At 73.4% G+C, this 112,174-nt stretch carries 96 protein-coding genes, 1 other RNA gene and 2 pseudogenes (2 of these 99 only partly in view); 53 read left to right on the top strand and 46 right to left on the bottom strand.

Features of this window, described 5'->3' with window-relative positions; genetic code table 11:
- The 3 genes from AB0L89_RS03395 to AB0L89_RS03385 form a co-directional block, all read right to left on the bottom strand.
- Positions 1-115, bottom strand: partial view of a PhzF family phenazine biosynthesis protein gene (locus tag AB0L89_RS03395; protein WP_365133440.1) — the 5' portion only. The gene continues 554 nt to the left of window position 1, outside the view; the window shows 115 of its 669 coding nt (coding positions 1-115); its start codon is at positions 113-115; its stop codon lies off the left edge, out of view.
- Positions 116-154: 39 nt separating this feature from the next.
- A complete protein-coding gene (locus AB0L89_RS03390) occupies positions 155-1,708 on the bottom strand; it encodes an HtaA domain-containing protein (protein ID WP_365133437.1) in 1,554 nt (517 codons plus the stop codon).
- Between the two features lie 69 nt (positions 1,709-1,777).
- Positions 1,778-3,301, bottom strand: a complete 1,524-nt coding sequence (locus AB0L89_RS03385; protein WP_365133434.1) for an HtaA domain-containing protein — start codon at positions 3,299-3,301, stop codon at positions 1,778-1,780.
- 157 nt (positions 3,302-3,458) lie between these two features.
- Here AB0L89_RS03385 and AB0L89_RS03380 point away from each other — a divergent pair, with 157 nt between their 5' ends.
- The 8 genes from AB0L89_RS03380 to AB0L89_RS03345 all read left to right on the top strand — a co-directional run bounded on the left by AB0L89_RS03380 (position 3,459) and on the right by AB0L89_RS03345 (position 11,410).
- Entirely contained in the window at positions 3,459-4,478 is a 1,020-nt protein-coding gene (locus tag AB0L89_RS03380; RefSeq protein ID WP_365133431.1) for an ABC transporter substrate-binding protein, read from the top strand.
- Positions 4,475-5,572: an iron ABC transporter permease gene (locus AB0L89_RS03375; protein ID WP_365133428.1), complete on the top strand. Its 1,098-nt coding sequence runs from the start codon at positions 4,475-4,477 to the stop codon at positions 5,570-5,572. Before AB0L89_RS03380 ends, AB0L89_RS03375 begins: the two co-directional genes overlap by 4 nt.
- Positions 5,569-6,435: a heme ABC transporter ATP-binding protein gene (locus tag AB0L89_RS03370; protein ID WP_365133425.1), complete on the top strand. Its 867-nt coding sequence runs from the start codon at positions 5,569-5,571 to the stop codon at positions 6,433-6,435. Before AB0L89_RS03375 ends, AB0L89_RS03370 begins: the two co-directional genes overlap by 4 nt.
- Positions 6,436-6,642: 207 nt before the next feature.
- Positions 6,643-7,809, top strand: coding sequence for an iron uptake system protein EfeO (gene efeO, locus AB0L89_RS03365; protein ID WP_365133992.1), 1,167 nt, complete (start codon positions 6,643-6,645; stop codon positions 7,807-7,809).
- Between the two features lie 10 nt (positions 7,810-7,819).
- Positions 7,820-9,067, top strand: coding sequence for an iron uptake transporter deferrochelatase/peroxidase subunit (gene efeB / locus AB0L89_RS03360; RefSeq protein WP_365133422.1), 1,248 nt, complete (start codon positions 7,820-7,822; stop codon positions 9,065-9,067).
- A gap of 3 nt (positions 9,068-9,070) precedes the next feature.
- On the top strand, positions 9,071-9,925 hold the full coding sequence (gene efeU / locus AB0L89_RS03355) for an iron uptake transporter permease EfeU (RefSeq protein WP_365133419.1): 855 nt from the start codon (positions 9,071-9,073) through the stop codon (positions 9,923-9,925).
- Between the two features lie 80 nt (positions 9,926-10,005).
- Positions 10,006-10,347: a hypothetical protein gene (locus AB0L89_RS03350; RefSeq protein ID WP_365133416.1), complete on the top strand. Its 342-nt coding sequence runs from the start codon at positions 10,006-10,008 to the stop codon at positions 10,345-10,347.
- Between the two features lie 76 nt (positions 10,348-10,423).
- Positions 10,424-11,410, top strand: a complete 987-nt coding sequence (locus AB0L89_RS03345; RefSeq protein ID WP_365133413.1) for a hypothetical protein — start codon at positions 10,424-10,426, stop codon at positions 11,408-11,410.
- Positions 11,411-11,437: 27 nt separating this feature from the next.
- Here AB0L89_RS03345 and AB0L89_RS03340 read toward each other — a convergent pair whose 3' ends face one another.
- A complete protein-coding gene (locus tag AB0L89_RS03340; RefSeq protein ID WP_365133411.1) occupies positions 11,438-12,175 on the bottom strand; it encodes a bifunctional DNA primase/polymerase in 738 nt (245 codons plus the stop codon).
- 169 nt (positions 12,176-12,344) lie between these two features.
- On the opposite strand from AB0L89_RS03340, the gene AB0L89_RS03335 reads away from it, so the two are divergent.
- Positions 12,345-13,286 carry a glycerophosphodiester phosphodiesterase gene (locus AB0L89_RS03335; protein WP_365133408.1) on the top strand — a complete coding sequence of 314 codons (942 nt, stop codon included), beginning with the start codon at positions 12,345-12,347 and terminating at the stop codon, positions 13,284-13,286.
- On the opposite strand, the gene AB0L89_RS03330 is transcribed toward AB0L89_RS03335, so the two are convergent.
- Positions 13,261-13,908, bottom strand: a complete 648-nt coding sequence (locus AB0L89_RS03330; protein WP_365133405.1) for a TetR/AcrR family transcriptional regulator — start codon at positions 13,906-13,908, stop codon at positions 13,261-13,263. The genes AB0L89_RS03335 and AB0L89_RS03330 overlap by 26 nt on opposite strands.
- 158 nt (positions 13,909-14,066) lie before the next feature.
- On the opposite strand from AB0L89_RS03330, the gene AB0L89_RS03325 reads away from it, so the two are divergent.
- Both AB0L89_RS03325 and ddaH read left to right on the top strand, forming a co-directional pair.
- Complete coding sequence (locus AB0L89_RS03325; protein ID WP_365133402.1) at positions 14,067-14,249, top strand: DUF6243 family protein; 183 nt, start codon at positions 14,067-14,069, stop codon at positions 14,247-14,249.
- A gap of 138 nt (positions 14,250-14,387) precedes the next feature.
- A complete protein-coding gene (ddaH, locus tag AB0L89_RS03320; RefSeq protein WP_365133399.1) occupies positions 14,388-15,221 on the top strand; it encodes a dimethylargininase in 834 nt (277 codons plus the stop codon).
- On the opposite strand, the gene AB0L89_RS03315 is transcribed toward ddaH, so the two are convergent.
- Positions 15,218-17,218, bottom strand: coding sequence for a glycoside hydrolase (locus AB0L89_RS03315; protein WP_365133396.1), 2,001 nt, complete (start codon positions 17,216-17,218; stop codon positions 15,218-15,220). The genes ddaH and AB0L89_RS03315 overlap by 4 nt on opposite strands.
- A 205-nt stretch (positions 17,219-17,423) precedes the next feature.
- Between AB0L89_RS03315 and AB0L89_RS03310 the strand changes: the two genes are divergently transcribed.
- Positions 17,424-17,915 (top strand): hypothetical protein, encoded by a 492-nt coding sequence (locus tag AB0L89_RS03310; protein ID WP_365133393.1) that lies wholly within the window; start codon positions 17,424-17,426, stop codon positions 17,913-17,915.
- A gap of 39 nt (positions 17,916-17,954) precedes the next feature.
- On the opposite strand, the gene AB0L89_RS03305 is transcribed toward AB0L89_RS03310, so the two are convergent.
- A complete protein-coding gene (locus tag AB0L89_RS03305; RefSeq protein ID WP_365133390.1) occupies positions 17,955-18,971 on the bottom strand; it encodes a small ribosomal subunit Rsm22 family protein in 1,017 nt (338 codons plus the stop codon).
- A gap of 54 nt (positions 18,972-19,025) precedes the next feature.
- Between AB0L89_RS03305 and AB0L89_RS03300 the strand changes: the two genes are divergently transcribed.
- The gene (locus AB0L89_RS03300; protein WP_365133387.1) at positions 19,026-19,523 is read left to right on the top strand and encodes a GNAT family N-acetyltransferase; all 498 of its coding nucleotides are present in this window, start codon (positions 19,026-19,028) and stop codon (positions 19,521-19,523) included.
- 29 nt (positions 19,524-19,552) lie between these two features.
- Here the strand turns inward: AB0L89_RS03300 and AB0L89_RS03295 are convergent, their stop codons facing one another.
- The 3 genes from AB0L89_RS03295 to AB0L89_RS03285 all read right to left on the bottom strand — a co-directional run bounded on the left by AB0L89_RS03295 (position 19,553) and on the right by AB0L89_RS03285 (position 23,744).
- Positions 19,553-20,719 carry a serine hydrolase domain-containing protein gene (locus AB0L89_RS03295; RefSeq protein ID WP_365133989.1) on the bottom strand — a complete coding sequence of 389 codons (1,167 nt, stop codon included), beginning with the start codon at positions 20,717-20,719 and terminating at the stop codon, positions 19,553-19,555.
- A complete protein-coding gene (locus tag AB0L89_RS03290) occupies positions 20,683-21,972 on the bottom strand; it encodes a multidrug effflux MFS transporter (protein WP_365133384.1) in 1,290 nt (429 codons plus the stop codon). Before AB0L89_RS03290 ends, AB0L89_RS03295 begins: the two co-directional genes overlap by 37 nt.
- Positions 21,973-22,109: 137 nt before the next feature.
- Positions 22,110-23,744 carry an alkaline phosphatase D family protein gene (locus AB0L89_RS03285; protein ID WP_365133381.1) on the bottom strand — a complete coding sequence of 545 codons (1,635 nt, stop codon included), beginning with the start codon at positions 23,742-23,744 and terminating at the stop codon, positions 22,110-22,112.
- A 132-nt stretch (positions 23,745-23,876) separates the two neighbouring features.
- On the opposite strand from AB0L89_RS03285, the gene AB0L89_RS03280 reads away from it, so the two are divergent.
- The 3 genes from AB0L89_RS03280 to AB0L89_RS03270 all read left to right on the top strand — a co-directional run bounded on the left by AB0L89_RS03280 (position 23,877) and on the right by AB0L89_RS03270 (position 26,369).
- Positions 23,877-24,695: an SDR family oxidoreductase gene (locus tag AB0L89_RS03280; protein ID WP_365133378.1), complete on the top strand. Its 819-nt coding sequence runs from the start codon at positions 23,877-23,879 to the stop codon at positions 24,693-24,695.
- 181 nt (positions 24,696-24,876) lie between these two features.
- Complete coding sequence (locus AB0L89_RS03275; RefSeq protein ID WP_365133374.1) at positions 24,877-25,347, top strand: lamin tail domain-containing protein; 471 nt, start codon at positions 24,877-24,879, stop codon at positions 25,345-25,347.
- 107 nt (positions 25,348-25,454) lie between these two features.
- Positions 25,455-26,369 carry a PhzF family phenazine biosynthesis isomerase gene (locus AB0L89_RS03270; protein ID WP_365133371.1) on the top strand — a complete coding sequence of 305 codons (915 nt, stop codon included), beginning with the start codon at positions 25,455-25,457 and terminating at the stop codon, positions 26,367-26,369.
- A 24-nt stretch (positions 26,370-26,393) separates the two neighbouring features.
- On the opposite strand, the gene AB0L89_RS03265 is transcribed toward AB0L89_RS03270, so the two are convergent.
- Positions 26,394-26,717: a nuclear transport factor 2 family protein gene (locus tag AB0L89_RS03265; RefSeq protein ID WP_365133368.1), complete on the bottom strand. Its 324-nt coding sequence runs from the start codon at positions 26,715-26,717 to the stop codon at positions 26,394-26,396.
- A 152-nt stretch (positions 26,718-26,869) separates the two neighbouring features.
- Between AB0L89_RS03265 and AB0L89_RS03260 the strand changes: the two genes are divergently transcribed.
- From AB0L89_RS03260 to AB0L89_RS03245, 4 genes are all read left to right on the top strand, one after another.
- Positions 26,870-27,409 carry a DoxX family membrane protein gene (locus AB0L89_RS03260; RefSeq protein ID WP_365133365.1) on the top strand — a complete coding sequence of 180 codons (540 nt, stop codon included), beginning with the start codon at positions 26,870-26,872 and terminating at the stop codon, positions 27,407-27,409.
- Positions 27,410-27,518: 109 nt separating this feature from the next.
- Complete coding sequence (locus AB0L89_RS03255; RefSeq protein WP_365133362.1) at positions 27,519-27,857, top strand: MazG-like family protein; 339 nt, start codon at positions 27,519-27,521, stop codon at positions 27,855-27,857.
- 19 nt (positions 27,858-27,876) lie between these two features.
- Entirely contained in the window at positions 27,877-28,653 is a 777-nt protein-coding gene (locus tag AB0L89_RS03250; protein WP_365133359.1) for a class I SAM-dependent methyltransferase, read from the top strand.
- Between the two features lie 55 nt (positions 28,654-28,708).
- A complete protein-coding gene (locus AB0L89_RS03245; protein ID WP_365133356.1) occupies positions 28,709-29,251 on the top strand; it encodes an MOSC domain-containing protein in 543 nt (180 codons plus the stop codon).
- Positions 29,252-29,263: 12 nt separating this feature from the next.
- Here AB0L89_RS03245 and AB0L89_RS03240 read toward each other — a convergent pair whose 3' ends face one another.
- Positions 29,264-30,199 carry an aminoglycoside 3'-phosphotransferase/choline kinase family protein gene (locus tag AB0L89_RS03240; RefSeq protein ID WP_365133353.1) on the bottom strand — a complete coding sequence of 312 codons (936 nt, stop codon included), beginning with the start codon at positions 30,197-30,199 and terminating at the stop codon, positions 29,264-29,266.
- Positions 30,200-30,339: 140 nt separating this feature from the next.
- On the opposite strand from AB0L89_RS03240, the gene AB0L89_RS03235 reads away from it, so the two are divergent.
- A complete protein-coding gene (locus tag AB0L89_RS03235) occupies positions 30,340-31,050 on the top strand; it encodes a hypothetical protein (RefSeq protein WP_365133350.1) in 711 nt (236 codons plus the stop codon).
- Between the two features lie 61 nt (positions 31,051-31,111).
- Here AB0L89_RS03235 and AB0L89_RS03230 read toward each other — a convergent pair whose 3' ends face one another.
- The 4 genes from AB0L89_RS03230 to AB0L89_RS03215 all read right to left on the bottom strand — a co-directional run bounded on the left by AB0L89_RS03230 (position 31,112) and on the right by AB0L89_RS03215 (position 44,000).
- Positions 31,112-31,585: a hypothetical protein gene (locus tag AB0L89_RS03230; RefSeq protein ID WP_365133347.1), complete on the bottom strand. Its 474-nt coding sequence runs from the start codon at positions 31,583-31,585 to the stop codon at positions 31,112-31,114.
- Positions 31,586-31,780: 195 nt separating this feature from the next.
- Positions 31,781-39,241 (bottom strand): MupA/Atu3671 family FMN-dependent luciferase-like monooxygenase, encoded by a 7,461-nt coding sequence (locus AB0L89_RS03225; protein WP_365133344.1) that lies wholly within the window; start codon positions 39,239-39,241, stop codon positions 31,781-31,783.
- Positions 39,238-42,615: a beta-ketoacyl synthase N-terminal-like domain-containing protein gene (locus AB0L89_RS03220; protein WP_365133341.1), complete on the bottom strand. Its 3,378-nt coding sequence runs from the start codon at positions 42,613-42,615 to the stop codon at positions 39,238-39,240. Before AB0L89_RS03220 ends, AB0L89_RS03225 begins: the two co-directional genes overlap by 4 nt.
- Entirely contained in the window at positions 42,612-44,000 is a 1,389-nt protein-coding gene (locus AB0L89_RS03215; RefSeq protein ID WP_365133338.1) for an MFS transporter, read from the bottom strand. The genes AB0L89_RS03220 and AB0L89_RS03215 overlap by 4 nt, the downstream gene beginning before the upstream one ends.
- Before the next feature lie 199 nt (positions 44,001-44,199).
- On the opposite strand from AB0L89_RS03215, the gene AB0L89_RS03210 reads away from it, so the two are divergent.
- Entirely contained in the window at positions 44,200-44,505 is a 306-nt protein-coding gene (locus AB0L89_RS03210; RefSeq protein WP_365133986.1) for a helix-turn-helix transcriptional regulator, read from the top strand.
- On the opposite strand, the gene AB0L89_RS03205 is transcribed toward AB0L89_RS03210, so the two are convergent.
- From AB0L89_RS03205 to AB0L89_RS03185, 5 genes and pseudogenes are all read right to left on the bottom strand, one after another.
- On the bottom strand, positions 44,477-45,682 hold the full coding sequence (locus AB0L89_RS03205) for an MFS transporter (protein WP_365133335.1): 1,206 nt from the start codon (positions 45,680-45,682) through the stop codon (positions 44,477-44,479). The genes AB0L89_RS03210 and AB0L89_RS03205 overlap by 29 nt on opposite strands.
- Before the next feature lie 23 nt (positions 45,683-45,705).
- Complete coding sequence (locus tag AB0L89_RS03200) at positions 45,706-46,326, bottom strand: TetR family transcriptional regulator C-terminal domain-containing protein (RefSeq protein WP_365133332.1); 621 nt, start codon at positions 46,324-46,326, stop codon at positions 45,706-45,708.
- A gap of 90 nt (positions 46,327-46,416) precedes the next feature.
- Positions 46,417-46,818: RNase P RNA component class A (rnpB, locus tag AB0L89_RS03195), an RNA gene on the bottom strand.
- A gap of 124 nt (positions 46,819-46,942) precedes the next feature.
- Positions 46,943-47,725 (bottom strand): annotated as a pseudogene (locus tag AB0L89_RS03190) (DMT family transporter); the annotation flags it as partial.
- 19 nt (positions 47,726-47,744) lie between these two features.
- The gene (locus AB0L89_RS03185) at positions 47,745-48,572 is read right to left on the bottom strand and encodes an AraC family transcriptional regulator (RefSeq protein WP_365133983.1); all 828 of its coding nucleotides are present in this window, start codon (positions 48,570-48,572) and stop codon (positions 47,745-47,747) included.
- A 181-nt stretch (positions 48,573-48,753) separates the two neighbouring features.
- Between AB0L89_RS03185 and AB0L89_RS03180 the strand changes: the two genes are divergently transcribed.
- Together AB0L89_RS03180 and AB0L89_RS03175 are read left to right on the top strand one after the other, a co-directional pair.
- Positions 48,754-49,608, top strand: a complete 855-nt coding sequence (locus AB0L89_RS03180; RefSeq protein ID WP_365133329.1) for a MerR family transcriptional regulator — start codon at positions 48,754-48,756, stop codon at positions 49,606-49,608.
- The gene (locus AB0L89_RS03175; protein ID WP_365133326.1) at positions 49,605-50,279 is read left to right on the top strand and encodes a hypothetical protein; all 675 of its coding nucleotides are present in this window, start codon (positions 49,605-49,607) and stop codon (positions 50,277-50,279) included. Before AB0L89_RS03180 ends, AB0L89_RS03175 begins: the two co-directional genes overlap by 4 nt.
- On the opposite strand, the gene AB0L89_RS03170 is transcribed toward AB0L89_RS03175, so the two are convergent.
- Positions 50,261-51,706 carry an RNB domain-containing ribonuclease gene (locus AB0L89_RS03170; protein ID WP_365133323.1) on the bottom strand — a complete coding sequence of 482 codons (1,446 nt, stop codon included), beginning with the start codon at positions 51,704-51,706 and terminating at the stop codon, positions 50,261-50,263. The genes AB0L89_RS03175 and AB0L89_RS03170 overlap by 19 nt on opposite strands.
- Positions 51,707-52,021: 315 nt before the next feature.
- Between AB0L89_RS03170 and yaaA the strand changes: the two genes are divergently transcribed.
- Positions 52,022-52,828, top strand: a complete 807-nt coding sequence (gene yaaA, locus AB0L89_RS03165) for a peroxide stress protein YaaA (RefSeq protein ID WP_365133320.1) — start codon at positions 52,022-52,024, stop codon at positions 52,826-52,828.
- A gap of 118 nt (positions 52,829-52,946) precedes the next feature.
- Complete coding sequence (gene eda / locus AB0L89_RS03160; RefSeq protein ID WP_365133317.1) at positions 52,947-53,588, top strand: bifunctional 4-hydroxy-2-oxoglutarate aldolase/2-dehydro-3-deoxy-phosphogluconate aldolase; 642 nt, start codon at positions 52,947-52,949, stop codon at positions 53,586-53,588.
- 8 nt (positions 53,589-53,596) lie between these two features.
- Here eda and AB0L89_RS03155 read toward each other — a convergent pair whose 3' ends face one another.
- The 4 genes from AB0L89_RS03155 to AB0L89_RS03140 form a co-directional block, all read right to left on the bottom strand.
- Complete coding sequence (locus AB0L89_RS03155) at positions 53,597-54,889, bottom strand: bifunctional RNase H/acid phosphatase (RefSeq protein WP_365133314.1); 1,293 nt, start codon at positions 54,887-54,889, stop codon at positions 53,597-53,599.
- 12 nt (positions 54,890-54,901) lie between these two features.
- Positions 54,902-55,645 (bottom strand): C4-type zinc ribbon domain-containing protein, encoded by a 744-nt coding sequence (locus AB0L89_RS03150; RefSeq protein ID WP_365133980.1) that lies wholly within the window; start codon positions 55,643-55,645, stop codon positions 54,902-54,904.
- Positions 55,642-56,493, bottom strand: a complete 852-nt coding sequence (locus tag AB0L89_RS03145) for a Nif3-like dinuclear metal center hexameric protein (protein WP_365133311.1) — start codon at positions 56,491-56,493, stop codon at positions 55,642-55,644. Before AB0L89_RS03145 ends, AB0L89_RS03150 begins: the two co-directional genes overlap by 4 nt.
- A 207-nt stretch (positions 56,494-56,700) precedes the next feature.
- A complete protein-coding gene (locus AB0L89_RS03140; protein WP_365133308.1) occupies positions 56,701-57,768 on the bottom strand; it encodes an iron-siderophore ABC transporter substrate-binding protein in 1,068 nt (355 codons plus the stop codon).
- 223 nt (positions 57,769-57,991) lie between these two features.
- Between AB0L89_RS03140 and AB0L89_RS03135 the strand changes: the two genes are divergently transcribed.
- On the top strand, positions 57,992-59,185 hold the full coding sequence (locus AB0L89_RS03135; protein WP_365133305.1) for a hypothetical protein: 1,194 nt from the start codon (positions 57,992-57,994) through the stop codon (positions 59,183-59,185).
- A gap of 35 nt (positions 59,186-59,220) precedes the next feature.
- The gene (locus AB0L89_RS03130; RefSeq protein ID WP_365133302.1) at positions 59,221-59,388 is read left to right on the top strand and encodes a hypothetical protein; all 168 of its coding nucleotides are present in this window, start codon (positions 59,221-59,223) and stop codon (positions 59,386-59,388) included.
- Between the two features lie 131 nt (positions 59,389-59,519).
- On the opposite strand, the gene AB0L89_RS03125 is transcribed toward AB0L89_RS03130, so the two are convergent.
- The 3 genes from AB0L89_RS03125 to AB0L89_RS03115 all read right to left on the bottom strand — a co-directional run bounded on the left by AB0L89_RS03125 (position 59,520) and on the right by AB0L89_RS03115 (position 62,508).
- Positions 59,520-60,461, bottom strand: a complete 942-nt coding sequence (locus tag AB0L89_RS03125; RefSeq protein ID WP_365133299.1) for a 3-oxoacyl-ACP reductase — start codon at positions 60,459-60,461, stop codon at positions 59,520-59,522.
- A gap of 42 nt (positions 60,462-60,503) precedes the next feature.
- The gene (locus tag AB0L89_RS03120; RefSeq protein WP_365133296.1) at positions 60,504-61,580 is read right to left on the bottom strand and encodes a Zn-dependent alcohol dehydrogenase; all 1,077 of its coding nucleotides are present in this window, start codon (positions 61,578-61,580) and stop codon (positions 60,504-60,506) included.
- 73 nt (positions 61,581-61,653) lie between these two features.
- Complete coding sequence (locus AB0L89_RS03115) at positions 61,654-62,508, bottom strand: MaoC/PaaZ C-terminal domain-containing protein (protein WP_365133293.1); 855 nt, start codon at positions 62,506-62,508, stop codon at positions 61,654-61,656.
- Positions 62,509-62,788: 280 nt separating this feature from the next.
- Here AB0L89_RS03115 and AB0L89_RS03110 point away from each other — a divergent pair, with 280 nt between their 5' ends.
- The 4 genes from AB0L89_RS03110 (at position 62,789) to AB0L89_RS03095 (ending at position 66,470) form a co-directional block, all read left to right on the top strand.
- The gene (locus AB0L89_RS03110) at positions 62,789-63,694 is read left to right on the top strand and encodes an ABC transporter ATP-binding protein (RefSeq protein ID WP_365133290.1); all 906 of its coding nucleotides are present in this window, start codon (positions 62,789-62,791) and stop codon (positions 63,692-63,694) included.
- A gap of 29 nt (positions 63,695-63,723) precedes the next feature.
- Entirely contained in the window at positions 63,724-64,440 is a 717-nt protein-coding gene (locus tag AB0L89_RS03105) for an ABC transporter permease (protein WP_365133287.1), read from the top strand.
- An 89-nt stretch (positions 64,441-64,529) separates the two neighbouring features.
- Positions 64,530-65,786: a sensor histidine kinase gene (locus AB0L89_RS03100; RefSeq protein WP_365133284.1), complete on the top strand. Its 1,257-nt coding sequence runs from the start codon at positions 64,530-64,532 to the stop codon at positions 65,784-65,786.
- A gap of 42 nt (positions 65,787-65,828) precedes the next feature.
- Positions 65,829-66,470 (top strand): response regulator transcription factor, encoded by a 642-nt coding sequence (locus AB0L89_RS03095; RefSeq protein ID WP_365133281.1) that lies wholly within the window; start codon positions 65,829-65,831, stop codon positions 66,468-66,470.
- Between the two features lie 22 nt (positions 66,471-66,492).
- Here the strand turns inward: AB0L89_RS03095 and AB0L89_RS03090 are convergent, their stop codons facing one another.
- From AB0L89_RS03090 to AB0L89_RS03080, 3 genes are all read right to left on the bottom strand, one after another.
- Positions 66,493-67,935: an MFS transporter gene (locus tag AB0L89_RS03090; protein WP_365133278.1), complete on the bottom strand. Its 1,443-nt coding sequence runs from the start codon at positions 67,933-67,935 to the stop codon at positions 66,493-66,495.
- Between the two features lie 153 nt (positions 67,936-68,088).
- The gene (locus AB0L89_RS03085) at positions 68,089-69,276 is read right to left on the bottom strand and encodes a lipid-transfer protein (RefSeq protein ID WP_365133275.1); all 1,188 of its coding nucleotides are present in this window, start codon (positions 69,274-69,276) and stop codon (positions 68,089-68,091) included.
- A 10-nt stretch (positions 69,277-69,286) separates the two neighbouring features.
- Positions 69,287-71,458, bottom strand: a complete 2,172-nt coding sequence (locus AB0L89_RS03080; RefSeq protein ID WP_365133272.1) for an acyl-CoA dehydrogenase — start codon at positions 71,456-71,458, stop codon at positions 69,287-69,289.
- A gap of 361 nt (positions 71,459-71,819) precedes the next feature.
- On the opposite strand from AB0L89_RS03080, the gene AB0L89_RS03075 reads away from it, so the two are divergent.
- From AB0L89_RS03075 to AB0L89_RS03055, 5 genes are all read left to right on the top strand, one after another.
- Complete coding sequence (locus tag AB0L89_RS03075) at positions 71,820-73,553, top strand: MFS transporter (protein WP_365133269.1); 1,734 nt, start codon at positions 71,820-71,822, stop codon at positions 73,551-73,553.
- A gap of 149 nt (positions 73,554-73,702) precedes the next feature.
- Positions 73,703-74,353: a class I SAM-dependent methyltransferase gene (locus AB0L89_RS03070; protein WP_365133266.1), complete on the top strand. Its 651-nt coding sequence runs from the start codon at positions 73,703-73,705 to the stop codon at positions 74,351-74,353.
- Positions 74,354-74,420: 67 nt separating this feature from the next.
- Positions 74,421-75,431: an N-acetylmuramoyl-L-alanine amidase gene (locus tag AB0L89_RS03065; protein ID WP_365133263.1), complete on the top strand. Its 1,011-nt coding sequence runs from the start codon at positions 74,421-74,423 to the stop codon at positions 75,429-75,431.
- A gap of 182 nt (positions 75,432-75,613) precedes the next feature.
- Positions 75,614-76,459, top strand: coding sequence for a hypothetical protein (locus tag AB0L89_RS03060; protein WP_365133260.1), 846 nt, complete (start codon positions 75,614-75,616; stop codon positions 76,457-76,459).
- Positions 76,460-76,570: 111 nt separating this feature from the next.
- On the top strand, positions 76,571-77,581 hold the full coding sequence (locus AB0L89_RS03055; protein ID WP_365133257.1) for an LLM class F420-dependent oxidoreductase: 1,011 nt from the start codon (positions 76,571-76,573) through the stop codon (positions 77,579-77,581).
- A gap of 7 nt (positions 77,582-77,588) precedes the next feature.
- On the opposite strand, the gene AB0L89_RS03050 is transcribed toward AB0L89_RS03055, so the two are convergent.
- The gene (locus AB0L89_RS03050) at positions 77,589-78,134 is read right to left on the bottom strand and encodes a hypothetical protein (RefSeq protein WP_365133254.1); all 546 of its coding nucleotides are present in this window, start codon (positions 78,132-78,134) and stop codon (positions 77,589-77,591) included.
- Positions 78,135-78,251: 117 nt separating this feature from the next.
- Between AB0L89_RS03050 and AB0L89_RS03045 the strand changes: the two genes are divergently transcribed.
- Positions 78,252-78,551: a hypothetical protein gene (locus AB0L89_RS03045; RefSeq protein ID WP_365133251.1), complete on the top strand. Its 300-nt coding sequence runs from the start codon at positions 78,252-78,254 to the stop codon at positions 78,549-78,551.
- Here the strand turns inward: AB0L89_RS03045 and AB0L89_RS03040 are convergent.
- The 3 genes from AB0L89_RS03040 to AB0L89_RS03030 are packed head-to-tail and all read right to left on the bottom strand — an operon-like array spanning position 78,545 to position 81,794.
- Entirely contained in the window at positions 78,545-79,627 is a 1,083-nt protein-coding gene (locus AB0L89_RS03040; protein WP_365133248.1) for a prenyltransferase, read from the bottom strand. The genes AB0L89_RS03045 and AB0L89_RS03040 overlap by 7 nt on opposite strands.
- Positions 79,624-80,388 carry a class I SAM-dependent methyltransferase gene (locus tag AB0L89_RS03035; RefSeq protein ID WP_365133245.1) on the bottom strand — a complete coding sequence of 255 codons (765 nt, stop codon included), beginning with the start codon at positions 80,386-80,388 and terminating at the stop codon, positions 79,624-79,626. The genes AB0L89_RS03040 and AB0L89_RS03035 overlap by 4 nt, the downstream gene beginning before the upstream one ends.
- Positions 80,382-81,794 (bottom strand): glycosyltransferase family 4 protein, encoded by a 1,413-nt coding sequence (locus tag AB0L89_RS03030; RefSeq protein ID WP_365133242.1) that lies wholly within the window; start codon positions 81,792-81,794, stop codon positions 80,382-80,384. The genes AB0L89_RS03035 and AB0L89_RS03030 overlap by 7 nt, the downstream gene beginning before the upstream one ends.
- A 211-nt stretch (positions 81,795-82,005) precedes the next feature.
- On the opposite strand from AB0L89_RS03030, the gene AB0L89_RS03025 reads away from it, so the two are divergent.
- Complete coding sequence (locus tag AB0L89_RS03025; protein ID WP_365133239.1) at positions 82,006-82,650, top strand: TetR family transcriptional regulator; 645 nt, start codon at positions 82,006-82,008, stop codon at positions 82,648-82,650.
- A 159-nt stretch (positions 82,651-82,809) separates the two neighbouring features.
- Positions 82,810-83,418 (top strand): response regulator transcription factor, encoded by a 609-nt coding sequence (locus AB0L89_RS03020; protein ID WP_365133236.1) that lies wholly within the window; start codon positions 82,810-82,812, stop codon positions 83,416-83,418.
- Between the two features lie 255 nt (positions 83,419-83,673).
- On the opposite strand, the pseudogene AB0L89_RS03015 reads toward AB0L89_RS03020, so the two are convergent.
- The 6 genes and pseudogenes from AB0L89_RS03015 to AB0L89_RS02990 form a co-directional block, all read right to left on the bottom strand.
- Positions 83,674-84,438: pseudogene (locus tag AB0L89_RS03015) on the bottom strand (ABC transporter ATP-binding protein); the annotation flags it as partial.
- 758 nt (positions 84,439-85,196) lie between these two features.
- Positions 85,197-86,921 (bottom strand): ABC transporter ATP-binding protein, encoded by a 1,725-nt coding sequence (locus AB0L89_RS03010; protein ID WP_365133233.1) that lies wholly within the window; start codon positions 86,919-86,921, stop codon positions 85,197-85,199.
- A 125-nt stretch (positions 86,922-87,046) separates the two neighbouring features.
- Complete coding sequence (locus tag AB0L89_RS03005) at positions 87,047-87,166, bottom strand: SapB/AmfS family lanthipeptide (protein WP_365133231.1); 120 nt, start codon at positions 87,164-87,166, stop codon at positions 87,047-87,049.
- A 45-nt stretch (positions 87,167-87,211) separates the two neighbouring features.
- On the bottom strand, positions 87,212-89,914 hold the full coding sequence (lanKC, locus tag AB0L89_RS03000) for a class III lanthionine synthetase LanKC (protein WP_365133228.1): 2,703 nt from the start codon (positions 89,912-89,914) through the stop codon (positions 87,212-87,214).
- Positions 89,915-90,120: 206 nt separating this feature from the next.
- Positions 90,121-90,354 carry a ferredoxin gene (locus AB0L89_RS02995; protein ID WP_069885516.1) on the bottom strand — a complete coding sequence of 78 codons (234 nt, stop codon included), beginning with the start codon at positions 90,352-90,354 and terminating at the stop codon, positions 90,121-90,123.
- Positions 90,354-91,820: an aldehyde dehydrogenase gene (locus AB0L89_RS02990; RefSeq protein WP_365133224.1), complete on the bottom strand. Its 1,467-nt coding sequence runs from the start codon at positions 91,818-91,820 to the stop codon at positions 90,354-90,356. The genes AB0L89_RS02995 and AB0L89_RS02990 overlap by 1 nt, the downstream gene beginning before the upstream one ends.
- Positions 91,821-92,008: 188 nt before the next feature.
- On the opposite strand from AB0L89_RS02990, the gene AB0L89_RS02985 reads away from it, so the two are divergent.
- The 7 genes from AB0L89_RS02985 to AB0L89_RS02955 all read left to right on the top strand — a co-directional run bounded on the left by AB0L89_RS02985 (position 92,009) and on the right by AB0L89_RS02955 (position 99,934).
- On the top strand, positions 92,009-93,076 hold the full coding sequence (locus AB0L89_RS02985; protein WP_365133221.1) for an MBL fold metallo-hydrolase: 1,068 nt from the start codon (positions 92,009-92,011) through the stop codon (positions 93,074-93,076).
- Positions 93,077-93,423: 347 nt separating this feature from the next.
- A complete protein-coding gene (locus AB0L89_RS02980) occupies positions 93,424-94,644 on the top strand; it encodes a prenyltransferase/squalene oxidase repeat-containing protein (protein ID WP_365133218.1) in 1,221 nt (406 codons plus the stop codon).
- Positions 94,645-94,661: 17 nt separating this feature from the next.
- Entirely contained in the window at positions 94,662-95,345 is a 684-nt protein-coding gene (locus AB0L89_RS02975) for an SCO2322 family protein (protein WP_365133977.1), read from the top strand.
- 25 nt (positions 95,346-95,370) lie between these two features.
- The gene (locus AB0L89_RS02970; RefSeq protein ID WP_365133216.1) at positions 95,371-96,657 is read left to right on the top strand and encodes an energy-coupling factor transporter transmembrane protein EcfT; all 1,287 of its coding nucleotides are present in this window, start codon (positions 95,371-95,373) and stop codon (positions 96,655-96,657) included.
- Positions 96,654-98,300, top strand: coding sequence for an ATP-binding cassette domain-containing protein (locus AB0L89_RS02965; RefSeq protein WP_365133213.1), 1,647 nt, complete (start codon positions 96,654-96,656; stop codon positions 98,298-98,300). The genes AB0L89_RS02970 and AB0L89_RS02965 overlap by 4 nt, the downstream gene beginning before the upstream one ends.
- On the top strand, positions 98,297-99,133 hold the full coding sequence (locus AB0L89_RS02960) for an ECF transporter S component (RefSeq protein WP_365133210.1): 837 nt from the start codon (positions 98,297-98,299) through the stop codon (positions 99,131-99,133). Before AB0L89_RS02965 ends, AB0L89_RS02960 begins: the two co-directional genes overlap by 4 nt.
- Positions 99,134-99,442: 309 nt before the next feature.
- Positions 99,443-99,934 carry a transglycosylase SLT domain-containing protein gene (locus AB0L89_RS02955; RefSeq protein ID WP_365133207.1) on the top strand — a complete coding sequence of 164 codons (492 nt, stop codon included), beginning with the start codon at positions 99,443-99,445 and terminating at the stop codon, positions 99,932-99,934.
- A gap of 90 nt (positions 99,935-100,024) precedes the next feature.
- Here AB0L89_RS02955 and AB0L89_RS02950 read toward each other — a convergent pair whose 3' ends face one another.
- Positions 100,025-101,194 (bottom strand): steroid 3-ketoacyl-CoA thiolase, encoded by a 1,170-nt coding sequence (locus AB0L89_RS02950; RefSeq protein ID WP_365133204.1) that lies wholly within the window; start codon positions 101,192-101,194, stop codon positions 100,025-100,027.
- 348 nt (positions 101,195-101,542) lie between these two features.
- Between AB0L89_RS02950 and AB0L89_RS02945 the strand changes: the two genes are divergently transcribed.
- Positions 101,543-102,787 (top strand): cytochrome P450, encoded by a 1,245-nt coding sequence (locus AB0L89_RS02945; protein ID WP_365133201.1) that lies wholly within the window; start codon positions 101,543-101,545, stop codon positions 102,785-102,787.
- 243 nt (positions 102,788-103,030) lie between these two features.
- Entirely contained in the window at positions 103,031-104,638 is a 1,608-nt protein-coding gene (locus tag AB0L89_RS02940; RefSeq protein WP_365133974.1) for a hypothetical protein, read from the top strand.
- Here the strand turns inward: AB0L89_RS02940 and AB0L89_RS02935 are convergent.
- Positions 104,589-106,694 (bottom strand): bifunctional glycosyltransferase 87/phosphatase PAP2 family protein, encoded by a 2,106-nt coding sequence (locus AB0L89_RS02935; RefSeq protein ID WP_365133198.1) that lies wholly within the window; start codon positions 106,692-106,694, stop codon positions 104,589-104,591. The genes AB0L89_RS02940 and AB0L89_RS02935 overlap by 50 nt on opposite strands.
- 497 nt (positions 106,695-107,191) lie before the next feature.
- Between AB0L89_RS02935 and proP the strand changes: the two genes are divergently transcribed.
- Complete coding sequence (gene proP, locus AB0L89_RS02930) at positions 107,192-108,622, top strand: glycine betaine/L-proline transporter ProP (protein WP_365133195.1); 1,431 nt, start codon at positions 107,192-107,194, stop codon at positions 108,620-108,622.
- Positions 108,623-108,848: 226 nt separating this feature from the next.
- Here proP and AB0L89_RS02925 read toward each other — a convergent pair whose 3' ends face one another.
- Positions 108,849-109,964, bottom strand: coding sequence for a serpin family protein (locus AB0L89_RS02925; protein ID WP_365133971.1), 1,116 nt, complete (start codon positions 109,962-109,964; stop codon positions 108,849-108,851).
- A 216-nt stretch (positions 109,965-110,180) separates the two neighbouring features.
- Here AB0L89_RS02925 and AB0L89_RS02920 point away from each other — a divergent pair, with 216 nt between their 5' ends.
- Complete coding sequence (locus tag AB0L89_RS02920; protein ID WP_365133192.1) at positions 110,181-110,849, top strand: O-methyltransferase; 669 nt, start codon at positions 110,181-110,183, stop codon at positions 110,847-110,849.
- Positions 110,850-110,891: 42 nt separating this feature from the next.
- Here the strand turns inward: AB0L89_RS02920 and AB0L89_RS02915 are convergent, their stop codons facing one another.
- Positions 110,892-111,284 carry a hypothetical protein gene (locus tag AB0L89_RS02915; protein ID WP_365133968.1) on the bottom strand — a complete coding sequence of 131 codons (393 nt, stop codon included), beginning with the start codon at positions 111,282-111,284 and terminating at the stop codon, positions 110,892-110,894.
- Positions 111,285-111,397: 113 nt separating this feature from the next.
- Between AB0L89_RS02915 and AB0L89_RS02910 the strand changes: the two genes are divergently transcribed.
- Both AB0L89_RS02910 and AB0L89_RS02905 read left to right on the top strand, forming a co-directional pair.
- Positions 111,398-111,802, top strand: a complete 405-nt coding sequence (locus tag AB0L89_RS02910; RefSeq protein WP_365133190.1) for a DUF1992 domain-containing protein — start codon at positions 111,398-111,400, stop codon at positions 111,800-111,802.
- A 106-nt stretch (positions 111,803-111,908) separates the two neighbouring features.
- Positions 111,909-112,174 carry the beginning of a hypothetical protein gene (locus AB0L89_RS02905; RefSeq protein WP_365133187.1) on the top strand. The gene runs 373 nt beyond the window's last position, so 266 of the gene's 639 nt are visible here — the first part of the coding sequence; it begins with the start codon at positions 111,909-111,911; its stop codon lies off the right edge, out of view.

Raw genomic sequence — 112,174 nt, 5'->3', positions numbered from 1 at the left:
GGACGGGCAGGCGGGCCCCGTCGCGCACGACACCGAGTTCGTTGCCGTGCCGACCGTCGGGCCCGCAGAAGACGCGGAGGACGTCGAAGGGTTGTACGTCGAATGGTTCAGTCACCCGGGCATTGAAGCATCACGTCTCCGCGCCCCCGCGACGTCACACCGCCTCGGCGTCCCGGCGCCGCCGTGCCACGACGACCGCGCCCGCGCCCGCCGCCAGCGCCACCCCGGCCACGCCGAGCAGCGCGACCGAGGGGACCGACGCGCCGGTGGACGCCAGCGCCCCCGAGCCGCCGACCGTCCCGCCGCCGCCCACCGAGCCCGCGCCCGTGGTGCCGGTGCCGGTCCCGGAGCCGCCCGCCGCCTCCTCGCCCGCCCCGCCGCCGGACGGCAGTTCGGCGCCCGCCGACGAGGACAGCGCGACCGTGACCGGGTCGATCTTCTGGCCCTCCTTGTACATGGAGCCGACGGCTCCGTTCGCGAACTGCCGCGCGCCGGCCGCGGTGAAGGCCGCGGGGACCTTGTCGAGCAGGACGACGCCGTCCTTCTTCTCGTACGACACCTTGGAGAGGTCGAGCGTCGCGAACTCCACGTCGTTGTTGGTCCCCTTGGGCGTGGTGACGTCGAGGAGCAGCGTGCCCTTGGCGCCGTTCGCGCGGACCTTGAGGTCGCTGAACTTCATGTCGATGCCGTGCGCCTGGTACGCGAAGCGCACGCTGCCGCCGAAGGACGCGTCGATCTTCTTGGCGTCGGCGTTTACGTCGGCCTTGGCGTAGGGGAACGAGAATCCGCCGGAGACCTTCTTGGCGCCGCCCGCGACGGTCACCTTGCCGCCGCTGGAGATGTAGGTGCGGAAGGACTCCTTCAGGCCCCAGGAGAGGCTGCCGTCGACGATGCCCTCCGCGGGCTTGCCGGTGCCGCCGTCGGTCGGCTCGCCGGTGGGGTTCCCGGTCGGCTTCGCGGACCCGGTGGGACCCTCCGTCGGCTTCGCGGACCCGGTGGGCTTCGCGGACCCGGTCGGCTGCCCGGTCGGCTGCTCCGTCGGCTTCCCGGTGGGCTGCGGCGGCTTCGTGGGCTGCTCGGTCACCGGCCCGCCCGCCGTCACCGTGAGCGTCGCCGGGTCGAGCTTCTCGCCCTCCTTGTACATGTTGTTGAAGGCCTTGGCGCCGTCCGCGGTGAGCGCCGCCGGGATGTCCTTGAAGGTCATCGCGCCGCCCTCGCCCTGACCGGGCCGGACCGCGCTCAGGTCGAGCGTGGCGAGGTCGATGTCGTTCTGGGTGGCGCCGTTGAGGGTCACGTCGGCCTGGATCGCGCCGGCCTTGCCCTCGGTACGGACCTTCACGTCGGCGACGCTGATGTCGAACCGGTGGGCCTTGGAGGTGAAGCGGACGCCTCCCTTGAAGGCGGTGTCGGTGGCGTGCGTCCCGGTGTCGTACGTCCCCTTGCCCCCGGTGAACGTGAACACCCCGTTGCCCGGGGCCTGCTCGGCGCCGTCCGTGGTCTCGATCGTGCCCAGGGCGATGCCCGTGACGTACTTGCGGAAGGACTCCTTCACGCCCCACTCCAGCGTGCCGTTCTTGAGTTCCAGCTTCGGCGGGGCGGCCTTGTCCCCGTCGGCGGCGAGCGCCGGCAGGGTCAGGGCGCTCGCGCCGAGGGCGACGGCGGTGGCGACGGCTGCCGCGAGAGTTATGGGGCGGCGGGTGGCGGCCATGATCAGGGTTCTCCTTGGGGTGTGAGAGGGAGAGGGAGGGGCGGGGGAAGTGACGGCGGTCGTCGCGTCTCAGGCGTCGGAGGGGCCCGAGGCACCACTGGAGCCCGCGGTGCCCGTGGAACCCGAGGTGCCAGTGGAGTCCGAGGCGCCCGTGGAACCCGAGGCGTCCTGCGCCGTGCGCCTCTTGCGTACGACTCCGAGGGCGACCGCCGCGGCGAGCAGCACCGCGACGCCCGCGCCCACCGCGATCGGGACGGCGTTCGAGGAGGAGTCGGAGGACCGCGCGGCGTTCTCCGTCCTCGGCTCATCGGACTTCGCCGGGCGCGGGGCGGCCTCGGCGGACGAGCCGAGGTCGGGCAGCGCGGGCAGCTTCGCGTCAGAGTCGAGGGCCACGGCGAGCGAGAGCGGGTCCATGGCGGAGCCCGCCTTGTACATGCCGCCGAACGCCCTGGCCCCGTCGGCGGTGAGCTTCGACGGCACCTCGGTGAGGGCGACGAGGCCGTCCTCGGGCTTCAGCTCCTCGGCGGCGAAGGTGATCAGCGGGGCGTTCTTGAGGGCGACACCGCGGTCGCCCCTGCTGTCGACGTCCGCCGAGAGCGTGCCCTTGCCGTCCTTCACCTCGACGGCGACCTCGCTGAGCGTCAGGTCGAGGCCGTGCTTCCCGGTGAAGCGGACGGCTCCGGCGAAGTCCGCGTCGAGGGTCTGCCTCTTCTCGTCGTACGACCCCTCGCCCGCGGGGAAGCGGAAGAGCGCGCCCCCGTCGCGGGCACCGGCGGACAGCTTCCACTCGCCCTTGGCGATGGGCCCGGTGACGTACTCGCGGAAGGTGCGGCGCACGCCCCAGTCGACGGCGGCGTCCTCGATGCGGCCCGCCTTCGTCCTCTTCCCTTCGCCGGACTTCTCGCCCTTGCCGTCCTTCTTGTCGGCGGGCTTCCCGGACGGCTTCGCCGGGCCGGATTTCGCGACGAGGTCCGTCGACAGGCTCACGGGGTCGAGCGCGGTGCCGGCCGTGTAGTACCCGGCGAAGGCCTTGGCGCCCTGTGACGTGAGCGTCGCGGGCAGGTTGGTGAGGGCGATCGGTCCGGTGCCGCCCTTCATGTCGATGCCCGAGATGTTGAGCGAGGCGAGCGGCACCTGTGCCGTCGAGGTGACCTTGCCGGTGCCCTTCGCCTTGCTGACCATGTCGGCGTAGAGCGTGCCGGAGCCGCCGGAGATCCGGACCGTGGGGCGGCTGATCGTGAGGTCGAGCTCGTAGCCGCCGCCCTTCTTGTGCCCGGTGAAGCGCACCCCGCCCGAGAAGCCGGCGCTGAACGCGCCGCTGTCCGGGTCGTACGCCCCCTTCGCCGAGTGGAAGCGGAACTGGCTGCCGCCGACCGTGGCGGCCCCGCCCTGGAGCGTCGAACCGCCTTGTGCGATGGGCCCGGTGACGTAGCTCTGGAAGGAGGATTTGATGCCCCAGTCGAGCCGTCCGCCCTGAACCGTGCGGCTCTCGGCGTGGGCGGCGGCCGTCGGGAGCAGCGCTCCGACGAGTGCGGTCAGCACGGCCACGGATCCGGCGCGTGCGAGGGCGCACGCCTGTCTCGACGAGGGCATGGGGGACCCCTCCAGGGCTAGCCAATAAGGTAAGGCTAACCTAAACTACGATCACTCCGGACTGGAACCCCGCCGACCGGATCCCGGACATCCCGGGCCCCGAACGACGGAGGCGTCCGACCCCAACCGCACGACAGGACGGTGGACTTCGGTGCGCATGCCGCGCTCACTCCGTATCGCCGGCGCGTGGGCCGCCGTACTCGCCCTCGGTCTCACCGGATGCGGGACCTCCGACGACGGCGGCGGAACGCGGTCGCCGAAGGCCGGCACCCGGGCGGCCGCCCACTCCCCCGACCGCGTCGAACCGCTCAGCACGGCCGCGAAGCCCGCGCTCCCCGCCACGGTCACCTCGGCCGACGGCCACGAGGTGACGGTGAAGGACACCCGCCGCATCGTGCCGCTCACCGGCAGCCTGAACGAGATCGTCTTCACCCTGGGCCTCGGGAAGAACGTCGTGGCGCGCGACATCACCGCCACCTTCGACCAGGCCGAGAAGCTGCCCGTCGTGACGCGGGCGCACGACGTCTCGGCGGAGAGCGTGCTGTCGCTGAAGCCGACCGTCGTCCTCGCGGACACCACGACCGGGCCCGCCGAGGCCGTCGAGCAGATCCGCGACGCGGGCATCCCCCTCGTCGTGTTCGACCCGGCCAAGAGCCTCGACGACGTGGGCCCGCGCATCGAGGCGGTGGCGAAGGCGCTGGGCGTGCGGAAGTCGGGCGCCGAACTGACGCGCCGTACCGAGCGGCGGATCGACGAGGTCCGCGCCTCGGTCCCGGCGGCCGCCCGCGAGAAGAAGCCGCGGGTCGCCTTCCTCTATCTGCGCGGCTCGGCCTCCGTCTATCTGCTCGGCGGCCGCGAGTCCGGGGCGAGTTCGCTCCTGGAGGCGGCGGGCGCGGTCGACGCGGGCAAGGCGTCAGGACTGCGGAAGGACTTCACGGCGATCACCAGCGAGGCGCTCGCCAAGGCCGCGCCCGACGCGATCCTCGTGATGACGAAGGGCCTGGAGTCGGTGGACGGCGTCGACGGCCTGCTGAAGGTGCCGGGCGTCGCCGAGACCCCGGCCGGCCTGGACCGCCGCATCGTCTCCGTCGACGACGGCGTGCTCCTCAACTACGGCCCGCGCACCGACCAGGTCCTGAAGTCGCTGGTGGCGCAGCTCTACGGGGACGCCAAGTGACCGTGCTCGCCAAGGAGTCCGTGGCCGACGACGCGCCCCCGGCACCCTCCCGGGACACTCCCCGCCGTCGCGGCGCCGCGCTCCCGCTGACCGTGGCCCTGGTGGCCGCCCTCGTCCTGCTCTGCCTCCTCTCCGCCGGCATCGGCGCCTACGACATCCCGCTCGGCGACGTCCTCTCCTCCCTCCAGCACCGCATGGGCCTCGGCGGGGCCGCGCTGGACCGGGTCGGCGAGAGCGTGCTGTGGAACGTGCGGCTGCCGCGCGTCGTGCTCGCGCTGCTCGTCGGCGCCTCGCTGGGGTGCGCGGGCGCCCTGATGCAGGGCGTGTTCGGCAATCCGCTCGCCGAGCCGGGCGTCATCGGGATCTCCTCCGGCGCGGCGGTCGGCGCCGTCGCCTCCATCGCGCTCGGCCTGAGCTTCCTCGGGAACTGGACGGTGACGGTCTGCGCGTTCGTCGCCGGGCTCGCGACCGTGCTGCTCGTGTACGTGATGTCGCGCAGCGGCGGCCGCACCGAGGTCGTCACGCTGATCCTCACCGGCATCGCCGTGAACGCCTTCGCGGGCGCGCTGATCGGTCTGTGCATCTTCTTCGCGGACAACGCGCAGATCAGCCAGATCACCTTCTGGCAGCTCGGTTCGCTGGCGCAGGCGACCTGGCCGAAGGTGCTCGCCGTGCTGCCGTGCGCGCTGCTCGGGCTCGCCGTGGCACCGTTGTACGCGCGCAAGCTGGACCTGCTCGCGCTCGGCGAGCGGCCCGCCCGGCACCTGGGCGTGGACGTCGAGCGGCTGCGGCTCGTCCTGGTGCTCGTGGTGGCCCTGCTGACCGCGGCCGCCGTGGCCGTCGCGGGGATCATCACCTTCGTCGGCCTGCTCGTGCCGCATCTGCTGCGGATGGCCGCGGGCCCCGGGCACCGCTTCCTCGTGCCCGGCAGCGCGCTCGGCGGTGCCCTCGTCCTGGTCGCGGCCGATCTGGCCGCGCGGACGGTGGCGGCGCCCGCCGAGCTGCCGCTGGGCGTGCTCACCGCGCTCTTCGGCAGCCCGTTCTTCTTCTGGCTGTTGCGCAGGACCCGTCGCAGGCAAGGAGGCTGGGCATGACCGGGCGGTGGAGCAGGCGGCTCTTCACGGGGCGCGAGCGGGCGCTGCCCGGACCGACGCGGGCCGGGGAGGTGCTCGCCGAGGCCGAGGGCCTGCGGGTGCGGCTCGGCGGACGCGACGTCCTCTCGGGGGTGTCGCTGGCCGCCCGCGCGGGCGAGGTGCTCGCCCTGGTCGGCCCGAACGGCGCGGGCAAGTCGACGCTGCTGGCCGCGCTGGCCGCCGACCTGGCGCCCGACGAAGGCGTCGTCCGCGTCTGCGGCCGCCCCGCGTCCGGCTGGCCCGCGCCCGAACTGGCGCTGCGCCGGGCCGTGCTCCCGCAGTCCGCCGCGCTCTCCTTCCCCTTCGTGGTCGAGGAGGTCGTACGGATGGGCCGCGCGCCGTGGGCCGGCACGCGCCTCGCGGACGACGACGACCGGATCGTGCGGGAGGCGATGGCGGCCACCGAGGTGGGCGGCTTCGCCGCGCGGCCGTTCTCGGCGCTGAGCGGCGGCGAGCGGGCCCGGGTCGCGCTGGCCCGCGTCCTCGCCCAGCGCGCGCCGCTGCTGCTGCTCGACGAGCCGACGGCCGCGCTCGACCTGCGCCATCAGGAGCTGGTCCTGCGGATCTGCCGGGAGCGGGCGGCGGCCGGTGACGCGGTCGTGGTGGTGCTGCACGACCTGGGGCTCGCGGCGGCGTACGCGGACCGGGTGGCGGTGCTGCGCGGCGGTGCGGTCGCGGCGGAGGGCGCACCCGGCGAGGTGTTCGAGGAGGGGCTCCTGTCGGAGGTGTACCGGCAGCCGGTCGAGGTCTTCCCGCATCCGCGCACGGGCGCTCCCGTGGTCGCTCCGCTGCGCGGTCCCGCGGCCGCGGACGCCTCCGCTTGACCGTTGCTTTGCCTGGTCATGGGGGGTCCATCAGCCGTCCGTGATCGGGCTGTGAGCGCCCGTGAAGCTTGAGAGCTGAATCACGGATCGGACGGGTATCACCGAGGTAAGGCTCGGTTAAGTTAGGTCCGCCTCACCGGCTTGCGGTGTGGTCGGCGCCCGTCCGTGAACCATTTCTTGGAGCCCTCTATGCGACTCGTGCGCCCCGTGCGACCTGCCCGCCTGTCCGTCGTGACCGCCATCGCCACGGCCGCGGCCCTGACCGCCGTCACCGGCTGCACGGAGAAGAGCGACGCCAAGGGCGGCGGCGCGCGCACCGTGAACGTGACCGCCACCGACGACACGTGCGAGGTCTCCAAGAAGGAGCTCCCGGCGGGCCACGTCGAGCTGGCCATCGAGAACAAGGGCTCCAAGGTCACCGAGGTCTACATCCTCTTCCCCGACGACCGCATCGTCAGCGAGCGCGAGAACATCGGCCCCGGCACCAAGCAGAAGCTGACCGCCGAGGTGAAGGCGGGCACGTACGACATCGCCTGCAAGCCCGGCATGAAGGGCGACGGCATCCGGCAGAAGGTCACCGTCAGCGGCGGCGGCAAGACCGCGAAGCGTGACCCGCGCCTGGACAAGGCCGTCGCCGAGTACCGCGCCTACGCGCAGGCGCAGGCCGACGAGACGCTGCCGAAGACGAAGGCGTTCACCGACGCCGTGCGCGAGGGCGACCTGGCGGCGGCGAAGAAGGCGTACGCCACCTCCCGCATCGGCTGGGAGCGCACCGAGCCCGTGGCCGAGTCCTTCGGCGACATCGACCCGAAGGTCGACGTCCGCGAGGACGGCCTGGAGGAGGGCCAGGACGTCGAGAAGGACTGGACGGGCTGGCACCGCCTGGAGCGGGCGCTGTGGAAGGACAAGAAGATCGGCAAGCGCGAGAAGGAGCTCGCCACGCTGCTCGACAAGGACCTCGCGGACTGGCAGAAGCGGGTCGGCAAGGCGGAGATCACCCCGACGTCCATGGCCAACGGCGCCAAGGAGCTGCTCGACGAGGTCGCCACCGGCAAGGTCACCGGCGAGGAGGAGCGCTACTCGCACACCGACCTGGTCGACTTCAAGGCCAACGTCGAGGGTGCCCAGAAGTCGTACGAGCTGCTCAAGCCCGTGGCCGCGGAGAACGACCCGAAGCTCGCCAAGGAGCTCGACAAGCAGTTCGCGGCCCTCGGCAAGCTCCTGGACAAGCACCGCGTGGGCGGCGCCGACTCCTATGAGTTCACGTCGTACGACAAGGTCGGCAAGGCGGACGTCAAGGAGTTGCAGGACGGCGTCAACGCGCTGGCCGAGCCGCTGTCGAAGCTGGCCGCGGCCATCGTCAAGGCCAAGTAGAGGGGGACGGATGTCCGAGGACAACTCCCGTACACCGTCGCGGCGTTCGCTGCTCGGCTGGGGCGGTGCCGGGCTCGCGCTCGGCGCGGCCGCGGCGGGCGGCGCGGTGGCGATGGCCGGTTCCGGCGACGAGGCGGCGCCGGTCGCAGAGGCCGGATCGGCGGTCGCCTTCCACGGCGCGCACCAGGCCGGCATCGCGACCGCCGTCCAGGACCGGCTGCACTTCGCGGCGTTCGACGTGAAGACGGACGACCGCGCGGAGTTCGTGGCGCTCCTGAAGGAGTGGACGGCGGCCGCGGCACGGATGACGGCGGGGCACGCGGTCGGCGAGGGCGCGTACGGCGGGCTCGCCGAGGCGCCGCCGGACGACACGGGCGAGGCGCTGGGCCTCAAGCCGTCGCGGCTGACGCTGACGATCGGCTTCGGCCCGTCCCTGTTCGAGAAGTTCGGGCTCGACGACAAGCGGCCCGAGGCCCTGGTCGAGCTGCCGAAGTTCCCGGGCGACAACCTCGACAAGGCCCGCAGCGGCGGCGACCTGTGCGTACAGGCCTGCGCGGACGACCCGCAGGTCGCCGTGCACGCCATCCGCAATCTCGCGCGCATCGGCTTCGGCAAGGTCGCGGTGCGCTGGTCGCAGCTGGGCTTCGGCAAGACGTCGTCGACGACGCCGGGCGCGCAGACCCCGCGCAACCTCTTCGGTTTCAAGGACGGCACGCGCAATGTCTCCGGGGACGACGCGGCGGCGCTCGCCCGGCACGTGTGGGTCGGAGAGAAGGACGGGCCCGGGTGGATGACGGGCGGCTCCTATCTCGTCGCCCGCCGCATCCGCATGAACATCGAGACGTGGGACCGCACCCCGCTCGGTGAGCAGGAGGACATCTTCGGCCGCGACAAGGGCGAGGGCGCGCCGGTCGGCAGGGCCAAGGAGCACGACGAGCCGTTCCTGAAGGCGATGAAGCCGAGCGCGCACGTGCGCGTCGCGCACCCCTCGGCCAACGACGGCGCGACGATCCTGCGCCGCGGCTACTCCTTCACGGACGGCACGGACGGGCTCGGCCGCCTCGACGCGGGCCTGTTCTTCCTCGCCTACCAGCGGGACGTCCGCAAGGGCTTCATCCCGGTGCAGCGCAACCTGGCGCGTTCCGACGCGCTCAACGAGTACATCCAGCACGTGGGTTCCGCGGTCTTCGCGGTCCCGCCGGGCGTCCGCTCCAAGGACGACTGGTGGGGCAGGGGCCTGTTCTCCGAAGGGGCGTGAGCCGTGTTCGGCAACTATCTGATCGGCCTGCGCGAGGGTCTTGAGGCCAGTCTGGTCGTCTGCATCCTCATCGCCTACCTGGTGAAGACGGGGCGGCGGGACGCGCTGGCGCCGGTGTGGATCGGCATCGGGGTCGCGGTGGCGCTGGCGCTCGGTTTCGGGTGCGCGCTGACCTTCGGTTCGCAGGAGCTGACGTTCGAGGCGCAGGAGGCGCTCGGCGGTTCGCTGTCGATCGTCGCGGTGGGCCTGGTGACGTGGATGGTCTTCTGGATGCGGCGCACGGCGCGGCACCTGAAGGCCGAGCTGCACGGCAAGCTCGACGCGGCACTGCAGATGGGCACGGCCGCGCTGGTGGCGACGGCGTTCCTCGCCGTGGGCCGGGAGGGCCTGGAGACGGCGCTGTTCGTGTGGGCGTCGGTGCGGGCCTCCCACGACGGTTCGCACGGGCCGCTGATCGGAGTGGTCCTCGGGCTGCTCACGGCGGTCGCGCTGGGCTGGCTGTTCTACCGGGGCGCGCTCCGCATCAACCTCGCGAAGTTCTTCACGTGGACGGGCGCGATGCTGATCGTCGTGGCGGCGGGCGTGCTCGCGTACGGCGTGCACGACCTCCAGGAGGCGGAGTTCATCGGCGGTCTGCGGGACAAGGCGTTCGACATCAGCGCGACGATCCCGCCGGACAGCTGGTACGGCACCCTCCTGAAGGGCGTCCTCAACTTCCAGCCCGACCCGACGGTGGTCCAGGTCGTGGTCTGGCTGCTGTACCTGGTCCCGACCCTGCTGTTCTTCTTCGCACCGGCCAGGACGGCTCCCCGCACGGAACGCGTCGCGGACAAAGCAACCGTTCCGGAACAGGGCTGACCCTGCCGGTCAGGGGATCCAACTCCCGTGCCTATGATCGCCGTTCGTCAATGCATCAACTAGCCATGGGGGACATATCCATGCGTAATTCCCGCCTCGGGAAGACTCTGGCCACGGTGACCGCGGCCACGGCGCTGGCGCTCGGCGGCACGCTCATGACGGCCACCGGCGCGTCCGCCGTCGACGGCTCGGGCTGCAAGGTGAACATCAAGAACAAGCAGATGATGGCCAGTTCGTTCGGCGCCCAGACGTGGACCGGACCGGGCTCGAATTACACGAAGAAGAAGTTCCTCGCCAGCTTCGAGGGCTTCTACGTCCGCTGCTACACCACCAACAGCAGCGGCAACAAGTGGTACTACGGCGACCCCAACGCCACCAGCTACCGCGCCTGGGTCTACGCCGGGAACCTTCAGACCCCCTGAGTTCCGACCGCCTCGCCACACCCCTTCCCGGGCCCGATAAGGTTCGGGCCCGGGAAGGGGTAGGTGAAGACATCCGATGAGCAAGGTTCGCAGGGTTCGCGTGCTGGGCCGTCCGGTGCTGGCGTCGACGGCGGTGACCGCACTGGCGCTGACGGCGAGCGGGTGCGTGACCGTGCACGGCGAGCGCGAGGTCGTGCCCTCGGCCACCAAGTCCGAGGCGAAGCGCGCCCTCAAGGAGTTCCTCACCGCGTACAACAAGGCCGACAAGGCCGACGATCCGGCGCTGGACGCGGCCCGCATCACCGGCCCCCTCGGCGCCATCAACCAGGGCGGCCTGAAGTCGCGGCGCGTGCAGCACCCCGACGGCAACCCCTCGCACGTGCCGCTGGAGCTGTCGGACGTCACGTACGCGATCCCGAAGAAGGCCGGCTGGCCGCGCTGGTTCGTGGCCGACACCAAGGCCAACCGCCGCTCGGACCTGCGCTGGCTGTGGGTCTTCACCAAGGGCGGCCCCGACGAGCAGTGGCGGGCCACCTATCTGAGCCTGGTGTCGCCGGACAAGATGCCGGAGCTGAAGAAGGACGCGGACGGCTGGGCCGTGCCCGTGGAGGCGGACACGAAGAACCTCGCCGCGGCCCCCGCCGATCTCGGCAAGGAGTACACGTCGTTCCTGAAGTCGGGCGGCGACCTCTTCGCGCCGGGCGGCCACACGACCGGCTGGAAGGCCTTCCGCGAGCGGAACTCCAAGCGGGCGGGCCTGGCCGTGCAGTACATCGACGAGCCGGAGAACGGCGGCTCGTTCGCGCCGCTGGGGCTGCGCACCGCGGACGGCGACGCGCTGGTGTTCTTCTCCACCCGCCACTACGAGCGGCAGACCGCGTCCAAGGGACTGAGCCCGAAGGTCGAGCCGGACGCGAAGGCCCTGCTCAAGGGCGAGGTGAAGCAGTCCCTGACGCTGGACCGGGTCTCCAACCAGGTGGTCGTCGACCCGAAGAAGTCGGGCGGCGACAAGGTGACGTTCCTGGGCCGCATCCAGGGCCTGACGGGCGCCAAGGGCGAGTAGCCCTCCCGGGCGCCCCGCCGAACGGGCTCAGCCGCGCAACGGCCAGGCGGCGGCGTCCTGTTGGGGCTCGCCCACCACGCGCGCGCAGGCGTCCGTGAGGGTCTCCAGGAGCGTCAGCGGGTCCGGCAGCGGGTGCTCGGGGCCGCGCACCCAGCGCACCTCCAGGTCACCGGGGAGCCGGGCGGGCGGCACCAGGACGTAGGAACCGCGGCAGTGCCAGCGCAGCCCGGGGTGCTCGTCCATGGTCTCGGGGTGGCAGTCCAGCTCGCAGGGCCACCACTCGTCCTCGTCCTCGGGGGTGCCGCGGGTGGCGGTGTAGAAGAGCAGCCGGCCCTGGCCGTTGCTGCCGCCCGACTCGGCGACGGGCCCGACCTCGATGCCGGCGGCCAGGAGCCGCTCCAGGGCGTCGAGCCCGGCCTCCAGGGGGACGTCCAGGACGTCGTGGACCATGCCGGTGGCGGTGATGAAGTTGGCCTGCGGCTGGTGGCGGGCCCAGCGCTCGATCTGGGAGCGGTCCGTCGTGGACTGCGTCTGCCAGGCGAAGGAGACGGGGTGCCGTGCGGGGGTGGGACAGCCGATGCGGTCGCACGAACATCGGTATCCCGACGGATGCGCGGCCGGGGCGAGCGGCAGACCGGCCGCGGCGGCGGCGACCAGCAGGCCCTCCCGGGCCCCGTCATCTCCCGCCGTGTCCTTGGGACGGCGGCGGAGCCACTGGGAGATCCTGCCCTGTACGCCGGACCGGCTGCCGTACTCCGCGCCCATCTAGCCCCTCACCTCGCCGTTGTGCCGAAAGCATGACTCATGGTCCCACCATCCTGCGCCCCGGGGGGCCGGAGCCCACATCCGGGGTAGCCGGGGTGATGCCAGCCGCTGGACGACATAGCGCGTCATTGCGTACGAAGACGGGATTTGCACGCCTACCGTGGTCGCCATGGTCATCAGGACTGTGCTGACAGGCGTCACGGCGCTGGCCCTCACGGCACCGAACGGCTTCCTCGCCCCGATCGAGTGGGGCGGCGGCCCCCTGACCGTGGACGCGCTCCCCCGCGTCGTCTACACCGCCCACCGCGGCGGAGCCCTGGAGGTGCCGGAGAACAGCATGTCGGGCCTGGTCGCCGCGTTCGAGCGCGGCACCGCCCAGGTCATCGACTTCGACACCCGGATGCTGCGCGACGGCACGCTGGTGGTCATGCACGACGACACGCTGGACCGCACCACGTACGAGTCGGGGCCGGTGCGCGGCCTGGACCGGGACGAGTGGGAGGGCGTGCTGCTGCGCCCGACCACGGGGCTGCCGGACAGCTGGCGGCCCGAGCGCCCGCCGACGGTCGCGGAGGTGCTCGACCGGTTCGGCGGGCGGATCATGCTGATGCTGGAGGCCAAGGATCCGCAGAGCCTCAAGGCGCTCGCCCGGCTGATCCGGGCGCGGGGCCTGACCCGCTCGGTCTTCGTGAACACCAACGACCCCGCGGTCTCCCGCGGCGCCCACCGGCTGGGGCTGCTGGCGCAGCTGTGGCGCTCCAAGACGCAGATGCGCACCGACCGGCCCGAGCAGTGGGCGTCGTTCGTGGACGTCCTGGACGTGGACTACAAGGCCCGTGACGCCGATCTGGTGCGCGCGGTCAACTCGGGCATCCCGCGGGTGTGGGCGCACACGGTGACGACGCCGAAGCAGCGCGACCGGGTGCTGCGGCTGGGCTGCAACGGCGTCATCACGGACGCGCCGGGCCTGCTCTCGCGTACGCCGATCAAGCCGCCCAAGCGGTCCAAGCGGTCGAAGCCGGTCAAGGCGTCCGAGCGGTCCAAGTCGGTCAAGGCGTCCGGGCGGTCCGCGCCGGCGCAGCGGGTCAGGACGGCCGGGGGCGCGGCGTGATGCCGTACAGCGCGTACTCGACGAGCTTGTCGACGTAGGCGTGGGTGAGCGGGCCCGAGCGCATCAGCCAGCGCTGGGCGAGCGGGCCCGCCCACAGCTCCAGCGCGATGCGGGGGTCGACCTCGGGCGCGACCTGGCCCGCCTCCTGCGCCCGGCGCACCCGCTTCACGTACAGCTGGAGCTGCGGTTCGAGGAGCTTCTCCACGAACTCGGCGCCGAGCTCGGGGTTGAGCAGCCCCTCGGCGGCGAGCGCGCGGTAGGGGGCGTCGTACTTGGGGTCGTTGAACTCGTCGACGGTGGCCCGCATCACGTACTTGAGGTCGGCCTCCAGGTCGCCGGAGTCCGGGATCTCGGTCGCGGCCCCGTCCTCGCCCGCGCTCTCGGCGGCCTGCTGCGACGCCTGTTCGGCGAGGTCGAGGAAGGCGTCGAGCAGGACGGCGCCCTTGGACGACCACCAGCGGTAGATCGTCTGCTTGCCGACGCCGGCGCGGGCCGCGATGGCCTCGATCGTCAGCTTGGCGTAGCCGACCTCGCCGACGAGGGCGAGGGCGGCGTCGTAGATCGCGCGGCGCGAACGTTCGCTGCGGCGCGTGGAGTCAGGGGCGGTCTTCTGGGTGGCCATGCCGTCGAATGTAGCAGCGGGCGAGCCGAGACGTACCGTCTTGACAAGACGCGGCGTCTCGCCAATAGTGGAACCCGAAGCGAGACGAACCGTCTCGCCGGGCACGCGACGGCCCCGACGGCCTCGCGGGTTCCGATGAAGACGATGTGGAGGCACCCATGACCCGAAGCGGATCCGGAAACATGCTGGGCGTCGGCGGCACCCGCAGCAACCTCTCGCGCAAGGACCTGCGCGGCGGGCGCGGCGGCGGCCGTGTCGGCGGCGGGCTCAGCCCCCAGGAACAGAAGCGCGAGCTGCTGCGCAGACTCCAGGAGGGCCGCGAGACGCACGGCCGTGCGTGAGCCGGCGACACGGGTGGCGGTGTGACGCTCGCAACCACCCGTTCAGTTCACTGCGCGAAAGCTCCTCACACCGCACTATGAACAGCAACTGCCCCATCACGGGCAGCAACTGACCCTGCGGTACGTGAGGAGCTTTCGTTGTCCCCTCTTCCTCGCCTTCCTCGGCGCGCCACACCCCGGCGCTATCTCATGTGCTCACCGGCACACTTCAAGGTCACGTACTCCATCAACCCCTGGATGGACCCCGCCAAGCCGGTCGACGTACCCCTGGCCGTCGCCCAGTGGGAGGACCTGCGCGACCGCTACCGCTCGCTCGGCCACACCGTCGAGGAGCTCACCCCCGTGCCCGACCTGCCGGACATGGTGTTCGCCGCGAACGGCGCGACCGTCGTCGAGGGGCGCGTCCTCGGCGCCCGCTTCGCCTACCGCGAGCGCGAGCAGGAGGCGGCGGCCCACCTGGAGTGGTTCCGCGCGCACGGCTTCACCGAGATCCACGAACCGACCCACATCAACGAGGGCGAGGGCGACTTCGCCGTCACCTCCTCCTACGTCCTGGCCGGGCGCGGCTTCCGGGCCAGCCCGCTCTCGCACGGCGAGGCCCAGGAGTTCTTCGGCCGCCCGGTCATCGGGCTCGACCTCATCGACCCCCGCTACTACCACCTGGACACCGCGCTCGCGGTCCTGGACGACGCGGCGGACGAGGTCATGTACTACCCGCCCGCCTTCTCGCCCGGCAGCCGCGCCGTCCTGGAGCGGCTCTTCCCCGACGCACTGGTCGTCGAGGAGCCCGACGCGGCGGCGTTCGGGCTCAACGCCGTCTCAGACGGGCTCCACGTCCTGCTCCCGCAGGCCGCGCTCGGCCTCTTCGAGCCGCTGCGCGAGCGCGGCTACGAACCCCTCGGGCTCGACCTGTCCGAGCTGCTCAAGGGCGGCGGCAGCGTGAAGTGCTGCACGCAGGAGCTGCGGCCCTAACCCCGCTTCGCCGGGCAGAGCCTGCGCGGCGCGTCGTCGCCCTTCAGCCGGGCGTCGACGCAGCCGCCCGGCAGCCCCCGGTACGCCGTCGTGCCGAAGTTGGCCGTGACGGTCAGCGTGCCCCTGCCGAAGACCGTGCGCTGGACGGTGCGGTCGCCCGTCAGAAAGCGGAAGGAGGTCAGGGGCTCGGTGCCGGCGGCCCGGTGCAGGGGCGAGAAGTACTTCTGGAGCGCGGCCAGTCCGGCGCCGTGCCGCTCGATCGACGGGCCGTCCAGGACGTAGTTGAGCGGCGTGTTGTAGAGCATCGCCAGCAGGGCGCGGGTGGTCTTCTGGCGCGGGAGCTTCTCGTAGGAGAGCTCCCAGCGCTCGGTGTTGACCAGGGAGCCGTGCAGGGCGGTCTCGTAGAGCGGGGCGCGGTAGCGGGGGTCGTACATCGCCTTCGCGAGTCCCGCGGGCAGCTCGGCCGGCTTGAAGAAGACCCCGGGGGCGTTCTCGGGGTAGTAGCCGCCCCACTTCTCGCGGTCCTTCTCCAGCTTCCACAGGCCGTCGGCGGCCGGGGTGCCCGCGCCGTGGTCGAAGGCGAGCACCGTGTTCGCCCAGGCCTGGGCGGTCTCGGAGCCGAGGACGAGGCCCTGTCCCGTGGCGGCGATGCGGCGCATCCGCGCGAGGCGCAGCGCGCGGTCCTCGGCCTTGGTCATCGGGTGGGCGCGGTCGTGGTCGCGGAAGAGCTCGCCGGTGGCGTCGACGTCGAGGAAGTAGCTGTCGGCGCCGTTGGCGACCATCGAGCGGGTGCGCCCGGCCAGGTAGTGGTGGCGGGGCTCGGCCTGTGCGAAGGCGCGCGCGCTGAGGTAGCAGCCGCGGCCGCCGAAGCCGGTCACGGGCCCGCCCTTCGCGTCGCGCACGCAGAAGTCGGGGTAGACGGTGCCCGGCCACACCGCGTTCGGGGCGTCGGCGGTCCTCGGGTCCTGGCCGTTGGCGAAGGAGTCGTAGGGGCCGACGAGGTACCCGGCCTTCTTCGCGGCGCTCACCATCTCCTTGCCGGGGTAGGGCTTCCCGTCGTAGCCGAGCCACATCCGGTCGACGCCGAGCGCGCGCAGCCGCGCGATCGCGGGGGCCTTGCGGGCGTCGCCCCAGAGGTAGGCGTGGAAGGCGCCGAGGAGCTTCGCGGTGTCCGGGTTCTTGGCGATCTTCTTCTTCAGGCTGCCGAGCTCGCCGCGTTCGGCGAGGTAGGAGCGGTAGTCGGCGGCGGGCGCGACGGGGCTGCCGTCGGTCAGGGCGAAGGTGACGGTGTAGTCGCGGGTGCCGTCGCCGCCGTCGAAGGCGTGCTCGGCGGTGGCGCGCAGCCGGCCGCCGGGCGCGGTGAAGGCGAGGGTGGTGCCGAGGTCGGTGGGGGTGAGGTAGCTGACGCCGGTGCGCCCGCCCAGGGAGTGGCCCCACAGCGGCAGGGTCAGCTCGGCGCCCACGTCGACGGTGCTGCCCGCGAGCGCGCCCTCGCCGGTGGTCCAGAAGGGGTCCCCGACGGGGATGTCCAGGCCTTCGCCGCGCGGGAGTTGGAGGGCGGAGGTGGTGGCGTCGGTGCCGGTGACGGGCCAGCCGACGGAGGTGTCGCGGTGCGCCTTCAGGCTCAGGGAGAGGCGGCCGTGGTCGGTGCGGGCGGTGACGTCGATGCCGCGCGCGGGAAAGCTCCAGCGGGCCCGGTCGCGGCCGGTGCGGGTCACCGGGCCCGGCGCGCCGAGGTCGGTGGCGGCGGCGTCGGACAGGGCGAGGTCGCGGCCGTCGCGGGTGCGGGCGCGCACGGCGAGCGAGGCGGTGTCGACGACGGCGGTGCCGCCGTCGACGGGCAGTTCGACGCGGGTGCCGCGCGGCGGTTCGGCGCCGGCGGTGACGGCGTACGTGGTGGCGCCGGCGGCGACGACCGCCAGGGCGACGGACAGGGCGAGGAAACGGGTCTCCGGCCGCCTGCGGGCATGGCCGGGTGACGTGATCTTCGTGGGCATGGGGACTGGATAGTCACCGCTCCTAAGAACCTCTTAAGAGGCGGCCCGATTCAGCCAGGTGGCCTGGGGCGTGCTAACAATACGGACGCACAGGTACACAGACCGTCCTGTGTCACGCCCGTGTGCGAACGCGTGGCGACAACCGAACAGTTGGGTCCGTCCCGGGCCCACAGGGGGAAGAAGAGGTATCAGCGCAGTGAACCGCATGCGCACGTCCGCCGCAGTCCTGGCCACCGCGGGGGCCCTCACCGCCGCTCAGCTGGGCCTGGCAGGCTCCGCTTCCGCGGCGAGCGGCACGGCCGCGCCGTCCGCCGCTCCGCGCGCCGTCGCCGGCTGCCCGATCGACATCGTCTACACCTCGCGTTTCCAGATCGACCGGAACGGCTGGGTGACCAACGGCGGGCTGTACTTCGGCATCAAGAACAAGAGCACGAAGAGCATCAAGAAGGTCACCTTCACCGTGACCAACGCCAAGAACGTCCGCTTCGGCAAGGCGACGCCCAAGGGCGGCAAGGTCACCCACCGGACGACGAAGAAGGTCTCGGTGTACGACAAGAGCCTGGCGGGCAAGGCCAGCCTCGGCTTCCGGGTGCGCACGCACCTGCTGAACAGCCGTTCCTACAAGGTGAACTTCACCGTGCACGGGACCGGCTGGAACTGCTCCGTCAACCAGGGCAGCTGGGGCGCCGGCGCCTGATCGGTCCGGCCGCTCGTGCCGCCGCCCCGGTCCGCCGCGTCAGTCCGCGGGCCGGGGCGGCCACGCGTCGCCCCAGTCCGCGTCGCGGGCGGCGCGGTAGAGGGAGCCGTGGCGCTTGGTCACGGTCTGGCGGCGCAGCTCCTCTTCCGCCTCGCACAGGTCGAGCAGGACCTGGCCCTTGCGGATCTGGGGGCGGCGCACCACGCGGGACGGCGGCGGCGCGGGGTCGAAGCGGACCGCCGCGACATAGCTGAACTTCTCGTCCTCGTACGCCAGTGAGCCGCCCTTGACCTGGCGGTGCAGGGACGACCTGCTGACCCGTGCCGAGAAGTGGCACCAGTCCGTGCCGGGCACGATGGGGCAGGCCGCGCTGTGCGGGCAGGGGGCGGCGATCCGGAATCCCGCAGCGACGAGCCGGTCGCGGGCCGCCATGACGCGCGCGTAGCCGTCGGGGGTGCCGGGCTCGATGACGACGACGGCCTGCGCGGCCGCGTCGGCCGCCGCGTCGACGACCGAGCCGCGGTCGGCCTCGGTCAGCTCCCCGAGGACGTACGACACCGTGACGAGATCGGTGCTCTCGATGGCGAGCGACGCTCCGATACGAGAGCGCTGCCAGCGCGCCGCGCCCAGCTGGGGCACCGCGCCCGCCAGTTCACGGCCCAGCTCCAGCGCCGGTTCGGCCCAGTCGAGGACCGTCACGGGCCGCTCCTGCGGCCAGGTCGCCGCGACCGCCCAGGTCGCCGCGCCGGTCCCGCCGCCCACGTCCACATGGCTCCCGGGCGCCCACCCCTCGGGCGCGGCGTCCGCCAGCGCGCCGAGCGAGGAGCGCACCGCCTCGAAGGTCGCGGGCATGCGGTACGCGGCGTAGGCGGCGACGTCCGCGCGGTCGCGCAGGATCGGGGCGTCGGTCGGCGTACGGCCCCGGTAGTTGGCGATGAGCCGGTCGACGGCCTGGGTCGCCTGCTTGGGCGGGAGGCCGTCCAGGAGCCCGGCGAGGGCGGTGCGCAGGGTCGCTGCCGGGGAGGCCGGGAAGGCCGGGGAAATCGGGGCGTTCACCCCGTGATTCTACGGGGGTAGGAGGGGAGCGGGAGCAAGGAGAGAGGGAGAGCGATGAGCACACAGCCGCGCCGGGCCACGGTGTCCGACCACCCCGCGATCATCGAGCGCGTACAGAGCTGGTGGGGCGACACCCACTCCCCCGACCAGTCCAGGGAGCTGTCCCTGCTGCTGCCCAGACTGTTCCTGCAGTTCTTCGCGCACACCAGCCTGGTCCTGGAGCGGGGCGGGGAGATCCGGGCCTTCCTGATCGGCCTGTACTCCGGTGACGACGACCACGGCGCCTACATCCACTTCGTCGGCGTCGCCCCCGGGCTGCGCGGGCAGGGCGTGGGCCGCGCGCTGTACGAGGAGTTCTTCCGGCGGGCCGCCGCGGCCGGCCGGAAGGAGGTCCGCTCGGTCACCTCGCCGCACAACGCCCGCTCCATCGCCTTCCACCGGGCCATGGGCTTCGCCCTGGAACCGGGCGACCGCGAGGTCGCCGGGGTGCCGGTGCACAGCGACTACGACGGGCCGGGCCACCACCGGGTCTGCTTCCGCAGGGCGCTGTAGCGCGCCGGTGGCCGCCGCGGCCCGTACGGCTAGCGCCCCCGCGCCGCGCGGGCCAGGCGGGTGGCCGCCGCGGCCCGGGGGCCGCTGTCCGGGGCCTTGCGGCGCGGATGGACCGTGTTCGCGAGGAGCACCAGGAAGGTGTCGGTCGCCGGGTCGATGACCAGGGACGTGCCGGTGAAGCCGGTGTGCCCGGCCGCGCCGCGCCCGGCCAGCTCCCCCATGAACCAGGGCTGGTCGATGCCGAAGCCGAGGCCCGGCTCCGCCAGCATCAGCTCGACGAAGTCGGGGCCGAGGATGCGGGCCCTGCCGTACGAGCCGCCGCACAGCAGCGTGCGGCAGAACACGGCGAGGTCGCGGGCGGTGGAGAAGAGGCCCGCGTGCCCGGCGACGCCGCCGAGCGCCCAGGCGTTCTCGTCGTGGACCGTGCCGCGCAGCATCCCCCGGTCGGCCTTCGCCCACGGCCTGCGCTGGTCCTCCGTCGCGGCGGCGTCCGGACGCGGCCCGAAGCCGGTGGCGGTCATGCCGAGCGGCCGGGTGATGCCCTCGCGGATCAGGGCGTCCAGGGGTCGGCGGGTGAGGCGCTCCAGGATGTGCTGGAGCAGCAGCATGTTCAGGTCGGAGTAGACGTACGCGCCGGGCTCGGTGACCGGGGCCTCGGCGCGCAGGGCGGCGAGGCGGGCGGCGCCGTCCGGGCGGTCGTACAGCGGGAGTTCGGGGCGCAGGCCGGAGGTGTGCGTGAGCAGCTGGCGCACCGTGATGCCGTGCTCGGCGGCGGCCGTGAACTCGGGGACGTACGCCCCCACGAGCGCGTCGATGCCGAGCGTGCCGCGTTCCAGCTGCTGCACGGCGGCGACCGTCGTGAAGAGCTTGGTGAGCGAGGCCAGGTCGAAGGGGGTGGTGGTGCGCACCGGGACGCGCCACTCGCGGGGCAGCTCGACGCCCGTGCCGCTCTTCTCGTCGTACGAGGCGTAGCGCACCGCCCAGCCCGCCGCCTCCTCGGCGGCGATCACCGGGCCGCGGCCCACCAGGACCACGGCGCCCGCGCACCAGGGGCGCGGGCCGTGCGTCAGTGCGCGTACCTCGTCGACGAGGCGGCCGATCTCGTCGGGGTCGAGCCCCGCGCGGTCCGGGGTGCCGGCGCGCAGGAGCCGTGGTGCGCTCAGTGGTCCGCCTCCTCCGTGGTCTTGTGCTGCCAGGGGCGGCACAGTCCCACGAAGCAGGTGACGGCCGCCAGCGCGCAGACCAGTTGGACGACGGCCATCGGGACGGCCGTGTCCTCGCCCGCGATGCCGACGAGCGGCGAGGCGACGGCGCCGATGAGGAAGGAGGAGGTGCCGAGCAGCGCCGAAGCGGAACCGGCGGCGTGCGGGGTGCGGATCAGGGCGAGGGACTGGGTGTTGGGCATGGCGAGGCCCATCGCCGACATCAGGACGAAGAGCCCGGCGGCGACCGGGAAGAGGCCGACCTCGCCGAAGACGCCGGCCGTCATGAGCAGCAGCGCGGTCGCGGCGAGGGCGATCACGGCCAGGCCGACGGCGAGCACCTTGTTGAGGCTGACGCGGCCGACGAGGATCTTGCCGTTGACCTGGCCGGCGATGATCAGTCCGACGGAGTTGACGCCGAACAGGAGGCTGAAGGTCTGCGGGGACGCGCCGTAGATCTCCTGGATCACGAACGGCGAGGCGGAGATGTACGCGAAGAGCGCGGCGAAGGCGAAGCCGCCCGCGACCATGTAGCCGGTGAAGACGCGGTCGGCGAGGAGCGCGCGCATGGTGCGCAGCGCCTCGGCGGTGCCGCCGCCGTGCCGCTTCTCGGGCACGAGCGTCTCGGGCAGGCGCCGCCAGACCAGGAGGGTCAGGGCGATGCCGACGGCCGTGAGGACGACGAAGATGCCGCGCCAGTCGGTGAAGCGGAGCACCTGGCCGCCGATGAGGGGCGCGACGACGGGGGCGACGCCGGAGATCAGCATCAGGGTGGAGAAGAAGCGCGCCATCTCGACGCCGTCGTACAGGTCGCGGACGACCGCGCGGGCGATGACGATGCCGGCCGCGCCCGCGAGGCCCTGCAGGAGACGGAAGGCGATGAGCAGCTCCGCGGTGGGCGCGAGTGCGCAGATCGCGGTGGCGAGGATGTAGACGAGCAGGCCGATGAGGAGCGGGCGGCGGCGGCCCCATTTGTCGCTCATCGGGCCGACGACGAGCTGACCGAGGGCCATGCCCATGAGGCAGGCGGTGAGGGTCAGCTGGATGGTGGCGGCGGGCGCGCTCAGGGCGTCGGTGACCTCCGGCAGGGCCGGCAGGTACATGTCCATGGAGAGCGGGGGGACGGCGGTGAGGCCGCCGAGGACGAGGGTCACCAGGGCGCCGGTGCGGCGGAGGGCGACGGAGTCCTTCGGCTCCGCCGCCTTCGGTATCCGGTGCTCTTCTGTTGTCTGCCCGCGCTCAGGCATCTCGCCCCTCCCGGTAGCTTCGTGTCGCATCCATGGTCGCAGCTGTGGGCTCCGCCATGGACCACGGCACGTTCCTCGGCGCCCCGGGGCTCCGCCGCCGGCCCCCGCTCCCCGCCCGCCGGAGGGGCCGGATCCCGCTACGCGGGCTTCAGCCCCGGGTTGCCCTCCTCGGTCACGAAGGACGCCGCCGTCCTGATGGGGGCACCCGGTGTCGTCACCGCGCCGACCGTCTTGAAGTCCGCCCTCGCCGCGTCACGGCCCAGGGACACCGTCACGTAGCCGCGCCGCCCGTTGTAGAACTTCAGGTGGGGGTTGGCCTTGGTGTAGGTGTCCCAGTTGGCGGGCTTGTCCGCGCCGTCCTTGCCACTCGCGATGGACGTGGCGACGATCTCCGTGCCGACGGTCCTGGAGCCCGGGTCGCCGAAGTCGGCCTTGATGTCGAAGGCGTAGCCGACGTGCACGTCACCGGTGAGGACCATGAGGTTGTCCAGGCCGGCGGCCTCGGCGCCGGCGAGGACGCGCTGACGCGAGGCGCGGTAGCCGTCCCACGCGTCCATGGAGAGCTTGGCCTGCGCGTTCAGGTCGAGCCTGCGCTCGGAGAAGGTGACCTGCTGCGGCACCACGTTCCACAGGGCCTGCGAGCGGCGCCAGCCGTCGATGAGCCAGCGCTCCTGCGTGGCACCGGTGATCGTGCGTGCCGGGTCGTCCGACTCGGGCCCGGGGACGTGCGCGCCGTCGCCGTACGCCTGGTCGGAGCGGTACTGGCGGGTGTCGAGGATGTCGAACTGGGCGAGGCGGCCCCACTTCAGGCGCCGGTAGAGCCGCGCGTCGGGGCCGCTCGGCAGCTGCGGGCGGCGCAGCGGCTGGTTCTCCCAGTAGGCGCGGTACGCGGCGGCGCGGCGCAGCAGGAACTCGGCCGGCGGGTCGTCGTTCTCGGAGGTGTCGTCCGCGTAGTTGTTCTCGGTCTCGTGGTCGTCCCAGGTGACGACGAAGGGGTGCGCGGCGTGGGCGGCGCGCAGGTCGGGGTCGGACTTGTAGAGGGCGTACCGCAGGCGGTAGTCCTCCAGGGTCTTGGTCTCCTTGTTGAAGTGGGCGGGCAGCGTGCGGTCGGTGTAGTTGCGGGCGCCGCCGACCGCGTTGACGGCGTACTCGTAGAGGTAGTCGCCGAGGTGGAAGACGACGTCGACGTCGTCCTGCGCGAGGTGCTTGTAGGCGGTGAAGTAGCCGTCGTGGTACGCCTGGCAGGAGACCGCGGCGAGGGTGAGCCCGGTGGCGCGGCTGCCGGTGGCGGGCGCGGTGCGGGTGCGGCCGGTCTCGCTGATCCAGCTGCCGGTGCGGAAGCGGAAGTAGTAGGTGCGGCCCGCTTCGAGGTGGTCGACCTCGACGTGCGCGGTGTGGCTGAACTCGGGGTGCGCCACGGCCGTGCCCCGTCTGGCGACGCGGCGGAAGCGGGCGTCGTGGGCGAGCTCCCAGTGGAGGGTGACGCGCTCCCTCGGCAGGCCGCCGTCCGGCTCGTAGGGGGCCGGGGCGAGCCGGGTCCACAGCAGGACCGAGGAGGGCAGCGGGTCGCCGGAGGCGACGCCCAGGGTGAAGGGGTTGTCCGTGATGCGGCGGGCGTCCAGCTCGGCGGCGCCCGCCACGCCCGCGGTGGGCAGGTTGGTGGCGAAGGCGAGCGCGGCGGCGGCACCGGTGACGGTGAGGAACCGGCGGCGCCCCACGTGCCGGGCGACGGCGTGGAGTTCGGGTGCGTGCTGCTGGGCTGCGGGTGTCATGTGCCCTCCCCTGACGATTGGTGTCAGGGGCATGCAAGTGGCGGGGGACGACGCCCGCCTGTCGCGTACACAACAGCCATATGGCGGGCGGATGATGTCCGCGTGGACACCCCTCCCGTACGCTGCGGGGCCATGAACGCTGAGCGAACTGCCCCGTCGAACCCGCCGGGGACCGCCCCGGGAAGCACCCCGAGGACCGCCGTGGTGACCGGGGCGGGCTCCGGCATCGGCCGGTCCGTCGCCGTCGAACTGCTGGCCGCCGGCTGGTCGGTGGCGCTGGCGGGCCGGCGCGTGGAGACGCTGGAGGAGACGGCCGCCCTCGCCCGCGCGGCGGCGCCGGTCAAGGACGACGCCGCCGTGTGCGTGCGGACGGACGTGTCGCGGCCCGAGGACGTGGCCGCGCTCTTCGCCGCCGTACGCGACCGCTTCGGGCGCCTGGACCTGCTCTTCAACAACGCCGGCACGTTCGGCCCCGGCGGCGTCCCGGTCGAGGAACTCCCCTACGACGCCTGGCGCCACGTCGTCGACACCAACCTCAACGGCGCGTTCCTGTGCGCGCAGGCGGCCTTCCGGCAGATGAAGGAGCAGGACCCGCAGGGCGGGCGGATCATCAACAACGGCTCCATCTCGGCCCATGTGCCGCGCCCGAACTCGGTGGCGTACACGGCGACGAAGCACGCCCTGACGGGTCTGACGAAGGCCCTCTCCCTGGACGGGCGGCCGTACCGCATCGCCGTCGGGCAGATCGACATCGGCAACGCGGCCACCGACATGACCGAGCGCATGCAGTCCGGGATCCTCCAGGCCAACGGCCAGTTGGCGAGCGAACCGGTGATGGACGTGGCCGACGTGGCCCGCACGGTGCGGCACATGGCGGAGCTGCCGCTGGAGGCGAACGTCCAGTTCGCGACGGTCCTGGCGACCAACATGCCCTATATCGGCCGGGGTTGACACCCTTCGAGCGGTGGGTCCGGCGCTCCGGGTGGCCGAATACCGCCCGGAGCGGCCTGTGGCGACATGGACGTGTGAGCCAAATCTCCACAAGTGGAATAGGACCTACCGCCTCAATACCGGTCAGCGGTCACCGTATGCTCAGCACCTCTCCACGAGAACTTCACACTTGGAGCGTTCCTTGCGCATACGCACCGCCGCCACCGCCGCCCTGGCCGCCACCGCCCTGTCGGTGCCGCTGCTCGCCGTCTCGCCCGCCTCGGCGGCGACCGCCCGCCACCAGGGCGGACTGCACCTCGGCTACATCCAGTACGACAGCCCGGGCCGCGACACCCGCTCGAACGCCTCGCTGAACGCGGAGTGGGTGAACATCCACAACAACAGCCGGTCCGCGATCCAGCTCAAGGGCTACAAGCTCAAGGACGACACCGGCTACACCTACACCTTCGGCAGCTACAAGATCGGCGCCGGCAAGACGGTCAAGGTCCGCACCGGCAAGGGCACCAACGCCTCCGGCGTGCGCTACTGGGGCCGCGGCAGCTACGTGTGGAACAACACGAACGACAAGGCCCGCCTGATCAAGCCGAGCGGTTCCCTCCAGGACTCCTGCTCCTGGACGCGCGCGGACCGCGGCACCAAGAACTGCCACTGACCACCACCAGGGGAGGGGAGGCAGGGCAGCCGCTCCGCGGTGGGTGGGGGGAATCCGCGGTTGGGGCCGCGGGAATGACCCGGGCCGCGGAACGGTTGCCCTGCGACATGACGACGAACAAGAACGCCGGCTCCCCCGGCGCCGCTCCCCAGGTGCTGCGCTACGCCGCCTTCACGACCGTGCCCGAGGGCGGCAACCCCGCGGGCGTCGTGCCGGACGCGGCCGGACTCGACGACGCCCAGATGCTCGCGATCGCGGCGGATCTCGGCTACAGCGAGACGGCGTTCCTCACGGCGGGCTCGCCCCGGTCCGCCGCGGACGGCCAACACTCCTACGGCGTCCGCTACTTCAGCCCCGAGGCCGAGGTGCCCTTCTGCGGACACGCCACCGTGGCGGCGGCGGTGGCGCTGGCCGAGCGGGACGGGGCGGGCGCCGACGCCGGCGCCAGGGAGTACGTCTTCGCCACGCGCGCCGGTGCGGTGCCGGTGAGCGTCACCGGCGCGGACGGGACGCTGCGGGCCACGCTCACCAGCGTCGAGCCGTCCGTCGAGGACGTCGCCGCGGACGACGTGGCGGAGGCGCTGGCCGCGCTCGGCTGGGCCGCGGACGAGCTGGACCCGCGGCTGCCGCCGCGCATCGCCTTCGCGGGCGCCCGGCATCTCGTCCTCGCGGCGGCGACCCGTGCGCGCCTCGCCGATCTGTCCTACGACTTCGGGCGCCTGGCCTCGCTGATGCGCCGCCTCGACCTGATCACCGTCCAACTCGTGTGGCGCGAGGCCGACTCCGTCTTCCACGCGCGCGATCCGTTCCCGGTCGGCGGTGTCGTGGAGGATCCGGCCACCGGCGCGGCCGCGGCGGCCTTCGGGGCGTACGCCCGCGAACTCTCCCTCGTCCCCGCCGGGGCGGTCCTCACCGTCCACCAGGGCGACGACATGGGACGGCCCGGCGTGCTGACGGTGACGCTGCGGGAGGGGGACCCGCGGGTGCGGGTGAGCGGGGCGGCGGTACGGATCCCCGGGTGACCGGAGTGAGGAGAACCGGCGGGCCTACGCCTGTCCCGTCTCGAAGCGGGACACCTTGTCCCCGTCGACCGTGAACCGCCACCGCGTGCGCATCTCGCCCCAGGTGTCGTTCCGGTACGAGACGAGCAGCGCGCGGCCGCCGTCCGACTCGGACTCGATGTCCATGTGGCCGTTGGAGGAGAAGATCTCCCGCTCCGTCCAGTCGGCGACGTCGCGGTCGGAACCGTCGTCGGACATGGTCGCGCCCGGGACGAGCAGCGCCTCGAAGGCGGCCTTGTCGTGGGCGTTGACCGCGGTGACGAAGGCGCGGACGGTGGGGTCGGAGAGCCGGTTCACCTGAATGCTCATGGGCCCACCGTCACACCGGAAGGACCCGGGCGCCACCGAGCGGGGCACCGCACGGTCACCCGTACGGCCCACGGGACCGGGTGCCCGGCGCGGGTCCGGTGGACGGTGGAAGACGGACCGGACCCCGTCCGCCACCGCCCCCGGGAGGCCTGATGACCTGCACGTGCCTGGACCGCCGCGACCTCGGCCTGCTGCTGCTCCGCGCGGGCACCGGCGGGGTGCTCGCCGCGCACGGCGCCCAGAAGCTCTTCGGCTGGTTCGGGGGCGGCGGCATCGAGGGCACCGGCGCCTTCATGGAGTCCGTCGGATACGCGCCGGGCAAGCTGAACGCCGTCGTCGCGGGCCTCTCCGAGGCGGGCGGCGGCGTGCTCCTCGCCCTGGGCCTCGCGACACCGGCGGCGGGCGCGGCGGCGGCCGGGGCGATGGCCGGCGCCACGGCCGTCCACGCGCCGAACGGCTTCTTCAGCCAGGGCGGCGGCTACGAGTACCCGGCCTTCCTCGGCCTGACCGCCGCGGCCCTCGCCGTCACCGGCCCCGGCCGCTACTCCGCCGACCACGCCCTGGGCCACCGCCTCAACCGCGCCTGGATGGTCCCGGCCGCCCTGGCGGGGACGGCGGTGGGGGTGCTGGTGACACTGGCGTCGCGCAAGAGGACCGTCGAAGCCGCGGCCGAGTCCTCGCCGGAGGCGTAGCGCGGCGCGGCACGCCCGGCTTGGCTCGCCCGGGTCGGTACGACGGGCCGCGCCGGTACTCCGGGCCATGCCGGTGCGACAGATCGCGCCGGCATGGCAGGCTGCCGGTATGGATGATCCGCAGGACCCCTGGGAGACCGTCGGACGGCTCTGCGAATGGCTTGATTCGCACAATGAGCGGGCGCCTCAAGAGGCGCTCCTGTTGCGGATGTTGAAGCTCTCCGAGGAGGTCGGCGAGGTCGCGCAGGCCGTCATCGGGGCCACCGGGCAGAATCCGCGCAAGGGCACCACCCACACCTGGGACGACGTCCGGGCCGAGCTGTGCGACGTCATCGTCACGGCCATGGTCGCCCTGCGCACCCTGACCCCCGAGGCGCGCGACGTCTTCGCGGAGCATCTGCGGCGCGTCGGCGCGCGGTCCGATATTGAGGTGCCGAAGAGCAGTTGAGGAATTAGCGTCCGCCTTTATGACCTCCTCCCCCGCCACCACCGACGGTCCGCCCCGGCTCACCCGGCTCACCTTCCACGGCCCCCTCTCCGAAGCCCGCGCCCAGCGGATGGTCGGACGGCTCGCCGCGAACGATCCCCGCACCGTGCTCGATCTCGGCTGCGGGTGGGGCGAGTTGATGCTCCGGATCCTCGAAGCCGCCCCGGACGCCACCGGCATCGGCGTCGACCTCAGGGCGGAGGACCTGGACCGCGGCCGGGCGAACGCCGCCGCGCGAGGCCTCGACGGCCGGGTCGTCTTCGCCGAGGAGTCCGCGACGGACACCGCGCGCGGCCCCGCCGACCTCGTGCTGTGCCTGGGCGCGAGCCACGCGCTCAGCGACGCCGACCCGGGCGAGGCGACCGTCGAGGCCCTGCGCGCGCTGCGCCGCCTGGTGAACCCCGGCGGTCGCGTCGTCCTCGGCGAGGGCTTCTGGCAGCGCACGCCCACCGCGGAGGAGCTCGCCGCGATGTGGCCGGACGCCGGCGCCGACGAGCATCTCCCGCTCGGCGACCTGGTGGACGCCGCGATCGGGGCCGGGTTCCGGCCGCAGTGGGTGGAGACGGCGAGCCCCGAGGAGTGGGAGGAGTTCGAGTCCGGCTACCGCGCCGACGTCGAGGAGTGGCTCGCCGCCCACCCCGGTCATCCGCTGGCCGCCGAGACCCGCGACCGTGTCGACACCCAGCGCTCGTCCTGGCTGCGCGGCTACCGCAGGGTGCTCGGCATCACGTATCTGACCTTGGTTCCCGTCGGCTGAACCGGGTTAGGGTCGCGCCGTATCGGCAGTACGGCGAAGCGAGGGGGCGCACACCATGGGCGCGAGGGTCACGGCGGTCAGCAGCAACGGAACGTACTCCTTCACCAAGCCGAACCGCGAGAGCATCACGCTCCTCGAAGGCCTCGGCGTCGAGGGGGACGTGCACGCGGGGACGAAGGTCAAGCACCGCTTCCGCGTCGCCCAGGATCCCGACCAGCCCAACCTCCGCCAGGTCCACCTCATCCACGAGGAGCTCTTCGACGAGCTGGCGCGGGACGGCTTCACCGTCGCGGCGGGCGAGCTCGGCGAGAACGTCACCACGCGCGGCATCGACCTGCTCGGCCTGCCCACCGGCGCGCTCCTGCACCTCGGCACCGCGGCCGTCGTGGAGGTCACGGGCCTGCGCAACCCCTGCCGCCAGATCGACGATTTCCAGGCGGGGCTGATGAAGAAGGTCGTCGGGCGCGACGAGAGCGGGGCCGTCTTCTTCAAGTCCGGGATCATGGGCGTGGTCCGCCGGGGCGGCGCGATACGCCCCGGCGACGCGGTGACGGTCACCCTGCCGGACGGTCCGCACCGGCCGATGCAGACCGTCTGAGCGCCCGCTCCCCTACGCCCCCGGCCCGAACCACGTCTCCGCCAGCGCGTCGAGCGTCGGCTCGGGCGGGGCGGGCAGCTCGCTCAGGTACCAGGGCAGCTTGCTGTACACGTGGAGCAGTGTGTACGCGAGGAGTCGGCGCGGATCGTACGTCCGGCCGTACGCCTTCATGAAGCGGGCGAGCAGTCCCGGCTCGCCCCGGGTGACGAAGAGGCCGACGCCCACGAAGTCGTACGCGCGGTCGCCGATCATGGCGGGCTCGAAGTCGAAGAGCCCGGTGAGCCGCCAGGCGTCGTCGGGGTCGACGATCAGGTGCTGGCGCATGAACTCGGTGTGCAGGAGCGCCGGTCGGTGGTCCTGGACGGCGGGCGGCCCGGCGGAGTCGAGGAAGCCGGGGATCTGCTCCAGCCAGCCCTCCGCGAGCCCGTGCCCGCGCTGCTTCTCCACCGCTCCCGCGCGCTGCCGGTCGACGAACGCGCCCCAGTCGCCGGGGCCGAGGACGTCGGCGAGCGGCCCGGGGTCGAGCGCGTGCAGCGCGGCCAGCGCCTCGGCGGCGTCGGTGACGATCCGCTCCCGGTCGGCGCGCGGGATGCGCGGCCAGGCCGTGGCGAGGCCCTCGCCGGGCAGGCGGGACATCAGGACGTAGCGCCAGCCGTTGACGTACGTGCCCGCGTCATGGAGCCGGGGCGTGGGGACGGGCAGACGGCCCTCGACGTGGGCCAGCACGCGGGCCTCGGCGACGCCGTCCTCGGCGCAGATGCCGGGGAACAGCTTCAGGACGTGGGTGCCGCCGACCGCGTAGACGGGCTGGGAGCCCTCCGCGTAGCGGCTCAGGGGCGCCCCGGCCAGCCCGAGCCTGCCGCACAGGTCCTCGACGCCGGGCCGCATGACCGCTTCGTCGGGCAGGACCCGGTCCCATTCCTCGTCCGTGTACACCTCGGGCAGCATGATCGGCACCGTACTGGCTACCGAAGTAGCACCGCGAGCGACTTTCGGCGGCATCGGGCGGCGGTGCCCGGCTCCTAACGTCACGGGGGAAGGACAGCGACGGCGACCCGGCCGTCACGGGGCGGAACGGAGCACCACGCATGTCGGGCGACAAGCTCAGCGGGACGGCGGACGGGAAAGCAACCGAACTCGGCGTCCCGCGCCGGGATCTGGTGCTGCTCCTCGTCGGCCTGCCGCTCCTCGGTCTGCTGCTCGGGCTCGCGCTGCCCCGGCTCGCCCGCTGGGCGTCCGGTTCTCCGGTGCTGCCGTGGCGGGACGGCGTCGAGTTCGTCGGCCGGCTGGACGCGCCGTGGCAGACCGCGCTCGTCATGGCGGCGGGGCTCGTGGCCGGGCTCGTGCTGGCCTTCGTCGCGCTCGCCGAGCCGATGACGGTGAAGCTGACCGACGAGCGGGTGGTCGTCGAACAGGACGACCGGACCCGGTCGTTCGAGCGCGCCGACGTCGCGGCGGTCTTCCTCGACGGCAGGCAGCTGGTGCTGCTCGGCGCGGACTCCGGCGAGCTGGCGCGCGGCAGGCACGAGGCCCGCCCCGCGGAGCTGGCCGAGGCGTTCCGCGCGCACGGCTACCCCTGGCGGGCGGCCGACCCGCACGCGGCCCTGTTCCGGCGCTGGATCCCCGGCACCCCCGACCTGCCCGCCGAGGCGCACGCCCTCCTCGCGGCGCGGAAAGCCGCGCTCAAGCGCGATGCCGCACGGGACGCGCGGGATCTGGTCGAGACGGTGCGGGGGCTCGGATACGTCGTACGGGACGAGCGGTCCGAGCAGTACTGGCGGCCCCTGACCGGGGCGTGAGCAGGGCGGCACCCCCGCCCACGGGGGGACGGGGGTGCCGCCCGACGGTGTCGGACGGGCGTCAGAAGACGAACGGCCCCGGGGACTGCGCCGACGTGGCGTTGCACGTCACGGTGATGCCGAGGACCACGATCTTCAGGGACTTGCCTTCCAGGCTGTCGCCCGCGGCGACGGTCCCCTTGAGCGGTCCGGTGGAGACGGGGCCGCCGGCCGGGATGGCCGGGTTGGCGTTGCCGGTGAAGTCGGTCGTCCCGCTGCCGTTCTTGGTGAGGGTGAGCGTGGAGTTGACGGAGCCGGCGCCCACGTCGATCGGGGCGCTGATCGCCGAGGTGGAGACCTCTATGGTCGCGTCGGTGCCGTTCGCGGCGGCGGTGAGGGTCGCCGTCCCGGATCCGTACGAACCGCAGTCGAAGGAGACGGTGGCGCTCTGCGGTTCCACCGCACCGGCCGCGGGCGCCATCGCGAGCGCGCCGACGGCGAGCACGCCGGTGCCGAGGACCGCGCCGATGCCTGTGCCGAATCTGCCATGTCGCATGGAGGGCCTGCCTTCATGTGGGGGGGGGAGCGAGGGGGGATACGTGCGGGAGCCGGGCCGCCGGCCCCCGTCGTCCCGATGCCTTCCGGCATCTTCTGACGGGTAGTCAGCGGCCCGGATCGCTGCCCATTGAGGCACAGGCCCCTTGGGGTGACAAGGCTGCCCCCCATGATTCTTGACATGTCACGACCAAATTCAGCCGCTCGCCCTGAGCGCGCCGCGCACCTCCTCGGCGAGCAGCTCGACGTACGTCGCGATCCAGCCCTCGACCGTCGCGCGGTCCCACAGGTCGGTCGAGAACTCCAGGTACCCGGAGAGCACGTCCCCGGCCGGGACCAGACCGAAGTTGAACTCCGAGCGCGCGCCGGGCACGGTGAGGTCCTCGACCGCCGTGGTCAGGCCCGGCAGCTCGATGTCCGTCTCCAGTGAGCTCTGGTACTGGAAGCCGAGCGACACCCGGTCGGGCACCTCACGGCCCAGCTCCGCGCTCAGGTCGGCCGCCAGCGCGCGGATCGGCGCGGCGTGCTCCATCGCGCCGACCGCGCTGCGCGCCGCCTGGTCGACCAGCGCCCCGAACGAGTCGGCGTCCTGGCCGCTGATCCGCAGCGTGAACGACGACGCCGTGCAGGTGACCAGCGTCTCGAACTCGCGCCGCTCGCGGTTGGCGTGCGAGATGCCGAGCAGCACGTCCTGCTCGCCCGACACCTTCGCGACCAGGCGCGCCACGGCGGCCGCGGTCACCACGAACGGCGTCGTGCGGTGCCGTCGCGCCAGCGCCTCCACGTCGGCGCGCGTGTCCCGGTCCACCGTGAACAGCACCACGTCGCCCGCCCCGCTCAGCTCCTCGGGGCGAGGCCGGTCCAGCGGCAGCGGCAGGCCGAACGAGGCGCCCTCGAAGCGGCGCGCCCAGTACCCGAGCAGCCGCTCCTTGTCCTGCGCACCGCTCTGCTCGCGCTGCCAGCGCGCGTACGCGCCCGGCTGCGGGACGTCCTCGGCGAGGCCGTGCGGGGCCCCGGTGGCCGACGCCCGGTAGAGCGCGGCCAGTTCGCGCAGCAGGACGCTGACCGTCCAGCCGTCGCAGGCCGCGTGGTGCAGCACGAAGAGCAGCACCCAGCGGTCGCCGCCCGTGCGCAGCAGGCGGAAGACCGGGGCGAACTCGGCCGCCAGGTCGAAGGGGGCCGAGGCCACCTCCGCGGCCACCAGGTCCGCCGCCGCCTCGGCGCCGGGCGCCGAGCCGTGCCGCGCGAGCAGGTCCTCCTCCACCAGCTCCACCGGCCGGGCGCGCAGGGCCTCCTGCCACCACTCGCCGCCCTCCTCCACGAAGCGCGTGCGCAACGCCTCGTGCCGGGCGACGAGTCGGCCGAGCGCGGTGCGCAGGGCCGGCACGTCCAGCATGCCCGTCAGGGTGAGCCGCATGGCGACGTTGTAGATCTCCGGGCGCGGGTGCGTGCTGTGGCGGCCGATGAAGGCGGCCTGCTGGGCGGTGACGGGGGCGCGGCCGACGACTTCGGAGGCGGCGTCCGTCCCGGTGGCGGTCTTGGCGTCCGCCGTGGTCCCTGCCGCGGGTCCACTGCCCGTCCCCGGCTCCGGCGCGACTGCCGTCGCCGTCGCGAGGTACTCCGCCATCGCCCGCAGCGTCGGCTCCTCGTAGAAGCGGGCGACCGGGTACTCCGTGCCGAACACCTCCCGGACTCCGTTCGCCAGGCGGATCGCCGTGATGGAGTGGCCGCCCAGGTCGAAGAAGGAGGCGTCGGCGCCGATCGCGTCGACGTCCTTCTCGAACTCCTCCGCCCACAGCGCACGCAGACGCTCCGTCACGTCGTCCCCGGCACCGGTCGGGGCGGCGGCGGGGCTCGGGGCGGGCGCGGTGCCCGGCGCGGACGAGGTGGTCAGCGTCGGCGCGGGCAGCGCCGCCCGGTCCAGCTTGCCGTTGCCCGACAGCGGCAGCGCGGGCAGCACGGACCAGGCGCGCGGCACCATGTGGTCCGGCAGCCGCGCGGCCAGCTCCCCGGCCAGCCGGTCGGCGAGCTCCTGGCCCCGCGCGGCCGTCGGCGCGGGCACCACATAGGCGGCCAGCCGTGCCTCGCCGCGCTGGTCGCGGCGCGGCAGGACGACCGCCTCGCGGACGTCCGCGAGGGTGCCGAGGGCCCGCGAGACCTCCTCGGGCTCGACGCGGTAGCCCCGGATCTTCACCTGGTCGTCGGTGCGGCCCCGGAACTCCAGCGCCCCGTCGTCGTTCCGGCACACCAGGTCGCCGGTGCGGTACATCCGGCCGTCGGTGCCCAGGGGGTCGTCGACGAAGCGCTCCGCCGTCAGATCGGGCCTGCCCAGGTACCCGGCGGCGACGCCGGGACCGCCGACGTACAGCTCGCCCACCTCGCCGGCGGACACCTCCCGGCCCCGCGCGTCGAGCACCCGCAGCGTGACGTTGTCGACGGGACGGCCGATCGGGATCGGGGTCCCGTCGGTGCCCGGCGCCGCGGGAGTCACCGTCTGCGCCGTGCACAGCACGGTCACCTCGGTGGGCCCGTACACGTTCACCGTCTCGTACGGGACTCCCTCGCGCGGGCGGGTGCGCATCGCGTCGCCGCCGAGCAGCAGGTGCCGCAGCGGCGGCTGCCGGTCCACCGGGAGCGTGAGCAGTGCCTCGCCGAGGGCCGTCGGCACGATGGAGAAGGAGATCTTCCGGTCCGTGTACCAGCGGGCCAGCACGGCCGGGTCCCTGCGGACGGCGTCGTCGGCGACCACGACCGTGGCACCCGCCGTCAGCGCCGGCCAGACCTCCAGCGCGAAGGCGTCGAAGCCCTGGCTGCACACCGCGCCGCTGCGGTCGTCCGCGGTGAACCCGAAGCGCTCGTGCTGCCACTGGCACAGGTCCACCACGGCCTGGTGCGGCACGGCGACGCCCTTGGGCGTGCCGGTGCTGCCCGAGGTGTAGATGGCGAAGCAGAGGGCGTCGGGGCCGTGGGGCACGGCCGCAGGAGCGAGCCCCGCGGGGGTGTCGGCGTCGACGTCGACGACGGCGGTCCCGTCCGGGGCCGCCGGCCGCTCCGCCGCGTCCCCCGCGCCGTTCACGACCAGCACCTCGGTGCCGCTCTCCGCGAGGATCGCCTCGGCGCGCGCCCTGCCCTGTCCGGGGTCCAACGCCACATAGCCGCGGCCGGACTTGAGGGAGGCGAGCATCGCGACGATCAGGTCCCTGCCGCGCGGCAGCCACAGGGCGACCGGCGCGTCCTTGCCGCCACGGGCCCGCAGCACGGCGGCCAGGCGCTCGGCGCGCTCGTTCAACTCGCCGTAGCCGAGCGACCCTTCGTCGTCGATCACCGCGGTGCGGTGCGGGGCCGCCTCGGCCCAGCGGGACGCGAGCGCGTCGACGGTGCTGCGCGTCCGCTCCCGGACGGGGCCGCGCCGCCACTCCTCCCGCGCCGCCGGGGCCACGTCCTGCCCGGTGTGCCCCACGGCCTCCGCAAGGACGTCGCGGAACGTCCCGAACAGCGCGTCGACGGTGCTCTCGTCGAAGAGGTCGGTGTTGTACTCCAGGTGGCAGCGGACGCCGTCGGGCTGATCCGTGAAGTACACGCTGAGGTCCGTCAGCGCCTTGTCGGGCCCCGAGTCGAGCGGGGTCGAGCGGATCCCGGGCAGGTCGAAGCGGAAGGGGTCGCCGGTCTCGAACTCGGCGAGCGTCTGGAAGACGGGCGTCCGGTCCAGCGCGCGCGACGGCTCCAGCTCCCGCACGACCGCCTCGAACGGCACCTCCGCGTGGTCGTACGCGTCCAGCGCGACCGCGCGCACCCGGTCCAGGAGCGTCCCGAAGTCCGGCGCCCCGGACAGGTCGAGACGCAGCGCCAGGGTGTTGACGAAGAAGCCGACGACGTCCTCGTACGCGGGCGTGCGGTCGGACATCGGGGTGCCGATGACCAGGTCGTCCTGGCCGGTGGTCCGGTGCAGCGCCGCCGCGTAGCCCGCGAGCAGCGTCATGAACAGCGTGCTGCGCCGCTTGCGCGCGAACTTTCTTACCTCATCGGAGAGTTCGGGGCTCAGCGTGCGGAACAGGGCGCGGCCGTTGGACGTCATCACCGCGGGCCTCGGCCGGTCGGTGGGCAGCTCCAGGACGGGCAGCTCGCCGTCGAGGGCCTTCTTCCAGTACGCGAGATCCTCCGCCGCCTTCGCGCCGCCGAGCCCGTCGAGCTGCTCGCGGGCGTGGTCCGCGTACGTACGGGTGAGCGCGGGCAGTTCGGCCGGCGTGCCGCCGGAGAGCCGCGCGCGGTAGAGCGCGGACACGTCGCGGGCGAGCACGGCCGCCGACGCCGCGTCCATCACGATGTGGTGCAGGGACAGGACGAGGACGTGCCGCCGCTCGCCGAGGCGGACCAGGCGCGTCACGAACAGCGGTCCGTTCACCAGGTCGAAGCGGCGCTCGCTCTCCGCCTTGAGGGTGGCGGCGACCTGGTCGCCGGGGCCCGTGCCGTCGACGACCTCGAACTCCACCTCGCCCGGCTCCCGCGTGAACTGCCGCGGCTCGCGCGCCACTTCGCGGAAGACGGTGCGCAACTGCTCGTGGCGCGCGGCCAGGTCGCGCAGCGCGCCACGCAGCGCGGGCACGTCGAGGGGGCCTTCGAGCTCGATGGCCTTGGTCTCGTTGTACGCGGTGCGGCCGGGCAGCATCCGCTCCAGGAACCAGACGCGCTGCTGGCCGGGCGACAGGGGCGCGCCCTCGTCCGCGGCGGCCACGGTGATCCGTTCGCGGGGCTGCTCCCCGGACGGCTCCGGGACCGCCCCGTACGCGCGGCGCAGCCCGTCGAACTGCGTCAGGCCCTCGCGCAGCGCGGTGGGCGCGACACCGAAGTCGACCAGGCCGACGACCTCGTCGGCGCCCGCGGCGCGCACCGCGTCCACGACGGGCCGCACCCTCTCGGGGCTGCCGATGAGGGCCCGCTGGTCGCAGTAGCGGTCGTAGGCGCGGCGGAAGACCACGTCCAGGTCGTCCTCGCTCATCGACGCCAGGTCGATCTGCTGGCCCAGGCTGTTGGCGACGTTGCCGAACAGGGACAGCGAGGAGCGCATGTAGCGGGAGAGCGGCTCCCTCGCCTCGGCGCGGGCCGCCGCGTGGTCCTCGGCGAGATAGGTGTGCAGGAGCACGGCGATGTGTCCGGCGTCGGGGTCCAGACCGCACGCGGCGCGCGTGCGCCGGTACAGGGCGACGTTGTCCCGGAGCTGCTCGACGCTCTGCGTCATGAGGTTGGTGACGATGCCCAGGTCGTGGCGCGCGGCCAGTTCGTACGACGCCGGGTTGCCGACGACCGCCGTGTACATCGGCGGGGTGTCCTGGACCGGGCTCGGGAAGAGCCGCAGGTCGCTCTCGCCCTTGCCGGTGGTGCGGCGCACCGGTTCGCCGCGCCACAACTGCCGTACCTGCGCGACCTGTTCGTACATCAACTCCTTGTGGGAGCCGAAGCGGTCGGGGAAGAAGACGAAGTCGTTGGCGTGCCAGCCGCTGGCGCAGCCGATGCCGACCCGGCCGCCGGAGAGGTTGTCGACCATCGACCACTCCTCCGCGACCCGGATCGGGTCGTGCAGCGGCAGCACCACGGAGCCCGCGTTGATGCGGATGCGGTCGGTCTCGCGGGCGAGCGCGGCGGCGAGCACCACCGGATTGGGGAACAGCCCGCCGAAGGAGTGGAAGTGCCGCTCGGGGATCCACAGGGAGTGGAAGCCGTTGCGGTCGGCGAAGCGGGCGGTCTCCAGGAGGTGGTCGTACTTGCCGTGCCGCGGGCCCGACTCGTCCTGCGGGTAGTCGCCGAAGAAGTAGACGCCGAAGTCGAGGGGGCGGGTGGGACGCGGGGCCTCGGACCGCTCCGCCGGCTGCGACTGCGACTGCGGCTGCCGCGGCTGCTCCGTCCGCTGCGGCTGCCGGGCACTGGCGGCACTGGCGGCACTGGCGGCGCTGTTCCAGGCGACCACCTGGGGCTTCGGGGCGGGGGCGGCGGGCGCGGAAGCCGGCGCGGTCACCGGCGCCGCAGCGGTGGCGGGAGCCGGTTCCGTGCGGGGCTTCGGTACGGCGCGGGACCTCGCCTGCGCGCCGCCGCCGACCGAGAAGCCCGCCGCGCGCAGGTCCCGCAGCGAGCCCTTCACCGCGTCGACGATGAACTCGATGTCACCGTCGGAGTGTTCGGTGGACAGGAAGAAGTTGCGCCACTCCCACACGTGCACGCCGCGCAGCATGAGGTGGTGGTAGAGCAGTTCCATGTCCGCGCGGTGCTCGAAGCGGAACATCGAGCCGAAGTGGTCCATGCTGAGGGCGAATCCCTCGGCCTCGAAGAAGGCGTTGAGCGTGGCGGCCAGCTCGGCGGTGCGCGCGTTCAGGCGCTCCTGGAGGCGCGGGCTGTTCTCCTTGAGGTGGTTCAGGACGGCGCGCGCGGCGACCATGGACACCGGGTGCTGGATGTAGGTGCCGCCGAAGAACGTGGTGTCGGCCGCCGGATAGCTGGCGTCCCCGTAGTTCCAGTGGCCGCCGTCGATGCCGTCCATGATGTCGGCGCGGCCCGCGATCGCCCCGATGGGGAAGCCGCCGCCGAGCAGCTTGCCGTAGGTGGCCAGGTCGGGCGTGACGCCGTAGAGCTCCTGGGCGCCGCGCGGCGCGGGGCGGAAGCCGGTCAGCATCTCGTCGAAGAACAGCACGATGCCGCACCGCCGCGTCAGCTCGCGCAGCTTGCGCACGAACTCGGCGGGCTGGAGCGCCGGATGGCGGCTCTGCACCGGCTCCACGACGACGGCCGCGATCTCGCCGGCCTGCTGCTCGATGACCGCGAGGCTCTCCTCGCTGCCGTACGGCAGGACGAGCAGGTCGGCGACGGCGTTCTGCGGGACGCCCGCGGACATCGGCACGGTGGTCAGGCCCTCGCCGCCGGTGCGCGGGGAGCGGCCGAGGACGTTGTCGTTGTGGCCGTGGTAGGCGCCCTCGAAGGTGATGATGCGGGAGCGCCCGGTGGCCGCGCGGGCCAGCCGGATGGCCGCGGAGTTCGCCTCCGTACCGGAGTTGGCGAACGCGACGCGCTCCATGCCGGTCAGTCCGGCGAGCAGCTCGGCGGCCTCGCCGGTCTCGACGTTGCGCGGGCCGAGCTGGATGCCGCGCGACAGGTGCTCGCGGACCGCCTCGGTGACGAACGCGGGCTCGTGGCCGAAGAGCAGGACGCCGAAGCCCATGGTGATGTCGACGTACCGGTTGCCGTCGACGTCCTCGATCCACGACCCCTGCGCGCGCCGCCCGGCGATCGGGTACAGCATCTCCTTGGTGCTGCTGCGGAAGCCGACGGCGGCGCGGCTGTCGGCGAGCACGCGGCGGTACTGCTGGGTGATGCGCTTGGACGTGGGCGTCTTGGCGGTGTAGCGGCGCACCAGGTCGTCGAGGTGGGCGCGCTGGGAGGCGGAGGCGCCGCCGCGGACCATGCCGGAGCCGCGGGCGACCTCCAGGCGCGGGCCGTGCTGCGCGCGCCGGGCGTCGGGCCGCGCCTCCTCGGCGGCGGCCGGGGTGCCCGGCGGCCCGGCGGGCGGGGTGCCCAGCTGCTCGGCGATGCGCCGGGAGAGGTCGGCCATCGCCGCGAGGTCCTGGTCGACCGCCGCGGAGACGGCGCGGGCGCCGGAGTGGGTCTCGGTCACCGGCCCGCCTTCCCGTCGGCCGCGGTCTGCGCCGCCTGGTTCACCTGGGCAGCCTGGGCGGCCAGCAACTGCGAGAGCTGGCCCATCAGCTGGAGCTGGATCTGCGACAGCTGGTGGACCTGGCGCACGAGGTCCTCCACCTCGCGGCGTGTGGCGTACTCGACCGGGGCGGGCGCCTGCGCCGCGACGGGGGCGGGCGCCGGCGCCTGGTACGGGGCCGGGGCGGGCTCGGGGACCACGGGGGCCTGGTGGACCGGCGCGGGCGGCGTGTACGCGGCGGCCGGGGCCGGCGGCACGTACGCGGGAGCCGGGGCCGACGGCACGTACGACGGGGCCGGGGCCGCCGGAGCGTACGCGGGAGCCGGAGCCGCCGGGGCCGCCGCGCCGCCCTTCTTGCCCACGATGATCAGCGCGAGCCCCTTCGCGGTGCCCGCCTCCTCGAAGAGCTCCCGCATCGACACCTTGACCTGGTGCTCCTCCTCCAGCTCCCGGAGCACGCCGATCATCTGCAGCGAGTCCGCGCCGAGATCGAAGAAGGAGGCGTCCTCGGCTATCTCGCTCGTGTCGTAGCTGAGGTGCTTCGCGGTGACCTTGATGATGTGCTGCAGCACGTGCTCGACCGCTGCCTCGTCCTGTGCCACTTCGATCTCATCCTTTGCCGGTTGTGCGAGCCGGGGAAGGTGGTTCTCCGGCCCGGTCCAGTAGTCCTTGTGCTGGAATCGGTAGCCGGGCAGGGGGATCCTGCGCCCCGCCCCGCCCATGAAGGCCCGCCAGTCGACCGGCGCCCCGGCCCGGTACAGGCCGGCCGCCGCGTCCCAGAGCGGTTCGAGACCCGCGCCGCGCCGCAGCGTCGGCAGCGCGGCCCGGTCCGGCAGCCGACGGCGCGCCAGACCGCTGAGCGTCGTGTGCGGGCCGATCTCCACGAGCGCGCCCACGCCGTCGTACGACGCCCCCAACTCGCCCAGTACGTCGGCGAACCGGACCGGGTCACGGGCCTGGCGTACGAAGTAGTCGGCGTCCGGCAGCCAACCGGCGGGCCGCGTGAGCCCGTCGAGACCGCTGACGAACGGGACGTCGGCGGGGTGCGCCCGCACCCCCGCCCACAGCTCCCGCAGCCCGTCGAGCACCGGATCCATGAGCGCCGTGTGGAAGGCATGCTGCACGGGAAGCGCGCGGGCCGGGACGCCGCGCTCGGCCAGCAGCGCCGTCAGGCGCGCCACGGCGTCGGCCGGGCCCGCGAGGACCTGGCTCCGCTCGCCGTTGACGACCGCGAGCTCCACGCCGGGCACGGCCGCGGCGAACTCCTCCGCCTCGTGCGCCCCGACCGGGACCGCGACCATCGCGCCCGGCGCGCAGTGCCGTGCCATCAGCCGGCCGCGCTCGGCCGTCAGGCGCAGCCCGTCCTCGACGGACAGCACCCCGGCCGCGTGCAGGGCCCCGTACTCCCCCACGCTGTGCCCGGCCACCACGGCCGGGGCGATCCCGGCCCCGCGCCACAGCGCGACGAGCGCGCACTGGAGCGCGAAGAGCGCGGGCTGCGCGGTCCCGGTGGGCCACACCGGCTCCTCGTCCACCGCGCCCCCGACCGCGAAAGCCGGGTCCGCGTACGTCGCGTCGAGCAGCGGCGCGAGGAGGCTGCCGCCGCCGCTGAGCGCCGCGAACTGCCGCTCGCAGGCGTCCAGGACCTCGCGTACGACGGGGAAGCGCGCGTACACCTCGCGGGCCGCGCCCCGGTGGAGACTGCCCTGGCCGGTGAAGAGGAACGCCGCGTCGGCGCCGCCCGCCGGCGCCGGCCGCGGCCCCGCGAGCCAGCCGTCCAGGGCGCCGGTCAGCGCGGCGACGGTCTCGCCCCGCACCGCGATCCGGTGCCTGCGGTGGGCGCGGCCGAGCGCCTGGGTCGTGACGAGGTCCGCGGGATGCGTGCCGGGGTGGGCGCGCAGATGGTCGCGCAGGGCCGTGGCGTTGTCGGCGAGCGCCGCCTCCGTGTGGCCCGCGACCAGCAGGACGCCCGGGGGCGCCGGTGCGTCGGCGGGGCGGGGCGCCGGTTCGGGCGCCTGCTCCAGGACGACGTGGACGTTGGTGCCGCCGACGCCGAACGAGCTGACGCAGGCCCGGCGCGGTCCCTCCCCCGCCGGCCACGGACGCGGCGCGTCGGGGATGTAGAACGGGCTGGCCGCGAGGTCAAGGGCGGGGTTGGCCCGGCGGAAGTTGGCCATCGGCGGGATGATGCCGTGCCGCAGCACGAGGAGCGCCTTGACGACGCTCGCGATGCCCGAACACACGTCGAGGTGGCCGATGTTGGCCTTCACCGAGCCGAGCGCGCAGTAGCCGGTGCGGTCGGTGTCGGCGCGGAACGCGGCGGTGGCGCCCGCGAACTCGATCGGGTCGCCCTTGAAGGTGCCGGTCCCGTGCGTCTCCAGATAGCCGATGCTGCCCGCGTCGACGCCCGCCCGCTTCAGCGCCCGCCGGATCGCGCCGCGCTGGCCGTCCGCGCTGGGCGCGCTGAACGCCTTCTTGTCGGAGCCGTCGTTGTTGGCGCCCCAGCCCCTGATCACGCCGTGGATGTGGTCGCCGTCCGCGACGGCCCGGTCCAGGCTCTTGAGGACCAGGGCCACCACGCCGGTGCCGCCGACCGTGCCGTCGGCGTCGGCGTCGAAGGGCCGCAGGTAGCCGCTCTTGGAGAGGATCGAGCCCTTGACGTACTGGTAGCCGAGCACCTGCGGCACATGCAGGGCGGTCGCCCCGGCCACCGCGATGTCGCACTCGCCCGCGACGACGGACTGCGCGGCGAGGTGGACGGCGGTCAGCGAACTGGAGCACGCCGTCTGGACGCCGATCGCCGGACCGGTCAGGCCGAGGCGGAACGCGGTGCGGGTGGCGGTGAAGTCGGTGAAGTTGCCGACGCTGACCTGGAGTCCGGCGACCCAGTCGGCGACGCCCTCCGGCAGGACGTTGTTCTGGAGGTACGTCTGGAACGAGTAGAGGTGGTAGCCGGTGCTGGCGAAGACCCCGACCTCGCCCGCGCCGGAGCGTTCGGGCGCGCCCGCGTACCCGGCATCCTCCAGCGCGTGGTGCACGCACTCCAGGAACAGCCGGTGCTGCGGATCGCTGATCCGGGCCTCGTGCGCGCTCATGCCGAAGAAGCCCGCGTCGAAGCCCGCGATGTCGTCGATGACCCCGCTGGCCCCCACGAAGTCGTCGGCGCGGTAGCGCTCTTCGGGCACTCCGGCGGCGGCGAGCTCCTCGTCGGTGAAGCGGCGGATGCGGTCGACGCCGTCGTGGATCGTGCGCCAGAACTCCTCGGGGGTGTCGGCGCCGGGCAGCCGGAACGACATCCCGACGACGGCCACGGCGTCACGGGCGGCGGCGGTCATCGGGCCTCGCTCTCGCTCGGGGCGCCGGGAACCTGGCTCCGGGCGCGGTCGGCGTCGGGGGCGCCGGGACCGTCAGGAGCCCCGGGAGCCTCGGCGGCGCTCGGGGCCGCCTCGCCGGGCGGCGCCGCCCCGGCCCTGCGTCCGTACCGCACGATCGCGGCGAGCAGCCCGAGGCACACGACGATCGCCACTCCCTGGAACAGGCCCACGACCTGGAACGGCGAGAAGCGCTCCAGGAGCGCGCCGCTGAGCAGCATCCCGAGGCCGAAGCCGGTGTTCTCGACGGACGCGGTGAGGCCGAAGAGCCGGCCGCGCTGCTCGTCGGGCGCCTCCTGGAGCCGGGTGACGTACGCGATCTCGGTGAGGCCGTCGGCCATGCCCGCGACCAGCGCGGCCGCGACCGCCACCCCGGTGGGCAGCCCCGCGAACACCACGATGAACGCGGCCGACATCACCACGGCCCCGATCGCGAAGGCCCGCTCCCCCGGCCCCTGCCGCCCGCCGCGTCCGGCCCACCGCCCGCAGATCTGCTGCATGACGATGTTGCCGATGGCCCACGTGGCCCAGAACTGGCTGACGAACGTGGCGGGATGGGACGGGTCGAGCTCGCTGGAGTAGACCGGCAGCGCCACGTTGTGGGACGAGGAGCCGAGGCCGTCGGCGGCGCGGACGACGATCATCAGGGCGAGGACGGGCGCGGCGCGCAGCAGCAGGAGCGACCCGGCCCGCGCCGCGCGCCCGCCACTCTTCTCGGTGCCCTTCGCATCCGTTTCGGCTGAACCGTCCCCGTCTGCGGGCTTCTTGGCCCCCTCCGGATCCTTCTCCTCGGCCGACCTCGTACGGATGGGCAGCGAGAGCAGCACGCTCGCCGAGACCGCGAAGGTGGCGGCGTCCAGCGAGATGGCGGCGACGTAACCGAGTTGCGCGACCACGAGACCCGCGGAGGCGAAACCGGCGATCATCGCGAGCGAACGCCCGGTCGCGAGGAGCGAGTTGGCCCGCATCCGCAGGTCGCCGCCGACGATCTCCGGGATGCTGCTGCGCAGCGCGACACCCGACAGGGTCGAGCAGAATCCGGTCACGACGGCCAGGACGTACAGAAGCCCGGCACGGCCGCCGTCGGGCGCGATCAAGAGCGCTATCATGGCGGCGCACTGGGTCAGATCGGCGCCGACCATCAACTTCTTCCGGTCGTACGCCGAGACCAGCCGTCCGCTCACAAAGCCGGATACGACGCTGGTCATCAGGCGCACGGCCATGAAGAGACCCGCGGCCAGCGCGCTGTCGGTCACCTCGTAGATGAAGACGTTCAGCGCCACCATGTTCAGGTAACTGCCGTACGCCGAAATGCCGTTGCCCACGACGAGCAGGCGAAAGTGCCTCAAGCGTTCCCCCCCCTGGTCCGCCGCTGGGCTGCCGTATGTGGTCGTGCACGGCTGTGCTCAGCCGAGACGGCTCTCACACTCACCCGCTCCGAAGCGCGCCTACAGTCCCCCGAATTGGCGACTTGACAACGGTGGTCGCTCTCGGTAGCCGAGGGTTCACCCCAGGGTCTTTGTGACTCCTTTCTGTTTGGTCTTCACCATGGTTAGATCAAGTTGCGGCCACAAGCTGCCGGAGGTGTTGACAGTCTCTCCCGGAGGGAAGATGCCAGTAGACAGCCGCCCTCAGAACGCACCGGCGTTGTCCCACAGGGAACGTCAGGTGCTCGCCCACATCGCGGCAGGCCTCTCCCACAAGCAGGTGGCCAGGCGCCTGGGCATCAGCGTGCACACCGTGAGCACGTATCTGCGCCGCATCCGCACCAAGCGCACCGCACCGACCGTCGCCCACCTGATCCGGCTCAGCCTCACCGAGGACGTCACGACGCCGAGCGGGGGGCCGCGCTGACGTCGGAGCGGACCGGCGTCCTCTCCGACGCGCGGATGGCGAGCGCGAGCAGCCCCAGGGCCCCCAGCCCGAGGACGGCGGCGACGGCCGGCAGCATCCCCGCCCCCGCCACGCTCAGGGTGAGGCCGCCGATGACGCCCCCCAGGGAGACCCCGAGGTAGGTGCCCGACGTGTTGAGCGCGAGCGCCTGGGGCGCGACGGGTCCGGCGAGCAGATGGAGGCGCGCCTGGACGGCCGGGGAGTTCCAGAAGGCGATGCCGCCCCAGGCCGTGCCCACCACGACGAGCACGGCGAACGGCACGGGCCGGGCGAACCAGAGCAGCCCCAGCACCGCCATGAGCCCGGTGAAGCCGCCGATCCCGGCGACCAGGGTGCGGTCGGGACCCCATCGGTCGGCGGCCCGCCCGCCCGCCCAGATGCAGACGATGCCGGCGAACCCGGAGAGGCTGAACGCGAGCGCGCGCTGGTCCACTCCGGCGCTGCTCACCGATTCGATGTGGGGAACCATGTAGGTGAGCATCATCATCGAGCCGGTCATGAGGACGCAGTTGGCCGCGAGTCCGAGCGACACGGGCGGGGCGGCGAGGGTCCGCAGCTGCTCGCGGACGCTCGGCACGTCACCGGCCCGGTCGCCCTCCCGGGGCAGGGTCACGAGCAGGAGGGCCAGCGCCGCGACACCCGCCACGGCCATCGCGGCGAACGTGGCGCGCCACCCGTGGTGGCCGCCGATCCAGGTGCCGACGGGGACACCGGCGGCGATGGACCCGGTGACGCCGAGCGCCACCACCGCGACGTAGCGGCCGACATGGGTCGCCGGGGCGCGCTCCGCGGCGAAGGCGAACACGGCCAGGGTCGAGGCAGCCGCCGCGAGTGCCGCGACGACCCGCAGGGCGATCAGGACGCCGAAGCCCGACGCCGTGGCCGCGGCGAGGTTGGCCGCGACGAAGACCGTGAACGACACGGTGAAGAGCCGCCGCCGGGACACCCGCGCCAGGGCGACTCCGGCGATCGGCGCGGCCAGGGCGACGGTGAGGGAGAAGACGGTCACCAATTGACCGGCGCGCGCCTCACTGACGTCGAGATCGCGCGCGATCTCCGGCAGAACACCGGCGATCACATAGTCGTCGGTATAGAAGACAAAAGCAGCGGCGAGTAACGCGAAAAGCCATGCGGGCACAATTCTTCCCCCTTTGAGGTCGATCAGGAACCGCCATCGGAAAATGCCGCGGAATCCACCAGGACCGAGCGCACCTGCGCCCGCAGCGTCTTCCGCATCCGCTCGGCGCCGAGGGACCCGTGCGGGGTCACGGCGTCGAGGGCGAGCCCGCCGACGACGGCGACGACGCGCTCGGCCTCCTCGGCCGGCTCGGCCACCCCGAGGACCCGCAGGGCCTGCGCGACGACCTGCCGCATGTCGGCGGCCATCCGCTCGGTCACCGGCCGGAAGTCCGGGTTCACGCGGGCGGCGACGATGAACTCCATCAGGACGACGGACTCGACGTGCCGCTCCGCGTCGAGCGGCAGCAGCTCTTCGAGGAGCGCCTGAAGGGCATCGACGGCGGCCTCCCCCCGGAGCCCGGCGAGCGCGTGCGGCTCGTACCGCGTGAGCCGCTTCCCCATCCGGTCCCCGACCTCGGTGGCCGCCGCCACGAGGAGGTGCCGGTGGTCGTCGAAGTAATGCCGAACCGACCCGATGTTCAGGCCGGATTCGGCGGCGACTTTCCGCAGCGACAATCCACCGAACCCCTCGTCGACGAGCAGCCGAAAGGCGGCGTCGACGACATCCCTGCGACGCTGTTCGAGATCAATCCGAGCTGGCATCGCCAGACAATATCACAGCTGTGATAACAACGGGGATCGCGCAGCCCAAGGGAAGAAGACGGGAAGAAGACGGGAAGAAAAAAATGGGGGCAGACGAGTCGGGCTGTACGCCGGGTTCTGTACCCCGGGACCTCGCGGTCGTCGGGGCGACGGCCATCCATCTAGGGCCGGCATTGCTGCCGGCCTCGTGCGGTCTACCCGCGGACTCGGGCGGGCAGCCCTCGAACGTCCGCGCAGGGCCGCCGTCTCCGGCGGCCCCTCTTGACCTTGCTCCAGGTGGGGTTTACCTAGCCGCCTGAGTCACCTCAGGCGCTGGTGGTCTCTTACACCACCGTTTCACCCTTACCCAGCAAGCTGGGCGGTCTGTTCTCTGTGGCACTGTCCCGCGGGTCACCCCGGGTGGCCGTTAGCCACCACCTTGCCCTGTGGAGCCCGGACGTTCCTCGGGAAGGGCCCCCGAAGGGGTCTTCACGCGGCCGCCCGCCCGGCTCGTCTGCCGTGGCGACCATGTTACCCGCCGGGTGGCGGTGGGCCGTCCGCCGGGCGGCGCCGCCGTGGCCAGGAACGAGCCCGCGATGATCAGGGCGAAGGCGGCGAGGACGCCCGCCGTCAGGGATTCGTCGAGGAAGGTGACGCCGGCCGCGACCGCGACGGCCGGGTTGACGTACGTGAAGACCACCGCACGCGTCGGACCCGCCTCGCGGATCAGTTCGAGGAAGACGACGAAGGCGAGCGCCGTGCAGATGACGCCGAGCCCCGCGAGGGAGGCGAGCGTCGCGGCGTCGGGCACCTCGGCGGGCCTGCTGACCGCCGCCGCGGGGGCGTAGACCAGCGCGGCGAGGACCAGGCAGGGCACGATGAGCTGGAGGGTGGGCACGTCGCGCAGGTGGCGGGCCACGATCAGCGGGGCGACGGCGTAGCCGAGCGCCGTCAGCATGACCTCCGTCAGGGACCACGCGTCGCCGCCCGTCAGATGCGGCACGGTCAGCACCGCGACGCCCGCGAGACCGAGGCCGAGGCCCGCAAGGCGGCGCGCGCCGAGGCGTTCGGTGTCACCGAAGAAGCGGGCCAGGACGGCGCCGATGATCGGCACGGCGGCGATCAGGAGCCCCGCCGTGGAGCTGGAGATGCGGCGCTCCGCGTCGGTCAGGGTCCACCAGGGGCCGAGGATCTCCACGCAGGCGAAGGCGAGCATGGGGCGCCAGTGGGTCGCGAGTACGCGGGTCAGCCCGCCCTGCCGTACGGCGAAGGGCAGCAGGAGCGCCGCGCCGAGCGCACAGCGCGTGAAGACCACCACCGACGGCGACAGATCGCTGTCGACCGCCACTTTGATCATGAGATACGGGATGCCCCACAGGACACCCATGAGCCAGAAGAGGAACCAACCGCGTGCCGTCATGCGGGCAGTCTCGGCCGGGTCACCGCCCGGTGTCTTGAACGCTGTTGCGGTACGCCGCCGGGGTCACCCCCAGCACCCTGCGGAACCAGCGCGTGAGGTGCGCCTGGTCCGCGAAGCCCACCAGCGGGGCCGCCTCGGCGGGGCGCAGGCCCGCCTCCAGGTGGGCGCGGGCGCGGGCCACGCGGTACTGGGCGAGCCAGGCGTAGGGCGGCATCCCCGTCGACGTACGGAAGGCGCGCAGGAGCTGGTAGCGGGACAGGCCGAGCGGCGCGGCGAGTTCGGTGAGGGAGGGCGGGGCGAGGAGCTCGTCGGCGAGGCGGTCGCGGACGGCGCGGGCGATGCCGTCGGCGCCGGGCACCCGGTCGCTCAGCGGGCGGGCGCCGCCGTGCCTGCGGGCGAGGGCGGTGAGCAGCCAGGGGACGCGGGACTCGGTCTCCAACGGCTCGGCGGGGCCGCTCAGTTCGATGTGGGCCGTGCGCAGGGCGGCGGCCAGTTCGGGGTCGTCCATCACCGGGTCGCGGAAGTGCGGCAGGGCCGCGGTGCCCTCGGCGAGGAGCGGGAGCGCGGGGTACATGGCGCGGTAGGCGTAGCCGCCGGTCGCGCCGGGGCCGCCGGTGTGCACCTCGCCCGGCGCGAGGACGACGATGGAGCCGGGCCCCAGGTGGATCCGCCCGCCCCGGTAGTCGATGACCTCGGAGCCGCCGACGCAGACGCCGACGGTGAACTCCTCGTGGTAGTGCGGGGCGTAGCGGTGCCGGTCGAAACGGGCGGTCAGCAGGTCGAGCGTCTGGCCGCACCGGCCGAGCGAGGTGCGGGTCCACACGGCCTGCTCGCGGGGCGCTCCGATCCGTTCGCGGAGGCTGTCCGAGGCGGGCGTTCCGTGCGGCGTGCGGTCGTCTCTCGTCGCGTCGTGCATATGGTGCCCGCTCCCCCGGTGGCTCGTCGTACCGTCACCGGTGCAACACCCGCCCGCCCCTCTTCCATGCCGCGCTTGACCTTGCCGCAGCGTCAACGTCTCTACTGGGCCCATGCGGATCGGAGAGCTCGCCGGCCTCGTCGGCGTCACCACACGCACCATCAGGCACTACCACCACCTGGGCCTGCTGCCCGAACCCGAACGGCGGCCCAACGGCTATCGCGCGTACGGGCTGCGGCACGCCGTCGCCCTGGCCCGTGTGCGGCGGCTGACCGAGCTCGGTCTCGGCCTCGCCGAGGTGCGGGACGCGCTCGCCGACGACGCGGGCCGCGAGCTCGCCGAGGTCCTCGCCGGACTGGACGCGGACCTCGCCCGGCAGGAGGCCGCCCTCAAGGAGCGCAGGGCACGGCTGCGGGCCCTGCTCGACGACGCGGAGCACGGACGCCTGACGCCCGAGGGCCCCGTCTCCCCCGAACTGGCCCACTTCTTCGGCGAGATGGCCCGAGCGTCGGCGGGACACGCGCCCCCGCACTCCGCGACGGCCGAGCAGGACCGCGCGTTCCTCGCCCTGCTCGACACCACCGCGGCCCCGGAGGACCGCGACGCCCTCCTCGCCGCGATGCGCCCGGTGCTCACCTCGCCGGGCGCGGTGGAGCGGGCGCACGAGGTGTACGCGCTGCTCGACGCCCTCGCGGACGCCGACCCCGCGGACCCGCGCACGGACGCCGCCGTCGACCACGCCGCGTGCACGCTCGCCGACGCCCTGCCGGACTCCCTCGTGACAGAGCTGGGGGTCAAGGGCGCCCGGGTGCTGGCCGAGGGCGGCGGCGCCGACGACGACGGGTTCCTGGCGGCCTTCTTCGCCGAGTTCGCGCCCGCGCAGGCCGAGGCCGTGCGCCGGGCCATGCGGTTGCTCGTACGAAGGGGAACGCGCGAGGAGGAGACCGGAGAGGCGGAGACCGGATGAGCACTCCGGGCACACGCCCGGCCGCCGCCCGCGCCGCAGCCCTCGTCCCGGCGCCCCTGCGGCGGCTCGTCGGGCACGAACTGCGCGTCCTGGTCAGCCTCGTGCTGTGGGCGGCCCGCCGGCGCGACGGTGTGCGACGGGACACCGACCGGGCCTTCGGGCACGCCCGCGACCAGGCGGCGATGATGTACCTGCTGACCTTCGGCTGCGTCGTCGAGGCGTACGGAATGGCCGTACTGCTGCGGGACTTCCCGGTCGCCCACGCGGTGCTGCTGGTCGTCGACGTCTACAGCGTGGTCCTGGTGCTCGGGATCCACGCGGCCTGTGTGACCCGGCCGCACGTGCTGTCGCCCGACTCGCTGCGGCTGCGCCAGGGCGCGCACCGCGACCTGCGGATACCGCTCGGTGTGATCGCGGACGTGCGCGCCGAGCGGACGTTCACGCGCGAGCCCGCCGACGGCGTGCTCGACCTGCCGGTCGCCTCGACGACGTCGCTCACCCTCGAACTGTCGGCGCCCGTCACGGACATCGGCTTCCTCGGCAAGCGGCGCGAGGTGACGACGGTACGGCTGCACGCGGACGAGCCGGAGAAGCTCCTCGCGGCGCTGCGAGGGCGGCTCGCCGCACTCGTCCGTCCTCCTGAGGCGGACCCTCACGCGGGCGCGAACTGAACCTTCGCCGTGCCCGGGTCGGCCTGGGTGAGCCGGACGCGCAGGCGCTCGCCCAGTGGGAGTGTCGATGTTCCGCCCTCGATGCGGGCCACGATCGCCGGGTCGGCCAACTGCACGGTTCCGACGGCCGGTTCGGCCTCCTTCACGTCCACCACCACCGCGTCGAAGATCTCGCCGACCCGGTCCTTGAGCAGCGCGGCCTCGACGATGTCCACGCACTCCCGCTCCACGGTGTTGGCGCGCCGCGTGCCGTCCGCCATCTCCTTGGGCAGCGTGTCCAGCGCGGCGAGCACCCACTCCGGAGGCGTCTCGTCCGCGCAGGCCGCGAGGCAGATCTCCGAGGAGTACCGGTCGACGAGGCGGCGCAGCGGGGCGGTGCAGTGGGCGTAGGGGGCGGCGACCGCGGCGTGGGTGGTGAGCTCGGGGACCTCGCCGCCGCCGAAGGCGGTGTAGCCCGCGCCGCGCAGCAGCGTCGTGCACTCCTGGAGGAAGGCGGCGTGGCGCGTGTCGCGGGCGTCGAGGGAGCGCACGAGCCGCGCGTAGGGGACGTGGTGCGGCCAGTCGATGCCGAGGGCCGCGGCGGTGCGGCGCAGCCGGCCGACGGCGCCGTCGGGGGCGGTCGGCAGCGTCCGCAGGATCCCCGTACCCGAGCCGATCATGAGGTCGGCGGCGGCCATGCCGGTGAGCAGGGAGATCTGGGCGTTCCAGCCGTCGGCGGGCAGCGGGGCGCGGTAGACGAGTTCGTACGTGCCGTCGCGCTCGACGATCTCCTGCTCGGGCACGTCGAGGGAGATCCCGCCCCGGTCGGTCTCCAGCCGCTCGCGCAGCGTCCCGATGTCCCGCAGCAGCGCGACGGCGTCCTCGGCGGTGCCGTCGTCGATGGCCTTCTGCACGCCGTCGTAGTCGAGCTTGGCGCGGCTCCTGACGAGGGCGCGGCGTACGTCGGTGCGTTCGGTACGGCCGTCCGCGTCGAGGTCGACGGTCCACAGCACGGCCGGGCAGGTCTGGTCCGGCAGCAGGCTGGCGGCGCCCTCGCTGAGGGCGGTGGGGTGCAGCGGGACCTTCTCGTCGGGGAAGTAGAGGGTGGTGACGCGGCGGTGGGCCTCGGCGTCGAGCGGCCCGCCGGGGGTCACGTACGCGGCGACGTCGGCGATCGCGTACCGCACCCGGAAGCCGCGTCCGTCCTCGCGGCGCGACAGGTGCATGGCCTGGTCGAGGTCGACGGAGGTGGGCGGGTCGATGGTGAAGAAGGGGATGTCCGTGGCGTCGTGGGACGGCAGCCGGGGGGCCGCGGCGGCCCGCTCCGCCTCGGCGAGGACGTCGGCGGGGAACGCGTCGGGCACCTCCAGCTTCGCACGCAGCTCACGCAGCACGGCCCGCAGCGGAGCCTCGGCTGCGCCGGTCACCTGAAGATGGCGGCGGGGCATGACCCGAGGGTAGGCCGGGGGACGGACGGCGGCATGTGCGGAGGGGCCGATGGGCGGATCGATGGGCGGGCGGGTGGGGAAACCGCCGCGAAGCGGCGGGCCAGGACCGCACGGTGCGGGGCACACCCCATACCGCCGCGGAGCAGGCGGGCCAGAGCCGGACGGCGCAGGGCACGCCCCATACCGCCGCGGAGCAGGCGGGCCCGAGCCGCACGGTGCGGGACGCGCCGATCACCGCCCCCCGGCGCCCCGCGCCACCCCGTACCCTTTCGCAGGGGCCGCACCCCTCCCCCGTACCACTGAAGGAGTCCGATCGTGCTCGTCCTGCTGCCGCCGTCCGAAGGCAAGGCCTCCTCCGGGCGGGGCGCCCCGCTCAAGCCGGAGTCCCTGTCGCTGCCGGGGCTCGCCGAGGCGCGGCAGGCGGTGCTCGACGAGCTGGTCGAGCTGTGCGCCGCCGACGAGGAGAAGGCACGCAACGTACTGGGCCTGAGCGAGGGCCTGCGCGGCGAGGTCGCCAAGAACGTCGAGCTGCGCACGGCGGGCGCGCGCCCCGCCGGGGAGATCTACACCGGCGTCCTGTACGACGCCCTGGACCTGGCCTCGCTGGACGCCGCCGCCAAGCGCCGCGCCGCGCGGTCGCTGCTCGTCTTCTCCGGGCTGTGGGGCGCCGTCGGCGTGAGCGACAGGATCCCGTCGTACCGCTGCTCGATGGGCGTGAAGCTGCCGGGGCTCGGCGCGCTCGGCGCGTACTGGCGTACGCCGATGGCCGCCGTCATGCCCGAGGCGGCCGGCGACGGGCTCGTCCTCGACCTGCGCTCGTCCGCGTACGCGGCGGCATGGAGGCCGAAGGGCGAGGTCGCCGGGCGGACGGCGACGGTGCGGGTGCTGCACGCGCAGGTCGACGAGAGGACCGGCACCGAGAAGCGGTCCGTCGTCTCGCACTTCAACAAGGCGACGAAGGGCCGGATCGTCCGTTCCCTGCTCTCCGCCGGGACGCAGCCGAAGGACCCGGCCGAGCTGGTCGAGGCGCTGCGGGACCTGGGCCACGTGGTGGAGGCGGAGCCGCCGGCCAAGGCGGGCAAGCCGTGGGCGCTGGACGTGGTGGTCCGCGAGATCCACTGAGGCGGCCGCCCCTGGAGGACACCCGCGTCACTTCGTACGGCGGACACCCGCGTCACCCCACGTTGCAGCATGCGCAACGACCTTTGCGCATGCTGCGTACGCCGGGCAGGATGCCCGTATGACCTCCTCCGCGCCCTCCCCCGCGTCCGCGTCCGTGCTCGACCTGGCCCCCGTCGTCCCCGTGGTCGTCGTGGAGGACCTCGACGACGCGGTGCCGATGGCGCGGGCCCTCGTCGCGGGCGGGCTCCCCGCCATCGAGGTCACGCTGCGCACGCCCGTCGCGCTGGACGCGATCCGGGCGATATCCGCCGAGGTGCCGGACGCCGTGGTCGGCGCGGGCACCGTCATCTCGGCGCGGAACGTGGCCGACTCCGTGGCCGCCGGCGCCCGCTTCCTGGTCAGCCCCGGCTGGACGGACGCGCTGCTCACGGCGATGCAGGGCTCGGGCGTGCCGTTCCTGCCCGGCGTCTCCACGACGTCCGAGGTCGTGGCGCTGCTGGAGCGCGGCGTCAGCGAGATGAAGTTCTTCCCCGCCGAGGCCGCGGGGGGCACCGCCTACCTGAAGTCGCTCGGCAGCCCGCTGCCGCAGGCCCGCTTCTGCCCCACCGGCGGCATCACGCCCGCCTCCGCGCCCTCGTACCTCGCGCTGGGGAACGTCGGCTGCGTGGGCGGCAGCTGGATGCTGCCCGCCGACGCCGTCGCCGCCAAGGACTGGGCCCGTGTGGAGTCCCTGGCGCGCGAGGCGGCGTCCCTGCGCTGAACCCGCGGCTACCGCAGGTGCGAGGTGTCGTTCAGCAGCCGCACCGAGGCGTTGCCGTCGGCGTAGTACGCCACCGCCGACACCGAGGCCGCCGAGAGCTCCATGCGGAACAGGGACTCCGGCGGGGCGCCGAGCGCGAGGCGCACCAGCGTCTTGATGGGCGTGACGTGCGTGACGAGCAGGACCGTGCGGCCCGCGTACGCGGCGGTCAGCCGGTCGCGCGCCGCCGAGACCCGGCGGGAGACCGCCGCGAACGACTCGCCGCCGGGCGGCGCCGCCTTCGGCGAGGCCAGCCACGCGTTCAGCTCCTCGGGCTGACGCTCGCGCACCTCGCCGAACGTGAGGCCCTCCCAGGCCCCGAAGTCCGTCTCGCGCAGCCCGTCCTCCAGGTGCACGTCGAGCCCGAGGCGGGCGGCCACCGTGTGCGCGGTCTCCTGGCAGCGCTTGAGCGGCGAGGAGACGACCGCCTGGATCGTGCCGCGCGCGGCGAGGGCGGCCGCGGCCCGTTCGGCCTGCTCGCGGCCCGCGTCGGAGAGCGAGGGGTCGGACCCGCCGCTGCCGGAGAACCGCTTCTCGGGCGTGAGCGCGGTCTCGCCGTGGCGCAGCAGCACGAAGGTCGCCGGGGCGCCCAGGTCGGCGGGGGCCGCCCAGCCGACCGGCGGGGTCGCCGCGTTGCGCGCGGCGCGGACGTCACCGTCCTGACCACCCTGCGCGGACGCCGCACCCGCGGATGCCGTCGCCGCGCCACCCCGTGCCGTCCCGGCCAGCGCCGCCCGCGCCTTGGCCGCGCCCGCCGCCGCGTCGCCGGGCGGACCGGCGGGCGCCTCGGCGGCCGACCGCGCGGCCCGCGCGTCCAGCTCCGCCGTCGACGCCGACGGCTGCCACTGCTTGCCGCGCTTGCCCGCGTCCATCGCCTCGTTGGCGAGGCGGTCGGCGTGCTTGTTCTTCTCGCGCGGGATCCACTCGTACGTCACCTGGGACGACGGGTAGACCCGGCCCGCCTCGGCGGCGAGCGGCTTCATGTCGGGGTGCTTGATCTTCCAGCGGCCCGACATCTGCTCGACGACGAGCTTGGAGTCCATGCGGACGTGGACCGACGCCGTCGGGTCCAGCTGGTACGCCGCCTTCAGGCCGGCCACGAGGCCCTTGTACTCCGCGACGTTGTTCGTCGCGACGCCGATGTACTCCGCGGCCTCCGCCAGGGTCTCCCCCGTGGCCGCGTCGATGACCACTGAGCCGTAGCCCGCGGGCCCCGGGTTGCCCCGGGAGCCGCCGTCGGCCTCGACGATGAACTCGCGCATGAGGAGGGGTCCTTACAGGCCGGACTCGGACGTGCGGACCAGGATGCGGCGGCAGTTCTCGCACCGCACGACCGTGTCCGGGGACGCCGCCTTCACCTCGTTGACCTCGGTGATGTTCAGCTCCAGGCGGCAGCCCTCGCAGCGCCGCTGGTAGAGCTTGGCGGCACCGATGCCGCCCTCCTTCTCGCGGAGCTTGTCGTAGAGCTTGAGCAGGTCGGCCGGGACCGAACCCGCCACGACCTCGCGCTCCTTGCCGACCGTGGCGGACTCGCCGTCGAGCTCCTCGACGGCGGCGTCACGGCGGCCCGTCGCGTCGTCGATCTTCGACTGGACCGAGGAGACCCGCTCGGTCAGCTCGGAGACGCGCTCCTGCGCGGACTCGCGGCGCTCCATGACCTCCAGGACGACGTCCTCCAGGTCGCCCTGGCGCCTGGCCAGCGAGGCGATCTCCTTCTGGAGGTTCTCCAGGTCCTTCGGCGAGGTGATCGCGCCGGAGTCCAGGCGCTGCTGGTCGCGGGCCGCGCGCTGCCGGACCTGGTCGACGTCCTGCTCCGCCTTGGTCTGCTCGCGGGAGCAGTCGCTCTCCTCGGTCGTCGCGGCGACGAGCAGGTCGCGCAGCTGCGCGAGGTCCTTGTTCAGCGACTCGATCTCGGCGTGCTCGGGCAGCGACTTCTTCTTGTGCGCGAGCTGCTGCAGGCGTACGTCCAGGGCCTGGACGTCGAGCAGGCGGATCTGGTCGGCGGGCGCGGCGTTCAGTTGGGGGCTCCTGTTGAGTCGTGATGAGAGGCCGCGTGGGCGGTCCAGGGGTCGGTGACCGTCTTCGAGACGTGGACGCGAAGTCCCCATCCGTTCCGGTCGGAGATCTCGTCGAGCTGGGCTGCGGCCAGCTCGCACCAGGGCCACTCGGTGGCCCAGTGGGCGGCGTCCAGGAGCGCGAGCGGGGTGCGCTCGCGGGCCTCGGACGCCGGGTGGTGGCGCAGGTCTGCGGTGAGGAAGGCGTCCACACCGGCCGCGCGCACGTCGTCGAAGAGGCTGTCGCCGGAGCCGCCGCTGACGGCGACCGTGCGGATCAGCGCGTCCGGGGCGCCGGCGACGCGGATGCCCTGCGCGGTGGCGGGCAGCCGCTCGGCCGCGCGCCCGGCGAGTTCGGCGAGGGTGAGGGGGTGCTCCAGCTCGCAGATCCGGCCGAGGCCGCGGCGGCCGTTCCCGTCCGTCGGGTCCGGTACGAGCGGACGTACGACCCGCAGGTCGAGGGCGCCCGCGAGGGCGTCGGAGACGCCCGGGTCGGCGCGGTCGGCGTTGGTGTGCGCGACGTGCAGCGCCACGTCGTTCTTGATCAGGTCGTGGACGACGCGGCCCTTGAAGGTGGACGCCGCGACCGTCGTCGTGCCCCGCAGGTAGAGCGGGTGGTGGGTGACCAGGAGCTGGGCCCCGAGGCGCACCGCCTCGTCGGCGATCTCCTGGACCGGGTCGACGGCGAAGAGGACCCGGGACACCTCGGCGTCGGGGTCGCCGCAGACCGTGCCGACCGCGTCCCAGCTCTCGGCGAGTCCGGCGGGCCACAGGGCGTCGAGGGCGGCGATGACTTCAGACAGACGGGGCACGGGGAAAGGCTACCTTCCCGCTGCGCTCGGCATGTCGCGCGTGACCGACCGCAGTCGGGCGGCCACGGAGGGCCCCGAAGGGAGTGCGGGGAACTGCGCGCTCAGCGCGCGAAAAGCCGCAGACGCGTCTGCGAGTGCCCAGCAGAAGCGTCCGCGGCTTTTCCGTGGTCGCTCGCGCAGTTCCCCGCGCCCCTTACGGGGCGCCTTCTACTGGGTGAGGTTCTTCCTGAGGTCGTCCAGGACCGAATTGGCCGCGGTGACGCCGAGGCCGAGGTACCACGTCTCGTCCGGGACGTCCTTGGCCTGGCCGTCCTTCACCGCACCGAGCTTCTTCCACAGAGGGTTCTTCTCGGCGGCGGAGCGGCCGGTCTTCTCCGCGTCGCCGTAGACGCCGGTGAAGATCCAGTCCGCGTCGGCCTGGTCGATCTTCTCCGGGCTGATCTCGGTCGCGAGGTCGTTGACCTGCTGGTTCTTGGGGCGCGGCAGGCCGGTGTCCTCAAGGATGGTGCCGATGAACGACGCCTTGGCGTAGAGACGGATGCGGTCCGGCATGTAGCGGAGCATCGTGATCGTCGGCTTCTTGCCGTCGTGGGCCTCGGCGATGTCCTTGCCGAGGTTCTTCGCCCGCTTCTCGTACGCGGCGAGCTCCTCCTTCGCCTTCGCGGTCCGGTCGAGCGCGGCGGCGTTCAGGAGGTAGTTCTCCTTCCACGTGAAGCCGGGGCGGATCGAGAAGACCGTGGGCGCGATCTTGGAGAGCTGCGGGTAGAGCTTGGCCGCGCGCAGCTCGCTGCCGAGGATGAGGTCCGGCTTGAGGTTCGCGATCGCCTCCAGGTTGAGGGAGTTGATCGTGCCGACGTTCTTGGGGCTGCCGGCGTCCTTCTTCAGGTAGCCGGGGATGCCGTCGTCGCCCTCGGTGGGGGCGTAGCCGACGGGCTTGACGCCCAGGGAGACCACGTTGTCGAGCTCGCCGACGTCGAGGACCACGACCCGCTGGGGCCGCTGCTTCAGCTCGGTCTTGCCGCGGGCGTGGGTGATGGTGCGCGGGAACTCGCCCGCCTTGGCCGTGGTGCCCATCTTCGCGGTCTGCTCGGCGGCCTTCGCGAAGTCGTCGCCGCCCTGGGCGACGGCCTTGCTGCCGCTGCCGTTCTCGGACTTCGCGGAGCCGTCGTCGGAGGACCCGCAGGCCGCGAGCGAGAGCGCGGCGGTCACGGCGAGGGCGACGGCGGCGGTGGCACGCCGGCGGCTGCGCCGGGCGGGCCGGAGGGACACGGACATCGGGACTCCAGGGGGTGCGCTGCCCGGATCAGGCCGAGCTTAGGTTCGCCTAACCGTACGCCCGGTCCGCCCCTCGCGGCACACCCACCCCCGCCGCAGCACACCCCCGCCCGCGCGCTCAGGCGAACCGGGACATCGCCACCCTTCTGTGTGAAGTGGACGCCCGTCGGTGCCACGGCTGTGCGTGCGAAAACTAGCTTCGGGTCCGGAGGTGACCCTCACGATGACAGCGCCACCAGCGCCACCCCTGCCGCCGCCCCCGGCCCGGGTCCGTACCCGTGCCGCCACCGCCGGGTGCACGATCGCGGCGGACGGTTCCTACGCGGCGCGCCTGGCCCGCGCCACCGACGCGCCGGACTCCTGGTACCCCGAACGCTGGACCCTCGGCTCCGCCGAGCCCTACGCGGTGCCGCTCCCCGGCCACCAGCCGGAGGAGCCGGCCACGGAGGTCCTCCCGCTGGCCGACGGCCGCGTCCTGATCCACCGCGTGGTCGACGTACGCCACGCCTTCGGGCTGCTCTACCCGACGGGCCCCGGCACCGGCGAGGTGCCGCTGGGGGCCGTGGAGTGCGGGGAGCTGGGCCTGCTGCCGCCGACGCCGGACGGCACCCGCGCCTACGCCCTCGCGCCCGGCGAGCGCTCCAGTGCCGTCTGGCTGGTGGCGGGCGGCGCCTTCGGGCCCGAGCACGTCGCCGAGGTCCCGGGCCGCTGCTCGGGCGGCGTCTGGCTGGACGGCACGGACCGGATGCTCGCCCTGGACCGCGATCTTGACGGCACCACGAAGACGGTCGCGGTGGACCTGGAGCGCGGCGGCGAGGTGACACCGCTGCTGCAGATCGCTGAGGGCAGCGACGACCGGCTGCTGCTCGCCGACGCGGGCAGCGGACTGCTGGTCATCCGCTCGAACGCCCCGGGCGAGGACCGCCTCGGCTGGGGCGTCCTGGGCGGCACGCGACCGGTGCGCTTCCCCGAGTGCCTGCGGCTGCCCGCGGACCTCGCGGTGACGCCGTTCGCGGTCCAGCCGGGGCAGGTGCTCACGCCGGAGAGGTGCGGGGTGGCGCTGCGCATGGACGGCGCGACGGGCAGCAGCTGGGTCGGCCTGTGGCATCCCGCGAGCCGCCGGCTCCAGCAACTGGCGGCGCCCGAGGGGTGGTTGGCGGGCTCGGGCTGGTGGACACCGGACGGCACGCTCTGCCTGCCGTACGCGACGGGGGCGGCACCGTGCGGGGTGGCACGGCTCGCACCCCCCGTACCCGTGGAACCGTCCGAGGGGCTGCCTCCCGAGCCGCCCGAGACGGATCCGGGCAGCTCACACCCACCGCCGCTGCCACAGCCCGCGGATCCCCCGAAACCCGCCGCCGCACGGCCCGTTCCGTTGCAGCAGGCACCCCTCGGCGGGCGGAAGGCGGCCGGTTAGACTCGCCCGGCTGTACCGAACGATCTTCTTACGGGGTGAGTGACTTGTTGACGACCGAGACCAGTACGGAGACACCGAACGACACCGAGCAGGCGGGCGCGACCACGCCCGGCGGCGCGGGGCGGCACCGGGGACCCGTGGCCGAGCACGACGAGGCGACGGCCCCCAGGGGGCGCCACCGCAAGCAGGACGAGCCGTCCTGACGAGCGCTCCATCGGATGGACGAGCGCTCCATCGGATGACGGAGAAGTCCCGCCCGTATGCCGCCCAAAGCGGTATGCGGGCGGGACTTTTCTGCGAGCCGCCCACCTCGGGCCGCGAGCCGCGAGCGCGCCTAGCCCTTCTTGAGGCCGAGGACCTCCGCCGCGGCGAACGTCTCGTTCGGCGGGCGGTCCGCGTAGTACGGGGAGAGCGCCTCGTCCAGCTCGTCGAAGGTGAACGCGTCCTTCGCCGAGTCGAACTTGGCGGCCACCCTGGGGCGTTCGACGATCGCGACCATGCCGCCGTGCACGACGAGCAGCTGGCCGTTGACCCTGGCGGCGGCGGGCGAGGCGAGGTACCCCACCAGCGGCGAGACGTGCTCGGGCGCCAGCGGGTCCAGCTGGCCCGCCCCCGGCTCCTGGAAGCCGGCGAAGACGTCCTCGGTCATCCGGGTCCGCGCGCGCGGGCAGATGGCGTTGGCGGTCACGCCGTACTTGGCGAGCGCGAGGGCCGTCGACGTCGTCAGGCCGACGATGCCGCCCTTGGCCGCCGCGTAGTTGGGCTGGCCCGCGGACCCGGCGAGGTAGGCCTCCGAGGAGGTGTTGACGATCCGGCCGTACACCGGGCCGCCCTCCGCCTTGGAGCGCTCGCGCCAGTGGGCGGCGGCGAAGTGGGTCGTGTTGAAGTGGCCCTTGAGGTGGACGCGGATGACCGTGTCCCACTCGCCCTCGCTCATCGAGAAGATCATCCGGTCCCGCAGGATGCCCGCGTTGTTGACCAGGATGTCGAGCTTTCCGTACGTGTCGGTCGCCGTCCGGACCAGTGCGCGCGCCTGGTCGTGGTCGGCCACGTCGCCGGTGTGGGCGACGGCCTGCCCGCCCGCGGTGCGGATCTCGGCGGCGACCTCCTCGGCGGGCGCCGCCGAGGCCTCGCCCGAGCCGTCGCGGCCGGGCTGCCCGAAGTCGTTGACGACGACGCTCGCGCCGAGCCGGGCCAGTTCCAGGGCCTCCGCGCGGCCGAGTCCGCGGCCCGCGCCGGTGACGATCGCGGACAGACCCTCAAGTGGCAGTGACATCAAAGTCCCTTCAACGCAACGCCCTGCGGGGGCAGGGGCGGGTCAGATCTCGATGCAGGTGCGCAGGGCCACGCCCGTGCGCATCTGGTCCAGCGCCTCGTTGATCTCGCCGAGCGGTACGCGGTGGGTGATCAGGCTCTCCAGGTCGATGCGGCCCGCCCGCCACAGCGCGATGGCCCGCTCGTAGGAGGTGAGGACGTCGCCGCCGCCGTACATGGACGGCAGGATCCGCTTCTCGTCGAAGAACAGCTCGAACATGTTGAGCTGGAGGTGGTCGTCCATGGCGCCCGCGCCGACGACCACGAGGGTGCCGCCGCGGCGCGTCGTCTCGTACGCCGTGCGGGCCGTGGCGGACTTGCCGACGACCTCGAAGACGTAGTCGAAGCCCTCGCCCGCGGTGATCCGCTGTTTGGCGTCGGCCAGTTCGTCGGGCGCGACCGCCTCGGTGGCGCCGAACTTCAGCGCCGCCTCGCGGCGGGAGGCGACCGGGTCGACGGCGACGATCTGCGCGGCGCCCTTGAGCCGGGCGCCCTGGATCGCGGAGATGCCGACGCCGCCGCAGCCGATGACGGCGACGGACGAACCGGCCGCGACGTCCGCGGTGTTGACGGCGGCGCCGAGGCCCGTCGTCACGCCGCAGCCGATCAGCGCGGCGATGTCGAAGGGCACGTCGTCGGGGATCGGCACGGCGCACCCGGCGTCCACGACGACCTCCTCGGTGAAGGTGCCGGTGCCCGCGAAGCCGAAGACGTCACCGCCGGAGCGCTTGAAGTTGGGGGTGCCCGCGTTCATGAACCCGGCCAGGCACAGCTGGGTCTGGCCGCGCTTGCAGGCGGGACAGGTGCCGCACGCGGGCAGCCAGCAGAGCAGGACGCGGTCGCCGGGGGCGAGGCCGCTCACGCCGTCGCCGACGTCGATGATCTCGCCGGCGCCCTCGTGGCCGGGGATGAAGGGGGCGGGCTGCGGGAGCACGCCGTTCATCGCCGAGACGTCGGAGTGGCACAGGCCGGTGGCCCGGACACGGATCTTCACCTTGCCGGGCCCGAACCCGACGGCCTCGATGTCGTCGAGGACCTCCAGCTTGTCCTGGCCTATCTCGTGCAGTACGGCTGCGCGCATGGTGCGACTCCCCTCACTGGCTGGTCACGGATGGTCGGCGGCCGACGGTCCCGCGCGGCCGACGACCGGGTGGTCACGCGTGGTCGACGACGGTGTCGGCGAGCACCGGCGCGTCGTCCCGCTCGGCCGCCGTCACGGCCGCCCGGATCCGGCCCTCGGTGCGCCACATGCGGATCCGCAGGGTCTCGCCGGGGAAGACGACGCCGGCGAAGCGGGTGCTGTAGCCGCGCACCCGGGACACGTCGCCGTCGAGCAGGGTGTCCACGACGGCCTTGAGCGTCATGCCGTAGGTGCACAGGCCGTGCAGGATCGGCTTGTCGAAGCCGGCGAGCTTGGCGAACTCGGGGTCGGCGTGCAGGGGGTTCCAGTCGCCGGAGAGGCGGTAGAGCAGCGCCTGGTCCTCACGGACGGGCCGCTCGACCTCCAGGTCGGGGTCGCCCTCGGGGGCGGGCAGGCGGGTGGAGGGGCCGCGGTCGCCGCCGAAGCCGCCCTCGCCGCGCACGAAGATCTGGGCGTCGCTCGTCCACAACGGGCCCTCGTCGTCGGCGACTTCGGAGCGCAGCACAAGGATGGCGGCCTTGCCCTTGTCGTACACCGCGGCGACCTCGGAGGTGGTCACGGCCCGGCCCTTGACGGGGATCGGGCGGTGCAGGGTGATGGACTGGCCGCCGTGCAGGACGGCGGCGAGGTTCACCTCGATGCCGGGCGCGGAGAGGCCGCCGACGACACCCATGCCCGCGCCCGCGACGGTGGCGAAGCTGGGCAGGACGTGGAGCTTCGACTCCAGGGTGTAGCGCAGTTCGTCGGGGTCCGTGGCGGGCCGTCCGGCGCCGAGTCCCAGGTGGTAGAGCTGGACGTCCTTGTGGTCCCAGGCGATCTCGGCGGACCGGGGTTCGGCGGCCAGGGCCTTCGCGGCGTCGATGGGCATGGGGTGGCAGCTCCTTGGTCGTCAAAGACCTCGGTGCGGCCGTCCGCACCGTCGGCCGCACCGAGGTCGCATCAGGGCCGGTGGAGCGGTCCGCGACCGGGCCCGATCAGGCCCCGTTCTAGAACGCGTTCCAGTCCGGCGAACCCATGTATAGCCGAGGCCATGGTGGTTGTGAAGACTCCTGACAGCACGTCAGATCTCCATCGGTGACATTTGTACCGGCCGAGTCCGTACAGGCGCATCTGCCGCCGGGCACCCGCCCGTTCGTAGCGTCTTCCCCATGAAGAAGACATCGCAGGACGGGCCCGCAGTGAGCTTCACCCAAGCCGTGAAGACCTTCGGTCCCGTGCGGGCCGTGGACGGCGTGGACCTGGAGATCCGGCGCGGCGAGACCGTCGCACTGCTCGGCCGCAACGGCGCCGGGAAGTCCACCACCCTGTCCCTGCTGCTGGGCCTCGACACCCCCGACGAGGGCACCGTGCGGCTCTTCGGGCAGGAGCCGGAGCGGGCCGTGGCCGCCGGGCGGGTCGGCGCGATGCTCCAGGAGAGCCGCCAGGTGCCGCGCGTCACCGTCCGCGAGCTGGTCTCCTTCGTCGCGCAGACCTACCCGGAGCCGATGCCCGTCGAACGGGCACTGGAGCTCGCGGGCATCGCCGCGCTCGCCGGGCGGCGCGTGGACAGGCTGTCCGGGGGCCAGGCGCAGCGCGTGCGCTTCGCCGTGGCGCTCGTCGGGGCACCGGCGCTGCTCGTGCTCGACGAGCCGACCGCCGCCCTCGACGTCGAGGCCCGGCAGGCCTTCTGGGCCTCGATGCGCTCCTACGCGCGGCGTGGCCACTCCGTCCTGTTCTCCACCCACTACCTGGAGGAGGCCGACGCGCACGCCGACCGGATCCTGGTGATCGACCGGGGCCGGATCGTCGCCGACGGCACCGGGGACGAGCTGCGGCGGGCCGCGGGCGGCAGCCTCGTCTCCTTCGACCTGGCGGCCCGCGGCACGGACGGGCTCACCACGCTGCCCGGCGTGCTCTCCCTGGAGGTGCGGGGCGACCGGGCCCGGCTGCGTACGGAGGACTCCGACGCGACCGTCCTCGCGCTCGCCTCGCTCGGCGCGGTCCGCGGCCTGGAGGTCGCGCCCGCCTCCCTCGACGACGCGTTCCTCGCGCTCACCTCCGCCACCGCCGCCTGAACCCCTCCCCACCGCTCTGGAGTCCCCTGATGCTCGCCTACCTCCGTCTCGAAGTCCGCCGGACCCTGCGCGACCCCGGCTATGTGATCTCCGCGGTCGCGATGCCGGTCATCATGTACCTGCTGTTCACCAACCTCGGTGAGAACGACGGCTCCTGGAAGGCCCAGTCGATGATCGGCATGGCCGCGTACGGCGCGCTGGGCGCGGCGATGAACACCGGCACCGGTGTCGCCGAGGACAAGTCCATCGGCTGGCTGCGCCAGCTCAGGGTCACGCCGATGCGGCCCCGCGAGGTCGTCCTCGGCCGGGCGCTGAACGGTTCGGTGACGGTGCTCCCCTCGATCCTCGCGGTGTTCGCCGCGGGCGGCCTGGCCAACGGCGTCCGCATGGACGCCTGGCAGTGGGCCGCGGCCGCGCTGCTGCTGTGGCTCGGCTCGCTCCCCTTCACCCTGCTCGGGCTCGGCAACGGCTACCGCCTGACCGCCCAGTCGACCGGCGTCGTGAACGTCGCCTGCTACCTCGGGCTCTCGGTGCTCGGCGGCCTGTGGTTCCCGATCGAGCTGTTCCCCGGCTGGCTGCGCGCCCTCGCCGGCTACACGCCCACGCACCGGTTCGCGGACCTCGGGGTCTCGGTGACCGAGCACGGCGCACCCGGCGCGGCCACCGTGGCGGTCCTGCTCTGCTGGCTGCTGGCCTTCGGTTCGTACGCTGTGTTCTCTTACCGGCGGGCCGCGCGGACCGCATGACACCCGGTACGCCGACGCCGCACGCCGGGGCCGCACGGCCGCGTCGCACCGGGGACGGCCGCGGGACACGAAGGACGGGGAACACGGACATGTCCTGGAAGCACAGGGTCAACTGCCGGATGCACGACCTCACCGCCGCACACCGCGGGTGGCGGAGCGAGCAGAAGCGGGTCAAGGCCGACTGGGTGGAGGGCCGCGGGAGCGGGAAGAACGTCGAGCGGTACGGTCCGCCGCCCACCGGCTTCGCGCTCCTGCCCTGGCTCCTGATGGGCCTGGGCTCCCTCTCCCACCTGCTCCAGGGCAAGACCGCCAACCCCTGGATCGCGAGCATCGGGCTCCTCGCCTTCAACTCCCTGTACGTCTTCCTGGCGTTCCGCGCCTTCAACAAGTACACGCGCGAGGCCCCGGCCACGCGGATCGCCCTGGTCCTGCTGGGCCTCCTGACGGTCGGGCTCGCCGCGGGCTACGGCGGCAGCTGGCTGCTCTTCTTCCCGCTGCTCGGCCTCGCCGTGGGCGCGATCGTGCGCGGGCGCCACCTCGGGCGGCTCGGTCTGGGCCTGAGCGCGCTCGCGGGCGTCATCGGCGGGCTCAGGGACGGCTGGAGCGGGGTGAACGTCGCGTACGGCACGTTCCTGTCCACGATGGTGACGGCCGCGATCCTCTCCCTGTCCGAGGCGGTCCGCGAACTGCGCGAGACCCGCGAGGAGCTGGCCCGCACCGCCGTGGAGAAGGAACGTCTCCGCTTCTCCCGCGACCTGCACGACCTGCTCGGCCACACCCTCTCCGTGATCGTGGTGAAGGCCGAGGCCACCCGCAGGCTGGCCCCGCGCGACCTGGACGCGGCGCTCGGCCAGGTCGCCGACATCGAGTCCGTGGGCCGTCAGGCGCTCACCGAGATCCGCGAGGCCGTCACCGGCTACCGCGAGGGCAGCCTCGCCACCGAACTCGACCGCGCCCGCGACCTGCTGGGGGCCGCGGGCATCGACGCCGTCGTCCGCCAGGCGGGACCGCCGCTGGACCCGCAGACCGCGGCGCTGCTCGGCTGGGTGGTCCGCGAGGCCGCCACGAACGTGGTCCGCCACTCCGGCGCCACGCACTGCGAGATCGAGGTGACCGGCACCGCGGGACAGACCCGTCTGGTGGTCACGGACGACGGGCGCGGGGTGGGCTCGGGGATGCCCGGCAGCGGTCTGAAGGGCCTGGCCGAACGCCTCGCTGCGGCGGGCGGCTCCCTCACCTCGGGCCCGGGCTCCCGCACCGGCTTCCAGGTCACCGCGACCCTGCCGACCCCCGACCCCGACGAACTCCCCACGACCGGCCCCGCCCCGGCGGAGCGCGCCGGCTGAGGACGGACCGCCACGCCCCGGCCCCGGACGTACTCTGACCCCGTGGATGAGATGCCCCAAGAACGCCGCCCAGTGAAGTCCGTGAGAGTTCTCCTCGCCGAGGACCAGGGCATGATGCGGGGCGCGCTCGCCCTGTTGCTCGGGATGGAGGAGGACATCGAGGTCGTCGCGCAGGTCGGCGCGGGGGACGAGATCGTCGGGGCGGCGCTGACCGCGCGGCCGGACGTGGCGCTGCTCGACATCGAACTGCCGGGCCGCAGCGGTCTGGACGCCGCGGCCGATCTGCGCGAGGAGTGCCCCGACTGCCGGGTCCTCATCCTCACCACCTTCGGCAGGCCCGGCTATCTGCGCCGCGCCATGGAGGCGGGCGCGGTCGGCTTCCTGGTCAAGGACGGCCCGGTCGAGGACCTCGCCGAGGCGATCCGCCGGGCGCTGCGGGGCGAGACGGTCATCGACCCGGCGCTCGCCGCGGCCGCGCTGAGCGCGGGGCCGAGCCCGCTGACGGGCCGCGAGGCCGACGTCCTGAAGGCCTCCGTGGACGGCGCGACGGTCGCCGACATCGCGGGCAAGCTGCACCTGTCGGAGTCGACCGTGCGGAACTACCTGTCGGCGGCCATCGGGAAGACGGGCACGCGCAACCGGATGGAGGCGGTGCGGGAGGCCCGGCAGCGGGGGTGGCTGTGACCCCCGCCCCGTGGGCCCCGGCTCAGCCCCGCGCGGACGTCCGCTGCCTCGGCATCCACAGGAGCAGGACCACCACGCCCGCCAGCAGGATGAAGCCGCTCGTGCGGAACGCCATCGCGTAGCCGTCGGTCAGGGCCTGGCGGGAGGCCGAGCCGCCGGTCTGGGCGGCGGCCACCGTGGAGAGGACCGAGAGGCCGAGCGCGCCGCCCATCGTGCGGGAGGTGTTGACCAGGCCCGAGACCAGGCCCGCGTCGCCCGGCTGCGCGCCCGACGTGGCCAGCGAGGCGAGCGGGGTCGTCGCCAGGCCCGCGCCGAACATCATCACGATGCCGGGGAGCATGATCGAGGTGACGTACCCGCCGTCGACCGTCATCGTCGACTGCCAGCCGAAGCCCGCGGCGGCCACGACGATGCCGACCACGGAGACGTTCTTCGCGCCGAGCACCGGCATCAGGCGCGGCGCGATCATCGAGCCGGCGACGATGGTGAGCGAGGACGGCATGAGGGCGAGGCCCGCCTTCAGCGGGGAGTAGCCGAGGACGTTCTGCGCGTACAGCGTCATGAACATCCACATGGCGAACATGCCGGCACCGCACACGAACATCGCGGCGTTCGCGGCCGACACGGTCCGCACCTTGAACAGCTTCAGCGGCATCAGCGGCACCTTCGTGCGCGCCTCCACCACGAGGAAGACCGCGAGGAGCGCGAGGCCCGCCACCAGCGGCACCAGCGTCGCGGCCGCCGTCCAGCCCTTCTCCTCGGTCTGCACGATGCCGTACGCGAGGGTGGCGAGGCCCGCCGTCACGAGCACCGCGCCCGGCACGTCGAGGCGGCGTGCGGCGCCCGACCGGCCCTCGGTGAGCCAGGCCAGGCCCGCGACGATCACCAGGGCGCCGATCGGCACGTTGATGAGGAGCACCCAGCGCCAGGAGAGCAGGTCGGTGAGGAGCCCGCCGACCAGGCCGCCGGCCGCGCCGCCGCCCGCGCCCACCGCCGACCAGACGCCGATCGCCCGCACCCGCGCCGCGCCCTCGGGCACCGCCGAGGTGAGGATCGTCAGGGTGGACGGCGCGAGGATCGCGGCGCCGAGGCCCTGCAGGGCGCGCGCCGCCAGGAGCTGCCACTCGGCCTGGGCGAGGCCGCCGCCGAGGGAGGCCGCGGTGAACAGGCCGAGCCCGACGAGGAACATCCGCTTGCGTCCGAAGAGGTCGCCGGCCCGGCCGCCGAGCAGCATGAAGCCGGCGAAGGCTATGGAGTAGGCGTTGACGACCCACTGGAGGCCGATGGCGCTCATGCCGAGGTCGGCCCGCATCGACGGCAGCGCGGTGTTCACCACGGAGACGTCGAGGACGACGAGGAACTGGCCCGCGCAGGCCGCGAGGAGCACCGCCCACAAGGGGGCGGACTTCCTGGTCGGGGAGGTGCCGGTTGCGGCCGTGTAAGTGGTGGAGGGCGTCTGGACCATGACGTCCATCCTCTCAAGGTCCACTCGCGGCCTGCATCGGAAATTCGCTGCAGGGGTCCTCGGGCGAGAGGCCTAGGTCTCGCCGCCCACCCCGCGAGCACCGTCCACCCCGCGAGCACCGTCCGCGCTGTCCGCGCCGCCCGCCTACCCCGGCTACCGCCGCAGCATCGTCACCACCGCCGCCCCGCCCAGCCCGATGTTGTGCGCGAGCCCCACCCGCGCCCCCGTCACCTGCCGTGCCGCCGCCTCCCCGCGCAGCTGCCAGGTCAGCTCGGCGACCTGCGCGATACCGGTCGCGCCGAGCGGATGGCCCTTGGAGATGAGGCCCCCGGAGGGGTTCACCACCCAGCGGCCGCCGTACGTCGTCGCGCCGCTCTCGACGAGCTTGCCGGACTCCCCCGCCGCGCACATGCCGAGCGCCTCGTAGGTGAGGAGTTCGTTGATGGAGAAGCAGTCGTGCAGCTCGACGACGTCGACGTCCTCGATGCCGAGCCCCGCCCGCTCGTACACCTGGCGCGCCGCCGCCCGCGACATGGGCTGCCCGACGGCGTCGATGCACGACCCGGAGTCGAAGGACTCGCCGGTGTCGGTGGTCATGGCCTGGGCGGCGATCTCCACGGCGCGCTCCCCGAGGCCGTGCCGCTCCACGAACCGTTCGGAGACGACGACCGCCGCCGCCGAGCCGTCCGAGGTCGGCGAGCACTGGAGCTTGGTGAGGGGGCGGTGGATGGTCTTGGCGGCGAGGATCTCGTCGACGGTGTACGCGTCCTGGAACTGCGCGTAGGGGTTGTTCGTGGAGTGCCGGTGGTTCTTGGCGCCCACCGCCGCGAGCTGCGCCTCGGTCGTGCCGTGCCGCTCCATGTGCTCGCGGGCGGCGTTGCCGAAGATCTGCGCGGTGGGCGGGGTCATCTCGAAGCCGTGGCGCGCGGCCATGATCCCGTAGTGCCGGGCGACCGGGGACGTCTTGAAGTCGCCGCCGTCACCACCGCCGCCGAGCGCGCCGCGCGCCATCTTCTCGAAGCCGAGCGCGAGCACGCAGTCGCTGACGCCCCCCTCGACGAACTGCCGCGCCATCATCAGCGCGGTCGAGGCGGTCGCGCAGTTGTTGTTGACGTTGTAGACGGGGACCCCGGTCAGGCCGAGTTCGTAGACGGCGCGCTGCCCGGCCGTCGAGGCCTGGAAGCAGTAGCCGACGGGAACCTGCTCGACCTGCTCGTAGGAGATCCCGGCGTCCGCGAGCGCCTTGGTGCCCGCCTCCTTCGCCATGTCCCAGTACTGCCAGTCACGCGTCTCGGGCTTCTCGAACTTCGTCATCCCGACGCCGACGATGTACGCCTTCATGAGGGTCCCTTCAGTCACGGGGCAGGCCGAGGATCCGCTCGGCGACGACGTTGAGCTGGACCTGGGTGGTGCCGCCCGCGATGGTCAGGCAGCGCGCCATGAGGAAGCCGTGCAGCGCGCGCTCCGCGGCGCCCTCGCGCACCGCGCCCGCCGGGCCGAGGAGTTCCAGGGCCAGCTCGGCGACCTTCTGCTGGTGCGGGGTCTGGACGAGTTTGCGTACGGAGGCACCGGCGCCCGGCTCCGCGCCCGCGACCTGCCGGATCGTGGTGCGCAGCCCGATGCAGGCGAGGGCGTGGGCCTCGGCGGCGAGCGCGCCGACGCGGGCCCGGTAGGCGCCGTCGAGATCGCCGGCGCGCGCGATCAGCGCTTCGAGACCGGTGTCGAAGGTCAACTGGTCGGCCATGTGGACGCGTTCGCTGCCGAGGGTGTCGCGGGCCACCCGCCAGCCGTCGTCGACCTGCCCGACGACCGCGTCCTCGGGCAGGAACACGTCGTCGAAGTACACCTCGTTGAAGAGGGAGTCGCCGGTGATCTCCTTGAGGGGGCGGATGTCGAGGCCGCCCGCCCCGGCGGCGGCCCTCATGTCGACGACGAAGTACGTCAGGCCCTTGTGCTTGGGCGCCTCGGGGTTCGTCCGCGCGAGCAGGATGCCGTGGTCCGCCCACTGGGCCCCGCTCGTCCAGACCTTCTGGCCGTTGACGCGCCAGCCTCCCTCGACGCGCTCGGCGCGCGTGCGCAGCGAGGCGAGGTCGGAGCCCGCGCCCGGCTCGCTGAAGAGCTGGCACCACAGGAGTTCGCCGCGCAGGGTGGGCGCGAGGTAGCGCTCGCGCTGCGCGGGCGTGCCGTACGCGAGGAGGGACGGGACCACCCAGGTGGCGATGCCCAGCTCCGCGAGCCTGACCCCGGCGGCCGTCAACTCCTCCTGGACGACGAGTTGTTGGACGGGCCCCGCACCCAGGCCGTGGGGCGCGGGCAGGTGCGGGGCCGCGTATCCGGTGGGCGCGAGGGCCTTGCGGGCGGCGGCCGGGTCGAGGCCGCGGGCCCGGTCGATCGCCTCGCGGGCCGGTGCGCGGTGGGCCTCGGCCTCCGCGGGGAGTTCCAGGCGCAGTTCGCGCCGGGCGCCGGACTCGGCGAGGCGCACGGCGCGCAGCCGGTGCGTGTCGCCCGCGCCGAGCAGCTGCCGCGCCACGACGGCCCTGCGCAGATACAGATGGGCGTCGTGCTCCCAGGTGAAGCCGATGCCGCCGAGAATCTGCACGCAGTCCTTGGCGCAGGAGTGGGCGGCGTCCAGAGCGGTGCTCGCGGCGAGCGCGGTGGTGAGCCCCCGCACGTCCGCGGGCGCGTCGGCCGCGCGGGCCGCGTCCCAGGCCAGGGCGCGGGCCTGTTCGAGGCGGACGAGCATGTCGGCGCAGAGGTGCTTGACGCCCTGGAACTGTCCGATGGGCCGCCCGAACTGCTCGCGCACCTTGGCGTGTTCGGCCGCGGTGTGCAGGGCCCACGCCGCGGTGCCGCACGCGTCGGCGGCCAGGACGACGGCGGCCAGGTCGCGTACGGCCGCGGTGTCCACGGCGAGCACCCGGGCGGCGGGGACGTGCGCGGCCCGCGCGGTGACCTCGGCGGTGGGCCGGGTCGGGTCGGCGCTCTCGTGGGTACGGACGGTCAGTTCGGCCGCGTCGACGGCGAGCCACACCGGGCCCGCGGCGGAGGTGGCGGCCAGGATCAGCAGGTCCGCCTCGCCGCCGGACAGGACGGGCGGGGCGGTGCCGTCGAGGACGTGTCCGTCGGGGACGGCGACGGCGGTGAGCGTGCCCGCGTCCAGGGCGACGGCGCCGATGCGGGTGCCGCCCGCGAGGTCGGCGGCGAGCGCGTGGGCGCCCGCGTGGCGCAGCACCAGCGAGGCGAGGGAGCTCGCCGCGAGCGGTCCGGGGAGCGCGGCGCGGGCCGCCTCCTCCAGGACGACCGCGAGGTCGACGAGGTCGCCGCCCCCGCCGCCGCACTCCTCGGGCAGGTGCGCGCCGAGCAGCCCCTGCCCGGCGAGGCCGTCCCAGTGGGCGGGGCGGCCGCCGCCGGGTGGTGGCCCGTCGAGCAGCTTGCGTATCTCCTCGGGGGGCACGGCGCGCTCGATCCAGCCGCGCACGGCCGAGGCCAACTCCCCTTGTTCCCGCGTGATTCCGATCCCCATGCGCATCCTCGCCGGTAGCAGCTGCCGGGACGGCGACAGAGTAGAACACGTTCCAATCTGACGGAAGGTCAGATGCGGGCCGTCTTGGCACGAGCCCCCCGACCGGCCGGGCGCGGACCTCCGGGACGACCGGCGCACACCCCTCCGGCCCCGCCCGCCACGCGCCCCCGCGGACGGCCCGTGCCCCGGCGCCCGCGCCCGGCGCCCCGGTCGATGAATCGGTTAACAGCGGGTCAAGACTTCCCCTCGTACGACATCCGTCGGAATAGTCGCCCGGGGAAACAGGTTCGAGCTACACGTACTCCTGCCGACCCCCCGTGCTCCTGCCGAGCCCGACCTTCCGCCCCGGAGGCCCCACGCAATGTCGATGACGACGACCCCTTCACGCGGCACCCGCGGAGTCGTCCCCGTACTCGCCTTCTCCGGCATCGTCGTCGCGGTGATGCAGACCCTGCTCGTGCCGGTCATCAAGGACCTGCCGACGCTGCTGGACACCGCGCCGTCCGACGCCACCTGGGTCATGACGTCCACCCTGCTCGCGGGCGCCGTCTCCACGCCGATCATGGGCCGCCTCGGCGACCTCTACGGCAAGCGCAAGATGCTGCTCACCAGCCTCGCCGTGATGGTCGTCGGCTCGCTGATCTGCGGCTTCACCGACGACCTCGTCGTGATGATCGTGGGCCGCGCGCTCCAGGGCTTCGCCATGGGCGCCATCCCGCTCGGCATCGGCCTGATGCGCGACGAGCTGCCCCGCGAGAAGCTCGGCTCGGCGATGGCCCTGATGAGCTCCTCCATAGGCGTCGGCGGCGGCCTCGCCCTGCCGCTCGCCGCGCTCACCGCCCAGCACGCCGACTGGCACGCCCTGTTCTTCGGCGCCGCGGGCCTCGGCGTCCTCTCCATGCTCCTGACCCTCGCCTTCGTACCGGAGAGCCCGGTCCGCGCCGAGGGCACCTTCGACGTGATCGGCGCCCTCGGCCTCTCCGCGGGGCTCGTCCTGTTCCTGCTGCCGATCACCAAGGGCAGCGACTGGGGCTGGGGCTCGGGCACCACGCTCGGCCTGTTCGCCGCCGCGGCCGTCGTCCTCGTCCTGTGGGGCGTCATGGAGCTGCGCATGAAGGCGCCGCTGGTGGACCTGCGCACCACGGCCCGCCGCTCGGTGCTCTTCACCAACCTCGCCTCGATCATGGTCGGCGTCGCCTTCTACGCCGTCTCGCTCGTCCTGCCGCAGCTGCTCCAGCTGCCCACCGCCACCGGCTACGGCCTCGGCCAGTCGATGGTCGTCGCCGGCCTGTGCGTGATGCCGCTCGGCCTGACGATGATGTTCACCGCCCCCGTCTACGCCCGCCTGTCGGCGAAGTACGGCCCGAAGGTGACCCTCATCCTCGGCATGCTGATCATCGCCGTCGGCTACGGCGCGGGCCTCGGCCTGATGAGCGCCGCCTGGCAGACCGTGATCATCGCGGTGGTCCTCGGCGCGGGCATCGGTCTCGCCTACTCCTCGCTGCCCGCGCTCATCATCGGCTCGGTCGACCCGTCCGAGACCGGCGCGGCCAACGGCCTCAACACCCTGATGCGCTCGATCGGCACCTCCGTGTCGAGCGCCGTCATCGGCATGGTCCTCGCCAACACCGCGGACCACGTCGGCGCCGTCGCCGTCCCGACCATGCACGGCTTCCGCGTCTCGTTCCTCATCGCCACCGGCGCCGTCGCCGTCGGCCTGCTCTTCGCCCTCCTGCTGCCCTCCGCGCGCCGCCCCGCCCACACGCAGCTGCGCGCCAGCAGCGAGGAGGACGCCAACCTGGAGCGCGCCGTCAAGGCGCTCGCCGGCTTCCACGGCCAGGTGCGGGACGCCGACGGGACGCCCGTCGCCCGCGCGAAGGTGACGCTGATCGACCGCGGCGGACGCCAGGCGGGCGCGGCCCTCACCGACGAGGGCGGGCGCTACGAACTGGCGGTGCCCGGCGACGGCTCGTACGTCCTCGCGGTGCGCGCCGCCGGCCACGGCCCGCTGGCCTCGGCGGCGGCCCACCCCGGCGCGGACCGCCCCGTCGAGCTGGACCTCTCCCTGCCGCGCGACAGCGACGTCCCGGCCTGAGCCACGGCCCGTCCCCGCACCCCCGTCACGCCCGTGGCGGGGGTGCGGTGCATCATGGGGCGCCCATACACACGTACGCCCCCTACATACGTACGACGCGTACGCACGACATATACGTACGCCCCGTACGCACGACCTGGAGGAAGCCCATGGCCGCCGAGCCCAAGCCGGAGATTCTCGCCGCCTTCGAGGCCGCCAAGGGCTTCATGCCACGCGGCGAGGGGCTCGCGCTGTACGCGGCGGCGACCGAGGCCGCCGCGCTCGGACTGCCGCTCCTGGAGGTCGGCACGTACTGCGGGCGCTCCACGGTCCTGCTCGCCGACGCGGCCCGGCAGGCCGGGGTGAGCGCGATCACCGTCGACCACCACCGCGGCAGCGAGGAGCAGCAGCCGGGCTGGGAGTACCACGACCCCGAGACCGTGGACCCCGAGGTCGGGCGGATGGACACGCTGCCCGCCTTCCGGCGCACCCTGCACAAGGCGGGCCTGGAGGACCACGTGATCGCGGTCGTGGGCCGCTCGCCGCAGGTGGCGAAGGTATGGGGCGGCCCGCTCGGCCTCGTCTTCATCGACGGCGGCCACACCGACGAGCACGCCACGGCCGACTACGAGGGCTGGGCGCCGCACGTCGCCGAGGGCGGGCTGCTCGTCATCCACGACGTGTTCCCGGACCCGGTCGACATCATGACCGGGCAGGCGCCGTACCGCGTGTACCTCAGGGCCCTGGAGTCCGGCGCGTTCACGGAGGTCTCGGCGGTGGACTCGCTGCGCGTGCTGCGGCGGACGGGAAGCGGAATCTGACCCCGGCCGGAGCAGGATCCGCCCTCAACCACAGCGGGGAGCCGACCTCGCGGATAGGCTCGCCCTCGTGTCGTACGTAGGTCCGGAATTCGATCCCTCCCAGCCGCCCCGGCGCCGCTTCGGCCGTCCGCTGACGGTGGCCGCGGCCGCGCTGGTGCCGACCTGTCTGGCCGGCTGGCTCGTGTACCAGGCGACGAGCGGCCCCGGCGGGAACGAACCCGCACGATCGCTGCCCGCCTCCCCGAGCGCACCCGCCGACCCGGGCACGCCGTCCGACTCCCCCTCCCCCACGGTGAGCGACAAGCCGGACAAGGGGCAGGAAAAGGACAAGGACGGCAAGGGCGAGGGCGGCGACGGCAACGATTCGACTACGAAGCCGCCCGCCGGCAAGCCCGCCCCCAACGGCCCGCTCAAGGGCAAGGTCGTCGTGATCGACCCCGGCCACAACGCGGGCAACTTCCGGCACACGGCGGAGATCAATCGCCTGGTGAACATCGGGACGAACCGCAAGGAGTGCGACACCACGGGCACGTCCACCAACAACGGCTACACCGAGGCCACCTTCACCCTGGACGTCGCCCACCGGCTGCGCACGCTGCTCCAGAAGCAGGGCGCCACGGTGAAGTTGACCCAGGACGGCGACCGCCCCTGGGGCCCGTGCGTCGACGAGCGCGCCGCCATCGGCAACAAGGCGCACGCCGACGCGGTGGTCTCCGTGCACGCCGACGGCTCGGGCGCGGGCAACCGCGGCTTCCACGTGATCATGCCCGCGAAGGTGACGTCCGGCGCCGCCGACACCTCCGCGATCGTCGCCCCCTCCAAGGAGTTGGGCGAGCGGATCGCGGGCGAGTTCGTGCGCGCCACCGGCAGCGCCCCCTCCAACTACATCGGCGGCGGCACCGGCCTCGACACCCGCAAGGACCTCGGCGGACTCAATCTCTCCACCGTCCCCAAGGTGTTCATCGAGTGCGGCAACATGCGGGACGCCAAGGACGAGGCGCTCCTGACGAGCGGCGCGTGGCGGCAGAAGGCGGCCCAGGGCATTTCGTCGGGAATCATCGGGTTCCTGCGGGGGTAGAGCGTGAACGTCCTCGTCCCGAAGCGTGGACGTCTTTATCCCGAGCAGACACCCCACACGTCCGGAGGATATTGTCCTCCCTACGATGAGGGGCCACCCCCGCGCTTCGCGCACCGCGACACGAACGCGACTACGGCGACAGCGACGCCTCCACTGACGAGACGACTGACGAAGGACCTGAAGTGAATTTCCGCTCCCTCACTCGAGGCGACGGCGTGGTGATCGGAGCAGCGGTGTTGCTCTTCATCGCTTCGTTCCTCGACACCCTTGACGCCGACGGCGGCGACAGCTCCAAGCTGCCGAACGCCTGGGAAAACGGCAACCTGCTGCTCAGCGTGTACCTGCTCGGCATCATCGGTGCGGCGCTCGTCGTCGTGGCCCGCGCCATGCCGCAGCCGCTCAAGGTCGTCGGCCTGGACCTCGGTCAGCTCGGTGTGGCCTTCACCATCGCCGCCGCCTGGAGCTCGCTCGGCGCGATCTTCGACGCCGACCAGTCCTACGGCTTCCTCTTCGACGGCGCGCCCGGCGGTTCCAAGATCGACGCCGGTGTCGGCCTCATCCTCGGCATGATCGCCGCACTGGTGCTCGCCGCCGCCGCGGTGGCCACGAACATCGTCCCCGCGCTGAAGGCCCCGCTCATGGGCGCCCCGCGTCCGGTCACCCCGCAGCCCTACGGCGGCCAGCCCCAGGGCGGCTACGGCTACCCGGGCGCCCAGCCGCAGCAGGGCCAGCCGTACGGCGCGCAGCCGGGGCAGCCGCAGGGCGGCCAGTCCTTCGGCGGTCAGCCGCAGGGCCAGACCCCGCCGCCCGCGCAGGCGCAGCCGGCCGGTGACTTCTCGCCGTTCTGGTTCGCCGTGCCGGTGCCGCGTCCGCTGTACGCGGAGGACGGCTCGCCGACGCCGATCGCCGAACTGGCGCCCGGCACCTGGTACTTGGCCGTCGAGCAGCGCGGCCCCGGCCTGGTGGCCCAGACGCAGGACGGCCGTCGCGGCGTCCTGCAGGACACCACGGGGATCCAGCGCGGCTGATCGTCGCCGACACCTCGCGGCCCCTCGCCCTTCCGGGCGGGGGGCCGTTGTCGTACAGTCGCCCCCCGAGAGTGAACTGACGGCTCGTCAGAAACAGTACTGGGAGGGCGCATGCGACTCGGGCTCGCACTCGGCTACTGGGGGCGCGGCCCCGACCCCGGCCACGTCGCCCTCGCCCAGGAGGCCGAGCGGCTCGGCTACGACTCCGTGTGGACCGCCGAGGCCTGGGGCTCGGACGCCTTCACTCCGCTGACCTGGATCGCCGCGCAGACCTCACGGATCAAGCTGGGCACGGCCGTCGTGCAGATGGCCGCCCGCTCCCCCGTCACCACCGCCATGCACGCCCTCACCCTCGACCATCTGTCGGGCGGGCGGATGATGCTGGGGCTCGGTCTTTCCGGGCCGCAGGTGGTGGAGGGCTGGTACGGGCGGCCCTTCCCGCGCTCGCCGCTGACCGCGACGCGCGAGTACGTCGACGTGATCCGCCAGGTGCTGCGGCGCGAGGGCCCGGTGGAGCTGGCGGGCCGCTTCCACGCCCACCCCTACGGCGGCGAGGACGGCACGGGCCTCGGCAAGGCGCTCAAGCCGATCACCCACCCGCTCCGCGCGGACCTGCCGGTCCTGCTCGGCGCCGAGGGCCCCAAGAACATCGCGCAGACCACCCGCATCGCCGACGGCTGGCTGCCGCTGTACTGGTCGCCGGCCCGGACCGATGTGTACGAGGCCTCGCTGGGCGACCTGAAGAAGGACTTCCTGATCGCGCCGATGGCCCGCGCCAAGGTCTGCGACGACGTCAGCGAGGGGCTGCTGCCGGTCAAGGCCATGCTCGGCTTCTACATCGGCGGCATGGGGCACTCCGCCCGCAACTTCCACGCCGACCTGATGGCGCGCATGGGGTACGAGGCCGAGGCCCGGCGCGTCCAGGAGCTGTTCCTCGCGGGGCGCAGGGAGGAAGCCGTGCTCGCCGTGCCCGACGCCTTCGCCGACGAGATCTCGCTGATCGGCCCGCGCGAACGCATCGCGGAGCGCCTGGAGCTGTGGCGCGCGGGCCCGGTGACGGACCTGCTCGTACTGGCCCCCGACCCGCACACCCTGCGGACCCTCGCGGAGCTCAACTCCTAGTGGCCGCCTAGCCCTTGGTGAGCTCGCCCGCCGAGGGCACCTTGTCCTTGACCTCCGCGCCCGCGCTCTTCCCGGCGTCCTTGACGTCATTGATGATGCCGTCGAAGGAGTTCACGATCGAGTCCGTGCCCTCGCCCTTGCGGAGCTTGGACGGCAGGTCCTTGAGCGCGTCGATGCCGGCGCTCAGCGGCGCCACGGCCTTGGCGAGGGTCGGGTCGCCCTGCGCGTTCTTCAGCGCCGCCTTCAGCCTGTTGTACGTGAACGCGCCCGCCAGGCCCGCCTTGACCAGGGCGAACTTCCGGCCGTCCGCGCCGCTCTTGAACGTGCCCGCGCGGAACGGCTTCACGATCCACTGGTACGTCGCCCCCGCGGCGAGCCCCGCGTTGGCGACGAAGCGGGTCTTGGCGAACTTCTGCTTCTCGGCGGAGCTGGTGCCGCTCGGCGTCGCCGCGCTGTCCTTGTCGTCGTCGTTGCAGGCGGTCGCGCCCACGAGGAGCGTGCAGCACAGCGTGAGGGAGACTCCGGCACGGCGGACGGTTACGGGGCTGGGCACGGCAGCTGCCTCCTGGGGTGAGCGGTCCTCACCGCAGCCTCACCCCGGCCGCCGGGCGCCGCCACCCGGACAGGCCCGTCCGGGTTTCAACCGGCGCGAGCGCGGTACCCGCACTCCATGTCTCCCAGAACCCGGCACACCCGTGGCACCACCGAGGCAGCGAAGATCATCGTGATCGTCGCGGACGTCCTGGCCTTCGTCATCGGCCTGTGGATCCTGATGTACCTGCTGGACGCCAACCGCGCCAACGACCTCGTACGGTTCGTGCACGGCACGGCCCGGTGGCTGGCCGGCTGGTCCCATGACCTGTTCACCTTCGACGACGCCTGGGCGCGGGTCGTCGCGGGCTACGGCCTGGCGGCGGTCGTGTACCTGCTGGTCGGGCACATGGTGGCGGGACGCCTGCGCCGCTACTGAGCCGTTCCGCAGCACTCCGGGTCCAGGCCCGCGGGCAGGCCCTCGCCGGAGAACACCGAGCAGGTCGCCTCGTCGCCGCCGAGGGCCGCCACCGCGAGCAGCAGGGAGCCCGCCGTCCAGGTGGTGAGCTCCTCGGGCCAGACGGCCTCGTCGTCGAAGACGTACCCCGTCCAGTACAGGCCCGACTCCGGGTCGCGCAGGTGCTGGATGGACTGGAGGATCTCCAGCGCGCGGTCGGACTCGCCCGACGCCCACAGGGCCAGGGCGAGTTCGGCGCTCTCGCCGCCGGTGACCCAGGGGTTGGGCACCACGCAGCGCACCCCGAGGCCGGGCACGACGAAGCGGTCCCAGCCCTCCTCGATGCGGGACTTGGCGTCGGCTCCGGTGAGCGCGCCGCCGAGGACCGGGTAGTACCAGTCCATCGAGTAGCGGCCCTTGTCGAGGAAGCGCTCGGGGTGACGGCGGATCGCGTGCCCGAGGGCGCCCGCGGCCAACTCCCAGTCCGGCTGCGGCTCTTCGCGCTGTTCGGCGATGGCGAGCGCGCAGCGCAGCGCCTGGTGGATCGAGGAGGAGCCGGTCAGCAGCGCGTCCGTGACGGCCGCGCCGTCCGCCTCCCGCTTCCAGCCGATCTGCCCGCCCGGCCGCTGGAGCGCGAGGACGAACTCGACGGCGGCCACGACGACCGGCCACATGCGGTCGAGGAAGGCCTCGTCGCCGGTGGCGAGGTAGTGGTGCCAGGCGCCCACGGCGACGTAGGCGCAGAAGTTGGACTCCTTGCCGCGGTCCGTGACGTCGTGGGCGTCCCCGTCGGCGTACGCCGCGTACCAGGAGCCGTCCGGGTTCTGGTGGCGGGCCAGCCAGTCGTAGGCGCGCCCGGCGGCCGCGTGCTCGCCCGCCGCGTCCAGGGCCATGGCGGCCTCGGTGTGGTCCCACGGGTCCAGGTGGTGGCCGCGGAACCACGGGATCGCGCCGTCCGCGCGCTGGACGGCGAGGATGCCCCGTACCGTCGCGGCGGCCTGATCGGCCGTCAGGACGCCGGGCAGGACGAGGTGTTCGGTCCGCTCCGGGCTCGTCACTTGGCGGCCGCCGCGGCGTCGGCGGTGGCGTCGGCCGCGTCCGTCGGCAGGTGCGGCTTCGTCGCGTAGGCCACGAAGCTCTTGCCGACGACGGGGTTGAGCAGCTGCTCGGCGACCCTGGTGGCCAGCGGCTTCTTCATGATGTCCCAGACCAGGAGCTTGTGGTACGCCCGGACCGGCAGCGCCTTGTCGTTGTCGACGCCGAAGGCGCACTTGAGCCACCAGTACGGCGAGTGCAGCGCGTGCGCGTGGTGCGTGCCGTACGGCTTGAGGCCCGACTCCCGCATCTTGGCGAGGAGTTCGTCCGCCTTGTAGATGCGGATATGGCCGCCCTCGACCTCGTGGTACGCGTCGCTCAGCGCCCAGCAGACCTTCTCCGGGCCGTAGCGCGGGACGGTCACCGCGATGCGGCCGCCCGGCTTGAGCACCCGGACCATCTCGGCGAGCACGCCCTTGTCGTCCGGTATGTGCTCCATGACCTCGGAGATGATCACGACGTCGAACGAGGCGTCGGGAAAGGGGAGGTTGAGCGCGTCGCCCTCCATCGCGGTGGCCGTCGCGCCCGCGGGGGCCTCACCCGCCTCCTTCATGGCGGCGAACCACTTGGCGACCTCGCGGATCTCCTCGGCGTTCTGGTCGAGGGCCACCACCTGCGCGCCGCGCCGGTAGCACTCGAAGGCGTGCCGGCCCGCGCCGCAGCCCAGGTCCAGGACGCGGTCGCCTGCGGCGAGCGGGAAGCGGGTGAAGTCGACGGTCAGCACGTGGCCCTGCTTTCGTGGTGAGGTCCTGCAACTTCGGGGGCGGCCTCGGCCGCGGGGAGCGCGTGGCCGCGCGCGACGGCCCGTGCGGCGCCGCGCCCCGCGGAGCCGTCGATCGCCGCGCGGTACAGCTCCGCGGTGCCCTGGGCGGCGCGGGCCCAGGTGAACCTGTCGAGCACCCGGGCCCGCCCGGCCGCGCCGAGCCTGGCCCGCAGCCCGGCGTCGCCGAGCAGCCGCTCCAGGCCGAGGGCCAGCGCCCCCGCGTCGCCCGGCGGCACCGCGAGGCAGGTCTCGCCGTCCGGCCCCGCGACCTCCGGGATCGCGCCGCCGGTGGTCGCGAGCAGCGGCGTACCGGTGGCCATCGCCTCCGCGGCGGGCAGCGAGAACCCCTCGTACAGCGAGGGGACGCAGGCGATCTGGGCCGAGCGGACGAGGTCGACGAGCTCGGCGTCGGTGATGCCCTTGACGAACTCCACGGAGCCCTTGAGGCCGTACCGCTCGATGGCCTGGGCGACCGGGCCGTCCTCGGCGCGCTTGCCGACGACGACGAGGTGGGCGCCGGGGTGCTCGGTGCGCACCTTGGCGAGCGCCTCGACGAGGTGGATCAGGCCCTTGAGCGGTACGTCGGCGCTGGACGTGGTCACGATCCGGCCCGGCACCTCGGCGACGGACGGATCGGGCGAGAAGAGGTCGGTGTCGGCGCCGATGTGGACGACGTCGATGCGGTCCTCGCGCACGCCGAGGTGGTCGACGATCTCCTGGCGGGAGGTGCCGGAGACGGTGAGGACCGAGGGGAGGCGGCGCGCGACGCGCTTCTGCATGCGCGTGAAGGCGTACCAGCGGCGGACGGAGGCGCGGCGCTTCCAGTCGGGCGCGGCGTCCAGCTCCAGCTGCCGGTCGACGGTGATGGGGTGGTGGATGGTGGTGACCAGGGGCGCGCCGAGGTCGCCCAACAGGCCGTAGCCGAGGGTCTGGTTGTCGTGCACGACGTCGAAGTCGCCGCGCCGGGCGCGCAGATGGCGCCGGGCCCGCAGGCTGAACGTGGCGGGCTCGGGGAAGCCGCCGGTCCACATCGTCGCCACTTCGAGGGCGTCGACCCAGTCGCGGTACTCGTCGCGCTTCGGCGTGCGGAAGGGGTCCGGCGAGCGGTAGAGGTCCAGGCTCGGCAGCTCGGTGAGCCTGAGGCCTTCGAGCCCCTCGCCCTCGTCGAGGACGGGGTAGGGCTGCGCGCCGATCACTTCGACGCTGTGGCCGAGGCGGGCCAGCTCGCGCGAGAGATGGCGTACGTACACGCCCTGTCCCCCGCAGAACGGGTTCCCTTTGTACGTGAGGAGAGCGATGCGCAACGGACGGTCGCCGTCGGTGGCGGAGCCCTTGCGGGGGCCCGCTTCCATGGCCTCAGCGGTCACTCTCGGCCCCCTTCTCCCTGCGGTTGTCCGCGAGGTTACGCCGGGACGGTAATCTAGAACAAGTTTCAGACTTGATCGCCGAATGATCGCTGAACAAGCTCTGAATCTACCGGCAGGTAGGCGAGCTGTAAGGCCCGGATCAGGTGATTCGCGCCACGGCGGGCTCCCTGCCATGCTGTGCGATCTCGGGAGGCGTTCGGAGGGGGATCGGATGACAGCGGAAGCCAAGGCGGCGAGCCCGGCGGCGCCACCCCTCACCGAGCGGCAGGAGGCGCGCCGCCGCCGCATCCTGCACGCCAGCGCGCAGCTCGCCAGCAGGGGCGGGTTCGACGCGGTGCAGATGCGGGAGGTGGCCGAGGCCGCCGGGGTCGCCCTCGGCACGCTCTACCGCTACTTCCCCTCCAAGGTCCATCTGCTGGTCGCCACCATGCAGGACCAGCTGCAGCACATGCACACGACGATCAGGAAGCGTCCGCCGGGCGGCGAGACGCCCGCCGAGCGGGTCGCCGAGACGCTGATGCGGGCCTTCAGGGCGCTGCAGCGCGAACCGCACCTGGCGGACGCGATGGTGCGGGCGCTGACGTTCGCGGACCGCTCGGTGAGCCCCGAGGTGGACACGGTCTCGCGGCTGACGACGGCGATCATCCTGGACGCGATGGGTCTGGACCAGCCACCGACGGCGGAGCAGCTGTCCGCGGTGCGGGTGATCGAGCACACCTGGCACTCGGCCCTGATCACCTGGCTTTCCGGGCGGGCGTCGATCGCGCAGGTGAAGATCGACATCGAGACGGTGTGCCGGCTCATCGATCTGACGGCGCAACCGGCGCGGGCGCAGGCGCTCCACCGCAGGTCGTAGCGCTGTCTGCGACATAGGGGGCGCACAAGCGTATGGCAAATGCGCCCCCGGACTCCCCCTTGGCCAGTTCTCAGCGTCACGACGGGGGTACTCACCGCTATGAATGGTCTTCGTGCTTGAACGGAGCAACCGGTCAGCGGGGAGCTGGAGGGGCAGAGCGTGATCCGGGTCCTTCTCGTGCACGACGCCTGTCTACTGCGATTGGCTCTGGCGGAGCGACTCGCCCGTGAGCCGGATCTGGAGGTGTTCCATGCGCCGTGGTCGCACGCCCACGGCCGACAACGCAGCGTACGGCCCGATCTGTGTGTAGTGGATCTCGACGACGAGTCGAGCTACGCGCGTACGCCACTGGCCGAGCTGACCGGGCCGTCGGCGCACGGCAGGGCCTGCCGGGTCCTGGTGCTCGCCACCTCGAACCGGCCAGGGCTGCTGCGGCGGGCCGCGGAGGCGGACGCGCTCGGCTACGTGGACAAGGCGAGCCCGCCCGAGCGGCTGCTCGCCGGGATCAGGCAGGTGGCCGCGGGCCAGCGGTACGTCGACGACTCGCTGGGCTTCGGCTTCCTCAAGGCATCCCAGATGCCGCTCACCCGGAGGGAGTTGAGCGTTCTCTCACTCGCCGCGAGGGGCGCGTCGATCGCCGAGATCGCGCACAGCCTCCATCTGTCCAACGGAACGGTGCGCAACTACATGGCCGCGATCACCCGGAAGACCGGGGCGCGGAACAGGATCGACGCCATACGGATCTCGCAGGGCGAGGGCTGGGTGTGAGCCGCCTCCCGGCCCGACCCGGTCGGCGCCGTCGCCGCTCGCGCCGTTGAGATCCCGGTAGAGCGGCGAACGCTCCATCAGCTCGTCGTGCCGGCCGCACAGGGCGTGCGTCCCGTCCATCACCAGGACGCGGCCGGCCCGGCGGGCGGAGCTGACCCGGTGGGCGATCACCACGAGGGTGCCGCCCGGGCGGGCCGCGAAGGCCCGCTCGGCGCGGGCCTCCGCGACCGGGTCCAGATGGCAGGTCGCCTCGTCGAGGATCGCGAGCGGGGCGGTGGCGAGGAAGGCGCGGGTGAGGGCGATCAACTGCCGCTCACCGGCCGAGAGTTCACCGGGTACGACCGGTGCGTCCAGGCCGCCGAGCCGCTGAAGGAGCGGGGTGAGGCCGACGGCCTCGGCCGCCGCGAGCACGTCCTTGTCCGGTACGGGGTCCGCCCGCAGATGCCGCAGGTTGTCGCCGAGCGAGGCGCTGAAGACGTACGCCTCCTGAGGTATCAGCACACGTCGCGCCACGGCCCCCGCCTCCCGCACGCCCCTTCCGTCGACCCGCGCCTCCCCCGCGTCGGGCTCCAGCACCCCGGCGACGATCGCCGCCAGGGTCGACTTGCCGATGCCGCTGGGCCCCACGACGGCGAGGTGCTCCCCTCGCTCGACGGTGAGCCCCAGCTCCTTCAGGACGGGTTCGGCGTGGGGGCCGTAGGCGAAGGTGAGGCGGGAGAGGTGGAGGGCGGGCGGTGGCCCGGCCGTGGGCAGGGCGTCCCGTTCGGGGGCCGGGGCGGCGTCCCGCGCGGCCGGGGGGCCGTCCCAGCTCACGCGGCGCAGGACGATCGCCAGGCGGGCGCCGCTCGTGCCGAGGCCGTGGACCAGGTTGTGGAGGGCGGGGAGCAGGGCCTGGGTGACGTAGGCGATCGCGCCGACCAGGGCGCCCGGGGTGACGCCCCGGTCGAGCAGCCAGGGAGCCGTGACGAGGAGGAGGACCAGCGGGAGCTGGCCGCCCGTCGTGAGGGCCGCCGTGCGCATCAGGCCCCAGCGGGCCAGCGAGGCCGCCGCCGCGTACTCCGCCGCCACCCCGCGCTCCAGGTCCTTCGCCACGTCCTCTTCCGCGCCCGCCGCCGCGACGTCCCTGAGCCCCGGGCAGACCAGGCCGAGCCGGGCCGCGAGCTCCTCGTCCGCGACCAGGAACCGCTCCTGGCGCCGGGCCAGCGGGCGCAGCGATCCCGCGAACAGCGCGATGCCCGCGAGCAGCGGCGGCGCGACCACCAGGAGGAGGAGCGGGTCCAGGGAGAACAGACCGGCCAGCGCGCCCACCGCGGTGAACACGAAGGAGCGGGAGACCATGATCAGGCCCGCGAAGGTGTCCCTGGCGATCTCGACCTGCTGGGTGAGCCGCGACACGGCACCGCCGTCCGGCTCCCGCAGCCCCCGCCCGACGACCTGCCGCACCAGGCTGTCCCGCAGCGGCTCCACCAGGTCGGCGACCGCGCGGTACACCCGCCCCGTCCCGTACGCCGCGACGACCACGCCGAGCGCCGCCGCGCCCAGCCACCCGAGCCCGGTCGTCCGGTCGCCCTTGAGGAACCCGTCGTCCAGGGCCCGCGCGAGGGCGTACCCGGTGAGGAAGGTCTGTCCGGTCTCCAGGACCGACCAGAGTGCCAGCCGCACGACGACCGGCCACCTGCACCGCAGGAACCGGACGCCCCTGCGGTACGGGCCGCGCGGGCCCTCTCGGTCCGCACCGCGCGGGCCCTCTCGGCGCGGCCGCTGGGCAATCGTCGCGCTCACGCGCCGAACACCTCCCGGTATTCCGGGCGTTCCCACAGCTCCGCGTGCGTGCCCACCGCCCGGATCCGGCCCTCGTGCAGCCAGGCCACCGCGTCCGCGCGGGCCGCCGTCGCCGCGCGGTGGGCGATGATCAGGCGGCTGCGGTGCGGGGTGTGGCGCAGCAGCGCTTCGGCGATGTGGTGTTCGGTCACCGTGTCCAGGCTGGACATCGCGTCGTCCAGGACGAGCAGCCGCCCGCCTCGCGCGAAGGCCCTTGCCAGGCCCAGGCGTTGGGACTCGCCGCCCGAGAGCGGCGCCTCGGCGCAGGGGGTGGCGTAGCCGTCGGGCAGGCGGGTGATGAACGGGTCGGCGCGGGCGGCGCGGGCCGCCTCGCGAACGCGGGAGGGGGCGGGCCGCGGCGCGCCGAAGCCGATCGTGTCCGCCAGGGTCGTACCGAGCAGCGCGGGCCGCTCGAAGGCGTACCCGACCTCGCGGCGCAGTTCCGCGCGCCCGAGCGAGCGCAGCGGCACCCCGTCCAGGCACACCTCCCCCTCGTCGGGGTCGGCGAGCCGTCCCGCGAGCGCCGCGAGCAACGACTTGCCGGCGCCGGAGCGGCCGACCACTGCGAGCGTGCCGCCCGCGGGCACCGTGAGATCGACGCCGTCGAGCACGGCGCGTCCGCCGCGGACCGCCTTGACGCCGCGCAGCTCCAACCGGCCTCCGGTGGAGGGGAGTTCCGCGTCGCCGTACGTCGTCACCGGCTCCGCGAGCACCTCCTCGAGGCGGCGCGCCGCGGCCCTCGCCCGCACCAGGCCGCTCAACTGCCCGACCAGCATGCCGATTCCGGTGGCGAGCACCGCGTACCGCGACGCGGCCAGCAGGTCGCCCACCGTGATGCCGTGCCCGAGCAGCAGCAGGCCCGCCACGGCGGCGACCGCGATCTGCAGGAGCGGCGCGAGGGCGACGGCCTGCGCCTGGGAGCGGCCCTGGACCCGCCACATCCGGTGCCCCTGGCGGGCGAGTTCGGGCAGCGGCGCGAGGACGCGCGCCGCCTCCTTGTCCTCGGTGTGCGCGGCGGCGATGGTCCTGGCCCCGCCGATCGCCTCGCCGAAGCGGCCCGCGATGTCCCCTTGGACGCGCTGGTAGCGGGCCACGCAGTCGGAGGACACGCGGACGAACGTCCGCAGGAGCAGGACGAGGACGGGCGCCCCGAGGAGGAACACCGCGGCGAGCCGCCAGTCGATCAGGACGAGGGCCATCACGGCGCCGACGGGGGTGACCAGGGCGGCGAGCAGCGAGGCGAAGGTGGCGGGCGCGATGCCCGCGTGGGCGGCGTTGTCGACGAGCCGTGCCACCAGGTCGCCGTGGGCGAAGCGCGCGGTGGCGCGCGGCCCGACGCCGAGCACGTGGCGGGTGACGCGCCCGCGCAGCCAGGCCGTGGCGCGGGCGTTGGTGGTGCCGGTGAGGACGCCGTCGACGGCGTCGAACAGGGCGCTCGCGCCGATCAGTGCGGCGCATGCGACGAGCCAGCGGGTGGCGTCGCCGCCGTCGCCGGTGGCGTGGCCGGTGAGGACGGCGTCCAGGGCGCGACCGATCGCCAGCGGCAGGAGCAGGCCCGCGCCCGCGCCCGCCAGGGCGCACAGCGCCAGGGCCGCGCAGCGGGCGGCGCTGTGGCGGGTCGCGCCGGGCAGCAGACCGGCGTCGGCGGTGGGTCGGTGCGGGCGGGGAGTCGTCGTCGCCATGGGCTCCAGGTCCTCGTCGTCTGCGCCCCGGATGACGGCCGGCCCGGGCGGGCCTCAGGTGAGGCGCCGCCCGGGCCTTCGATGCCGTGCCGTCAGGCGCGGCTACACGTCAGCGACGTCGAATGTCAGAGACAGAGAACGATGCTCGCGTCGCTCCAGCACAGGAGCAGGCTCGCGTTGCTGCCGCCACCGCCGCCACCGGTGATCTCGTCGGATTCCATGCTCTGCAGGTCGAGAAGCGCCATGGTCGTGCCTTTCTCTTCGGGGAGTTGATCTTTCGAAGGGTTGTGTCACGACCCCGCTGCGTGGCGGGACCGGCTCTGGGGCCGCCTCAGGGGCGGCAGGAAGGGGACGTGCGCCCGGCCGTCGCCGAGCGCGCCGGAGAGCGCGAGGAGACAGCCGGCCGTCCCGGTGTTGAGGTCCATGGAGAGACGCAGCATCTGGTGTCCGGGGAAGGCCAGCTGACCGTCGTAGGCCATGGAGAACCAGCCGAGTGCCTCGATCTGCGCGGCGACGTCCTCGGGCGTGACGTCCGGCGTGGTGCTGCGGTTGACGTGCAGCAGCAGGCCCGCCCGCCCCTGGAAGAGGCCGGGCTGGACGCAGAAGCGGGAGCGGGCGGCGGCCAGGATGCCCGGCCGCGCCGCCTCGAACGCGGCGTCGTCGCGGTGCGCGAGGTAGTCGTCGAGGACCATGCCGATGCCGACGCTGCCGTCACCGAGGTAGGGCATGGTGCGCCAGCCCTCGTCGACGGCGAGGCTGCCGTCCCGCGGCTGGGTCACGCACTGCGCGAGGTCCGCGCGCAGGGCCTGTGCCGCCAGGTCGAGGTGGGCCGGGTCGCCGTGCCGCTCGTACAGCCGCAGGAAGAACAGGGCGGGTCCGGTGGAGCCGTGCAGCAGCCCGGCGCGGCGCCTGCCGCCCTTGCGCGGCCCGCTGTCGGCGGTGATCCGCTCGGCGAGCAACTCGGCTGCCAGCAGCGCGTGCTGGGCCAGGGATTCCTCGCCGCTGCGGTGCGCGAGGTCGTCGAGGACGAGGCCGAGGCCGGCGAGGCCGCCGAACAGGTCGGAGGGGAGCCGCTCCCACTTCTCCTGGAGGACGAGGTCCGTCAGGTCCAGGGCGCGGGTGCGGTGGCCGAGCCGGTCGAGCACGTGGGCGACGCCCGCGAGACCGTCGTACAGGCCGAGGGGCGTGCCCACCGGGGCGGGTTCGATGTGCTTGAGGAGCCAGCGCTCGCCCTCTTCGTAGCGTTCGCCGCCGGCCTCGGCGAGGGCGAGCAGCACGCCGGCCGCGCCGTGCGCGAGGCCGAGGCCGCCGCCGTCGCCGAACTGCGCGATGTCGCCGGGGAAGAGGCGGTCGTCGCGCTCGGGGGTGGCCGAGGCCAGGACGGCCCGGACCATCGAGTCCCGGCTGCGGGGCCAGTCGGCGGGGTCGACCAGGGATGTGGCCGCCCCCGCCGAGCGGGTGGCGCCGGCCCTGCCCCCCTCCAGGGTTTCCTGCTCTCCCACCCCGAGGACCGGCGCCCGCTCGCCCCCGTCCGCCGGGGAGTCCGTGCCGCGCTGGATCTCCGCCACGGCCTCGTCGAGGAACTCCCGCGGTACGTCGGGGAATTCGGCGGCGATGACCTCTGCGCAGTGCGCGGCCTTGCCCCGGTCGACCGAGAGCAGGGTGGTGATCGGCAGGAAGAGCGCGAGCCGCAGACAGGCCAGGGCGTAGCGGTCGACGTCGACGCCGGTGCGGTCCGGCGGCGCGAGGAAGCCGGGGTGGGCGACGATCTGGCGTCCCGCCTCGCCGACGGGCGCGGCGGCCTCGAAGTCGAGGAGCGCCACGGACTGCTCGTCGGGCGCGACCATGATGTTGAACAGGTGCAGGTCGTTGAAGACGACGCCCCGCTCGTGCACGGCGGCGACGGCCTCCTCGACGGCGCGGTGCACGCGCAGCGCCCAGGCGGTGTACGTGGCGATGGCGGCGGGGTCCGGCTCGCTCGTGCAGAGCGGATGCCGGTGCGCGAAGAAGGAGTTGAGGGTCGAGCCCTCCAGGAAGTCCATGACGAGGAAGCGGTGCTCGCCGAGGAGGAACCAGTCGCGGACCTCGGGGGCGACGCCGAGTCCGGAGAGCTTCTCCAGGGCGTCCCGCTCGCGTTCGAGGCGGGCCACGGCGTCGGCGCCGTCGGCGGCGAGACCGGCGTGCGGGCGGCCCTCCTTGAGGACGACCTTGCGGCCGTCGCGGGTGTCGGTGCCGGCGTAGACCCCGCCGCCGTTGGAGAAGTGCAGGGCCTTCTCAATGCGGTACGGCAGGTCGGTGACGGTCGTCGTGTTGCGCGCCGCGAGCTCCGGTTCGAGGAAGGCGGGCAGCGTCACCCAGGAGGGGACCTTGAAGGCGGGCTCGCGCGGGTCGGGCACGAGGTTGCCGGCGTCGTCCTCGATGGCGGGCACGAGCGTGCCCTTGCCGTTGTCGCACATGCGCCGGGTGAACGCCCCGTACCTGACGTACAGGGGGCCCTGGCGCCAGCGCAGGTCGGTGAGGATGTACGGCCCCTCGAAGCCTTCGAGGAGGTCACCCAACTCGCTGAGGATCTCGTGCAGTTGGTTCTCGTCGGCCGGGTAGACGGTGACGGCCTTGCCGCTGGTGTCGCGCCCCGCGTACTTGCTGTTGCGCAGGTGCAGCAGGTGGCGGGCCGGCACGAACTTGAAGGGGACGGCGCGCGGTACGCAGTAGTCCCGGACGATCTCCGTGACGCGTGCCGCGTTGTCCAGGGTGGCGGAGACGTGGATCTTCCAGCCCTGCTGGGGCGCGGGCAGCGGGGCCCCGGCGTCGTCCACCGGCACGAAGGAGAGCCAGTCGCCGAAGCGTCCCGAGCGCCAGCCGTCGGGAAGGGGGCGCCCGGTGACGGGGAACTCGGAGGTGCCGGCGCCCGCGGCACCCGCGGACGACAGCCGGTCCGGGGTCTCGTAGAAATGTCTGTCGGCCAGACAGTAGACCTCGTACCGCTTGTCCATGGCGTCCCCTCTCCGCTCGGCGTGGCAGAGAGATTTCCAGGGGACGGACGGGCACAACAGTCACGAGTGTCACCGGACCACCGTGCGGTACGCATGCGTCAAGTCCCGTTCGCCCCTGTTCGAGTACGCGGGCCGGCCACGGGCCGTGCACAGGACGGCGCCCGCGCCACGTCCTCGCGGACGGGACGCGGGCGTCCGGGCGGAAGCTAGTCCTCCGGCGGGAACACGACCTCCCCGCTGTCGGCCAGCGTGATCGTGATCGCCTCGACGGGACAGCCCTCGGCGGCCTCCAGGACCTTCTCGTTGGCGTCGGTCTCCGGTGCGGTGGGGTGCGACTGGCGGGCGGTGTCCAGCGTGAATCCGCCGGGCGCGGTGAGCACGCACATCCCCGAGCCGATGCAGACCGAGCGGTCGACCTCGACGTGCCAGCGGTCTCCCATCAGGCACCGCCTCCTTCGTATCCGGCGGGCAGGTGGATCATCTTGTGCTCCAGGTACGCGCCGTACCCCTCGGGCCCGAACTCCCTGCCGAGGCCGGAGTTCTTGTAGCCGCCGAAGGGGCCGAGCATGTCGAGGCTGAAGGTGTTCACGGAGTACGTCCCCGTGCGTACCTGCCGTGCGACGTCGATGCCGCGCTCGACGTCGGCCGTCCAGACGCTGCCGCTGAGTCCGTAGTCGGAGTCGTTGGCGATCCGCACGGCCTCGCTCTCGTCGCCGTACGACATAAGGCAGATGACGGGTCCGAAGATCTCCTCACGGGCGATGCGCATCGAGTTGTCGACGCCGCCGAAGAGGGTCGGCTCGACGTACCAGCCCTGGTCGAGACCGGCCGGACGGCCGCCGCCCGCGAGGATCTTGGCGCCCTCCTCCTGGCCGATGCGGATGTAGTCGAGGGAGCGCTGCTGCTGGCGGCGGGCGACGAGCGGGCCGAGTTCGGTGGCCGGGTCCAGGGGGTCGCCGACCTTGAGCGCGCCGGCCGCGGCGGCGAAGGCCTCGGCGAACTCGTCGTAGCGGGTGCGGGGCACGAGGATGCGGGTCTGGGCCACGCACGCCTGGCCGTTGATCATCCAGGCGAAGGGCGTGATGCCCGCGACGGCGGTCGCGGTGTCGGCGTCCGGCAGGATCACGGCGGCGGACTTGCCGCCGAGTTCCAGGGTCACGCGCGTCAGATTGCGGGCCGCGACCTCCATGACGCGCTTGCCCGCGGCGACGGAACCGGTGAAGGAGATCTTGTCGACGCCGGGGTGCCCGACGAGGTACTCGCTGACCTCGCGGTCGGCGGAGATGATCGAGAGCACGCCCTCGGGCAGCCCGGCATCGGCGGCCAGTTCCGCCAGGATGTACGCGTCGAGGGGCGCCTCCGGCGAGGTCTTGAGGATCACCGGGCAGCCCGCGAGCAGGGCGGGCGCGAGCTTGGCCGCGGCGGTGAACTGCGGGACGTTCCACGGCACGACGGCCGCGACGACGCCCACCGGCTCGCGGCGCACGAGGAGTTTGCCGAGGACGCCGTCCCGCCGCTCCTCGTACGTGAAGTCGCGGGCGACCGTGATCGCCGCGTCCCACGCCATCATCGCGGCGAGGGCCTGCACCATCACGCTGGAGGTGTAGGGGGTGCCGTTCTCGGAGCTGATGACGCGGGCGATCTCCTCGTGGCGCACCGCGAACCCGTCCTTGATCCGCGTGACGACCTCGATCCGCTCGTCCAGGGTCATCCGGGGCCAGGGGCCGTCGTCGAAGGCCTTGCGCGCGGTGGCGACGGCGCGGTCCACGTCGGCCGGAGCCGCGTGCGGCACACGGGCGAAGACCTTTCCGGTGTGCGGGGAGACGACGTCGATGACGCCCTTGCCGAGCGGGTCCACCAACTCCCCGCCGATGAACAGCTGTCCGTGTTCCACGAGCTCGGTCATGGCTGACTGCCTCCTGCGGAGCGCTTCCTGACACCGTTTCAGAACTGATACCAGTTCTACTTGGAGGAGTCCACGGGCGGAACGGGCAACTCACGTGCCGGTCGGTCGACTTGGGCTACTAATGGAACTAGTTCTAGTTATAGTGGCGGCACACGGCGGCGGGACACGGCAACAGGAGACGAGGGCCCATGACCCAGCTGAGCGGCACCCGGCCGGACGGGCCGCCCGTGGTCGACCACGGCGGCGGCGTCCGGAGCATCAAGGTCCCCATCCCCGACAACCCCCTCGGCTTCACCCTCGTCCACCTCCTGGACACCGACGCGGGCCCCGTCCTCATCGACACCGGCTGGGACGACCCGACGTCCTGGGACACCCTCACCGCCGGACTCGCCGCGTGCGGCACGGCGGTCGGGGACGTCCACGGCGTGGTCATCACCCACCACCACCCCGACCACCACGGCCTCTCCGCGAAGGTCCGCGAGGCGTCCGGGGCGTGGATCGCCATGCACGAGGCCGACGCCTCGGTGGTGCGCCGCACCCGCTCCAACCCGCCGGACCGCTGGTACGCGTACATGGTCGACAAGCTCGCCGCCGCCGGCGCCCCCGCCGACCACCTCGCCCCGCTGGTCCGCGCCCGCGACGAGGGCCGCCCGCGCAAGCTCCCCGGCCTGCGCCCCGCCCTGCCCGACCGCGGCATCACCCCCGGCGAGCTGCTCGCCCTGCCCGGCCGCCGCCTGCGCGCCATCTGGACGCCCGGCCACACCCCCGGCCACGTCTGCCTGCACCTGGAGGAGGACCACCCGGCCGCCCTGCGGGGCAACGGCCGCCTCTTCTCCGGCGACCACCTGCTGCCCGGCATCACGCCGCACATCGGCCTCTATGAGGACCCCGACGACGACACCGTCACCGACCCCCTCGGCGACTACCTCGCCTCCCTGGAACGCGTCGGCCGCCTGGCCCCCGCCGAGGTCCTCCCCGCCCACCAGCACACCTTCACCGACGCCCCCGCCCGCGTCCGCGAACTCCTCGCCCACCACGAGGACCGCCTCACCGACCTCCTCGCCCTCCTGGCCACCCCCCTCACCCCCTGGCAGCTCGCCGCCCGCATGGAGTGGAACCGCCCCTGGTCCGAGATCCCCTACGGCTCCCGCAACATCGCGGTCTCGGAGGCGGAGGCCCACGTACGCCGTCTGGTGAAGCTGGGCCGGGCCGAGGCGGTGGCGGGCAGCGACCCGATGACGTACGCGGCGGTATGACGGCACGGTGCGAGGAGGCGGGCGAGGAGGTGACGGCGCGGGCCGGTCCTCGCGCAGGCCGGTAGAGTGAGCCCGTCGTCCTCACGCCCGTACAGGGGGAAGCCGGTGCGAATCCGGCGCCGCCCCTTCCCCACGCTCTCGGCTCCGCTCGAGCAGGGGAGACCCCATTCCGTGAACCGCCTCGTCGTGGTGGGCCGGAATGCCCGGTGCGGGCGTGACCGGCTCGCTTCACCGGGACCCCGGTGAGCGGCACCGTCGAGGTATACGGAGCCGGAGCCGCCCGGAAGCCGTGCTCGCAACGGTCCGTGCCGCCCCGCTCCCCGCAGGGAGAGGCAACCCGCCGCATCATGAACGTTCGCCGCAGCGCAGCGGTCCTGGCCGCCGTCGCCGTGTGGGGCACGGCCGCCGCACCGGCCGCCTTCGCGGACGACGCCTCGCCGTCGCCCTCGACCGCGTTCCCCTCGGGTCTGTACGGCAAGACCGACCCCAAGTTCGACGGGGTCTTCCGGCAGTCGTACGCCCTGCTCGCCCAGGACACCGTGGGCGTGAAGCCCGCCGGGAAGGCCGTGGACTGGCTGGCCGGGCAGCAGTGCGCGAGCGGCGGCTTCGCGGCGTACCGCGCGGACGCGAGCGAGCCGTGCGACTCCAAGACCGCCGTCGACAGCAACTCCACCGCCGCCGCCGTGCAGGCCCTCGCCGCGCTCGGCGGCCAGGACAAGACGGTCCAGAAGGGCGTCGACTGGCTGAAGTCCGTGCAGAACACGGACGGCGGCTGGGGCTACAGCCCGGGCCTGCCCACCGACGCGAACTCCACCGGGATCGTCGTCGGCGCGCTCGCCGCGGCCGGGAAGAACCCCGCAAGCGTGAAGTCCCAGGACGGCAAGTCCGCGTTCGACGCGCTGCCGAAGCTGGCCCTGGACTGCGACAAGGACGGCGGCGCCTTCGGTCTCGCCGACGCCAAGACGAAGAAGCTCAACCCGGACGCGGACGCCACCGCGGCCGGGGTGCTCGGCAGCCTCGGCAAGGGGCTCGTGGTGAGCCCCGCCAAGAAGGCGGAGGACGCCGCGCCCAAGTGCGCGAAGCCGGACACCGCCTCGCAGGCCGCGAGCAACGGCACGGGCTACCTCCTGAAGACGCTCGGCGACCACGACGACCACCTGATCGCCGCCACCGACATGCCGGACCTGGGCAACACCGCGGACTCCGTGCTCGCCCTCGCCGCCGCCGGGCAGCAGGAGCAGGCCGAGAAGTCCGCCGAGTGGCTCGCGAAGAACTCCGCGGACTGGGCCGAGAAGGCCGGTCCCGCCGCGTACGCGCAGCTGATCTTCGCGGCCCACGCGGCGGGCATGGACCCGCGCGACTTCGGCGGCGCCGACCTCGTGAAGCAGCTGGGCGCCACCGGCCCGGCGCCCGAGAGCGCCTCGAAGTCGCCGTCCGCGTCGGACGAGGACAAGAAGAAGGACGAGGACGGCGGCGTCAGCCTCTGGTGGATCATCGGCGTCGGCGCGGTCGCCGGCATCGGCATCGGCTTCCTGATCAGCGGCAACCGCAAGAAGCAGCAGCTGTGACGCGGAGCCGGACCCGGGTGACGCGGACGGCGCGCGGCCGTGCGGGGCGCGGGCGCCTCGCGGTCGTCGCGTCGCTCGCCGCCCTGCTCGGCGTCCTCGCCGCCGTGCCCGCCCAGGCCGCCGGCTACCGCTACTGGTCGTTCTGGGACCGGGACGGTGCCACCTGGACGTACGCGAGCCAGGGCCCCGGCACCGCGCGCCCCGAGGACGGCGACGTGCAGGGCTTCCGCTTCTCCGTGTCCGAGGACTCCAACGACTCCGCGAAGCCGCGCGGCCCCGCGGACTTCGACGACATCTGCCGCGACACTCCCGCCAAGGACGGCCGCAAGCGGATCGCGCTGGTCATCGACTTCGGTCTGCCCAAGGACGCGCCCCGGGGCGAGCGGCCGCCCGCGCCGAGGCGCGCCTGCGCGCAGGTCGCCGAGGACGCCACCAGCGCGGACGCCCTCGCCTCGGTCGCCGAGCCGCTGCGCTACGACAGCAGCGCGCTGCTGTGCGCCATCGCCGACTACCCGAAGTCCGGCTGCGGCGATCAGGTCTCCGGCGACGGCACCGCCAACGCCGAGGCGACCGGCAAGGCGCGGGCCGACCAGGACGGCGGCTCCGACAGCGGGCCCTCGGTCGGGCTGATCGCGGGGATCGCCGCCGTCGTGGTGCTCGGCGGCGCCGCGTTCTGGCAGGCCCGGCGCCGCCGCGGCTGAGCAGGCGGCGGACACGGACGGCACGATGAAGGACCACGGCAGCGCCGCGCCCGGCGGCGGTCTCCTGCGGCGCCACCGGGCGCCCGAGGCGCACCGGAGCAACGCCCTGCACCCCGGCGCCTGGTGGCTCTGGGCGCTCGGGCTCGGCACCGCGGCGTCGCGGACGACCAATCCGCTGCTGATCGGGCTGCTGATCGGCGTCGCGGGCTATGTGGTGGCGGCGCGGCGCACGAACGCGCCGTGGGCGAAGTCGTACGGCGCGTTCGTGAAGCTCGGCCTCGTCGTGATCGGCATCCGGCTCGTCTTCGCGGTCGTCCTCGGCTCGCCGATCCCGGGCACGCACGTCCTGGTGACGCTGCCCGAGGTGCCGCTGCCCGACTGGGCAAGGGGCGTGCGGATCGGCGGCCGGGTCACGGCGGAGGGCCTGCTCTTCGCGCTCTACGACGGGATCAGGCTGGCGGGCCTGCTGATCTGCGTCGGCGCCGCGAACGCGCTGGCCAGCCCGGCGCGGCTGCTCAAGTCGCTGCCGGGCGCGCTGTACGAGGTGGGCGTCGCCGTCGTCGTGGCGATGACCTTCGCGCCGAACCTCATCACCGACGTCCAGCGGCTGCGCGCCGCGCGCCGGCTGCGCGGGCGGCCCGACCGGGGGCTGCGCGGGCTGCTCCAGGTGGGGCTGCCGGTCCTGGAGGGCGCGCTGGAGCGGTCGGTCGCGCTGGCCGCCGCGATGGACGCGCGCGGCTTCGGGCGCACCCGCGCCGTGCCCGCCCCGGTGCGCAGGGCCACGGCGGTACTGACGCTCGGCGGTCTGATCGGCGTCTGCGTGGGGGCGTACGGACTGCTGACCGCGCAGGGCACCGCGTACGGGCTGCCCGTCCTGGCCGCGGGGCTGCTCGCGTCGCTCGCCGGGCTGCGGCTCGGCGGCCGCCGCTCCCTGCGCACCCGCTACCGGCCCGACCCGTGGGGCGTGCGCGCCTGGCTGGTCGCCGGGTCGGGCATCGCGGTCGCGGGGCTGACGATCTGGGCCGCCTCGTACGACTCCGCCGCCCTGCACCCCGGCGTCGTGCCGCTGATCGCGCCGGCGCTCCCGCTGTGGCCCGCGCTCGCGGTGCTGATCGGGCTGCTGCCGGCCTTCGTCGCGCCGGTGCCGCCCGCCGCGTCGGCGCCCGTGCGCGCGGGCGGCCGCGCCGCCGCCGACCCCGCGCCGCCCGAGGACCCGCTCCCCTCGGCCCGGCGCTCGCCCGCCGCCTGGCGCACCGGCGCCCCCGTACCCGCCGAGTCCGCACCCTCCGTACCCCCCGAGGAGACGTCATGATCCGCTTCGAGGACGTCTCGGTGACCTACGAGGGGGCGCCGGGCCCCACCGTCCGCGGGGTCGACCTGACCGTTCCCGAGGGCGAGCTGGTGCTGCTCGTCGGCCCTTCCGGCGTCGGCAAGTCGACGCTGCTCGGCACGGTGAGCGGCCTCGTGCCGCACTTCACCGGCGGCACCCTGCGCGGCCGGGTGACCGTCGCAGGCCGCGACACCCGCACCCACAAGCCCCGCGAGCTCGCCGACGTGGTCGGCACGGTGGGCCAGGACCCGCTCGCGCACTTCGTCACCGACACGGTCGAGGACGAGCTGGCCTACGGCATGGAGTCCCTCGGCCTCGCCCCGGACGTGATGCGCCGCCGCGTCGAGGAGACCCTCGACCTGCTCGGCCTCGCCGAGCTGCGCGACCGCCCGATCGCCACCCTGTCGGGCGGCCAGCAGCAGCGCGTCGCGATCGGCTCGGTCCTCACCCCGCACCCCGAGGTGCTGGTCCTCGACGAGCCGACGTCCGCGCTCGACCCGGCCGCCGCCGAGGAGGTCCTCGCCGTGCTCCAGCGGCTCGTGCACGACCTGGGCACGACGGTCCTGATGGCCGAGCACCGCCTGGAGCGGGTCGTGCAGTACGCGGACCAGGTGCTGCTGCTCGGGGCGCCGGGCGAGGCTCCGGTGCTCGGCGACCCCGCCGCGCTGATGGCCCGCTCCCCCGTCTTCCCGCCGGTCGTCGCGCTCGGCAGGCTGGCCGGCTGGTCGCCGCTGCCGCTGACCGTGCGGGACGCGCGGCGCCGGGCGGGCGCGCTGCGGGAGCGGCTCGCGGGGGCGGTGCCCGCGCGGGAGCCGGCGGCCGTGCCGCCCGCCGCGTCCGGGCCCGAGGAGTCCCGGGGCGCGCTGGTCGAGCGGCTGGCCGTGCGGCGCGGGCGCGTGGAGGCGCTGCGCCGCGTCGACCTCGTGGTCGTGCCCGGCGAGACCGTCGCGCTGATGGGCCGCAACGGCGCCGGGAAGTCCACGCTCCTGTCCACCCTGGTCGGGCTCATCGAACCCACCTCCGGCGCGGTCCGCGTGGGCGGCGCGGTCCCCCACCGCACGGCGCCCCGGCAGCTGATCCGGCACGTGGGCCTGGTCCCGCAGGAACCGCGCGACCTGCTGTACGCGGACACCGTGGCCGCCGAGTGCGCGGCGGCCGACCGGGACGCGGGGGCGGCGGACGGCGCGTGCCGTGCGCTGGTGAGCGAGCTGCTGCCGGGGATCGCGGACGACACGCACCCCCGTGACCTCTCCGAGGGCCAGCGTCTCGCGCTCGCCCTGGCGATCGTCCTGACGGCCCGCCCTCCGCTGCTGCTCCTGGACGAGCCCACGCGCGGCCTGGACTACGCGGCCAAGGCCCGCCTGGTCACGATCCTGCGGGGGCTGGCCGCCGAGGGGCACGCGATCGTGCTGGCCACGCACGACGTGGAGCTGGCCGCCGAGATCGCGCACCGCGTGGTGATCCTCGCGGACGGCGAGGTCGTGGCGGACGGGCCGACCGAGGAGATCGTGGTGTCGTCGCCGTCCTTCGCGCCGCAGGTCACCAAGGTCCTGGCGCCGCGGGAGTGGCTGACGGTGGCGCAGGTGCGCCGGGCGCTGGACGCCTTTGGGGAGGACCTCGCGTGAGCGCCGCACCGAAGGCGCAGGCGCAGGCCCGCCCCATCCGGCTCGGGCGCCGCTCGATCGCCGCGCTCGCCCTGGTCGGCGCGGTGGGCGTGATCGCCTTCGGGTGGCCGCTGCTGGCGAGCGGGAACTCGGGGCTCGGCGCGCACGCGCAGGACGCGCCCTGGCTGTTCGCGGCGCTGCTGCCGCTGCTGCTCGCCGTGGTGGTGGCGACGATCGCGGACGTCGGCCTGGACGCGAAGGCCATCGCGATGCTCGGGGTGCTCGCCGCGGCCGGGGCCGCGCTGCGCCCGCTGGGCGCGGGCACGGCGGGCATCGAGCCGATGTTCTTCCTGATGGTGCTGAGCGGGCGGGTGCTCGGTCCCGGCTTCGGGTTCGTGCTCGGCGCGGTGTCGATGTTCGCGTCGGCGCTGCTGACCGGGGGCGTCGGGCCGTGGATGCCGTTCCAGATGCTGTCGATGGGCTGGGTCTGCATGGGCGCGGGGCTGCTGCCGGGGCCCCACACCCTGCGCGGGCGGCGCGAGCTGTGGATGCTCGCGGCGTACGGGGCCGTCTCCTCCGTCCTGTACGGCACGGTCATGAACCTCCAGGGCTGGCCCTACCTGGGCGGTCTCGCCACCGGTGTCTCCTTCGTGCCGGGCGACCCGCTGGCGGACAACCTCGGCAGGTTCGTCGCGTACTGCCTGGCCACCTCGCTCGGCTGGGACCTGCCGCGCGCCGTCGTCACGGTCGTGCTGGGCCTCGCGCTCGGTCCTGCGGTCCTGAAGGCGCTGCGGCGGGCCACGCGCCGCGCCGCGTTCGAGGCGCCGGTCACATTCGAGGCGCCGAAGCCGTAGGGGACCGGCCGCGCTCCGTTACATGGAGGCCCCGCGGCCGTGAGGCGGCCCACAGGACTTTGGTCCTCTACGAAGCGGGGCCGTAGTCGACTCCCCTTGATGTACACGCATCAATCACGGCGCTGACCTGCGGATTGAGAGCCACGTCATACGACGGACATTCGGCGCGGGTGCGACTTCCACTAGTAAATGGGGTCATTGCGGCGACGTAACAGCCCTGCTTCTCTGGACGAGTCGCACGGCGCCGACGAGCCCACCCGGGCCTCGGCGCCGCCGCATGTCCCCCACGGATCCCCCGCGGTCCACGGCATGCCCGCGACGGTCCCGTCCCCCACCGGAAGGTCCTCTGTGTCCGCCTCGCTCCTCCGCCGCATCGCTTCCCCGAAGAAGGCCCTCACCGGCGGCCTCGTCGCCGTCGCCGCCTCCGGCATGGTCTTCGCCGCGGCCCCCGCTCAGGCAGCCACCCCGACCGCCGCGAAGGCCGCCCCGGCCGCTGCTCCCGCCGCCGCCCCCGCGTCCGCCCAGTCGATCGCCAAGCAGCTGATCCCGGATGCGGCGCAGTACCAGGCCTTCAGCAACATCGTGTCCCACGAGAGCGGCTGGAACCACACCGCCACGAACTCCTCGTCCGGCGCCTACGGCCTGGTCCAGGCGCTGCCGGGCTCGAAGATGGCCTCGGCGGGCTCGGACTGGAAGACGAACCCCGCGACCCAGATCAAGTGGGGCCTGAACTACATGAACGAGCGCTACGGCAGCCCGGTCGGCGCGTGGAACTTCTGGCAGGCCAACGGCTGGTACTGAGCCGCCGCCTCCCGCCACCGAAAGGGGCGGCAACCCTCATCACGGGGTTGCCGCCCCTTTCGCGCGGCGCCCCAGGGGCGCGCCGGAGCCCTACAGCCGCTGGATGATCGTCCCCGTCGCCACCGCGCCGCCCGCGCACATCGTGATGAGCGCGAACTCCTTGTCCCTGCGCTCCAGTTCGTGCAGGGCCGTCGTGATCAGGCGGGCACCCGTCGCGCCCACGGGGTGCCCGAGGGCGATCGCCCCGCCGTTCACGTTCACCTTCTCCAGGTCCTGGCCGAAGACCTGCGCCCAGCTCAGCACCACCGACGCGAAGGCCTCGTTGATCTCCACGACGTCGATGTCCTTCAGCGACATCCCGGCCTTGCCGAGCACCGCGCGCGTCGCGTCGATCGGACCGTCCAGGTGGTAGTGCGGGTCGGCGCCCACCAGCGCCTGCGCGACGATCCGCGCGCGCGGCTTCAGCTTCAGCGCCCGCGCCATCCGCTTGGACGCCCACATGATGGCCGCCGCGCCGTCCGAGATCTGCGAGGAGTTGCCGGCCGTGTGCACGGCCGTCGGCATGACCGGCTTGAGGCCGCCGAGCGCCTCCATCGAGGTGTCGCGCAGCCCCTCGTCCCGGTCGACGAGCCGCCACATGCCCTGCCCGCCCGCCTGCTCCTCCTCCGTGGTGGGCACCTGCACGGCGAACGTCTCGCGTTTGAAGCGCTCCTCGGCCCACGCGGTCGCCGCCCGCTCCTGCGAGATCAGGCCCAGCGAGTCGACGTTCTCCCGGGTCAACTCCCGCCTGCGCGCGATGCGTTCGGCCGCCTCGAACTGGTTGGGCAGGTCGACGTTCCACTCCTCGGGGAAGGGCTTGCCGGGACCGTGTTTGGAGCCCGAGCCCAGCGGCACCCGCGACATGGCCTCGACGCCGCAGCTGATGCCGACGTCGATGACGCCGGCCGCGACCATGTTGGCGACCATGTGACTGGCCTGCTGCGAGGAGCCGCACTGGCAGTCCACGGTGGTGGCCGCGGTCTCGTAGGGCAGGCCCATGGTGAGCCAGGCCGTGCGCGCCGGGTTCATGGACTGCTCCCCGGCGTGCGTCACCGTGCCGCCGACGATCTGCTCGACGCAGTCGGCGTGGATGCCGGTGCGGCCGAGGAGTTCGCGGTAGGTCTCGCCGAGCAGATAGGCCGGATGGAGATTGGCGAGCGCGCCCCCGCGCTTGCCGATGGGGGTGCGTACGGCTTCGACGATGACAGGTTCCGCGGCCATGGGCTCGTCCTCTCCCTCCACGTCCCGCGAGCCGTCCCGGCGGCTCGCGAGTGGAACTAGTACGCGTTCTAGTTCTGTCCAGCAGTCTGCTGAGCGGAGCCCCGGCGCCGCAAGGGTCTTGCACGCACCTTGCGCAGGACCCGCACGAAGAGCGCGGCGAAGGATCACGTCGCGGGCCTTGCCACTTGTAGAACCCGTTACTACCTTTCGAGCCATCCCTACTTTCTGATGGGTCGTCAGAACTGTTCGATTCCGTACCACCCGCCGAACGACACGAGCACCCGCAGAACGCCACGAGACCTCCCGAACGCCACGAACACCCGCAGAACTTCACGCCTGGAGTTGCCGATGCCCTGTCCAGCGCTGCCCGACGGGTTCGACTTCACCGACCCGGACCTGCTCCAAGACCGCGTGCCGCTCCCGGAGTTCGCACAGCTGCGGCAGACGGAACCGGTCCGCTGGATCGCCCAGCCGCCCCGCATCTCCGGCTTCGACGACGCGGGCTACTGGGCCGTCACGCGGCACGAGGACGTCAAGTACGTCTCCACGCACCCGGAGTTGTTCTCCTCGAACCTCAACACCGCGGTCATCCGCTTCAACGAGTCGATCAGCCGCGACCAGATCGAGGTCCAGAAGCTGATCATGCTCAACATGGACCCGCCCGAGCACACCCGCGTCCGCCAGATAGTGCAGCGCGGCTTCACGCCCCGCGCCATCCGCTCGCTCGAACAGGCCCTGCGCGACCGCGCAGGCTCCATCGTCGCGACGGCGCTGGAGAACGCGGACGCCGACGGCGGCTTCGACTTCGTCACCAACGTCGCCGTCGAGCTGCCGCTCCAGGCCATCGCCGAGCTGATCGGCGTCCCCCAGGAGGACCGCTCCAAGATCTTCGACTGGTCCAACAAGATGGCGGCGTACGACGACCCCGAGTACGCCATCACCGAGGAGGTCGGCGCCGAGGCGGCGCTGGAGATCGTCTCGTACTCGATGAACCTCGCCGCGGCCCGCAAGGAGTGCCCGGCCAAGGACATCGTCAGCCAGCTGGTGGCGGCCGAGGACGAGGGCAACCTCTCCTCCGACGAGTTCGGCTTCTTCGTGATCCTGCTCGCGGTGGCCGGCAACGAGACCACCCGCAACGCCATCACCCACGGCATGCACGCCTTCCTCACCCACCCGGACCAGTGGGAGCTCTACAAGCGCGAGCGCCCTCAGACGACGGCCGAGGAGATCGTGCGCTGGGCGACCCCGGTGGTCTCCTTCCAGCGGACCGCCACCCAGGACACCGACCTCGGCGGCGCGCGGATCAAGAAGGGCGACCGCGTCGGCATCTTCTACTCCTCCGCCAATCACGACCCCGACGTCTTCGAGGCCCCGGAGACGTTCGACATCACCCGCGACCCGAACCCGCACCTCGGGTTCGGCGGCGGCGGACCGCACTTCTGCCTCGGCAAGTCCCTGGCCGTCCTGGAGATCAACCTCATCTTCAACGCGATCGCCGACGCCATGCCCGGCCTGCGGCTGACCGGCGACCCGCGCAGGCTCCGCTCGGCCTGGCTCAACGGCGTCAAGGAACTCCAGGTCACCACCGGCTGAGGCAGCACCGGAGCGCCGGACCCGCACCGCCCGCGGCTCCGGCGCGAAGCGGCAGGTCAGCACCCGCTGGCCCGCCTCCAGGGAGGCAGGGGCCCCTTCTCCTCACGCCCCGCCCCTGCCTCCCCCGGAGGACGTCGGGTCCCGGCCACCGGGCCAACGTTTCCGTTGCGTGCCGCGTCTTGAGAAGTGAACCTTGCCTTTCCAAGACTTCGAACGGAAACGGTGGCCGTGGCTTCTGCCGACATCTCGCTCGCCCCGACCCGCGCGTCCGGAGAGCGGAACTCCTTCTTCCGGGGTTTCCGAAGACGTCATCGGGTCGCGCTGCTCGCCACCGTGCCCACCCTTCCCCTCTACGCGGTGTGGGCGGCGTTCCTCGCGACGGGCGGCGGCGACCTCGCGGCGCAGGAGGCCTGGGCGAGGTTCGCCGCCGAGCACGGCACGGCCGCGTACAACCTCTTCTGGTACGGCGGGATGCATACCGCCAACTACAGCCTCGTCTCGCCGTACCTGATGGCCGCGCTCGGCGTGCGGACCGTGACCGTGCTGTCCGGCGTCGCGGGCGCCTGGCTGGTCGCCGTCCTGATCGAGCGCAGCGGCATCCGGCGCCCCCTGTGGCCCGCCGTGCTCGCCTCGCTCGCGGTGTGGTGCAACGTCGCCTCCGGGCGCACGACGTTCGCGCTCGGCCTCGCCCTCGGGCTCGCGGCCGTCGTCGCCCTGGTGCGGCAGCGGCGCACGGTACTCGCGGTGGTGTGCGCGGCGCTCGCCACCATGGGCTCCCCGGTGGCGGGCCTCTTCCTCGTCGTGGCGGGCGCCGGCTACTTCTTCGTACGCGACTGGGTGCGCGCGGCGGCGCTGATCGTGCCGCCGTTCGCCGTGGTGACGGCGACCACGGTGCTCTTCCCGTTCACCGGGGAGCACCTGATGCCCTTCGACCGGATCTTCCCGCCGGTCCTCTTCGGCCTGGCGCTCATCGTGGCGGGGCCGCGCGAGTGGCGGGTGGTGCGCTGGGGAGCGGCCGTGTACGCGGCCGGGACCGTCCTCACGTATCTCGTCCCGTCCCCGATCGGCACGAACGTGGAGCGCCTCGCGGAGCTGGTCGGCCCCGCCCTGCTGCTCGCCGCCCTGCTCGCCCCCGGCCTGGACCGCGTGCGCCGGATCGTCCTGACGGTGGCGCTGGTGCTGTCGTCGGCGTGGGTGGCACAGAAGACCTACGACGACCTCGTGGTGTCGACGAAGGTGCCGAAGTGGGCGGTCGACACCCATGGCGTGGTGCGGGAGCTGGAGCGCCTGGGCGCCGACCGCACCCGCGTCGAGGTGGTCCCGGCCCGCAACCACCGCGAGGCCACGGCGCTGGCGCCGTACGTGAACATGGCCCGCGGCTGGAACCGTCAGCTCGACATCGAGCGCGGCCGTCTCTTCTACGACGGCTCGTTCTCCCCGAGCACCTACCGCAAGTGGCTCGACAAGTGGGCCGTCGGATACGTGGTGCTGCCCGCCGGGAAGCCCGACGGGTACGCCGAGGACGAGGCGGCGCTGGTGGCGAGCGGGCCGGCGTGGCTGAAGCCGGTGTGGAAGGACGCGCACTGGCGCGTCTACCGCGTCAAGGACCCGGTGCCGCTGGTCTCCAGGCCCGCCGCCGTCGTGCGCTCCACGGGGGCGAACGTGGTGGTGCGGGTGCCCGAGCGGGGCTCGGTGACGGTGCGCCTCGTCTACTCGCCGTGGCTGCGGGCCGAGGGCGCCTGCCTGAAGCCGCGCGGCGAGTTCACGGAGCTGTCCGTGCCCGCGCCGGGCACCTACGAGATCAGCTCGGGGTACGGCCCTTCACGGGGCCGTCCGTCGACGTGCCGCTGACGGGCCGGTCCGGCACGTCGGCCGCCTCCCCCCGCACCGCCTTCAGCGGCTGCCGCACCCGCGGCCCCGACAGCAGATAGGTCAGGCCGAAGCCCGCGCCCACGACGGCCGCGCCGCCCACCGCGTCGAGGATCCAGTGGTTGCCGGTGCCCACGATCGCGCAGACCGTGAAGAACGGGTGCAGCAGGCCGAGCGCCTTCATCCACATCTTCGGCGCGACGATCGCGATGACCAGGCCGCACCACAGGGACCAGCCGAAGTGGAGCGAGGGCATGGCCGCGTACTGGTTGGTGAGGTCGGTCAGCGTGCCGTAGTTCGGCTTGGTGAAGTCCTGCGCGCCGTGCACGGTGTCGATGAAGCCGAGGTCGGGCATCAGGCGCGGCGGGGCGAGCGGATAGGCCCAGAAGCCGACCAGGGCGAGGACCGTCGCGAAGCCGAGCGCCGAGCGCGCCCAGCGGTACTCGGCGGGCCGGCGCACGTACAGGACGGCGAGGACGGTCAGCGGCACCACGAAGTGGAACGACGTGTAGTAGAAGTTGAAGAAGTCCTCCAGCCAGCCGGTGCGCGCCGTCAGGTGGTTGAACCAGTGCTCGACGTCGATGCGCAGGAACTGCTCGATCCCGTGGATCTGCGCGCCGTGCTGCTCGGCCGTGGCCCGGCCCCCGGAGATGGTGCCGCCCGTCGCGGCGAGCCTGACCTGCTGGTACGCGGAGTAGCCGACGCGGATCAGGAGCAGTTCGAGCAGGAGGTTCGGCCGGGTCAGGACGCGCCGCCAGAACGGGACCAGCGGCACCCACGACCAGCGGGCCGCCACCGGCGCGGCGTAGTCCGTGGGGACCGGCTCGCGGTACTGCGGGTGCGTCCGGGACAGGAACGGCACGGCGACGGCGGCGGCGAGCGCCGCGATCAGCACGACGTTGTCGCGGACCGGCTCGGTCACCGGCATGTTCGGCAGCATCATCTTGGCGGGCAGCGTCGTCACGAGGACGACGGCCACCGGCCACATGTACCGGTCGGACCGGCTCCTGCCGACCCGGCCGACCACGGCGAAGACCACCCACAGGAGCTGGTGCTGCCAGGTCGTCGGCGACACGGCGACCGCGACACAGCCGGTGATCGCGGCGGCGAGCAGCAGCTGCCCGTCGCGCGCGTAGCGCACGGCGCGGCGGAGGCCGAGGACGACGACGGCCGCGCCCAGGGCCAGGAAGAGGCCCGTCTCCAGGGGGCCCGTCAGGCCGAGGCGGAGCAGCATGCCGTGCAGCGACTGGTTGGCGTTGGTGTCCGGGTCCGCGCCGAGGCCCGCGCCCGCGAGGTGGTGGATCCAGTACGTCCATGAGTCGTGCGGCATCGCCGCCCAGGCCAGCGCCGTGCAGAGCGCGAAGGCCGCGCCGGTGGACGCGGCGGCCCGCTTGCGGCCGGTGAACCAGAGCAGCCCGGCGAAGAGCAGCATGGTCGGCTGAAGGGCCGCGCCGATGCCGATCAGGAGACCGCTGGTGCGCCGGCCGCGCACCGCGAAGAGGCCGAGCAGGACGAGCAGCACCGGAAGGATGCTGGTCTGGCCGAGGTAGAGGGTGTTGCGCACCGGCAGCGACAGGATGAGCAGGCTGACCGCCACGGGCGCGGCGAGCAGCGTGGTGCGCCGGGAGACCGGCTGCGGCAGGGCGCGGGCGGCGACCAGGCCGAGCACGACGACCAGGCCGAGCGTGCCGAACGTCCAGGCCAGGCCGAGCGTCTGTTCGCCCGAGCGGGCGAGCGGCTTGAGGACGAGCCCGGCGAAGGGGGTGCCGGTGAACTTGTCCGCGTCGTACAGCGAGCCGTTCACATGGAGGACGCCCTCGGGCCCGATCCAGGTCTCCAGGTCGGTGAGCCGCTCGCCCTCGGGGGTGCGCAGGACGGCGGCCACCTGGCGGATCGCGAGGACGGCGGCGAGCAGCCACAGGGCGACGCGGGCCGCTCCGAACCGGGCCTCGGCCTCACCGCCCCGCCCCGTCCGCAAGGCACCGCCCGGTCCTCCGTGCTCGACATTCGCCACGCGCCGTCGACCCTCCCGCCCCATTCGTCATGTCTGCGGTTCTGTCCGTGCGGGGCCCGTGCGGGCCCGGTCGTGCGGGGCCGGAGTACGGCCCGGTCGTGCGGGGCCCGCGGGCCGCCCGGTCGCGCCGGGCGGGCGTGTGACCCAAGAGTCGGCGCCCCTGTGGTGAGACGCGCGCAACCACCACTTCACCTGGCGGCCATATCGCTTTCTATCGACTTTTCGGCACCTGACCCAACAGGTCCGTTCGTGCCGTGGCCGACATCAGCCTCCCCGTGAGAACTGATGGACCCCCCGGGTGCGGTTCCCGGTCGAGGTCGCGACATAGATCACAAAGGCCGTGTGTCCCCACTACCGGAGGAAACATCATTTGACCTGCACAGGAGCCATTTGGGTGCACTGTGCGGCCGACCGTGCACCGCCCGTAATGGTGCCCCATGCACCTATGGTCGCTTTCGGGCCGCCCCGGCAACCGGGTGCGGCCCTGTCCTTGTCGTCGACCGAAAGAGGCGAGCGAAGCCTTGGCGAGCGCCACCACCGTCGCACCCCGCGAGACCGGGGCCCGGCTCCGGAAGGAAGCGGCCCCGGACGTCACCGTCACCGACCCCGCGATGGTCAAGCGGGCGGTGAAGGCCGCGGCACTCGGCAACGCGATGGAGTGGTTCGACTTCGGCGTCTACAGCTACATCGCCGTGACGCTGGGCAAGGTCTTCTTCCCCTCGGGCAACCCCACGGCCCAGCTGCTCTCCACCTTCGGCGCCTTCGCCGCGGCCTTCCTGATCCGGCCGCTCGGCGGCATGGTCTTCGGGCCGCTCGGCGACCGCATCGGCCGGCAGAAGGTGCTGGCCCTGACCATGATCATGATGGCGGCGGGCACGTTCGCGATCGGCCTGATCCCCTCGTACGCGACGATCGGCGTCTGGGCGCCGGTCCTGCTGCTCGCGGCCCGCCTGGTGCAGGGCTTCTCCACGGGCGGCGAGTACGCGGGCGCCTCCACGTTCATCGCCGAGTACGCCCCCGACAAGAAGCGCGGCTTCCTCGGCAGCTGGCTGGAGTTCGGCACGCTGGCGGGCTACATCGGCGGTGCGGGCCTGGTCACCCTGATGACCGCGCTCCTGTCCACCGACGACCTCCTCTCCTGGGGCTGGCGCATCCCGTTCCTGATCGCGGGCCCGATGGGCCTGATCGGCCTGTACCTGCGGATGCGGCTGGAGGAGACCCCGGCGTTCGCCGCCGAGCTGGAGAAGGCCCACAAGGACGAGCAGTCCCGCCCGAAGGTGCGCCTGCGCGACATGGTCGCCGGCCAGTGGAAGGCCCTCCTCCTGTGCATGGGCCTGGTCCTGGTCTTCAACGTCACGGACTACATGCTGCTCTCGTACATGCCGAGCTATCTGACCAGCGAGCTGAAGTACGACGAGACGCACGGCCTCCTGGTCATCCTGGTCGTCATGGCGCTGATGATGTGCGCCCAGCCGTTCGTGGGCGCGCTCACGGACCGCGTCGGCCGCCGCCCCGTGATCGCCGCGGGCTGCGCGGGCTTCTTCCTGCTCTCCGTCCCTGCCCTGCTCCTGATCCGCGAGGGCTCGCTCTGGGCGATCGGCCTGGGGCTCAGCGCGCTCGGCCTGCTCCTGGTCTGCTTCACGGCCTCGATGCCCTCGGCCCTGCCGGCCCTCTTCCCGACGAAGGTCCGCTACGGCTCCCTCTCCATCGGCTTCAACATCTCCGTCTCGGTCTTCGGCGGCACGACCCCGCTGGTGGTGACGGCCCTGATCGGCGCGACGGGCGACAAGATGATGCCCGCGTACTACATGATGGCGGCGGCCGTGGTGGGCGGCATCGCCGTCTGGTACATGACCGAATCGGCGGGCCGCCCGCTCCCCGGTTCGCCTCCGGCGGTGGAAACGGAGGCGGAGGCGCGCGCGCTGACGTCCAACGCTTCCCGCTGCCGCTGACGTCCAACGCTTCCCGCTGCCGCTGACATCCAACGCTTCCCGCTGCCGCTGACATCCGCCGCCTCCGGCTGCCGCCGGGGGCTGGCCGCCTTCGACCCGCCGGGGGCTGGCCACCTTCGGCCCGCCGGGCGGGGGCGCATATTTTCAGCCCCTCCGGCGTTTGAGGAGCGGGGTCCGGGGCGGAGCCCCAGGAGACCGAGCCCCGTCGCACAGGACCGGGCGGAGCTCACCCCCTCCGGTTCCGGAAGAGAGAAGGCTCGGGCAACCGAGCCACCGCAGGCGCGCCACCCTGCCACCCCACGAACAACGGCACCTCCCCGCCCCCGTCGAGCACGACCACCCCGAACGGCCGGTCGAAGGCGACCCGCTCCACCCGCACGGGCCGGTACGCCCCGCCCGGCCGCATCGGCACCGCCGTGACCGCCGCCGCCTCGACCCCCTCCTCCGCGACCTTCACGACCGCCTCCTGGACGACCTGCGATATCGCGAGCCGCTCCGGCGACATCCCGGAGAAGTCGGCCGCGTCGCTCAGCGCCCACCGCACCCCGAGCGAGGCCAACTGCCCGGTCGCGTCGGTCCGCGTACGCAACGAGAAGCGCGGCAGCGCCATGGTCACCCGCTCGGCGTCGATCGCGGACCGCCGCTCCCCCGCCGCCCAGGCGAGCGGCAGCACCGCGGCCGGCCCCTCCCCCGGCTGCCCCAGGACGAACCGCACCCGCACCGGCGGCAGCCCGCCCCGCGCGGCACACCGCATCTCGACGACCCGGGCCCGCGCCCCCGAGGCCCCGGCCCCCGCGCCGTCCACCGCCCACGCGTCCCCCGCCGCGACCGCCCGGTGCATCGTCGGCACCCGGTGGACGGCCCCCGCCGCGTCCGTGAAGTCGGCGTCACGCGTGCCCGCCCCCTCGAAGGGGTCCTCCCAACGCGCCTTCAGGGCGAGCGCGTTGACCAGCAGGAGCAGCGTGTCCGGGGTGACGGTCACGGGGAGGCACTCGATCATCCCGTCCGTCGCCTCCCGCACCCAGGCGTCCGCCGCGGCCGGATCCATCGGGCCGAAGCCGATGTCCGGCAGCGCCTCCTGGTACTCCCGGTGGACCGGAACCCGGCTCCACACGCGCGTGGCGACCCCCAGCGCGTCCGTGCCCGCCAGGGCCCGCGCCCCCTCCGTCACCGCGCGCGCCGCGTCCGCCCCGGCCGCGCCGAGCAGTCCCCGCAGTTCGGCGGCGGTCTCGCCGCGGGCGCCCGCGGCCACGGCGGCCAGGGCGAGCCACATCCCGGCGGGCGAGCACACGAAGTCCCCGGCGCCGTCGCCCTCTTGGCCCTGCCGCACCAGCTCGGGCAGCCACCGCTCGGCGAAACCCCGCACCTGCGCCGCGGGCAGCCCCCGCGCCGCCCGCTCCGTCCCGTACCCCACGTAACCGCCCCCGTCGTCGGACCGCCGGCCCCGCACCACCGATCTTCGGGACCCAGTATGCGAGCCGCCACTGACAATCCGCCGCGCCCGCCGTAGACTCCTTAGCGAAACTAACTAGGCAGTCGAAGGGACCGTAGGGACCACATGAACCAGCAGCAGTGGAACTCCGTCGACGACTACTTCACCGACCTCCTCGCCCCGGCCGACGAGGCCCTGACCGCCGCCCTGCGCGACAGCGACGCGGCCGGCCTGCCGCAGATCGCCGTCGCCCCGAACCAGGGCAAGCTGCTCCAGCTCCTCGCCCAGATCCAGGGCGCCCGCCGCATCCTGGAGATCGGCACCCTCGGCGGCTACAGCACCATCTGGCTGGCCCGCGCCCTGCCCGCCGACGGCCGCCTCATCACCCTCGAATACAGCCCCGAGCACGCCGCCGTGGCCCGCGGCAACCTCGCCCGCGCCGGACTCGACAAGCTCGCCGAGGTCCGCGTCGGCCCCGCCCTCGACTCGCTCGACGCGCTCGGCGCCGAGCACCCCGACCCGTTCGACCTCGTCTTCATCGACGCCGACAAGGCCAACAACCCGCACTACCTGGAGTGGTCGCTCAAGCTCACCCGGCCGGGCAGCCTGATCGTCCTCGACAACGTCGTGCGCAGCGGCAGGGTCACCGACGCCGCCAGTACCGACCCGGCCATCGTCGGCACGCGCGCCGCGCTCACGCTCATGGCGGAGCACCCCAAGCTGAGCGCGACGGCGCTGCAGACCGTGGGCACCAAGGGGTACGACGGCTTCGCGCTGGCCCGCGTACTGCCCTGATCACCGGCCGGTCCGGGCCCTGCCCATCGCGTGACCGCCGGCTCAACCCTCGTGGTAGTAGCCGACGTTCACGCTGCGCGGCCCCGACCTGTCCTGGATGACGACCTCTCCGGAGCCGCCCCGGGAGAGCGGCGCGTCCCCTCCGTAGACGAGGGGCCGCGCCGTCCCGTCGGCGACCACCCGCACCTCCGAGGAGGGATCGGGGCTGGAGCCGCGCAACCAGGTCACGGACCAGGAGCCGTCGGGCCCGCAGCGGAACTCCAGATGCGTACGGGACACGAACAACCAGTCGTCGGGGGTCACCAGGCGGCACACGTTCCGGTCGCGCCCCACACGCAGCACGGCGCCCGGCTCGCTCGGCGCGTCGGCCATGAGCATGCCGGCGGTCGCACCCGCATCCTCCCCGGACACCGAGGCCATCGTCAGCTCCAGCACGTACGTACGCTCCTTCAACTCTCCTCGGCGCGAGCGCGGTTGGTGCGTCGCGCGCTGCCGCATCCTAAGTGCCCCCAGGGGCGGGCGCACGCCTGTCCTGGAACAATGGGGACATGACTGAGCGCAAGCCACCTGGAGTCGAGTTCGAATCCTGGATCGACAAGCAGATCCGCGAGGCGGAGCGGCGGGGCGAGTTCACCTCCCTGCCCGGCAGCGGCAAGCCCCTTCCCGAGGGGCCCGACCCCACGACCGACGAGAACTGGTGGGTGAAGCAGAAGATGGCCCGCGAGGGCCTCTCCTTCATGTCGCCCACGCTCGCCCTGCGCAAGGAGGCCGAGGACACGCTGGCCGCGGCCGCCGCCGCGCCGTCCGAGAGCATGGCGCGCAGGCTCGTGACGGAGCTCAACGAGAAGATCCGCGAGGCGCTGCGCACCCCGCCCCCGGGGCCGCCCCTCGGCCTGACGCCCTACGACCTCGACGAGGTCGCCCGTGACTGGCGGGAGCGCCACCCGGCCTGACCCGGGCCGTTTGGGGAGCCGCCCGCGGGCAACTCGCCCCGGGGAGGCGTGCCGTGCCGCACCGGCCCGGCACGCCGAGGACCGTCCCCGAGCCGAGAGGGTCCCCATGTCCACCGTCATGCTCATCGCCCTGATCGCGGTCGTCGCCGTCCTCGTCGTCGCCGCGGCGGCCGTCCTGAACCGCAAGCGGCAGCGCGCCGGCGGCGGGCGCGGCCTCAAGCGCCGCTTCGGCCCCGAGTACGACCGCGCGGTCGCCCGTCACGACGGCGACGCCAAGGCCGCCGAACGCGACCTCGGGGAGCGGGTGAAGCGGCACGGGGCCCTGCGGGCGCGGCCGCTGGAGCCCGTCGCCCGCGAGCAGTTCACGGCCCG

The organism is Streptomyces sp. NPDC052114, assembly GCF_040680155.1.
Taxonomy (GTDB): domain Bacteria; phylum Actinomycetota; class Actinomycetes; order Streptomycetales; family Streptomycetaceae; genus Streptomyces.
This window is presented reverse-complemented; position numbering and strand designations above follow the sequence as displayed.

What these genes read in the sequence shown, in the direction of transcription:
- AB0L89_RS03290 (WP_365133384.1), bottom strand. Translation starts at nt 21,972, where the DNA reads ATGCCTGAGCGCGGGCAGACAACAGAAGAGCACCGGATACCGAAGGCG.
- AB0L89_RS03010 (WP_365133233.1), bottom strand. Translation starts at nt 86,921, where the DNA reads ATGGCGACGACGACTCCCCGCCCGCACCGACCCACCGCCGACGCCGGT.
- AB0L89_RS03280 (WP_365133378.1), top strand. Translation starts at nt 23,877, where the DNA reads ATGAACGCTGAGCGAACTGCCCCGTCGAACCCGCCGGGGACCGCCCCG.
- AB0L89_RS03110 (WP_365133290.1), top strand. Translation starts at nt 62,789, where the DNA reads ATGAAGAAGACATCGCAGGACGGGCCCGCAGTGAGCTTCACCCAAGCC.
- AB0L89_RS03240 (WP_365133353.1), bottom strand. Translation starts at nt 30,199, where the DNA reads ATGCTGCCCGAGGTGTACACGGACGAGGAATGGGACCGGGTCCTGCCC.
- AB0L89_RS03250 (WP_365133359.1), top strand. Translation starts at nt 27,877, where the DNA reads ATGACCTCCTCCCCCGCCACCACCGACGGTCCGCCCCGGCTCACCCGG.
- AB0L89_RS03080 (WP_365133272.1), bottom strand. Translation starts at nt 71,458, where the DNA reads ATGGGGATCGGAATCACGCGGGAACAAGGGGAGTTGGCCTCGGCCGTG.
- AB0L89_RS03255 (WP_365133362.1), top strand. Translation starts at nt 27,519, where the DNA reads ATGGATGATCCGCAGGACCCCTGGGAGACCGTCGGACGGCTCTGCGAA.
- AB0L89_RS02955 (WP_365133207.1), top strand. Translation starts at nt 99,443, where the DNA reads ATGCCCGCGACGGTCCCGTCCCCCACCGGAAGGTCCTCTGTGTCCGCC.
- AB0L89_RS03200 (WP_365133332.1), bottom strand. Translation starts at nt 46,326, where the DNA reads ATGCCAGCTCGGATTGATCTCGAACAGCGTCGCAGGGATGTCGTCGAC.
- AB0L89_RS03270 (WP_365133371.1), top strand. Translation starts at nt 25,455, where the DNA reads ATGACGACGAACAAGAACGCCGGCTCCCCCGGCGCCGCTCCCCAGGTG.
- AB0L89_RS03310 (WP_365133393.1), top strand. Translation starts at nt 17,424, where the DNA reads ATGCGCACGTCCGCCGCAGTCCTGGCCACCGCGGGGGCCCTCACCGCC.
- AB0L89_RS02920 (WP_365133192.1), top strand. Translation starts at nt 110,181, where the DNA reads ATGAACCAGCAGCAGTGGAACTCCGTCGACGACTACTTCACCGACCTC.
- AB0L89_RS03380 (WP_365133431.1), top strand. Translation starts at nt 3,459, where the DNA reads ATGCCGCGCTCACTCCGTATCGCCGGCGCGTGGGCCGCCGTACTCGCC.
- AB0L89_RS03265 (WP_365133368.1), bottom strand. Translation starts at nt 26,717, where the DNA reads ATGAGCATTCAGGTGAACCGGCTCTCCGACCCCACCGTCCGCGCCTTC.
- AB0L89_RS03235 (WP_365133350.1), top strand. Translation starts at nt 30,340, where the DNA reads ATGTCGGGCGACAAGCTCAGCGGGACGGCGGACGGGAAAGCAACCGAA.
- AB0L89_RS02990 (WP_365133224.1), bottom strand. Translation starts at nt 91,820, where the DNA reads ATGACCGAGCTCGTGGAACACGGACAGCTGTTCATCGGCGGGGAGTTG.
- AB0L89_RS03085 (WP_365133275.1), bottom strand. Translation starts at nt 69,276, where the DNA reads ATGAAGGCGTACATCGTCGGCGTCGGGATGACGAAGTTCGAGAAGCCC.
- AB0L89_RS03120 (WP_365133296.1), bottom strand. Translation starts at nt 61,580, where the DNA reads ATGCGCGCAGCCGTACTGCACGAGATAGGCCAGGACAAGCTGGAGGTC.
- AB0L89_RS02935 (WP_365133198.1), bottom strand. Translation starts at nt 106,694, where the DNA reads ATGGGGCGGGAGGGTCGACGGCGCGTGGCGAATGTCGAGCACGGAGGA.
- AB0L89_RS03285 (WP_365133381.1), bottom strand. Translation starts at nt 23,744, where the DNA reads ATGACACCCGCAGCCCAGCAGCACGCACCCGAACTCCACGCCGTCGCC.
- AB0L89_RS02965 (WP_365133213.1), top strand. Translation starts at nt 96,654, where the DNA reads ATGATCCGCTTCGAGGACGTCTCGGTGACCTACGAGGGGGCGCCGGGC.
- AB0L89_RS03325 (WP_365133402.1), top strand. Translation starts at nt 14,067, where the DNA reads ATGACCCGAAGCGGATCCGGAAACATGCTGGGCGTCGGCGGCACCCGC.
- AB0L89_RS02995 (WP_069885516.1), bottom strand. Translation starts at nt 90,354, where the DNA reads ATGGGAGACCGCTGGCACGTCGAGGTCGACCGCTCGGTCTGCATCGGC.
- AB0L89_RS03090 (WP_365133278.1), bottom strand. Translation starts at nt 67,935, where the DNA reads ATGGTCCAGACGCCCTCCACCACTTACACGGCCGCAACCGGCACCTCC.
- AB0L89_RS02950 (WP_365133204.1), bottom strand. Translation starts at nt 101,194, where the DNA reads ATGGCCGCGGAACCTGTCATCGTCGAAGCCGTACGCACCCCCATCGGC.
- AB0L89_RS03135 (WP_365133305.1), top strand. Translation starts at nt 57,992, where the DNA reads ATGACAGCGCCACCAGCGCCACCCCTGCCGCCGCCCCCGGCCCGGGTC.
- lanKC (WP_365133228.1), bottom strand. Translation starts at nt 89,914, where the DNA reads ATGGACAAGCGGTACGAGGTCTACTGTCTGGCCGACAGACATTTCTAC.
- AB0L89_RS02985 (WP_365133221.1), top strand. Translation starts at nt 92,009, where the DNA reads ATGACCCAGCTGAGCGGCACCCGGCCGGACGGGCCGCCCGTGGTCGAC.
- AB0L89_RS03100 (WP_365133284.1), top strand. Translation starts at nt 64,530, where the DNA reads ATGTCCTGGAAGCACAGGGTCAACTGCCGGATGCACGACCTCACCGCC.
- AB0L89_RS03220 (WP_365133341.1), bottom strand. Translation starts at nt 42,615, where the DNA reads ATGACCGCCGCCGCCCGTGACGCCGTGGCCGTCGTCGGGATGTCGTTC.
- AB0L89_RS03115 (WP_365133293.1), bottom strand. Translation starts at nt 62,508, where the DNA reads ATGCCCATCGACGCCGCGAAGGCCCTGGCCGCCGAACCCCGGTCCGCC.
- AB0L89_RS03075 (WP_365133269.1), top strand. Translation starts at nt 71,820, where the DNA reads ATGTCGATGACGACGACCCCTTCACGCGGCACCCGCGGAGTCGTCCCC.
- efeB (WP_365133422.1), top strand. Translation starts at nt 7,820, where the DNA reads ATGTCCGAGGACAACTCCCGTACACCGTCGCGGCGTTCGCTGCTCGGC.
- AB0L89_RS03105 (WP_365133287.1), top strand. Translation starts at nt 63,724, where the DNA reads ATGCTCGCCTACCTCCGTCTCGAAGTCCGCCGGACCCTGCGCGACCCC.
- AB0L89_RS02945 (WP_365133201.1), top strand. Translation starts at nt 101,543, where the DNA reads ATGCCCTGTCCAGCGCTGCCCGACGGGTTCGACTTCACCGACCCGGAC.
- AB0L89_RS03300 (WP_365133387.1), top strand. Translation starts at nt 19,026, where the DNA reads ATGAGCACACAGCCGCGCCGGGCCACGGTGTCCGACCACCCCGCGATC.
- AB0L89_RS03070 (WP_365133266.1), top strand. Translation starts at nt 73,703, where the DNA reads ATGGCCGCCGAGCCCAAGCCGGAGATTCTCGCCGCCTTCGAGGCCGCC.
- AB0L89_RS03180 (WP_365133329.1), top strand. Translation starts at nt 48,754, where the DNA reads ATGCGGATCGGAGAGCTCGCCGGCCTCGTCGGCGTCACCACACGCACC.
- AB0L89_RS03385 (WP_365133434.1), bottom strand. Translation starts at nt 3,301, where the DNA reads ATGCCCTCGTCGAGACAGGCGTGCGCCCTCGCACGCGCCGGATCCGTG.
- eda (WP_365133317.1), top strand. Translation starts at nt 52,947, where the DNA reads ATGACCTCCTCCGCGCCCTCCCCCGCGTCCGCGTCCGTGCTCGACCTG.
- AB0L89_RS03025 (WP_365133239.1), top strand. Translation starts at nt 82,006, where the DNA reads ATGACAGCGGAAGCCAAGGCGGCGAGCCCGGCGGCGCCACCCCTCACC.
- AB0L89_RS03340 (WP_365133411.1), bottom strand. Translation starts at nt 12,175, where the DNA reads ATGGGCGCGGAGTACGGCAGCCGGTCCGGCGTACAGGGCAGGATCTCC.
- AB0L89_RS03315 (WP_365133396.1), bottom strand. Translation starts at nt 17,218, where the DNA reads ATGCCCACGAAGATCACGTCACCCGGCCATGCCCGCAGGCGGCCGGAG.
- AB0L89_RS03335 (WP_365133408.1), top strand. Translation starts at nt 12,345, where the DNA reads ATGGTCATCAGGACTGTGCTGACAGGCGTCACGGCGCTGGCCCTCACG.
- AB0L89_RS03125 (WP_365133299.1), bottom strand. Translation starts at nt 60,461, where the DNA reads ATGTCACTGCCACTTGAGGGTCTGTCCGCGATCGTCACCGGCGCGGGC.
- AB0L89_RS03350 (WP_365133416.1), top strand. Translation starts at nt 10,006, where the DNA reads ATGCGTAATTCCCGCCTCGGGAAGACTCTGGCCACGGTGACCGCGGCC.
- AB0L89_RS02910 (WP_365133190.1), top strand. Translation starts at nt 111,398, where the DNA reads ATGACTGAGCGCAAGCCACCTGGAGTCGAGTTCGAATCCTGGATCGAC.
- AB0L89_RS03055 (WP_365133257.1), top strand. Translation starts at nt 76,571, where the DNA reads ATGCGACTCGGGCTCGCACTCGGCTACTGGGGGCGCGGCCCCGACCCC.
- AB0L89_RS02970 (WP_365133216.1), top strand. Translation starts at nt 95,371, where the DNA reads ATGAAGGACCACGGCAGCGCCGCGCCCGGCGGCGGTCTCCTGCGGCGC.
- AB0L89_RS02980 (WP_365133218.1), top strand. Translation starts at nt 93,424, where the DNA reads ATGAACGTTCGCCGCAGCGCAGCGGTCCTGGCCGCCGTCGCCGTGTGG.
- AB0L89_RS03390 (WP_365133437.1), bottom strand. Translation starts at nt 1,708, where the DNA reads ATGGCCGCCACCCGCCGCCCCATAACTCTCGCGGCAGCCGTCGCCACC.
- AB0L89_RS03260 (WP_365133365.1), top strand. Translation starts at nt 26,870, where the DNA reads ATGACCTGCACGTGCCTGGACCGCCGCGACCTCGGCCTGCTGCTGCTC.
- AB0L89_RS03370 (WP_365133425.1), top strand. Translation starts at nt 5,569, where the DNA reads ATGACCGGGCGGTGGAGCAGGCGGCTCTTCACGGGGCGCGAGCGGGCG.
- AB0L89_RS03230 (WP_365133347.1), bottom strand. Translation starts at nt 31,585, where the DNA reads ATGCGACATGGCAGATTCGGCACAGGCATCGGCGCGGTCCTCGGCACC.
- AB0L89_RS03170 (WP_365133323.1), bottom strand. Translation starts at nt 51,706, where the DNA reads ATGCCCCGCCGCCATCTTCAGGTGACCGGCGCAGCCGAGGCTCCGCTG.
- AB0L89_RS03245 (WP_365133356.1), top strand. Translation starts at nt 28,709, where the DNA reads ATGGGCGCGAGGGTCACGGCGGTCAGCAGCAACGGAACGTACTCCTTC.
- AB0L89_RS03005 (WP_365133231.1), bottom strand. Translation starts at nt 87,166, where the DNA reads ATGGCGCTTCTCGACCTGCAGAGCATGGAATCCGACGAGATCACCGGT.
- AB0L89_RS03155 (WP_365133314.1), bottom strand. Translation starts at nt 54,889, where the DNA reads ATGCGCGAGTTCATCGTCGAGGCCGACGGCGGCTCCCGGGGCAACCCG.
- AB0L89_RS03345 (WP_365133413.1), top strand. Translation starts at nt 10,424, where the DNA reads ATGAGCAAGGTTCGCAGGGTTCGCGTGCTGGGCCGTCCGGTGCTGGCG.
- AB0L89_RS03140 (WP_365133308.1), bottom strand. Translation starts at nt 57,768, where the DNA reads ATGTCCGTGTCCCTCCGGCCCGCCCGGCGCAGCCGCCGGCGTGCCACC.
- AB0L89_RS03175 (WP_365133326.1), top strand. Translation starts at nt 49,605, where the DNA reads ATGAGCACTCCGGGCACACGCCCGGCCGCCGCCCGCGCCGCAGCCCTC.
- AB0L89_RS03330 (WP_365133405.1), bottom strand. Translation starts at nt 13,908, where the DNA reads ATGGCCACCCAGAAGACCGCCCCTGACTCCACGCGCCGCAGCGAACGT.
- AB0L89_RS03045 (WP_365133251.1), top strand. Translation starts at nt 78,252, where the DNA reads ATGTCTCCCAGAACCCGGCACACCCGTGGCACCACCGAGGCAGCGAAG.
- AB0L89_RS03210 (WP_365133986.1), top strand. Translation starts at nt 44,200, where the DNA reads ATGGTTAGATCAAGTTGCGGCCACAAGCTGCCGGAGGTGTTGACAGTC.